We start from the raw sequence: 115,343 nt of genomic DNA, 5'->3' as shown, positions 1-115,343 counted from the left end.
AATTCCCGTGGCTGCTGGGCACCAGTAACTACGATCTGGCGCGCCGGTTGCAGCTTAACCCGGTCGGAACCCAGGCACATGAATGGTTCCAGGCGCATCAGCAGATCAGCCCGGTACTGGCCAACAGCCAGCGCGCGGCGCTGCAGTCGTGGCTGGATGAGTACGATAACCAGCTCGGCATTGCCCTGACCGACTGCATCACGATGGACGCCTTCCTGCGTGATTTCGGCCCCGGTTTTGCCCATCGCTATCAGGGCCTGCGCCATGATTCGGGCGATCCGGTGGAGTGGGGAGAAAAAGCCATTGCGCATTATCAGCGGCTGAATATTGATCCGCTCAGCAAAACGCTGGTGTTCTCCGACAATCTCAACCTCGACAAAGCACTGGCGCTGTATCGTCATTTCGGTCAGCGCGCGAACGTGGTATTTGGCATCGGCACCCGCCTCACCTGCGATATTCCCGGCGTCACGCCTTTGAATATCGTGATCAAACTGGTGAGCTGCAACGGTAAACCGGTGGCCAAACTCTCCGACAGTCCCGGTAAAACCATCTGCCAGGATAAAGCCTTCGTGCGCGCCCTGCGCAAAGCCTTCGACCTGCCGCTGGTCAAACGCGCCAGCTAATCGGCCTGAGCAGGGTGCCTGCGCCCTGCTCTGCGCCAGAAAATCTCTTTATTCACCGGCAATTTTGCTTGTTTCCTGGTGGCTCGCAAGTAACATAGCTAAACCCCGGAATGGGGCTTATTTCACTCCATCTTCATTTATATAGAGAGATTTTTATGAGCGTAGTGCCTGTAGCGGATGTACTGCACGGCCGTGTCGCGGTTGACAGTGAAGTCACCGTACGTGGTTGGGTACGTACCCGAAGAGATTCCAAAGCCGGTCTTTCCTTCATCGCCGTTTATGACGGTTCCTGCTTTAATCCCGTTCAGGCCGTCGTCAATAATTCTCTGAATAATTATCAGGATGAAGTGCTGCGTCTGACCACCGGCTGTTCGGTGATCGTCACCGGTAAAGTGGTGGAGTCGCCGGGTGAAGGCCAGGCATTCGAACTGCAGGCGACCCAGGTTGAAGTCACCGGCTGGGTGGACGATCCGGATACCTATCCGATGGCGGCTAAACGTCACAGCATCGAATACCTGCGAGAAGTGGCGCACCTGCGTCCGCGCACCAACATTGTCGGTGCCGTGGCGCGCGTACGTCATACGCTGGCGCAGGCGCTGCATCGCTTCTTCCATGAAAACGGCTATTTCTGGGTCTCCACGCCGCTGATCACCGCTTCTGACACCGAAGGTGCCGGCGAGATGTTCCGCGTCTCAACGCTGGATCTGGAAAACCTGCCGCGCGACCCGCAGGGCAAAGTCGATTTCGATAAAGACTTCTTTGGTAAAGAGGCTTTCCTGACCGTTTCCGGCCAGCTGAACGCCGAGACCTACGCCTGTGCGCTGTCCAAAGTGTATACCTTTGGCCCGACGTTCCGTGCCGAAAACTCGAATACCAGCCGTCACTTAGCGGAATTCTGGATGCTGGAACCGGAAGTGGCGTTCGCTACGCTGGACGATGCGGCTGCCCTGGCGGAAGCAATGCTGAAGTACGTGTTTAAAGCGGTACTGGAAGAGCGCGCTGATGATATGGCGTTCTTCGCCGAGCGCGTGGATAAAGAAGCCATCGCCCGTCTGGAGCGCTTCATCAACACGGATTTCGCCCAGGTAGACTACACCGACGCCGTCGACATTCTGCTGAAAAGCGGCCAGAGCTTCGAGAACCCGGTGTCATGGGGCGTCGATCTCTCTTCAGAACACGAGCGTTATCTGGCGGAGAAACACTTCAAAGCGCCGGTGGTGGTGAAGAACTACCCGAAAGATATCAAAGCGTTCTACATGCGTATGAACGACGACGGTAAAACCGTGGCGGCGATGGACGTGCTGGCGCCGGGCATCGGTGAAATCATCGGCGGTTCCCAGCGTGAAGAGCGTCTTGATGTGCTGGACGCGCGCCTCGCTGAAATGGGCCTGAATAAGGAAGATTACTGGTGGTATCGTGACCTGCGTCGCTATGGCACCGTGCCACATGCCGGCTTCGGTTTAGGTTTCGAACGTTTGATCGCCTATGTCACTGGCGTACAAAATGTAAGAGACGTTATCCCGTTCCCACGCACGCCACGTAACGCGAATTTCTAAGATTTAAGATTAAATATAAGAAATTCATATATATATTGAGGTCGGCCCTGCCGGCCTTTTTTTATTTTTGTAAATTTTGAGTTCTCTCACAAAGTTCCCGATATTTTACAAATTGTAATACAATTTTGCTTTTTGATACCTAATTACGAGAATTGAATCATTTTCGGGCTAGAATTAGCAACCCCGTGATGGAAAGATGCGTGCAGACACAGGAGACATCAAACTTCTTTCAAGGTTCCCGTAAAGGTTTCTTGACGGCAGTGGCAGATGTCCAAATAACTCCAATGAGGGTAATAAATAATGATGAAGCGCAACATTCTTGCAGTGGTTATCCCTGCTCTGTTAGCTGCCGGCGCAGCAAACGCAGCAGAAATCTATAACAAAGACGGCAACAAACTGGACCTCTACGGTAAAGTTGATGCGCGCCATCAGTTCTCTGATGACTCAAGCTCAGACGGCGACAAATCTTACGTTCGTTTCGGCTTCAAGGGTGAAACTCAGATTACCGACCAGCTGACCGGTTACGGCCAGTGGGAATACAACATTCAGGCTAACGTGACTGAGAACCAGGGCACCGAAGGCTCTAAAACTCGTCTGGGCTTTGCCGGTCTGAAATTTGGTGATGCAGGCTCCTTCGACTACGGCCGTAACTACGGCGTTCTGTACGACGCAATGTCTTACACTGACCAGCTGCCAGTATTCGGTGACGATACCCTGTATCAGGACAACGACAACTTCATGGTTGGTCGTTCAAACGGTCTGGCTACCTACCGTAACAGCAACTTCTTCGGTCTGGTTGATGGTCTGAGCTTTGCCGTGCAGTATCAGGGCAAAAACGAAGGCCGTGACGTCCTGAACCAGAATGGCGACGGCTGGGGTTCTTCTGTAGCGTATGACACCGGTATGGGCATCAGCGCTGTAGGTGCATACTTCTCTTCTGACCGTACCGATGCACAGGTTCTTGATGGCAACGGCGATAAAGCTGACGCTTACGGTTTCGGTCTGAAATATGACGCGAACAACGTATACCTGGCTGCCTTCTACGGTGAATCACGTAACACCACGCCATACGGTGGTACTAACACCCAGACTGCTAACAAAGTTCAGGCTTTCGAAGTGGTTGCTCAGTACCAGTTCGACTTCGGTCTGCGTCCATCCATCGCTTACCTGCAGTCTAAAGGTAAGGACCTGAGCGGCGCGACTGGCAACGGTTCAACCTTCGCTGGCGGCGATGCTGACCTGGTTAAATACATCGAAGTGGGTACTTACTACTACTTCAACAAAAACATGTCCACCTATGTTGACTACAAAATCAACCTGCTGGACGACAACGACTTTACCCGTGCGAAGGGCATCAGTACCGACGACGTGGTTGGCGTTGGCCTGGTTTACCAGTTCTAATCTGCCGATTCGAACTGCGTAACACCTCAGAAACGGAGCCTTCGGGCTCCGTTTTGCATTTCAGTGATCGGGCTCCCGATTAGCGCCATTACTTTATACGCCACAGTTATTTCTTTTTTATGTCAGCGGTTGGCAAGCGTTGCGTCTGACGTTAACCTGATAGCTCATTTTGCTAAAGTTCACCCTAACGGAACTGACTCATGTTTGAATCAATCTCTGCCGCACCAGCCGATCCTATTCTGGGACTGGCTGACCTGTTTCGCGCCGACGACCGCCCGAATAAAATCAATCTTGGCATTGGTGTTTATAAAGATGAAACCGGCAAAACGCCGGTGCTGACCAGTGTGAAAAAAGCTGAGCAGTATCTGCTGGAGAACGAGACCACCAAAAACTACCTCAGCATTGATGGTCTGGCTGATTTCGCGCGCTGCACGCAGGAACTGCTGTTTGGCAAAGAGAACGCGCTGATTAGCGCTGGCCGCGCCTGCACCGCGCAGACGCCGGGCGGTACCGGTGCGCTGCGCGTCGCCGCGGATTTCCTCGCTACGCAAACCAACGTCAAACGCGTCTGGGTGAGCAATCCCAGCTGGCCGAACCACAAAAACGTGTTCAACGCCGCCGGCCTGGAAGTATGTGACTACCAGTATTACGATGCGGCAACCCACAGCCTCGACTTCGACGGCATGCTGGCCTCGCTGCAGGAAGCGCAGGCGGGCGACGTGGTGCTGTTCCATGGCTGCTGCCATAACCCGACCGGTATCGATCCTACCGCTGACCAGTGGCAACAGCTGGCGCAGCTGTCGCTGGAGAAAGGCTGGCTGCCGCTGTTCGACTTCGCCTACCAGGGCTTCGCACGCGGTCTGGATGAAGATGCTGAAGGCCTGCGCATTTTCGCAGCGTCCCATCAGGAACTGATCGTCGCCAGCTCCTACTCGAAGAACTTTGGTCTGTACAACGAGCGTGTCGGTGCGCTGACGCTGGTGGCGGCAACGGCCGACGTGGCGAAGACAGCATTCAGCCAGGTGAAATACAGCATCCGCGCCAACTACTCTAATCCGCCGTCGCACGGTGCTGCCGTGGTCGCCACCATTCTCGGTAACGACGCGCTGCGTACCATCTGGGTGCAGGAACTGACCGACATGCGCCAGCGCATTCAGCGCATGCGTCAGCTGTTTGTGAATACCCTGGCGGAGAAAGGCGCACAGCGCGATTTCAGCTTCATCATCAAACAGAACGGCATGTTCTCGTTCAGCGGTCTGACCAAAGATCAGGTGGTGCGTCTGCGTGAAGAGTTTGGCGTGTATGCGGTGAATTCTGGTCGCGTTAACGTGGCAGGCATGACGCCGGATAATATGTCGGCGCTGTGCGAAGCGATAGTCGCCGTGCTGTGACCAACGAAAATGGGCCTGATGGCCCATTTTTTTATTGCAGGAAAGGATTACTGACGCGCTCGTGGCCGAGGGTGGAAATCGGGCCATGGCCGGGGACAAACGTCACATCATCACCCAGCGGCAGAAGTTTATCCCGGATTGCCGCGATTAGATCGCTGTGGCTGCCCTGCGGGAAATCGGTGCGTCCGACGCCACCGTTAAAAATCACATCACCTGAGAGCAACAGACGGCCAGCACGATCAAAGAACACGATATGACCAGGCGTATGCCCTGGACAGTGCAGCACTTCCAGCGTCACGTTGCCCAGCTGTACCGTCTCGCCCTCTTCCAGCCAGCGATCTGGCGTCAGCGGCGCACACTCCGGCAAACCAAACATCCGGCTTTGAGTGGGCAGGTTATCCAGCCAGAAGGCATCGGCTGGCTGCGGCCCGACGATCGGCACCTGATAGTGCTGCGCCAGTTCGGCAGCAGCACCGACGTGATCGAGATGGCCGTGGGTCAGCAGGATTTGCGACGGCGTTAAGCCTCGCTCCGCCAGCACGGCAATAATGGTTTCGGCATCGCCGCCGGGATCAACCAGCGCAGCCTGTTGCGTCTCGTCATCCCAGATAACGGAACAGTTCTGTGAAAAGGCGGTGACCGGAATAATCAGGTAATTCATAGCGCTCCATGACCGACACACGCAGCGCTGCCGGTATCAGGACCAGTGCCTTGCAGGCCCGGTATCAATGTGTACGAAGTTGCTGCGCGGGTAATATCCTACACCACCGGCGCGCATAGATAACGCCGCTTTGCGAACATTGCTAAGAGAAATGCCCTCAATGTGGAAATCCATCGCCTGCCCTTTGGTGTGATAGCTGTGTTTAGCCACGCCAGGGCCCGATTCACGCAGCATATTATTGGTCGCCAGCGTACGGTAGCCGGAGATCAGCTGCACCGGTTTGCGCGTGTTGAGCAGCGTCTGCAAACGATACAGCTGGTCAAACAGATGCGGATCGATGTGTTTAACCTGATTGGCGCGGTAATCACGGAAGAAGTGGTTTAAGCGAGCTAACTCATCCTTGTCATAACTCTTACCGTTAAAAAACTCAGTTTTGAGGGTTTCACCGGTATGCATGTTACTGAGCGTTAATACCCGGGGGCGGGAGGTGGAAACTGACGCCAGCGCTGCACCCGGCAGCAGTGACAATCCAGCCGCTGCGCCACCCAGCAGCAATAAACGACGACGTTGAGAATCAAAATTAGCCATGAAGCGGGGTTACCTAATCTAAAACGATAAAAATATGTGCAAAAAGTACACAAGGCCGAACAGTAACCGCAGCCTGGTGAGCAGTCAACCCGCAATCTGTCACAGAATGCGCAAAACCGGTCTGAAATCAATTTTCCAGACCGGTCTTGCCATTTTCTTTGAGGGAAGGATAACAGGGAAATCAACGCTTAGAGCAGCAGCTGCCCCGCTTTGGTCAGCACCTGGCTGCCGGAGCGCGCCGGGTTATCATAATTGTAAATATCTGTACGATACTGCGGCTGGCCATCGTCCGCCACCCAGGCCGTAAGGTAGTAGAGATTGACCGGAATACGATGGCGAATCGGCACGTAGCGCGTATCGCCCTGCTTCAGCGTGTCAGAGATGCGGCTGTCGTTCCAGCCCGCGTCCTGCAACAGCAGATCGGCCAGTTCAGAAGCTTTGTTAACGCGCACGCAGCCGGAGCTGAGCGCGCGGATATCACGCTGGAACAGGCCATGATTTGGCGTGTCATGCAGATAAATCGCGTCTGAACTCGGCATGTTGAATTTATAGCGGCCCAGCGAGTTGCTGGCACCCGGCGCCTGACGAATGCGATACGGGAAACTGGCGGCGGACACCATGTGCCAGTCAATCATCGACGGATCGATCACTTCCGCATCAGCGCTCCAGCCCGACAGCAGCGTGTAGCCGTGCTTATACAGATAGCTCGGATCCTGCTTCACCTTCGGCACGATATCCTGGCGCACCAGCGTAGTGGGCACGTTCCACGGTGGATTGAGCACCACATTATTGAGCGCGCTGCGCATCAGCGGCGTTTTGCGGTCCGGACGACCGACAATCACCCGCGAGGACAGAATGGTATTGCCGTTGTTGTAGTAGGTCAGGGAATAGTTGGGAATATTCACCATGATGCCGTTGTGCATGTCATCCGGCAGCAGACGCAGACGCTGGATATTCAGCGCCAGCAGCGCCGCACGCATCTGCGGGGAAACATTCAGCCACTCGCGGGTACGCGGGCCGATGGCACCGTCGTCGGCCAGTCCCTGCCAGTGCTGGAAGCGTTTTACCCCCTCCACCAGCGTGTTGTCGTAGACATTATTGCTGGCAGCCGGGGTGACCGTGCTGATGTTGCCGCTGGTCTGCGGTACCTGCGCTGGCAGATCGCTGACGCTGGTGGCCGACGGGCTGACGGCCACTGGCTGATCGCTCTGGCTCACCGGCTGCGGCGCCGTCGGGACGGCATCGTCGGCTGGCGTGGGCGTCGCGCTGTGCGTGCCGGTCAGCATCCCGGTGCGCTGCAGAATCTCACGCAGCGCCGGCACATCATCGCTGATCTGACCCGGGCGCAGCGTGCCCTTATCGCGCAGCTGCGGCCACGGCCGGTTATCGGTCAGCAACGCTTTTAACGCGCTGTGCATCGGTGCGTACTGCGGATGCTGCGGTTGCAGCGACACCACAAAGGCGCGGCTGCCGCCGCCGTTCACCGCGTTCTGCCACTGATTAATGGCGGAGAGTGACGGCATGGTCAGCTTGTACGGCACATTGCTGTACAGCCAGGTTTCGCCCTGGGTCGGTACGTTAGCGACAAACTGCAAATAGCCAAGCATGGCGTCGCTCAGCACCACGTCCCGCGCGAAGCCTTTGATATCCGGATTGGTGAGCAACTCTACCCAGCGGGTAAACTGCGGCTGTACGCCGGAGAGCGCCACTTCCGCCAGCTGCTGCTGGAAAGCCTGCACGGCATCGCGATCCTGCCACAGCGGCGCCATGTTGCGTGCCGCATAGATGCCGGCGAGGCCGGGCAGATAAAAGGGTCGTTCGCTGGGGCTAAATGCCTGCTGAATTTGCTGCTGGCTGGCGGCCACTGACAGCGTGCTATGCGGCAGCGCGCCGACGTCTGCCGCCTGGCTGATAGCCAGCGGTGCCGCCATCAGTGACAAACTGAGTGCTATTGCAGCACGATTAACTCTGCTCTTCTTGTTCAGCAACATCCCTGCCCCCTTCTTACCAAAGACACAGCATCCTGAAAACGCCGTGTACCGCCTGTACTCTTATGGTTGAGTATAAAATAAAAAACGGCATCCGCCTCGCAGGGCCGATGCCGTTTACAGATTAACCGCAGCCTGAATTTTTAACCAGATTTGCTGCTAGCTATTTTCAGTGGCCACGCCTGCGCCGGGATTTTCCTGTTTCACCGGCGTCGGATCGGCGGAGAAACCGCGCAGTCCGACCACGTGCACATGCTCCGTATTGTTAAAGACTTTACGTACCAGCTTATAAGTGGTGCCTTTTTCCGGACTGATATTCTCCGGCGCGGCGATCACCAGCTGCATTTCCAGACGCTCGCACAGTTCGAACAGCGTGGCGATGGAGCGCGCATCAAGACGCGCGGCTTCATCGAGGAACAGCAGGCGGCACGGTGAAATATCTTTACCACGCAGACGCCGTGACTCCTCTTCCCAGCTCTGCACCACCATCACCAGAATCGACATACCGGTACCGATCGCTTCACCGGTCGACAGCGCCCCGCTTTCGGCGCGCAGCCAGCCGTCTGAGCCGCGGTTCACTTCCACTTCCATCTCAAGGTAGTTGCGGTAGTCGAGCAGCTCTTCACCGATGGTCTGCGCCGTGCGCTGGCCCATATCAATCTGCGGATTGAGACGCTGATACAGCTTCGCCAGCGCTTCCGAGAACGTGAGTCGATTGCTGGTAAACAGATCCTGATGCTGTTCATGCTCTTCCGACAGCGTATCCAGCAGCATGGCGTGCGTTTCGCGTACGTTGACGTTCAGCCGCACGCTGCGCACCTGGCCAAAGCTCACCGCCTGCAAGCCCTGGTTCAGCTGACGGATGCGGTTCTGCTCGCGCTGAATGGTTTTGCGAATGATATTGGCCGCGCTGCGCGAGCTGATCGCCAGCGTCTGCTCACGCGCCGTCAGCTCTTCGGTCAGGCGGTTCAGCTCAATCTCCATCTGCTCGATGGCTTCAACCGGATCGTCGGTACGAATAATGTCCTGACGGATACGTTCACGCAGATGCTGATAGACGGCGATAAAGAACTGAATCTTGCGCTCCGGTCGTTTTGGATCTTCCGACATGCGCAGCACATCGCGCAGGTGTTCATTATCCGCGACCGCCAGGCGCAGCGCACCGAGCGCCTTATCCGACATCGAGCGCAGCTCATCGCCGCTCAGGTAAGCCAGTTCGCGGCGATGCAGACGACGCTCGACGCCGTTCTCTTTCACCAGACGCAGCACGGTGCACCAGCCCGCTTTGGCGCTGACCACCTGCTCACGCATCAGGTGATAATCGCGCTCCAGCTTGCGCAGTTTCTTCTGCAGGCTATCCATCTCGGCTTCGCAGAAGGTGAGCTGTTTCTCCAGCTGATTGCGACGCGCACGGTTGTGGCTAAGCGCCGTGTAGAGTTCGTCACGCCGGCTGCGTGCGCGCTCCTCGGCGCTGGCATCGGCGTGCACGCCAATATCCTGCATCTCCTGCTGCAACTCTTTCAGCATGTCGCGCTTGGCGTCGTACGAACTCTTCAGCGATGCCAGCACCTGGGAATACTGCGTCAGCTGCGCCTGATGCTCGCGCAGGCGTTCGCGCGCGCGGCTGCGTTCGCCTTCCGCCTGCTCCAGACGCTGACGCAGTTTTTCGTTGAGATCGCTGTTACCGGTCAGCATGCCGGCCGAATCTTCATAGCTGAAGTGCGCGCGGCGCTGCACCACTTCGGTCAGGGCAAATGCCTGCTGACGCGCTTCGCGCTGCTGCTGCTGCGCCTGCTGATAGTCACGCGTCAGCTGTTCGTGCTGCTGCGGATCGCTCTGCAGCACCGCCACCAGCGGCTCCAGTTTGCTGAGTTTCGCGCCGTGCTGATGCAGGAAGCGCGCGGCTTCCTGGGCTTCTTCCACCCGCTCACGAATCTCTTCGCAGCGGTCGGCCAGCGAGTCGTCAAGCAACAGGTTAACGCGCGGCAGCAGGCGGTTGAGCTGCGCCACGCCCTCTTTTGCCTGCTCGAACTGGGCACGCTGCTGCTGGTTGTCATTCTCGTGCTGCGCCAGCGCACGCTCCAGCTCGCCACGACGGCTGTTAAGCTGACGCATCTGCGCTTCCGGATCTTCGTCGAAAGCCACCGCCAGGTGGCTGCCGATAAAGCGGCTAAACGACTGATGCAGACGCTGGGTTTTCTGCACGTCAAATGACAGCGTGGCAAAACGTTCGGCCAGCTGGTCGCGCTCATTGTTCAACAGCTCCAGCTGATTTTCCCGCGCCGCGCGACCAAACAGCGGCACTTTCGGGAAGCGCGAATAACGCCACTGGCGCTCCGCCACTTTGACGACGACCGCATTTTCCAGCTCGTCGACGCTGAAGACGCTGTCATCAAACGACTGCGGATCGCCTTCGATCAGATAGAGATCTTCCGGACACTCTTCCAGGCCGTCGAGCATCTCGCGCACCAGCGACAGGTCCGGTACCACAATGGCGTGACGCGATGGGCCATACAGCGCGGAGAAGTACGGCGCATCATCCAGCGTCACGTCATCGTAAATTTCTGACAGCAGCACGCCGCCAAACCGCTCCGCCAGCTGAGTCAGGCGCGCATCTTCCGCACCGCCCGGCTGGCTGAGTCGCGCAATCTGCTGCTCCACCTCGCGCTTGCGCGCCGCCACTTCATCACGCTCGACGGTGGTTTCACGCTCGCGCTCCAGCAGCTGCTGCATATATTCGGTGATCTGCTGGCTGCTGCTCAGCGTCTGGCCGGTCTGCTCGCTCAGCTGGGTGAGAATCTCCTGCGCCGCCAGCCAGTGCGGCGCCCGCGCGGTCAGCGCAGTGATGCGCTCGCGCAGCTGCTCCAGCTCCTGGCGCATCAGCATGCGGCGTTCACCGGCGTCGGCCACGCTTTCGTTCAGCTGCTCTATCTGCGCTTCCAGTTCACGCTGCAGGCCTTCCAGCGCGTCAGCGTCATACTGCTGGCCCTGACGTTTACAGAAGTCGGCCAGCAGACGTTCGGCGTCATGCTGCTCGCGCAGGCGGGTTTCCAGTTCGTTGAGACGCAGACGCAGCGAAGAGAGCTGTTCGGCATGATGGCGCTGGTTAGCGGCATCGCGCAGCAATTCGCGCCCGACCTGCCACGCATCCTGCCGGCTTACCTCGCCAGCAATGCTGGTGACCAGCGCCAGCGCCTGTTCAAACTGGCTGTGCGCCGCTTCCGCCACGCTCAGCTTCTGCTCCAGGCGCAGCAGCCGTTCGGTGGCCTCTTCTTCGCGCGCCTGGAAAGTTTCCTGCCACTCTGCGGCGTTGTCGATGGTGAGGTCCGGCAACTGGCACTGCGCCCGCGCTTTTTCCAGCGCCTGCAACGCCTGCTGATACTGGATGGCGCGGGTTTGCTGCACATCAAGCGCCTGCTGAAAATCGGCCAGCTGGCTTTTCAGCTCGTCGACTTCAATTTCCGCCGCTTCAGCGCGCGCTTCGTTCTCTTCCTGCACCTCACGCGCTTCGGCCACCACTTCATTCTGCTCTTCGAGGCGATAAGTCAGCTCTTCCAGATCGGCGTCGTAACGCGCAATCTTCTCCTGCTGACGCATCGCCGTCTGGACCAGATTAAGGTGATCGCTCGCCGCCTGATAATCGGTTTCCAAATCGCTCTCTGCGCCGTTGTGCTCAGAGAGTTCGCGCGCCATTTCGATGTGACGATACTGTTTTGATGCCAGCTGATTGCGGCTGGTGAACAGCTCGTTACGCAGCTGCAGCGCACCGTCAAGATGGATGCGACGCTCGTTGGCGTGGCGCATGTAGTCGGCAGAAACGTAGCTGGTGGCTTCAGAGATCAGATGCTTAAACAGATCACGATCCGACTGCGTAACGCGAATCGCTTCCAGCGTCATGCGGTTTTCGCGCAGCGCCGCTTCCATATCCTGGAACGCTTTACGCACGCCGCCGTTTTCCGGCAGCAGGTAATCGCGCAGCGAGCGGGTAATGGCGCTGGAGATACCGCCATACAGCGAAGCTTCGATCAGACGGTAGAATTTGCTGCGATCGCTGGCGGTGCGCAGGCGACGCGGTACCACGCCGAGCTCAAACATCATGGCGTGGTAGTCCGTGACCGAGCTGAACTGGCGGAACTGCACGCCCTCCTGCGCTTCCACCCGCTCCTTCACTTCTGCCAGCGGCAGCACGCGCGCCTGACGGCTGCCGAGAATTTCGGTCAGCATATCGGTTGGCAGCGTATCGGTCGGCAGGCCGTGAATACTGAAAGGCTTAATGTCGACTTTCTTATCGCGTCCGGCCACCTGCTGCAGGCGCACGCCAGCCACCACGCGCTGATGGCGCGAGTTGACCACGTCCAGCACCGCATAGCAGACGCCCGCGCGCAGTTTGCCGTGCAGGCCCTTGTCGCGCGAGCCGGACGTGGCACCGGCTTCGGTGGTGTTACGGAAATGCAGCAGGGTTAAGTCCGGAATCAGTGCCGTAACAAACGCCGCCATGGTGGTCGATTTACCGGCACCGTTACCGCCGGACAGCGTGGTGACCAGCTCATCCAGATCAAAGGTGCGGGCAAAGAAACCGTTCCAGTTGATCAGCGTGAGCGATCGAAATTTACCGCGTTCAATCATGCCTGTTCATCCTCCGCGCGCTCGCTCGCGTCGTGTTCGCTGTCATTTTCTGCCTCGTCGCTCTCACTGGCGACCGGTGCGTTCTCCAGCGTCATCGCTTCGCCATCACGAATCAGGCGCAGCTGCGCTTCACGTGCGTCGTCACCGCTGCGCACATCCGCACCAAAGCGGAAAACGGACTCCATGATGCGGAACTTGCTGCTGTCGTTGCCCATAAACCACACCATGCCGAGACGGCGCAGACGGCTGAGCGACGCACGCATCTTCTCCTGCAGTTTGGCGCGATCCAGATCCGACCCGGTGGAGCGCTGGTTAACCAGCTTCAGCAACCTGCTTTCATCCGCCAGCGACAGCAGCTCGTCGTACAGCTCCTGCTGGGTGAAAATGCCCTCGTTGGCCAGCCGCTCCGGGCTCAGGTAGAGATAGCAGAGAATTTTACCCACCATCATGTCGAGCTCGGACAGCACCGAGCGCGGGATCAGCGTGGTTGAGCGCGGACGCAGATAGAAAAAACCTTCCGGCGCGCGGATCAACTCAACGTTGTAGCGCGCATAAAACTCTTCCAGAAACGGCTGGTAATCCATCAGAAAAGCGTGATTATCCAGCTCTTCAATACCAATGTGGCGGCCGGCGCGTAACTGGCTATCAAGCGCGGGAAAAATCGGGTTTGCCAGTGCCAGCGCCAGTTTGACCGGCATCACTTGTTCAATATTTGTCGATGACATGTGCCTGCACCTTGGCTCCGTAATCATTGATGGTCTGCCATTCCGCAGGCAGACCGGCTAAATCGGCTTCGGCCACGCCGAGTCGCACCGCCTGATCGATGACGATGCGTGCGAGGTCGAAGTGGCGCGCGCGGGGATACTGCGCCAGATAGTCACGCATCACCGTGGCGAGATGCAGCGGCTTCTGCTGCTGCTTGTAAATCTGCAGCGCTTCTTCAATCATCGCCGCCAGCTGCTCGCGGATTTCGTTAAACTCTTCGTACTCCATTTCCGGCGGCAGTTCGCCCATCACCTCGTCGTTACGCAGCGTCATCTCTTCATCGCGCATGTCATACAGACGGTCGGCATTGGCGTAAGTCAGCGCCCACGGCTGATCGAAATAGTTCTGCACCGACTGGCGTAAACGCTGCGCGAACACGCGGTTTTTATCCATGTCGATGGCGGTACGAATAAATTTGTGCACGTGGCGGTCGTAACCGATCCACAGATCGATAGCCTGCTGCCCCCAGCTGATAATGCGATCAAGCTTGTTTTGCAGGTCAAACACCAGCTTGTCGACGAAGCCCAGATCCGGGCTGCTCAGCGTGGCGTCCTGAATCCGCAGCAGGTTAGCCTGCAGCTTGTCGCCTGCCGCTTCCAGCGTATCCTGCAGTTCACGCAGCGTGCCGGAGGTCTCCGACAACAGCAGCTCACAGCTGGAGATGGCCGCGCGCCAGTCTTTATTCAGCAGATCGGCGATATCGCTTTTTACCGCCTGCTGCTGTTCGTCCATCAGGCGCTGCGTCATGTCGATGCTGTCGAAGATTTCCGCGACCGAATATTTCAGCGGCGCAAAGACGTTGCGATGCCAGTGAAACTCGTCGCCATCTTCCTCGGCGGCGTCGGCGGCGCGCTTCAGCTCCTGCGCGACAATCGACAGCTGCATCGACAGGCGCAGCGTGGAAAATTCGCGCTGGCGGATGTAATAGTCGGTGATGCCGATCGCCAGTGGCGTCAGACGATAGATGGCGTGACCTTCGGTCAGCTCGCTGGTAAAACGGTTAAGCAGGCGCTGACGCACCATGTCGTTGATGGCGTTGTTGGCACGGACCTGAATGGTTTCGTGGGTTTGTTCAAACGCTTTGCTGACGTGACGAAAGGCGTCAATCAGCTCACCTTCACTCATCTCGCCGTCCATGCGCTCCCCGTTGAGGGTGGCGATGGCCAGCAAAAACGCCAGACGTTCTACCGGCAGCGCAAGGGAAAAGTCATTCTTGCGCGCCCATGCCACCAGTTCGGGGACCGTCTGGGAAAATTCGCTCATAGTTGATCCTTCTACCTGGGTTTGCGCGCAGTCACGTGGATATAGCGCCCTAAGCTCAAAAAGGGCTCCTGACGACAGTAGCGCCGTTCCATCTCAATAATTTCCTCAACGCTCTTCCCGGCGCCGGGCTGCGGCTTCATGTAGTCACTGAACACGCGGATACCGGCACGCTGCTCGGTGATAAATCCGCACTGCGTCAGCCAGCGCTGTACATCGTCAGGATCGCGGGGGAAATCCGGCGACAGCGTGCGTTTTTTGCGCTTGTTCATGTTGGCGCGCAGATAGCCGAAATTGCCGAGCGTCAGAGTGCGGAACGTCAGGCCGTGCGCGTTATAAAACATCAGCGACAGCACACCACCGGGTTTCAGCGTATGCCACAGTGCTTGCAGCACCGCCAGCGGATCCGCCACCCACTCAAGCACAGCGTGAAACAATACCAGATCCACCGGCTTATCCAAATGTTCGCCAACCTGCTGCGCGCTAATTTGTTTGAATTGCATGTTGTGGCTCACACCTGCGCTGTGCGCATGGGCGGCGGCCAGCTTAAGCATCTCGCCCGACAGGTCGCACAGCAGTATCTGATGACCCTGCGCAGCAAGACCGCTGGAGATCTGACCGACACCACCACCGGCATCCAGCACCGCCAGCGGGCCAGCGGGCAGCGTCGGCAGAATGGCGTTCAGCTCATCCCAGATGATCGCCTGACGCACCTGGCCTTTACGGGTGCCATAAATATTTTGCGAGAATTTATCCGCCAGATCGTCAAAGTTACGATCCTGCATGGTGATGGCTCCGCTTTGCTGCATTCAACTTGTGCTATTTTGTCACAGGCTCGACAAGAATGAACCTTTCATGCCGCAGTAACTGTCTGGCTGCTGTTTTTTCGGACAAAAGGAGACGTTTTCGATGTTTTTTGCCTTAAAAAAATGGATTGGCGCGATGCTACTGCCTTTGCCATTGCTGTTAACGCTTATGGCGGCAGGACTTTTACTGCTCTGGTTCAGCCGCTGGCAAAAAAGCGGCAAAATCCTTATCTCATTAAGCTGGCTGATGCTGTTACTGCTGAGCCTGCAACCGGTGGCCGATCGGCTGCTGGCCCCGCTGGAAAACCAGTATGCCACGTGGAATGGCAGCGAGCCGGTGGACTATATCGTGGTGCTGGGCGGGGGTTACACCTATAACCGGCAGTGGGCACCGAGCTCCAACCTGCTGAACAACAGCCTGCCGCGCGTGACCGAAGGCGTTCGCCAGTGGCGACGCTATCCTCAGGCCAAAATGATCTTCACCGGTGCCGCTGCGGGCTACAATCCGCGCAGCAACGCCAGCGTTGCCGCCGACGTGGCGCGCAGCCTTGGCGTGCCCGACGATGCCATTATTGTGCTGGATCAGCCGCATGACACCGGCGAAGAAGCGCTGGCGGTAAAGCAGACCATCGGGCAGCATCCGTTTCTGCTGGTAACGTCTGCCAACCATCTGCCACGCGCGATGCACTTTTTCCAGAGCGCCGGCCTGAATCCGCTACCGGCACCGGCTAACCAGCTGGCGATCACCTCACCGATCAGCGTCTGGGATCGCACACTGCCCTCGCCGCTGTGGCTCAGCCATAGCCAGCGCGCGGTGTACGAAACGCTGGGGCTGATCTGGCAGCGGCTGCGCGGCAGTGGCGAACTTTCAGCCGAGCCAGGGGAGTAGCTGCGCGCGGGCATGGTCAAAGCGCGGCCGGTCAAACTGGCCGCTGCTGACCAGCGTGTCAACGCAATCCCACAGCTGATAGAGCCAGCGGCGCCAGACGAAACCTTCATCCACCGGCGCACGCTGTAAATAGTGCTGCAGCAGCGATGCTTCAGCACCGTTTTCCGCCAGGCGCATCAGCTCATACTCACGCGGTGCCCACAAAATGGTGCCCGGCTGGGTCATCGCCACCAGCTGATCGCTGTGCGGGTCTTTCAGCATACTGGCGAGACGCAGATTGCCGTGCATTAGCACGCACGGGTCGTCAAAGCCGGCAAACAGCTGCGCCAGCTGTTCGCGGCTGCGGAACAGAATCTGACGATCGGCGTGGGTAAATCCAGGGGGCGACAGATAGCCCAGCGTGGACCACAGCACTTCCACCCGCTGGCGATACCACGCCGGCCAGCGATTTTCCTGCACGCTGTCAACGCTGCCGACCAGGCCATGGCTGTCAATGCGGTGCCACGCCAGCAGCCCTTCGACAATCTGTTCACACAGCTGCTCCCAGCGCGCTGCCGTCCGCGCCGGCGCTTCGGCCGATACGCCATTTAAGCGCGCCAGCAGCAGCATTTCATGCGCCGGCGGTTGCTGACTCAAAACCAGGCCGTACACCGTGGGCAGCGTAATCAGTCCTTCATGCGCCAGCATGGTGAGTTTTTTCGCTTCGAGCGCGGCGCGTCCCTGATGACGAAAATATTTGGCCACCAGCGGCATCGGCTTGCCGTGGTCATCATAGAGGGCGTAAAGCCGCGATTGTGCCTGTTCGCTGATGGTTTCCAGCCGGCTGACGCCTTCGCCCAGCACCAGCGCCAGTTCTGCACGGAGTTGTTCCATGGAAGAGTCCTCCGGAGTTAACTCATTGCACCATCCTGGAGGTCATGACGGCGCGAAACTTAGCGCCAGATCAAACTTTGCGGCCAGCCGGGGCGCTGGCCGCTGACGATTATGCCTGCATCGCTTCACGCACGCGCAGCAGATCGTCCGGCGTATCCACACCGACGCTCGGCACGGTGGCCGCTACCGCCACGTGAATCTTTTCGCCGTACCACAGCACGCGCAGCTGCTCCAGCAACTCGATCTGCTCCAGCGCACAGGGTTGCCATGCCACATAGCGACGGATAAAACCGGCGCGATAGGCATAAATACCGATGTGGCGCAGCAGCGTGTCGCCAATCTGCTCACGCGACTGCGCGTAACGTTCACGATCCCACGGAATGGTCGCACGTGAAAAATAGAGCGCATAACCGCTGGCATCAGTGACCACTTTTACCGCGTTGGGATTGAACGCCTCTTCTGCCTCGTGAATCGGTACCGCCAGCGTGGCCATGCCGGCATCCGCCTGGGCCAGATTGTCCGCGACCTGACGCACAATCTCCGCCGGAATCATCGGCTCGTCGCCCTGCACGTTCACGATGATGGTATCGTCAGCAAACTGATATTTTTCAATCACCTCGGCCAGACGCTCGGTACCAGATTGGTGGTCGGCGCGCGTCATGCAGACTTCCCCGCCGGCAGCGGTCACCGCGGCCGCCACGTCAGGATGATCGGTGGCCACAATCACCCGCTCGGCGCCGGACTCGCGTGCACGTTCCATCACGTGCACCACCATCGGTTTACCGTGAATATCCAGCAGCGGTTTGCCCGGCAGGCGCGTGGAGGCGTAGCGTGCCGGAATAATCGCCACGAAACTCATGGATGAATCTCTTCAACGGACAGGGTGCGCGCTTCTACTTCCAGCAATACCGGAATACCGTCACGCACCGGGAACGCCAGGCCGTCGGGTTTGCAGATCAACTCCTGCTGCTCTTTGTTGTAATACAGTTTTCCGTTGCAGACCGGACAGGCCACAATCTCAAGTAAACGGTGATCCATACTTTTCTCCTTTCAGGACCGATACGTCAGAGGATTAGCATACCATAGCGCAATCAGGGACGGCGCGCCGCCATCGGCTTATATGCTGACGTGCCAGTGCGTGGACCAGGCGGCCCGCAGCGCATCAGGCGCGTTTTCCAGCACCACTTCGCGGGCACCCTGCCAGGTGGCGAAGCGGTTAATGGCTTTATGCACATCAGCGAGAAACTGCTGGCTCACGCGCACGCCGGGTTCCAGCCAGAAGGCCCGCAAAATCAGGCGCTGCGCCTGACGATCCATTTTGGCATCGACGCGCCCTTTCAGTACGCCGCGGTGCAGCAGCGGCAGGACAAAATAGCCGTATTTACGTTTGTGCTCCGGCGTATAGCACTCGATGCGGTAGTCAAAATTAAACAACTCAAGCGCGCGGCGACGATCCCATACCACCGGATCAAACGGTGACAGCAGCGCGCTGTGCGTGGCGGCCTGCGGCTGCGTCAGCTGCGGCAGCAGCGTATGGTGCAGCCACATCTCGCCCAGTTGCTCAACCTCAACGCGCTGAATCACTCCCTGCTCAGCGGCCTGCGCCAGCCAGAGTGCGATGGGCGCACGTTTCAGCCGGTAGTAATCGGCCAGCCAGCTGGCGCGGAAAATGCCGAGGCTGCGCGCGCTGTGATCCAGCATCTGCATCACCGCCTCGTTCTCGCTCAGCGCATGCTGCTCGTCGCGCCAGTGCGGCATCACCCGGCTACGCAGATCGTAGACGCGCTGGAAGTTACGGCGCCCGACAACCATCAGCTCACCGGCGCTAAACAGGTTCTCCAGATGTCGCTTGTGCGGCTTCCACGCCCACCAGCCGGGTTTGGTGTGCTTGTCGCTGGCAAAATCAGCGGCGCGTACCGGACCGGTGGCGGCGATATGTTGCAGCAGATCGGCGATCTCCTGCTGATGCTGATCCACCCATTGCTGATTGTATTTCCAGCCCAGGCGCTGCGGTGCCAGCATGCGGTGACGCAGCAGCGGATAATCTTCAAAAGGGATAAAACAGGCTTCATGCGCCCAGTATTCAAACAGCGCGCCCGCCGCCAGCGTTTGCTCCAGCCACTCGGCTGGAAAAGCGCCCAGCCGGCTGAACAGCACCAGATATGGACTGCGCGCGACCACATTAATGGTATCGATTTGCAGCAGCGACATCTGCCGCACACAGGCGTGAATATCGGCAAAACGCGCCTGACGGCGCGGCGGGCGTAGCAGGCCCTGGGCAGAGAGGTGCAGATTGCGGGCGGTTTGCAGAGAGAGGGAATGCGTGCTGGTCATTGCGTCGTCCCTTTGAATGGTTAGCGCGACCGGGCGTCGCGCGCAGCCGTACAGAGTTGCGTCAGATCGGCCAGCAATGCGGCCAGCGGCGCGCCCGCCAGATGCGCATCCACCGGCAGATACCACCAGTTAGCGCGGGCAAAATGGCGGCATTTGACTGCATCTTTTTCCGTCATCAGCAGGCACTGTGCATCCTGAGTCAGGCTGCGTAACTCTTCTTCGCTGTAAGCGTGGTGGTCGGCAAAGGCTATCTCTGCCACCGGCTGCACGCCCTGCTGCTGCAGCGTAGTGAAGAAACGCGGCGGATGACCGATGCCGGCCATCGCGACAATTGGCGGCAGCTGCGTCAGTGCAGCCTGTTCGCCGGTCAGCAGATTGACCGCCAGGCCCGGCTGCAGCGTCATGGCGATCTCGCCAGCCTGCGCGCTGCCCCCGTTGACCACCACGGCATCTACCTGCGCCAGCCGCGATGCGCGTTCACGCATCGGTCCGGCCGGTAACCACCAGCCGTTACCAAAGCGACGCACGCCATCCACCACCACGATTTCGCGATCGCGCTGCAGCGCGTAGTGCTGCAGGCCATCATCCGTCACAATCACATCCAGCGGATGCGCCGCCAGCAGGGCCTCGATTGCCAGCCGGCGCTGCGGTGCCACTGCCACCGGCACCTGGGTGCGCTGGGCGATCAGCACCGGTTCATCACCAGCCTGTTCCGTCGCGGTATCCTGATTGACCAGCAGCGGATAGCGTTCCGCTTTACCACCGTAACCGCGCGACACCACACCCGGACGCAGCCCCTGCTGTTGCAGCGCCTGCACCAGCCAAATCACCAGCGGTGTTTTACCGTTGCCGCCCGCGGTCAGGTTGCCAACGACAATGACCGGACAGGGCGCGCGCCAGCGGGTACGCCAGCCGCGCTGATAGCTCAGGCGAATCAGCCAGGTGATAGCGCCATACAGCAGACTCAGCGGCCACAACAGCAGCCACAGCGGCGAGCGTCCGCTCCAGATACGTTCAATCATTGACCGAACTGCAGTTTGTGCAGCTGCGCGTAAGCACCTTTCTGCGCCAGCAGCACCTCATGAGTACCGCGTTCCACGATTCGCCCATCCTCGACCACCACGATTTCGTCGGCCTTTTCAATGGTGGAGAGACGGTGCGCAATCACCAGCGACGTGCGGTTCTTCTGCAGCTCGTCCAGCGCCGACTGGATGGCACGCTCGGATTCGGTATCCAGCGCCGAAGTGGCTTCGTCGAGAATCAAAATCGGGCAGTCACGCAGCAGCGCACGGGCAATGGCGATACGCTGACGCTGGCCACCAGACAGCAGCACGCCATTTTCACCAATAACCGTATCGAGACCGTTATCCATCTTGTTGATGAAGTCCATGGCGTGCGCCATGGTCGCCGCCTGCTCGATTTGCTCGCGGGTGTATTCACCGTTGCGCGCATAAGCAATGTTATTGGCGATGGTGTCGTTGAACAGATGGACATTCTGCGAGACCAGCGCCACCTGATTACGCAGCGAGCGCAGGGTATATTCCCGCAGGTCGTGACCATCCAGCAGAATCTCGCCCTCGTTGATATCGTAAAAACGCGTCAGCAGGCTGGCCATGGTGGATTTACCCGAGCCGGAACGGCCCACCAGCGCCACGGTTTTACCCGCGGGCAGCGTGAGATTAATATCACGCAGCGCCGGAATGTCACGGCCCGGATAGGTAAAGGTCACGTTGCGGAATTCAACATCCCCTTTCGCACGCGTGATTTCGCGCTTGCCGTTGTCGATCTCCTGCTCACTATCCAGAATGGTGAACAGCGTCTGACAGGCCGCCATGCCGCGCTGGAACTGGGCGTTGACGTTGGTCAGCGATTTCAGCGGACGCATCAGGGCGATCATCGACGAGAACACCACGGTAATGGTACCGGCAGTCAGGGTATCCATCACGCTCGGGAAGCTGGCCGCATACAGCACAAACGCCAGCGCCAGCGATGCGATCAGCTGGATCACCGGATCGGAAATCGAAGAGGCTGAGACCAGTTTCATCCCCTGCTGGCGCATTTTATTGCTCACCTGCGAGAAACGCTCAGCTTCCACTTCCTGTCCGCCAAAAATCAGTACTTCTTTATGCCCTTTCAGCATCTGCTCAGCACTGGTGGTCACCTGCCCCATGGTGTTCTGCATATTTTTACTGATGCTGCGGAAACGCTTGGATACGGTGCGGATGGCAAAAGAGACCAGCGGCGCCAGCAGGATCAGAATCAGTGACAGCTGCCAGCTGTAGTAAAACATCATGATGAACAGGCCAATGATCGATGCGCCTTCGCGTACCACCGTCACCAGCGCGCTGGAGGAGGAAGAGGCCACCTGTTCAGAATCGTAGGTAATCCGCGACAGCAGCGTACCGGTAGACTGCTGGTCAAAGAATGCAACCGGCATGCCCATCATGTGGCCGAACAGGCGACGGCGCATGTTCATCACCACATTGCCGGAGACCCATGAGATGCAGTAACTGGAGATATAACTGGTTACGCCGCGGATCAGCATCAGGCCGATGACTGCCAGCGGCATCCACAGCAGAACGGATTTGTCGGCTTTGCCGAAACCATCATCCAGTAAAGGTTTCAACAGGGAGAGCATTAGGGTGTCGCCTGCCGCATTGAGTATCAGCGCCACGGCGGACACAATCAGGCCAGCCTTGTGCGGTGCAATCATCGGCCAGAGTCGGCGAAATGTCTGCCACGTTGAGAGGTCTTTGTCTTGATGCATTATTTATTCACGCTGTTTGAAATAGCCGCTCATTCTACCTGGAATCGCGTTTGACGCCAAACCACTGATGATACCAGCGGGGGATTATTTGCTCTCTTAACCCCTTAATCTGCCAGCGACCCTGCCGTATCGCGATGTGAATCTGGCCTGATTGCGCAGTGTCATACCAGCGATAGCCCTGCTCACGGTAACGCTGGACCACGGCGACGGCGGGCATACGCCAGGCGTTATAGCGCGCCAGCGAAGCCAGCGCCGCCTGCCCGGCAACACTCCGTAACAGTAAAGGGCCAGAGGAGCTCCGGCTGCCATGATGGGGCACCTGGATAACAGTGGACTGTAAGCCGCCCTTTTCCAGGGCGACCAGCTTGCGCTCCGCCTCCAGCTCGATGTCCCCGGTCAGTAACAGGCTAAACTGACCATCATCCACGCGCACTACGCAGGAGTCGTTATTTTGCCCGGCGGTCTGCGCGCGCGGTGGCCATAGCGCGTGAAAGTGCAAACGCCCCCACTGCCACTGCTGGCCGCGATAGCACGGCAGATGCCCGGGCTCGCCGAGCGCGCTGCGAACCCGCAGACCAGGCTGCGCCTGATGCAGCGCGGCTAATCCACCACGGTGATCGAGATGCTTGTGGCTCAGGATCACCCCCTGCAGTTGGCGCCCGGTGTAGTGCAGCCAGGGTAACAAAACCCGCCCGCCTGCATTGTCCTCTGCCCAGTCGGGTCCGCTGTCATACAGCATCACCTCATTTCCCTGGCTGATCGCCACCGCCAGACCATGTCCGACATCGATCATGTCAATCTGCCAGTCGTCCTGCTGAGCATTGCTGCGCCAGAACCACAGCGAGAGTAACAGCGCGCAGCAGGGCATCAGCGCCTTCGCAAGCAAGCCGCTGCGCCACAGCGCCAGCCCGGCCCAGAGCAGCAGCACCGCCGGCAGCGTATCGCTCCAGCGCCACCAGCCGGCGGGCAGCCACGCCAGCCCCTGCATCACCAGGCTGACCGACAGATCGGCCAGCTGCCATAGCGGAACGGCGATTGCAGGCAGCGGCAACAGCATCGCCAGCAGAATCAGCGGCACGGTAATCAGCGACACCACCGGCACTGCCAGCAGGTTGGCTACTAGCGCGCTCAGGCTGAGCCCGTGGAACAGAAAGATCTGCAGCGGCGCCATCAGAATCATCATGCCCAATTGCAGGTGCAGCAGTCGCAGCATGAGCCAGCGACGCGGCTGGCGGAAACGTGGCGGCAGAGGAAACCACTGAAACCACAGTATCAGCATCGCCACGGCCAGCGCCGACAGCCAGAAGCTCTCTGACAGCACCGTCAGCGGATCAAGCCATAACAAACTCCCCACGCAGAGCGTCCACACCTGCCAGTTGCTCAGCTGCCAGCCAGCTATACGCGTCGCCAGCCACAGCGTTAACGCCAGCATCGCGCGCTGTGCCGGAGGATGACTGCCGGAGATCCAGCAATAGGCTGCCGCTGTTAACCCGCTGATCAGCAGCGGCATCAGATAGCCGATTTGCCTGGCAGGTAACACTAACTGGATGACGCGCGCCAGTAGCCAGCCTACGCTGGCCGCCAGCGCGATATGCATGCCGGAGATGGCCATCAGGTGCGCGGTACCGGTTTCGCGCAGCAAGGCTCGCTGGGCCGGGGTCATCGCGTCACGCACGCCAAAGGCCAGTGCCTGTATTATTGCGGGCTGCGTTAACCCGGTGAAACGCGCCAGGTGATGATCGATAAAACGCGTCCGCCAGCTGCAGCGCAGAGACTCAGCCTGCTGGCGGACAATACGCCCCTGCAGCGCGCTGTGGTTAGCAATGGCAAAACGCTGCAGATCAAATTCGCCCTCGTTGAGCCGGGCGTGCACCGCACGTAGCCGCAGCTGCATCTGCCAGCGCTGTCCGGCACACCAGGCGACCTCATCGCTGACATTACGCAGCGTGACAAACAACGGTGGAAAGACGTAGCGGTCACCTGCCCGGATTACCTGCGCCGTGAGCTGGTTCTTCGCGGGATTCACTGCCGTTATCTGAAGCGTGGCCGCCACCGGTGCCACGGTCAGTTGCTCGAGGGTATCGACCGTCTGACGCGCCTCGATCAGTGCCCAGCTCAACAGCAGCAAGCCCAGTCCGGCGTAGCGCAAAAACATTACTGACGTACACGCCAGCAACAGTGCGCTTATTAACAGCAGCACAATGGTGCTGTAAGCAGGGATCTGCGGCAGCATACCCAGCGGCAGCGCCGCGAGGAGCATCATTCTGGCTACCACTGTTATTGTCACGCGCACGCCCTCTTCTGTCATTGCCGCGGATTGTGCGCGCTGGCAGAGGGAAAAGCATGTGGTTAAATGTCGATTTCAGAGAGGGATTACGCGCAGTTTATGGTGGTTGCAGGAAATGAACAGCAACATGGAAGCAGGATCGCAAACCTGAATGCGAGGCAAAAAAAAACGACACCTAAGGGTGTCGTTTTTATCGTTCGGTAACGGCTTAGCCGTAGATATTTGCACGGTCACGCAATTCTTTGCCTGGCTTGAAGTGGGGAACGTATTTACCTTCCAGTTCCACTTTGTCACCCGTTTTCGGGTTACGACCAGTGCGCGGTGCGCGGTAGTGCAAAGAAAAGCTGCCGAATCCCCGGATTTCAATGCGCTCGCCCTGGGCCAGCGTAGTGGCCATGTGCTCGAGCATCTCTTTGACCGCATCCTCAACGACTTTCGCCGGGATATGAGTATGCTGGCCAGCAAGTCTTTCAATCAGTTCTGACTTGGTCATGTAACCTCCGGTTAATCCCTGTTTGGAAAGGTATGACAGCTTTTACCGAAACCGGACGATTTTCACCGTCCGGTGCTTCGGGTCGATTACTCGCCTTTAGCCGCTTTGAACGCTTCAGCCATTGCGTTAGAGAAGTTGCCATCTTCCTGTTTGGTGTTAACAGTGTTGATAGCTTCTTTCTCGTCAGCCTGGTCTTTAGCACGAACAGACAGGCTCACAACGCGGTTCTTACGGTCAACGCCGGTGAATTTCGCTTCAACGTCGTCGCCTACGCTCAGAACCTGAGTGGCGTCTTCGATGCGGTCCAGAGAAGCTTCAGAAGCGCGCAGGTAACCTTCTACGCCGTCAGCTAATTCTACTGTAGCACCTTTAGCGTCAACTGCAGTGACTTTACCCGTCACGATTGCGCCTTTCTTGTTCAGGGTGATGTAGTTGTTGAATGGATCTTCAGCCAGCTGCTTCACGCCCAGAGAAATACGCTCACGCTCTGCGTCAACCTGCAGTACAACGGCAGCGATTTCGTCGCCTTTCTTGTACTCACGAACGGCTTCTTCGCCAGTCGCGTTCCAGGAGATGTCAGACAGGTGAACCAGACCGTCGATGCCACCGTCCAGGCCGATGAAGATACCGAAGTCAGTGATTGACTTGATTTTACCTTCAACGCGATCGCCTTTGTTGTGGGTCTCTGCGAACTGCTGCCATGGGTTAGATTTGCACTGCTTCAGACCCAGGGAGATACGACGACGCTCTTCGTCGATGTCCAGAACCATAACTTCAACCACATCACCTACGTTGACAACTTTAGATGGGTGGATGTTTTTGTTGGTCCAGTCCATTTCAGACACGTGTACCAGGCCTTCAACGCCTTCTTCGATTTCAACGAAGCAGCCGTAGTCAGTCAGGTTGGTCACGCGACCGGTCAGTTTGGTACCTTCCGGATAACGCTTAGCGATAGCAACCCATGGATCTTCGCCCAGCTGTTTCAGGCCCAGAGATACACGAGTACGCTCGCGGTCGAACTTCAGCACTTTAACAGTGATTTCGTCGCCCACGTTGACGATTTCGCTTGGATGCTTAACGCGCTTCCACGCCATATCGGTGATGTGCAGCAGGCCGTCAACGCCACCCAGGTCAACGAATGCGCCGTAGTCAGTGAGGTTCTTAACGATACCTTTGACTTCCATGCCTTCCTGCAGGTTTTCCAGCAGCTGATCACGCTCAGCGCTGTTTTCAGATTCGATAACCGCGCGGCGAGAAACCACGACGTTGTTACGCTTCTGATCAAGCTTGATTACTTTGAATTCAAGCTCTTTGCCTTCCAGGTGCAGGGTGTCGCGGACCGGACGAACGTCAACCAGTGAACCTGGCAGGAACGCACGAATACCGTTCAGCTCAACTGTGAAGCCACCTTTAACTTTGCCGTTGATAACACCGGTAACAGTTTCAGCGTCTTCGTAAGCTTTTTCCAGCGTGATCCAAGCTTCGTGACGTTTAGCTTTCTCACGGGACAGCAGGGTTTCACCGAAGCCGTCTTCTACTGCATCCAGAGCAACGTCAACTTCGTCGCCCACCTGGATTTCCAGTTCGCCGGCTGCGTTCTTGAACTGTTCTGCAGGGATAGCAGATTCAGATTTCAGACCCGCATCAACCAGCACGACGTCTTTGTCGATAGCAACAACGACGCCACGAACGATGGAACCCGGACGGGTTTCGATTTCTTTCAGGGACTCTTCAAAGAGTTGAGCAAAAGATTCAGTCATATTGATAATCTTAGGATTCTTCAATTTAACGTCCACCTGACGTCATTGTCGGATGGGGTTGTTTCACATGCCCTGCACCGCTTCCCTGGCACAGGGTTACTACAATTCGGTCGCCGAAAAGATTAAATGCCCAGCTTCTGGCGGGCATAATCTAGTGCCTTTTCAATCACTTGCTCAATGGTCATGCTGGTTGAATCCAGCACCAGAGCATCAGCGGCTGGCACTAAAGGCGCGATGGCGCGGTTACGATCGCGGTCGTCGCGTTCCTTTATCTCGGATAAAAGGCGATCAAAGTTAACACTAAAGCCCTTTTCCTGCAACTGTAGCATACGGCGATGCGCACGCTCTTCGGAGCTGGCATCGAGGAAAATTTTAACGGGCGCGTCCGGGAAAACCACGGTGCCCATATCTCGTCCATCGGCGATTAAACCCGGCTCCTCGCGGAAAGCACGCTGTCGGCGCAGCAAGGCTTCACGCACGCGCGGAAATGCCGCCACGCGCGACGCCGTATTGCTCACTTCCTGGGTGCGGATTTCGCCGGTGACATCCTCACCTTCCAGCACTACCTGCATTTCACCGTCTACCGACAGAAAACGCACGTCAAGGTGCGCCGCCATAGGCACCAGCGCTTCTTCCGACTCGATATCCACCTGATGATGCAGCGCGGCCAGAGCCAGTACGCGATAAATAGCCCCTGAATCCAGCAGGTGCCACTGCAACGACTCCGCCATCGCTTTACATAAAGTCCCTTTACCCGCGCCGCTTGGGCCATCAATGGTAATTACCGGGGCGATTGCCGTCATTGTTCTCTCCTGTTGCTGCGTGCTGATGATCAGCCTTCTTGGCTGTCTGGATTGCGCGGCATTATACGCTGCCCGCGTCCGCTTGGTTACCCTTTAGCGTAGACAGCGCCAGAAATTTCGACAGTTTCAGAACAATTTCCCGCCAGTGAGGCCAGCAGAGGGTTCAGAAGCCCGGCACAGCGGTACCGGGCTGGCGGATTAGGATGCGTGGCTGATTTTTGCCAGCTGCTGGAAGTAATCCGGGAAGGTTTTCGCCGTACAGCCGGGATCGAGAATGGTTACCGGCGTGTCGGACAGCGCAACCAGCGAGAAACACATCGCCATACGGTGATCGTTGTACGTGCCGATATCGGCGTGCTGTAACTGCGCAGGCGGTGTGACGCGAATAAAATCGTGCCCCTCTTCCACTTCCGCCCCGACTTTACGCAACTCGGTCGCCATGGCCGCCAGGCGATCGGTCTCCTTTACGCGCCAGTTATAGATGTTGCGCATCAGCGTGGTGCCTTCGGCAAACAGCGCGGTGGTAGCGATTGTCATTGCCGCATCCGGAATATGGTTCATGTCCATATCAATGGCGTTCAGCGCACCGCGCGTGCAGGCAATATAATCGTCGCCCCACTCGATCACCGCTCCCATCTTCTCCAGCACATCGGCAAAACGGATGTCGCCCTGCACACTGTTGCGGCCAATCCCGGTAACGCGCACCGTGCCGCCTCTGATTGCCGCAGCGGCAAGGAAATAGGACGCTGACGACGCATCGCCTTCCACCAGATAATCACCTGGCGACTGATACTGCTGCTGACCTTTCACCACAAAGCGCTGATAGTGCTGATTATCAACGTCCACGCCAAAGCAACGCATCAGGTGCAGAGTGATATCAATGTAGGGTTTGGAAACCAGCTCGCCTTTGATGGTGATCGTGGTGTCGTTCTGTGCCAGCGGCGCGGTCATCAGCAGCGCCGTCAGGAACTGGCTGGAAACGCTGCCATCGACACTGACTTCGCCGCCGGTAAATCCGCCGTTCAGACGCAGCGGCGGATAGTCGGTTTGTTCGAGGTAATCAATGCGCGCGCCGCCCTGCCGTAACGCATCGACCAGATGGCCGATCGGACGCTCTTTCATGCGCGGTTCGCCGGTCAGCACCACCGACTGCTCGCCGAGGCACAGTGCTGCCGCCAGCGGACGCATCGCGGTTCCGGCATTGCCCAGGAACAATTCCAGCGGCTGTTCGGCACGCAGCGGTCCACCATTGCCGACCACTTCACACACGGTGCGATCGGCTGACAGGGTATAGCTGACGCCCAGCGCCTGCAGCGCATTAAGCATGTGTTTAACATCATCGCTGTCGAGCAGGTTGGTCAGGCGCGTGGTGCCGTTCGCCAGCGCGGCCAGTAACAGGGCGCGGTTTGATACGCTTTTTGAGCCCGGTAAGTTTACCGTGCCGTCAACGCGGGCAATCGGCTGTAAAGTCAGGGAGTCCTGCATGTGAAACCAAATCTCCAGAAATACGAGACCCTGTCCAGTGACAGGGTCTGATGCCAGCCGGGCAGGCTGGCACTAAAAAAGATAATTAACCGTGACGACGTTCGAAGTCGACCATGAATTCGGTCAGCGCTTTAACGCCTTCCAGCGGCATCGCATTGTAGATCGAGGCACGCATACCGCCAACCACACGGTGCCCCTTCAGCGCATGCAGGCCCGCCTTCAGTGATTCTTCAAGGAACACCTTATCCAGCGCAGCATCGGCCAGCTGGAAAGGCACGTTCATCCGGGAACGGTTTTCACTGGCGACGTCGTTACGGTAGAAGCTGCTGCTATCAATCACGCCGTACAGCAGATCGGCTTTCGCCTGATTAACCTTGTCCATCTCTGCTACACCGCCCTTCTCTTTCAGCCATTTGAACACCAGGCCGGAGAGATACCAGGCAAACGTCGGCGGCGTGTTAAACATCGAATCGTTTTCGGCCAGCACTTTGTAATCGAGAATGGAGGGCACCCAACGCTGCGCTTTGCCCAGCAGGTCATCACGCACTACCACCAGCGTCAGGCCAGCGGGACCGATGTTCTTCTGCGCGCCGGCATAAATCACGCCGTAGCGGCTGATGTCGAGCGGGCGGGACAGGATGGTGGAAGAGAGATCGGCCACCACCACTTTATCGCCGAAGTCTGGCTCTTCATCGATGGCAATACCGTCGATGGTTTCATTCGGGCAGAAATGCACATAAGCAGCATCATCGCTGAGCTGCCATTCACGCATCGGTAACAGTGCGCGTTTACCCTCACGGGTGGTTTTGATGTCAATGGCGTTCGGCGAGCAGAATTTTTCTGCTTCTTTAATAGCACTGTGCGCCCAGTAGCCGCCGTCGATGTAATCCGCGCGGCTGGCATCGCCCAGCAGGTTGCCCGGGATTGCCGCGAACTGCGCACGCGCGCCGCCATGGCAGAATAATACTTTGTAGTTGGCCGGGATTTTCAGCAGATCGCGAAAATCCTGCTCCGCCGCTTCCGCGACTTCAATAAACTCTTTGCTGCGGTGACTGATTTCCATCACCGAGGTGCCTAAGCCATGCCAGTTTGTCAGTTCTTGTTCTGCACGACGAAGCACTTCCACCGGCAGCATTGCCGGTCCGGAGCTAAAATTATAAACCTGCGCCATTTCCCCTCACCATTGTCATATCGAACGGTTATGAATACCCCATCGGTTTTATCATTGCCTCCGGATGGCTGCAATCATTTATCCGGCAGCGATCACATTTCCAGAGCCCGCTCCACCGCAGCTTATGTCACAAATGTAATAAGCCACGGAATTTTGTGAGGCAGCCCGGTGAAGTAAAATCAGACAGCTGCCAGAGCGCGAAAAAGCCGTAACAATGCGTTGAGAAATTTGGCGGAGCAATAGCGAAGCAGGCGCAAAACCCGTATTATTGCGCGCTTTACGCCCAACCATCGACTTGAGAGAGCGCCACCATGACGCAAACGTTTATTCCAGGTAAAGACGCCGCACTGGAAGACTCCATCGCACGCTTCCAGCAGAAACTGCAGGATCTGGGTTTCAACATTGAAGAAGCTTCCTGGCTGAACCCGGTGCCGCACGTCTGGTCTGTGCACATTCGCGACCGCGACTGCCCGCTCTGTTTTACTAACGGTAAAGGCGCCAGTAAAAAAGCGGCGCTGGCCTCAGCGCTGGGCGAATATTTTGAGCGCCTCTCAACCAACTACTTCTTTGCCGATTTCTGGCTGGGTGAAACCATCGCTAACGGCGACTTCGTGCACTACCCGAACGAGAAATGGTTCCCGCTGAGCGACGATGACAGCCTGCCGGAAGGCATTCTGGATGCGCGCCTGCGTAAGTTTTACGATCCGGAACAGAGCCTGAGCGCGTCCGACCTGGTGGATCTGCAGTCTGGTAATGCCGATCGCGGTATTTGCGGCCTGCCATTTACCCGCCAGTCCGATCAGCAAACCGTGTACATTCCGATGAACATCATCGGCAACCTGTATGTGTCTAACGGCATGTCCGCTGGCAACACCGCCAATGAAGCGCGCGTACAGGGCTTATCCGAAGTGTTTGAGCGCCATATTAAAAACCGCATTATTGCGGAATCCATCAGCCTGCCGGAAATTCCTGAAGCGGTGATGCAGCGCTATCCTGGCGTGGTAGAGGCCATCAATCGTCTTGAAGCGGAAGGTTTCCCGATTTTCTCCTATGACGCTTCGCTGGGCGGCAACTATCCGGTGATCTGTGTGGTGCTGTTCAACCCGGCTAACGGCACCTGCTTTGCCTCTTTTGGCGCCCATCCGGACTTTGGTGTCGCGCTGGAACGTACCGTCACCGAACTGCTGCAGGGCCGCGGCCTGAAAGATCTCGACGTGTTTACCCCGCCCACCTTCGATGATGAAGAAGTGGCTGAACACGCTAACCTTGAAACCCACTTCATTGATTCCAGCGGTCTGATCTCCTGGGATATGTTCAAAGACGATGCCGACTATCCCTTTGTCGACTGGAGCTTTGCCGGCACCACCCATGAAGAGTTCGATACGCTGATGGCGATCTTCCGTGCGGAAGATAAAGAAGTGTATATCGCCGACTACGAACATCTGGGCGTTTACGCCTGCCGCATTATCGTACCGGGCATGTCTGATATTTACCCTGCCGAAGACCTGCTGCTGGCGAATAACAACATGGGTGCATCACTGCGTGAAACGCTGTTATCCCTGCCGGCAACCCAGTGGCAACCCGAGGAGTATCTGGCGCTGATCGAACAGCTGGATGAAGAAGGTCATGATGACTTCACCCGCGTGCGTGAACTGCTGGGGCTGGCGACCGGCAAAGACAACGGCTGGTTCACGCTGCGTATTGGCGAGCTGAAAGCGATGCTGGCGCTGGCCGGTGGCGATCTGGATCAGGCGCTGATTTGGACGGAATGGACCATGGAATTCAACCAGTCGATCTTCAGCCCTGAGCGTGCCAATTACTACCGCTGCCTGCAGACTCTGCTGCTGCTGGCGATGGAAGAAGATCGCGATCCGCTGCAGTATCATCGCGCGTTTGTGCGCATGTATGGCGAAGCCGCCGTCGACGCCGCTTCGGCTGCCATCAGCGGTGAGGCACCGTTCTACGGTCTGCAGGTGGTTGACCGCGATCTGCACGCGTTCCCGGCGCATCAGGCACTGCTGGCCGCGTATGAAAAATTACAGGTGGCAAAACGTCGTTACTGGTCTGCGAAATAAATCGGCGCATTTTGTCTGTGACCAATTAGCCTGAAAATTAACGGGCACTGGCAGTATCCAGTGCCCTTTTTTATGCCGCTGAAAATTCATCGGGCGCAGAAAATAATAAATAACAATTCACTATCATTGATAAACAGCATTTAACAAAATAATGCTGAAGCCAGCCGCACTTTCAACTTATTTTGCATAAATTAAAAATTATTTATTGAATTAATTTCAATAGCTTAACTGAATTTTTGGCCATTTTGCGGCTTTGCTTAACCCTGCCGTTTCGGCAAATATGATCCACATCAACTCCTGACCTATACTCCTTTGTTAGTATCTTTACGGACAATTTCTGGAGAGCGTTAGTGTGAAAGCTGACAACCCTTTTAATTCATTATTACCGGCGGCGATGGCAAAAGTCGCAGAAGATGCCGGTGTCTATAAAGCGACGAAACATCCCTTAACCACCTTCTTTCTGGCTATCACTGCTGGCGTCTTTATTTCCATTGCCTTTGTGTTTTATATCACCGCCACCACCGGCAGCGGCACTATGCCGTATGGCATGGCCAAATTGATCGGCGGCATCTGCTTCTCACTGGGTTTAATGCTGGTGGTTGTTTGCGGCGCTGATTTGTTTACTTCAACGGTGCTGATCGTGGTGGCAAAAGCCAGCGGACGCATTACCTGGCTGCAACTGGGTCGTCACTGGCTCAATGTCTACGTTGGTAACCTGTGCGGCGCGCTGTTTTTTGTGGCGCTGATTTGGCTGGCCGGTGAGCATATGGTCGCAAATGGTGCCTGGGGATTAAATGTCTTACAGACCGCCGACCACAAAATGCATCATACGTTTATCGAAGCGGTAAGCCTCGGTACACTGGCTAACCTGATGGTGTGTCTGGCGGTGTGGATGAGCTACTCCGGCCGTAGCCTGCTCGACAAAATGGTAGCGATGATTTTACCGGTTGCGATGTTTGTAGCCAGCGGCTTTGAGCACAGCATCGCCAATATGTTCCTGATCCCGATGGCCATCATGATTCGCGATTTTGCCAGCCCGGAATTCTGGCAAATGACCGGTGCCAGCGCGGCGCAATTTCCTGCACTGGGCATTGGCGATTTTATTGTTAATAACCTGATTCCCGTAACCATCGGCAACATCATTGGCGGCGGTCTGTTAGTCGGGTTGACCTATTGGGTTATCTATCTGCGCGACGGTGAGTCCGCGCACTGAGTCATTAAGTACGGGCGTGCTGAGCAGCGCGCCATACGTTACAGTCTCCCTAAATAAGGCAGGTATATCATGTCCGAACTGAATGAAAAAATGGCGTCAGCCTGGGAAGGATTTAGCGCCGGTGAATGGCAGAACAGCGTCAACGTCCGTGACTTCATCCAAAAAAACTACACGCCGTATGAAGGTGACGAAGCATTCCTCGCCGGCGCGACGCCAGCCACCACCAAACTGTGGGACAGCGTGCTGGAAGGCATCAAAATTGAAAACCGTACCCATGCACCGGTTGATTTCGACACTGATTTAGCGTCCACCATCACCTCACACGATGCGGGCTATATTAATAAATCGCTGGAAACCATCGTTGGTCTGCAGACTGAAGCTCCGCTAAAACGCGCCATTATCCCGTTTGGCGGCATTAAAATGGTGGAAGGCTCCTGTAAAGTTTACGGCCGCGAGCTGGACCCGGCGCTGAAGAAAGTTTTCACCGATTACCGCAAAACCCACAACCAGGGCGTGTTTGACGTTTACACCCCGGATATCCTGCGCTGCCGTAAATCAGGCGTGCTGACCGGTCTGCCAGATGCATACGGCCGCGGTCGTATTATCGGTGACTACCGTCGCGTCGCGCTGTACGGCATCGACTTCCTGATGAAAGACAAAGTGGCTCAGTTCAACTCACTGCAGAGTGACATGGAAAATGGCGTTGATCTCGAAGCCACCATTCGCCTGCGTGAAGAGATTTCTGAGCAGCACCGCGCACTGGGCCAGATCAAAGAGATGGCCGCCAAATATGGCTTTGATATCTCTCTGCCAGCCACCACCGCGCAGGAAGCAGTACAGTGGACCTACTTCGGTTACCTCGCAGCAGTGAAATCACAAAACGGTGCCGCGATGTCGTTTGGTCGCGTGTCCACCTTCCTCGACGTTTACATCGAGCGCGATATCAAAGCCGGTAAGCTGAGCGAAGAGCAGGCGCAGGAGCTGATTGACCATCTGGTGATGAAATTGCGTATGGTGCGCTTCCTGCGTACGCCGGAATACGATGAGCTGTTCTCTGGCGACCCAATCTGGGCCACTGAATCACTGGCTGGTATGGGCGTTGACGGTCGTACGCTGGTGACGAAAAGCACCTTCCGCTTCCTGAACACGCTGTACACCATGGGTCCATCACCGGAACCAAACATGACCATCCTGTGGTCTGAGAAACTGCCGGTTAACTTCAAAAAGTATGCGGCAAAAGTCTCCATCGACACCTCATCGCTGCAGTATGAGAACGATGACCTGATGCGTCCGGACTTTGACAATGATGACTACGCCATCGCCTGCTGCGTGAGCCCGATGATTGTCGGTAAACAAATGCAGTTCTTCGGCGCACGTGCCAACCTGGCTAAAACACTGCTGTACGCAATCAACGGCGGTGTGGATGAGAAGCTGAAAATGCAGGTCGGCCCGAAAGAAGCGCCAATCACTGATGATGTGCTGGATTATGACACCGTGATGGCGCGTCTGGACCACTTCATGGACTGGCTGGCAAAACAGTACGTCACGTCACTCAACATCATCCACTACATGCATGATAAGTACAGTTATGAAGCCGCGCTGATGGCGCTGCACGATCGTGACGTTTATCGTACCATGGCGTGTGGTATCGCGGGCCTGTCTGTCGCCGCGGACTCACTTTCAGCGATTAAATATGCCAAAGTGAAACCGGTACGTGACGCCGATGGTCTGGCAGTGGACTTCGAAATTGAAGGTGAATATCCGCAGTTCGGTAACAACGACCCGCGCGTGGATGATCTGGCCTGTGACCTGGTTGAACGTTTCATGAAGAAAATTCAGAAACTGCAGACCTACCGTAATGCGGTGCCAACGCAGTCGGTACTGACCATCACCTCCAACGTGGTATACGGTAAGAAAACCGGTAACACCCCGGATGGTCGTCGCTCCGGTGCGCCATTTGGACCAGGTGCCAACCCAATGCATGGCCGTGACCAGAAAGGTGCTGTCGCCTCACTGACTTCCGTGGCCAAACTGCCATTTGCCTACGCCAAAGACGGTATTTCTTACACCTTCTCTATCGTACCGAATGCGCTGGGCAAAGATGATAACGTGCGTAAAACCAACCTTGCTGGCCTGATGGATGGTTACTTCCACCACGAAGCCAGTATCGAGGGCGGCCAGCACCTGAACGTTAATGTCATGAACCGTGAAATGCTGCTGGATGCCATGGAGCACCCTGAGAAATATCCACAGCTGACCATCCGCGTTTCCGGTTATGCCGTACGTTTCAACTCGCTGACGAAAGAGCAGCAGCAGGATGTGATTACCCGTACGTTTACTCAGTCGCTGTAATCCTTCTCACTTTAATCGAAAGGCTCCTGCGGGAGCCTTTTCTCCACAAGCCTGTTTTGCCAGTCTGCTTTTGCAGGCAGTCTGGCAAAACCGACTTACATCCCCAGAGCACAACACAGATTGTGCCGCCTGCTCGCCAGGCTGAACCGGAGAATACATCGCAATGTCAACCATCGGTCGTATCCACTCGTTTGAATCCTGCGGCACCGTTGACGGTCCCGGCATCCGTTTTATCACCTTCTTCCAGGGCTGCCTGATGCGCTGCCTGTACTGCCACAACCGCGATACCTGGGACACTCACGGCGGTAAGGAGATCACCGTCGATGAGCTGATGAGGGATGTGCTGTCGTATCGCCACTTTATGAATGCGTCTGGTGGCGGCGTGACGGCATCCGGCGGTGAAGCCATTCTGCAGGCTGAATTTGTGCGCGACTGGTTTCGCGCCTGCCAGGCCGAGGGCATCCATACCTGCCTCGACACCAACGGCTTTGTGCGTCGTTACGATCCGGTGATCGATGAACTGCTTGATGCGACCGATCTGGTGATGCTCGACCTCAAGCAAATCAATGACGATATCCATGAGATTCTGGTCGGCGTGTCAAACCACCGCACGCTGGATTTCGCCCGCTATCTGCAAAAGCGCGGTAAAAGGACCTGGATTCGCTATGTGGTGGTGCCGGGTTATTCGGACGATGATGATTCGGTACATCGCCTCGGTGAATTTACTAAAGACATGACTAACATTGAGAAGATCGAACTGCTGCCTTATCACGAACTCGGCAAGCATAAATGGATTGCCATGGGTGAAGAGTACAAGCTGGAAGGCGTGAAGCCGCCAACGAAAGAGACCATGGAGCGGGTGAAAAATATTCTTGCCGGTTACGGCCATAACGTCATGTATTAAGAAGGTTGGCCTGTAGCTAAGGCCTCGCCGGCAAGAAACAGAGGCGTTACCGCCGGGACATTTGCGACAGGTTGCGAATGTCCCGTTTAAGCACCGCCATCAGGCATGCGCCACCGGTGTTGCGTGCTGATCGGCTTTACGCAGCAGCATCACCAGATAAACCAGCGCCACCACCGCAATCATCACAAACAGCAGGCGATCGGAATAGTTCTGCATCAGCATTGCGGTCATCCCCGGCCCGACCAGACTGCCAACGGTATAACTGAACAGCAGCGCCTGATTCATCGCCACCAGTTCATGATGCGCCACCGTTTCACACGCCCAGGACATGGCCACCGGATAAAGCGTAAAGCCAGCCAGCCCCAGCACAAACAGTGCAGGTGCCATTGCCGTTCCGCTCAGCATAGCAATCGCACCCAGAATCACCACGAATACCTGCACGCGCAGCACCATCAGGCGACCAAAGCGGTCGGCAAGACGCCCTACCGGCCACTGACCGACAATCCCGGCACTGACCAGCAGCGCCATCCAGTAACCTACGGTGGCATCGCTCATGCCCTGATGCGAAAGATAAAGCGGCATCAGGCCGTAGAGCGAACCGAGCACGATACCGGAGATAATGCAGCCGTTGATACCCAACCGCGAACTGCGGCGGCGCAGCATGCTCCAGATACGCCCGGTTGAGGCTTCTTCAGTAGCCGCACCGGCGTTGACCTGCACAAACACCACGGGCAGCACGGCACAGACGATCAGCGCGCTCACCCAGGGAATGACGTGCAGCAGTTCTGTCGAGACACGGCTCACCAGCAGCTGACCGGCAACGGTGCCAAGATAGTAGATGATCATGTAAGCGGCCAGCAGCTGACCGCGATTGCGCACGGTACCGCTGCACAATAGTGCACTCTCAACCACCACCCAAATCAGTGCACAGCCTACGCCCGCGGTGAAGCGCAGCAGCGTCCAGCTGTAAAAGCCGTCCAGCAGCACCATGCCCATGGTTGCCAGCGCAAACAGTACGCTGGCAAGGTAAAAGCAGCGATTAAAGCCATAGCGATTAATCAACCAGCCCGCCAGCAAGGTGCCCAGTAAGTTGCCGGTGTAATAAGCAGAGCTCGCCATGCCCACCTGCCAGGTCGGCAGTTGATCGTGAGTGAGCCACAGCGGCACCAGCGTATTAAGCACAGCAATAGACACCGTCATCAGCATTAAGCCGCAAAGCAGCAGCAGGACGGGGCGCGACCAGGTTGACATAGGGAATAAAACCAAAAGAAATGAACAGATTTGCGCGCAGTTTGCCATTGACGATGGCAAAGTCAATGTGCAAAAAAACAGCGCCGCACATTTTGCTGCTGAACAATTTATTATTTTTATCTTCAGCGGGTTACAGGGCTTGAGAAAGGTCTTATATCTGAATCTATCTACATGAATTTATACATTTTTGATGGTTTGACGCGCAACGATGACGATAACGTTTATTTCTGATTAATTCCGGTTAAAAAATAATGGCTGACGCGCTTAAGAAATAAAAAACCCGGCCTGAGCCGGGTTTGTGCATGAATGCCTGTTAGCCGATATATTCCAGCCCGCCCATATACGGGCGCAGCACGTCCGGCACTGTAATACGACCATCCGCCTGCTGATAGTTTTCCAGCACGGCCACCAGCGTACGCCCCACCGCCAGGCCTGAACCATTCAGCGTGTGCACCAGACGCGGTTTTTTGTCCGTTTTGCTGCGGCAGCGAGCCTGCATGCGGCGCGCCTGGAAATCCCACATATTCGAGCAGGAGGAGATTTCACGGTAGGTGTCCTGCGCCGGCAGCCAGACTTCCAGGTCATAGGTTTTGGCTGAGCCGAAGCCCATGTCGCCGGTGCACAGCAGCACTTTACGGTACGGCAGGTTCAGCAGCTGCAGCACTTTCTCCGCATGGCCGACCAGCTCTTCCAGCGCGTCCATGGAGGTTTCCGGTGCGACGATCTGCACCATCTCCACTTTGTCGAACTGGTGCATACGGATCAAACCGCGCGTATCGCGTCCGTAAGAACCGGCTTCGGAACGGAAGCAAGGCGTGTGGGCAGTGAGTTTGATCGGCAGAGATTCCTCTTCAACGATCTCATCGCGCACCAGGTTAGTCAGCGGCACTTCGGCGGTCGGGATCAGCGCATAGTTGCTGCTGCCTGCTTCTTCGCCCAGCGGTTTGGTATGGAACAGATCCTCACCAAATTTTGGTAACTGACCGGTACCGTACAGCGTCTCGTGGTTCACCAGATATGGCACGTAAGTTTCCAGATAACCGTGCTGCTGGCTGTGCAGATCGATCATGAACTGGCTCAGCGCGCGATGCAGACGAGCAATCTGGCCCTGCATCACGATAAAGCGCGAACCGGTCAGTTTCACCGCCGAGGCGAAATCCAGCCCTTTGACCGCTTCACCCAGCTCTACATGGTCTTTCACCGGGAAATCGAACTGGCGCGGCTGGCCCCAGCGGCTCACTTCCTGGTTTTCGCTGTCATCTTTACCCAGCGGCACTTCGTCGGCCGGCAGGTTAGGCAGCGCAAGCGCAAAGTCACGAATTTCGTTCTGCAGGGTATCCAGCTCTGCTTTCGCCGCATCCAGGCGTTCGCCCAGCGCGTTCACTTCCTGACGCAGCGGCTCGATATCTTCCCCACGTGCTTTGGCCTGACCGATGGATTTGGAGCGGGAGTTACGCTCAGCCTGCAGGTTTTCAGTTTCTACCTGCAAAACCTTACGACGCTCTTCGAGGGAGCGCAGCGTATCCACATCCAGTTTAAATCCCCGGCGTGCCAGTTTTTCTGCGACTGCGTCTGGCTCATTACGCAGCAGATTGGGATCGAGCATGCTTATCCTGTGTAATAAAAGGTTGATTGAACGAATGGAGGGATGCATTCCACCGGAATGCATTGAAATCCTTGCTCACCTTACCGTAACGCGTTTATCAGCGGTAGCGTTTTATCGGGCTATTTTGATCCTGTTCAGCAAGCCAGGCGAGTTTTTCACCGATCTTGCTTTCAAGGCCACGATTGGTGGGTTGATAGTAGCGCGTCTGCGCCATTTCCGGCGGGAAAAACACCTCGCCGGCCGCATAGGCATTGGGTTCGTCATGCGCGTAACGGTACTCTTTGCCGAGGCCCATCTCTTTCATCAGCTTCGTCGGTGCATTACGCAGATGTTCCGGCACATCGTAATCCGGGAACTCACGCGCATCACGCATCGCCGCTTTGAAGGCGGTATAGACAGCATTACTTTTTGGCGCACAGGCCAGATAAACAATTGCCTGGGCAATTGCACGTTCCCCTTCCGCAGGCCCGACGCGGGTAAAACAGTCCCACGCGGCAATTGCTACCTGCATGGCGCGCGGATCAGCATTACCGACATCTTCCGAAGCAATCGCCAGCAGCCGCCGCGCCACGTACAGCGGATCGCCACCGGCAGTGATGATGCGCGCATACCAGTAAAGCGCCGCATCCGGGGCTGAACCGCGAACTGATTTGTGCAGTGCCGAGATGAGATCGTAAAAGCGGTCGCCTTTGTTATCGAAACGCGCCGCGCGTTCACCCGACACTTCATTCAGCAGCTGTGGCGTCAGCTCCCGCTGTCCCTGCGCATTGAGCTCAGCCATATCGGCCATCATTTCCAGCGTATTCAGTGCGCGTCGTGCATCACCATTGACCAGTTCAGCGATCATGCGCCGGGTATTGTCCGGTAACAGAATATCGCTGTCGCCGTAGCCGCGCGTTTTATCCTGCATCGCCTGATCCAGCACCTGTTCAATATCTGCGCTGGTCAGCGATTTAAGCAGATAAACGCGGGCGCGCGACAGCAGTGCCGAGTTCAGTTCAAAGGAGGGATTTTCCGTGGTTGCGCCAATGAAGGTGATGGTGCCGTCTTCAATGTGTGGCAAAAACGCATCCTGCTGGCTCTTATTGAAGCGATGCACCTCATCAACAAACAGAATAGTGCGACGCCCCACCTGGCGATTCTGCCGCGCGCGCTCAATGGCCTCGCGGATCTCTTTAACGCCGGAAGTCACCGCTGAAATGCGTTCGACATCGGCTTTGCCGTAATGCGCGATGATCTCCGCCAGCGTGGTTTTACCGGTACCCGGCGGTCCCCATAAGATCATGGAGTGCAGCTGACCCGCCTCAATAGCGCGCGGCAACGGCTTACCGGCCGCGAGCAGATGCTGCTGACCAATATATTGCTGCAGCGTCGCTGGCCGCATACGCGCAGCCAGCGGTCTGAACTCATTTGACGGTGCAAAATCCAGCGACAGGTTACTCACCCTCACCTCACTGACGTTGATCGTCCACCGTTACCCCTTTTGGCGGCGTAAAGGTGAATTTATCCGGGCTGATAGCGCCGTTTTTCTGGCTCTTCAGCTGATAGCTGCTGCGCTGTCCATCCTGCTCGATCGCGCTGAACTGATTGATGGTGCCTGCGGAAGTGACATTGATGGTGAACTGTTTCAGGTTGCCATCGCTGCTTTTAGGCGTCAGCTCAAAATTATCACCCTGCTGCTTAATGTTGTACTGCTGCCAGTCAGAGGGCTGGTTACGCGCAATCAGCATAAACGGCGTGTTGCTGGTGGCATTCTGCAGCAGGCTTACGCTCGCCTGTTCCACAAAAGGATTATAGAACCACAGATTTTTACCGTCGGAGATAATCACGCTTTCGTCCGGTGCAGTCATGTGCCAGTTAAACAGGCTCGGACGTTTTACCCACAGTTCGCCTTCGCCGTCCTGCACATTTGCGCCGCTACCGTCAGTCACCTTCTGACTGAAGCTGGCATGGAAGCTGTTCACTTTATTAAGGCGCTGCTGCAGATCGCTGGAAGCATCCGCCAGGGCAGAAGAAGCAACAAAACCGGCCAGCAGGCCACAGGCAATAACGCGAAATTTCATCTGATACGATTCCTTATTCATGGTTTCCTGACACTTACTGCATTAACCGTAGTCGCCGCTCCGTCAGTTCGACAGGAGAAAAAGCCGAAAGCTCCCAATGATATGGGGATCGGACCACAGATAAACAACGGGCCAGTTTACACTGGCCCGGCATAACACTGCGGAGAAAAGTCTTACATTTCGTGAGGTGGCGGTGACAGCACTTCACGGTTACCGTTGTGACCTGGCTCCGAGACAATGCCCTGCGCCTCCATCTGTTCGATAATCCGCGCCGCGCGGTTGTAGCCAATACGGAACTGGCGCTGCACGCCGGAGATCGACGCGCGGCGTTTCTCCACCACGAACGCCACCGCCTGGTCAAACAGCGGATCCAGCTCTTCATCGCCGTCCAGGCCGCCAGCACCGCTTTCACTCTCTTCACCGGCGGTAATGCTGTCGATGTACTGCGGTCGCCCACGCGCTTTCCAGTCCTGCACGACTGCATGCACTTCCTGGTCACGCACAAAGGCGCCGTGAACACGTACCGGCATGGAGGAGTTAGGTGGCATGTAAAGCATGTCACCCATACCCAGCAGGGATTCCGCACCGCCCTGATCGAGAATGGTACGCGAGTCAATTTTACTGGATACGGTAAAGGCGATACGCGTCGGAATGTTGGCTTTAATCAGGCCGGTAATCACATCCACCGACGGACGCTGGGTAGCCAGCACCAGGTGAATACCTGCGGCACGGGCTTTCTGTGCCAGGCGCGCGATTAGCTCTTCGACCTTCTTGCCCACCGCCATCATCAGGTCAGCAAACTCATCAACCAACACCACAATGTACGGCAGTTTTTCCAGCACCGGCGGCGTGGTGTCCATGCTGTCGCCCGGTTTCCAGAACGGGTCCGGAATTGGCCGGCCCATCGCGGCCGCCTGCTCGATCTTCTCGTTATAGCCAGCCAGATTACGCACGCCCAGCGCAGACATCAGCTTATAGCGGCGCTCCATTTCGACCACACTCCAGCGCAGCGCGTTGGCCGCGTCTTTCATGTCGGTGACCACTTCCGTCAGCAGATGGGGAATGCCCTCATACACTGACAGCTCGAGCATTTTCGGGTCGATCATGATAAAGCGCACTTCTTCCGGCGTGGCTTTATACAGCATGCTGATGATCATGGTGTTGACGCCAACCGACTTACCGGAACCGGTGGTACCGGCCACCAGCAGGTGCGGCATCTTCGCCAGATCGGCCACCACGGGCTGACCAGAAATATCTTTACCCAGCACCACCGATAGCGGCGAAGGGTTGTCGCGGAACTTATCGCAGTCCAGCACCTCACGCAGGTAAACGGTCTGACGATGTTTATTGGGGAGCTCCAGGCCGACATAAGGCTTGCCCGGAATCACCTCAACCACGCGCACCGCAACGGCAGAGAGCGAACGTGCCAGGTCGCGCGACAGATTAGAAATACGTGCCGCCTTGACGCCCGGCGCCAGATCCAGTTCAAAGCGGGTGATTACCGGCCCTGGAGAGATGCCCACCACTTCGGCTTTCACGCGGTAATCCGCCAGACGCGCTTCAACCAGACGCGCGGTCTGTTCCAGTGCGAACATATCCACCGGTTCCTCTTCGGCCGGCGGCGACGTCAGCAGATCCAGCGTCGGCAGCGGCGTGGAAGGTTTCTCCAGCGGCTGTTCGTGACGCACCAGGAAGGGGTGGAACAGGCTGTCCTGCGCAGGGGCGACAGGCTTCGGCGTTTCAGCCGGCGCGGCGTAAACCTCGTCGTCTGGCGTTGACCACGGGCTGGTTTCCTCACTCAGCGATGCGGGTACCGCCGGCTCAGGTGCCGCTGGCTGCTGCCACTGGGCCGGAACGTCCGGCTCTGGCGTGGCGGCAATGGTAAACAGCGGTTCGCTCGGCGTGTCATCAACCAGATCTTTCATCGGAGAGAAATCAAACGCGGCTGAGGTATCCAGATTAAATACCGGCGCGCTCTCCTGCTCAGGCTGGCTGTAACGCTGTTGCTGCTGCTGAGCAAACTGCTGCGCCAGCTGAGCCTGCTGCAGCGCCTCTTCATCTTCTTCCTCTGCCGGCTGCTGCCAGCTGTCGCCGTACCGCTGCTGCTGCTGCGAATGGAACGCTTCGCGCAGCTGGGCTTCCTGCAGCGCAGCATTATCGTCATCGTGCGGCTGGGGCACTTGCCAGCTGGCGCTGATTTCCGGCTGCTGCTGGTCGGCCTCTTCACGGGCCTTCTCTTCTGCCATGCGTTGCGATGGCAGTTTGATACCGTATGAGGCCAGCTCACGCCGGGTTGGCAGCTTAACCTTGTTAGGACGCGGCAGTTCCGGGCCAATACCCTGTTTCACCTGCGGGTTGTAATCGCGCTCCGGCACCACATCAAAAGCTGGCGTGTAAGCCGCAGAGCGGGCAGCAGCAGCGGCCGTCGCTGAACCGAGTGCGGCAGCGGCTGCCGTATTCAGCGGTGTGGCGGCCTGATCGGCACTCTGCCAGTTACCCATGCGCGGGCCATCATCTTCTTCAGCGAGCGAGAAGGCGTCGGCGGCCGGTGAAGCAGGCACTTCGAAGCGGTATAACGGAGGAGCCGCTGTCGCGGGCTCTGCTGGCGGAATAGCTGGCGCCGCAGGCGCGCTGGCAACAGATATCGATGCCGGAGCAGCCGCAGCCAGCTGTGACGGCGCAGGTTGTGGAGCTACGTTTACCGCCGGTGCGGATGGCTCAGGTGCAGCGACGGACGGCACCTGACGTGCGGCGTCACTGGTGGCGGCCAGCGCAGCCGCGGTAGCCGCACTGGCTTTCGCCAGCAGGGGATCGTCGCTGGCGACTTCAGCCACAGGTTCCGCTACCTGTCGGGGCTTAGCCAGCAGTACGTCATCTTCGTCGTCCTGAGCCGGCGCAGCGCGCAGTGGCGGAACCGCGTCGTCGGGGTGCGCCTCGTCGTAGTCGTCTTCTTCCTGCCAGGGTTCATCATGGCGCGAGCGGTTGCTGGCAAAGGTCAGCACGCCCATCACCACGCTGCCGATCTTCTCGGCAATCGCCAGCCAGGACCAGCCGGTATAAAGCGTGATACCCGCCGCCCAGACGCACAGCAGCGTCAGCGTGCCACCGGCACCGCTGAACCACGGCGCCATCGCATTGCTCACCAGGCTGCCAATTACGCCGCCAGAGGCAAAATACCAGATATCGTCCACGTTCAGCGCAGCCAGTCCGCAGGTAGTCACTACCAGCGCCAGCACGCCAATCAGCCGCAGGCCCACCGCAAAATAGTCGATGTAATCCTGACGATCGCGCTGACGGAAGGTAATCCAGCACAGACCAATAATCACTGGCGGAATGGCGTAGGCCATCACACCAAAAATAAACAGCAGGGTATCGGCCAGCCATGCGCCCACGCTGCCGCCCAGATTGTGGATCGGCTCGTGCCAGGCGGTTTGTGACCAGCTGGGATCGGAGGGATTAAAGCTAACCAGCGACACCATCAGATAGATGGCAAACAAGGCCACCAGGATGAGCAACGCTTCCAGCAGCCGACGTCCGCTGCTCAGTGGTTGTAATGAAACGTCTTTATCTTCTGTATATTCCTGGCTCAAGAGAACTCTCCAGGTGCCTGTAAATTAAGAAGGCAACAGCGCCAGGCTTGCCTGACGCTGGTCCTGTATGAATTCACAGGAGTGTACCGAAATCCTGCAAGCTTTGCACCTGCCCTGCGTTACCGGGTCTTAATCACCAGACGATTGCTCTGTTTGACCTCTTCCATCACCACATAGGTACGGGTGTCGTTGACGCCCGGCAGGCGCAGCAAGGTCTCACCCAGCAGTTTACGGTAGGCGGACATATCCGGCACGCGGGTTTTCAACAGGTAGTCAAAGTCACCGGAAACGAGGTGACATTCTTGAGTTTCCTCAAGTTTTTGTACGGCGGCGTTAAATTGTTCAAACACATCCGGCGCGCCGCGATTCAGAGTAATCTCAACGAATACCAGCAGTGAAGCATCGAGATAGTGCGGGTTCAGCTGCGCGGTGTAGCCCAGAATGAAACCCTGACGTTCCAGGCGACGTACGCGTTCAAGACAAGGTGTTGGCGAGAGGCCGACACGTTTTGAAAGCTCAACGTTGGAAATACGACCGTCTTTCTGCAGTTCATTCAGAATATTTCTGTCGATCCGATCCAGATCTTTTCCGGGGCGTTTCTTGTTGTCTACCATTATTATTGTCTCTCTTAATTCCTTCCCTTTACCTGCCAAACCCTGAAAACGTTCAATGTTCAGGGCCTTACTGAAGTGAAGTCTTTAAGCCTGTGCAGTAACGCGACCATCCGTATGACGCATGCTGTCTGTCCACATCATGCGTCATTACCAATGTCAGGCTGAGTTTATTTGGCGAAATTGCGCAAAACAGAGCTGAAATTCTGTTTCGAACCGCTAAATTTTCTCTGCTTCTGACAATGTTTTCGCAAAAGCGCAGGCGATTGTCAAAGTAAAACATCCAAATTCAGTACAAGATGCCAGACAGCGTACTGGGTTGCTGTTTTTAAATGAGAATTTTTATACAGCTGCACCACAAATTGCCGAGCAATGCCCCCTTTTGGCGCAGCGCGCGTGCAGAATTGCCATTCATCGTCTACGCCGCTTGCAGTGATTGTTAACAAAATTGCTGAAACCTTTTTTTGCGACAGTAATTTCCCTACAATCGAAAACTATGTTGTCAGACACACACTGAGGAACGCATGAGTACGGCCAAACACAGTAAGCTGCTCATTCTGGGCTCCGGCCCTGCCGGTTACACCGCAGCGGTTTATGCCGCCCGCGCTAACCTGAACCCGGTTTTGATTACCGGACTGGAAAAAGGCGGCCAGCTCACCACCACGACTGAAGTCGAAAACTGGCCGGGCGACCCGCACGATCTGACCGGCCCTGCGCTGATGGAACGCATGCAGGAGCATGCTGAGAAGTTCAACACTGAAATCATCTTTGACCATATTCACACGGTTGATTTGCAGAACCGTCCGTTCCGCCTGACCGGCGACAGCGGCGAATACACGGCGGATGCGCTGATCATCGCGACCGGTGCTTCAGCGCGCTACCTTGGCCTGCCGTCAGAAGAGGCATTCAAAGGCAAAGGGGTTTCGGCCTGCGCTACCTGTGATGGTTTCTTCTATCGCAACCAAAAAGTCGCGGTTATCGGCGGCGGTAACACGGCAGTTGAAGAGGCGCTCTATCTGGCGAACATCGCTTCCGAAGTGCACCTGATTCACCGTCGTGACAGCTTCCGCGCTGAGAAAATCCTGATTGACCGCCTGATGGAGAAAGTGCGTAACGGCAACATCGTGCTGCACACTGACCGCGCGCTGGACGAGGTGGTAGGCGATCAGATGGGCGTCACCGGGTTGAAACTCTCGTCAACCAAAGGTGAAGCCCCGCTCTCGCTGGAAGTGGCGGGCCTGTTTGTCGCCATCGGTCATAGTCCGAACACGGCGATTTTCGATGGCCAGCTGGATCTGGAAAACGGCTATATCAAAGTGCAGTCCGGCCTGCAGGGCAACGCCACGCAGACCAGCGTGCCGGGCGTGTTCGCTGCCGGTGACGTAATGGACCACATCTATCGTCAGGCCATTACCTCTGCCGGTACCGGCTGTATGGCCGCGCTGGATGCGGAACGTTATCTGGATGGTCTGGTTAAAAACGATAAGTAAGTTGTTAATTATCTGATCATAATTGCACTGAGGCGGCCACTTTTGGTCGCCTTTTTTATCGCCTGCGTGCTACAGTTCTGCCACCCGTCTGTCCGGCATTTAGCGTCGGATTTTGCCTCTCGTCACGGTGATCAAACGGCTTCGCATGAACAAATCACGGCAACACGAACTGCTGCGCTGGTTACGCCAGCAACGTCATCATGGCGCACGCAGCCTGCGACTGGCCTCGCTGGCAGGTTTTGCTGCGGCGTTAATTCTCATCGCCCAGGCCTGGCTACTGGCCTCCCTGCTGCAAAAACTGCTGGTGGAACAGCAACCCCGCGCTGAACTGGTGAGTGATTTCCTGTTACTACTGCTGTGCTTCGCACTGCGCGCCGCGCTGCACTACGGTCGTGAGATGGCCGGCTTCAGGGCCGGCGTGGCGATTCGCCGTGCGCTGCGGCAACAGGTGCTGGACCGGCTGAACGCGCTCGGTCCGGCCTGGATTCAGGGCAAACCGGCCGGGAGCTGGGCGACGCTGCTGCTGGAACAAATTGAAGAGATGCAGGAGTATTACGCGCGCTATCTGCCGCAGATGTCGCTGGCGGTTTTTGTGCCCTGCGCCATCCTGATCGCCATTTTCCCGATTAACTGGGCCGCCGGACTGATTCTGCTGGCGACCGCGCCGCTGATTCCGCTGTTTATGGCGCTGGTCGGCATGGGAGCGGCCGATGCCAATCGGCGTAATTTTCTTGCGCTGGCGCGTCTGAGCGGCGATTTCTATGACCGGCTGCGCGGACGCGAAACGCTGCGCCTGTTTCACCGCGCGGATGCTGAGCAGCAGGCGATTGCCGCCACTACGCAGGATTTTCGTCAGCGCACCATGGAAGTGCTGCGCCTCGCCTTTCTCTCCTCTGCGGTGCTGGAGTTTTTCGCCTCGCTGGCGATTGCCGTGGTCGCGGTCTATTTCGGCTTCTCGTACCTGGGTGAACTCAATTTTGGCCATTACGGCACCGGCGTGACGCTGTTTGCCGGTTTCCTCGCGCTGATTCTTGCCCCCGAATTTTTCCAGCCGCTGCGCGATCTCGGCACCTTTTACCATGCCAAAGCGCAGGCGGTGGGCGGCGCAGACGCGCTGGATACCTTCCTGCGCGAAACGCCCCAGCGCGCGCCGCAGGCGGCCACACAAACGCTGGATGCTGACGCGCCACTCTCCCTCCGGGCGCAGGATCTGGTGATCATGACCGCCACCGGCGAGGCGCTGTCACAACCGCTGAATTTCAGCCTTGCTCCCGGTCAGCGCGTGGCGCTGGTCGGTCAAAGCGGGGCCGGAAAAAGTGCGCTGATGAATGTCCTGCTCGGTTTTCTGCCCTACCAGGGTTCACTGTGCATTAACGGCCAGGAACTGCGCGACATCAGCCGCAGCAGCTGGCAGCAGCAGCTGGCCTGGGTAGGACAAAATCCGCAGCTGCCGGCGGCGACGCTGCGTGACAATCTCCAGCTTACTGACACGCCGGTGGAAGAGGCCACGCTGACCGCCGTGCTGCAGCGCGCTGGCGTCAGCGAATTTTTGTCGCGTCTGCCGCAGGGGCTGGATACGCCAGTTGGCGATGGCGGCATCGGCCTGTCCGTTGGGCAGGCACAGCGCATCGCCGTTGCGCGGGCGCTGCTGAAACCGGCCCGCCTGCTGCTGCTGGACGAACCGGGCTCCGGGCTCGACAGCCAGAGCGAGCAGCACGTGATGGGCGCGCTACAGCAGGCCGCACAGCAGCAAACTACGTTAATGATTACCCATCAGCTGCACGCCCTCGACCAATGGGATGAGGTGTGGGTGATGCAGGCCGGACAACTGGTGCAGCAGGGCCACTGGCAACAGCTGATCGCTGAAGCCGGCCCGCTGCGCGAGCTGGCGCAGCATCGTCAGAAGGAGATTGCCTGATGCGCACGTTACTGCCTTTCCTGCGCCTGTATCGCCGCCATCCGTGGCGTTTAGGTCTTGGCGTGGTGCTGGCGATTGTCACGCTGCTCGCCAGCATCGGCTTGCTGACGCTGTCCGGCTGGTTTCTTGCTGCCTCTTCGCTGGCTGGCGTCGCCGGCTTGTACAGCTTCAATTACATGCTGCCCGCAGCTGGTGTGCGTGGCGCGGCAATCACCCGCACCGCCGCGCGCTATTTTGAACGGCTGGTGAGCCACGACGCCACTTTCCGCGTGCTGCAGCATCTGCGCGTCTTTACCTTCAGCCGGCTGATGGCGCTGGCACCGGCGCAGCTGGCGCGCTTTCGTCACGGCGAACTGCTGAACCGATTTGTCAGCGATGTTGATACCCTCGACCATCTCTATTTACGCGTTATTTCTCCACTGCTGGGTGCGGCGGTGGTGATTGTGGTGGTGACCTGTGGCCTGGCGCTACTCGATATGCGACTGGCGCTGCTGCTTGGGGCGATCATGTTGCTGACGCTGCTGCTGATGCCGCCGCTTTTCTGGCGACTCGGCGCGCGCACCGGCGCGCAGATTGCCCGTTACCAGGCTCGCTGGCGCCTGCAACTGACGCACTGGCTCAGCGGACTGGCCGAGCTGCAGATTTACGGCGCGGCGGCGCTGTGGCGACAGCGGCTGGATCAGGAAGAACGTGCGTGGCAACAGGCGCAGCAGCAGCAACACCGGCTGCAGGCGGTGGCGCAGAGCCTGCTTACGTTGATCGCCGGCAGTACCGTTACGCTGCTGCTGTGGCTGGCCGCCAGCGGCGTCGGCACCAATAGCACACCGGGTGCACTGATTGCCCTGTTTGTGTTTTGCGCGCTGGCCGCGTTTGAAGCGCTGACACCGGTGGCCGGCGCATTTCTGCCACTGGCGCAGGTGACGCACGCGGCGCAGCGCGTGCAGGAGATCATCGATCAACCGCCAGCCATTCACTTCCCGACACAACCGGTTGCGACGCCGCGCGGCCTCAGCCTGACGCTGGAACAGATCGATTTCAGCTATCCGCAGCGGCCAGAAGCGGTGCTGCACAATTTCTCCCTGACGTTAGCAGCCGGTGAACATCTGGCGCTGCTGGGCCCGACCGGCTGCGGGAAATCCAGCCTGCTGGCGCTGATCACGCGCGGCTGGGAAGCGCAGCGCGGCACGATTCGCCTGAACGGGATTGATCTGACGGCGTGGGACGAAGCCAGCCTGCGTCAGCGCATCAGCGTTGTCACGCAGCGCGTCCATCTTTTCAGCCAGACGCTGCGCGCTAATCTGCTACTGGCAGCACCACAGGCCAGCGATGCACAGCTGATTGACGTATTGCAGCGGGTTGGGCTGGCGCATCTGGCGCAGCAAAGTGAAGGGCTGAATGCGTGGATGGGAGAAGGCGGCCGACCGCTGTCCGGCGGTGAACTGCGCCGGCTGGCGATTGCCCGTGCGCTGCTGCACGATGGCGACCTGTGGCTGCTGGATGAGCCGACCGAAGGTCTGGATGCCGCGACCGAGCAGCAGATTCTCACGTTGCTACAGCAGGTTAGCCAGGGAAAAACGCTGATCATGGTGACGCATCGCCTGAGCGGACTGGAAAAAATGGATCGCATCTGTGTGCTTGACGGTGGGCAGATTATCGAATCCGGCAGCCATGACGAATTAATCTCAAAAGCTGGACGCTACTGGCGTTTCCAGCAGCGCTTTGCGCTATAGTCTATGCGTTTAGCCTGAGGGTGACCGACGCCATGAGACTGGTACAACTTTCCCGGGATTCGCTCAATTTCCCGCCGCCGGAGATGGCGCTGCGTGAACCAAACGGCCTGCTGGCCATGGGCGGCGATCTCTCCCCTGCCCGCCTGATGAATGCCTATCAGCGCGGTATTTTTCCGTGGTTTTCGCCCGGCGATCCAATTTTATGGTGGTCGCCAGATCCACGCGCGGTCCTGCTGCCGGAGTCGTTTCATCTCAGCCGCAGCATGGCGCGCTTCCATCGCCGTTCGCCCTATCGCGTCACCATGAATCACGCCTTTGCTCAGGTGGTGGAAGGTTGCGCCAGCGGGCGTCAGGAAGGCACCTGGATCACCTTTGAAGTGAAACGCGCCTGGCTTCGCCTGTATGAGCTGGGTCATGCGCACTCAATTGAGGTCTGGCAGGATCAACGCCTGGTTGGCGGCATGTATGGCCTGGCGCTCGGACAGATTTTTTGCGGCGAGTCGATGTTTAGCCGGGCGGAAAATGCCTCTAAAACCGCGCTGTGGGTTTTCTCACAGCACTTTATTGCGCATCAGGGACGGCTGATCGATTGTCAGGTGCTGAATCCGCATACCGCCTCGCTGGGCGCAGTTGAAATTCCGCGTGTCGACTATCTGCAATACGTGCAAACGCTGGCGTGGCAACCGGTGCAGACCGGCTGCTGGCAAACACAAACCCTTTTTTGACCGACCCCGCAGATGTTTTGCACACAATTCCCGACAAAAGTGATACAATAAGCAAGTTTGGTATGTCGTCCGCGCTTCGCTGTGGCGAGCCGGAATTGCCAGGCTGGGAATCTCACCCTGTTCCCGAAGCTGTTTCAGTTGCGCACCCGATGCCGATTGCTGCAGATTCTTAGCCCGCTAATCCCCCGCAGACGTCAAAAACACCCGAATTTATCCGTAATGCACGCGCAGCGGCGCGACGCACGGCGAAGCGTTGGCAAAAACAACCAACGTTTCTTTACATAAATCATGGAATTCGGCATTATCTTGCCGGTTCAACAGTTTGGTAGTTCACCCAGAGGATTCGATGGCCAAAGAAGACAATATTGAAATGCAAGGTACCGTACTGGATACGTTACCTAACACCATGTTCCGCGTAGAGCTTGAAAACGGGCACGTGGTTACCGCTCATATCTCCGGTAAAATGCGTAAAAACTACATCCGCATCCTGACGGGCGACAAAGTGACTGTCGAGTTGACCCCGTACGACCTGAGCAAAGGCCGCATTGTCTTCCGTAGTCGCTAAGTTGTTGCACTCGCCTCGCGTTTGCTGATGTAAACTAAGCGCGAAAAAAAAGGCCGGATTTTAATCCGGCCTTTTTCTTATCTGCGCACCCGCTTAATGCACGGTGCCCTCGGTTTTGCGTTTTTCCGCACTCATGAAGTGGTAGGTGAGCTGGTTTTTCTCTTTATCCAGTCCAACCGACACCGATCCGCCATCTACCAGCGAGCCAAACAGCAGCTCGTTAGCCAGCGGTTTCTTCAGGTTTTCCTGCACGGTACGCGCCATCGGACGCGCGCCCATCGCTTTGTCGTAACCTTTTTCGGCCAGCCAGTCGCGCGCATCATCGCTGACTTCCAGCGACACACCTTTCGCATCCAGCTGTGCCTGCAGCTCAACAATAAATTTATCCACCACCTGATGGATCACCTGAGTATCGAGGTGACGGAACCAGATAATGTTGTCGAGACGGTTACGGAACTCCGGCGTAAAGATCTTTTTGATCTCTTCCATCGCGTCGGTGCTGTTGTCCTGCTGAATCAGGCCGATAGATTTACGCTCGGTCTCGCGCACCCCGGCGTTGGTGGTCATCACCAGCACCACGTTGCGGAAGTCAGCTTTGCGGCCGTTGTTATCGGTCAGCATTCCGTTGTCCATCACCTGCAGTAGCAGGTTGAAGACATCCGGATGGGCTTTCTCGATCTCATCCAGCAGCACCACCGCGTGCGGATGCTTGATGACGGCATCAGTCAGCAGACCGCCCTGATCAAAGCCGACGTAGCCCGGAGGCGCACCAATCAAACGACTGACGGTGTGACGCTCCATATACTCGGACATATCAAAGCGCAGCAGCTCAATGCCCAGCGCCTTCGCCAGCTGCACGGTGACCTCGGTTTTACCGACCCCGGTCGGACCCGCAAACAGGAACGATCCGACTGGCTTACGCTCCTGACCCAGACCCGCGCGGCTCATCTTGATGGCTTCAGTCAGCGCTTCAATCGCGTTGTCCTGACCAAACACCAGCATTTTCAGACGGTCGCCGAGATTTTTCAGCGTATCGCGATCGGTGGCCGAAACGCTCTGCTCCGGAATACGCGCGATGCGCGCCACCACGGATTCGATGTCTGATACGTTGACGGTTTTCTTGCGCTTGCTGACCGGAACCAGACGCGCACGCGCGCCGGCTTCATCGATCACGTCAATCGCCTTGTCCGGCAGATGACGGTCATTGATGTATTTCACCGCCAGCTCAACCGCCGCACGTACCGCTTTGGCGGTGTAGCGCACATCGTGATGCGCTTCGTACTTCGGCTTCAGCCCGTTAAGAATTTGTACCGTCTCTTCAACCGATGGCTCAGTAATATCAATTTTCTGGAAACGGCGCGCCAGCGCACGATCCTTCTCAAAGATATTGCTGAACTCCTGATAGGTCGTGGAACCCATCACGCGGATTTTACCGCTGGAAAGCAGCGGCTTGATCAGGTTCGCCGCATCCACCTGGCCGCCCGATGCCGCACCGGCACCGATAATGGTGTGGATCTCGTCGATGAACAGAATGCTGTTGTTATCCTGTTCCAGTTGTTTCAGCAGCGCTTTAAAACGTTTTTCAAAATCACCGCGGTATTTGGTACCGGCCAGCAGCGAACCGATATCCAGCGAGTAGATGGTGCACTCTTTCATCACTTCCGGCACGTCGCCCTGCACAATGCGCCAGGCGAGCCCTTCCGCAATCGCGGTTTTACCGACGCCCGATTCGCCCACCAGCAGCGGGTTATTCTTGCGACGACGGCACAGCACCTGAATGGCCCGTTCCAGCTCTTTATCGCGGCCGATCAGCGGGTCAATTCCGCCGACGCGAGCAAGCTGATTAAGATTGGTGGTGAAGTTTTCCATACGTTCCTCCCCGCCTGCTTGCTCTTCGTTAACCGGATTTTCCGCGCTGTTCTGCGGCTGGCCCGGTTCGTCTTTACGCGTACCATGGGAGATGAAGTTCACCACATCAAGGCGGCTCACTTCGTGTTTGCGCAGCAGGTAAGCCGCTTGCGACTCCTGCTCGCTGAAAATGGCGACCAGCACGTTCGCACCGGAAACTTCACTGCGACCGGATGACTGGACATGGAAGACCGCACGCTGCAGCACACGCTGGAAGCTGAGCGTCGGCTGAGTGTCGCGCTCCTCTTCGCTGGCAGGCAGCACCGGCGTGGTTTGTTCGATGAAGGCTTCGAGTTCCTGACGCAGAGCCGCAATATCCACCGTACAGGCTTCCAGTGCCTCTCTGGCCGACGGGTTGCTGAGCAGCGCCAGCAACAGATGTTCGACGGTCATAAACTCGTGACGGTGCTCGCGCGCTCTGGCGAAAGCCATGTTTAAACTGAGTTCCAGTTCTTGATTGAGCATTTGGCACCTCCCCCAATTATCGCTCTGACGGACTGAATCCTATATGGAGACAGCTTCAGGCTTTTTCCAGCGTACACAGCAACGGATGTTGATTTTCCCGCGCGTAATTGTTCACCTGGGCGACTTTGGTCTCCGCCACTTCTGCAGTGAATACACCACAGATTGCCTTTCCATGGTAGTGAACTTTCAGCATCAGTTGCGTTGCACGTTCAACATCATAAGAAAAGAACTTTTGCAGAACGTCAATAACAAATTCCATAGGTGTATAATCGTCATTATTCAGAATGACTTTATACATTGAAGGCGGCTTTAACCCTTCGCGTACTTTGTCTTCGGCCAGATGTTCAAAGTTAAGCCAGTCGTTTGTGTTTGCCATAATGTTCCGTTGAAATTCTGCGTTACGGTAGCGCACATTTCTGTGCTCTCACCTCAAGTTTAACACGCCTGTCAAGCCGCTTTTCCTGTGGCAAAAATCGGTCCCGAAAGCGCATGCGCGACCTGTATCACAAAATTTGCAATAGCGTTAACTGCCTCAAATTTTGATGAATTTCTCCCCGTGCGCCAGGGCCGTTTGCTTGACGATAAGGTCCGTTTCTCTACATTCTACTTACACAAGCTGATTGAGTTTTAAACAAACTCGACTCACAGCTTCAATGACCTCACCTACTTATCAAAATGTCTTGCGAGGGAAGTAAAAGCATGGAGACGGGTACTGTTAAATGGTTCAACAACGCCAAAGGCTTCGGCTTTATCTGTCCGATTGGCGGCGGCGACGATATCTTCGCACACTACTCCACGATTCAGATGGAGGGATACAGAACGCTGAAAGCGGGCCAGCACGTTCAGTTCGATGTCCATGAAGGGCCGAAAGGCAACCATGCCAGTCTGATTGTGCCCTGTGAAGCATCGTCACTCTCCTGACGGGCGCGCGTCTGCTCTCATTCTGACCACTCCCGAAAAAAAATGCCAGCCACAGACGCTGGCATTTTTCTTTGACGTCCCGCGTCAGTGTTACTCTGCCCGACCGCGCGCCAGCCACATGACGCGGCCAAACAGCTGATCGAGCAACGGCGGAATCGCCTGCGGCCCGCGTTCGGCCGCTGCCATCGCCACCGCAATCGCCAGTTCCGGCTTCGAGCTATGATGAATGGCTTTGGTAATAATACGCCGCGCGTTCATCGGCACGTTTAACGGCAGGTGCGCCATCTGGTGATAGACATCACTAAAGCCATGCTTATAAAGGAAGTGTTCGATGTCGGGCGCCGGGAACTGCGTGAGATGGTCGCTCTCCTGCTCATGCGGCTGTAGCTGGCTGCGCGCAGTGGCGGCATATTTTTTCCCGGCCTCGTCGCCGTCAGTCAGCACGTGCCAGGCAATGCCCATGCGGCGCGCATATTTCAGCAGCGGCTTAAGCCCGGACTGCGCAAACTCAATTACTTTCACGCCTTCCGCGGCAAAATGGTAGCCGCGCTGCCGCGCCAGCTCATTGATGATCCACACTTCGGTTTCACCCTCTACCAGCAACCAGCAGCGGGCAAACAGCGCCGACGGACGGTTGACGCGGATATGAAAGCCGATACGGCGCGCCTCTTCGGCACTTAATCCCTCCGGCCCGATACGCCACGCCGCCACGCGATCGGGTTCGCGCACCAGTCGGCAGATTTGCTCCAGCGCCACCTGTGACAGCAGCTCACCGGAGTTAGTGGTGGCGATTTTTTGCAGCGGCATCAGCGCCAGCAGATTCCACGCCACCGACAGCATGATGGGATGCAGCCGCGTTTCCGGATCCTCCACCAGCAGTAAGGGGCGCGCGCCTGCGGGCAGCGCATCGCTGCCGTGCGCCTGCAGCAGGAGCGAGAACATGCGTAACAGAATCACCTGGCGACTGCGTGATTCGGTACCGGCGATCAGCTGATTGAGCTGATCGAGCGAACGCCAGCCCTGACTGCCGTCACGCAGCTCCGGCGCAACCCGCGCGGCGCCCGTGTCCGGTTGCTGTACCAGAAAATAGTGCGCCATCAGCTGCTGCATGGTATGCAATCCCTGGCGCAACAGCTCGTCGCTCAGGGTTTGTGGCCGCGCCACCAGATCGCGCGTCAGGCTATGCATCTCCTGCGCCAGCGCGCTCAGCGTATCAGCGCGCCGCTGGGTGTCGTTGTCGTTATGGCGCGATCGCCGGCCAAAGCGCGCATCACGCAGGCGCAGCACCGGATAGTACGCGCGCAACTGCGCCAGCGCGGCGTCGGTGCCCGCCAGCGGCAGCACTTCGCCACGCGCGTCAATAAAGCGCCAGCAGGTTTTGACTTCGCTGCCCTGGCGCGTCGCCAGCGTACTGAAGCGCAGATAGCGCCCCGCGTCATCCTGCTGCCAGAACGGCGCAAACAGCGCTTCATGCTCATCGCCCTGCGCGCGAAAGCGAAACACCAGCTGCAACTTATGTAGGCGTGCTTCCACCTCACCGGGCGGAAAATGGAAGTCCTGTTCGGTGAACATATAGGGCTCAGCGGCCGGTGCCAGCAGCAGCGTTAGCGCATCCAGCAAACTGGATTTACCCCACGCGTTTTCCCCAATCAGCAGGTTGGTGTCGGTCAGCGGCAGCGACAACCGGTTAATGCCGCGAAAGCCGTGTATATCGATATGTTCCAGAATCATCGCGCAGTCCCTCCGTGCTTTGCCAGAGCATGGTCCGCCGCGCTGCGTTGGTCAAGTCGGCAGCGGGAGAAAAGGTTTACACTTCAGGCGTTTTCCATTAGCGTGGCGTCTCGCAAAAAAGGACGTCATTTTTCATGTATACCGGACTGCTTATCATTCTGGTGCCGCTGATGGTGGGCTATTTGCTGCCGTGGCATCAGCCTGCACTGTTGCAGCGCGTTAACCGCCTGCTGAGTTTGCTGATTTACGCCATTCTGTTTTTTATGGGTACCAGCCTCGCCTTTCTCGACAATCTCGGCACCAATTTGCTGATCGTGTTTAAAACCGCGCTGATTGCCGCGGGCGCCATCCTGAGCTGCTCGCTGCTGGCGCTGTGGCTGCTGGATCGCCGCTGGCCGTGGCGGCAGCAGCATCGCCAGCAGAATCTGCCGTCGCGCTGGCACATGGTGCTGGAGTCACTCAAGCTGTGTGTGGCGGTGCTGGCCGGTTTCCTGCTGGGATTAACCCAATGGGCGCCGCTGCGTAATGCCTCCACCCTCAGCGAGATCGCGCTGGTGGTGCTGCTGTTCCTGGTGGGCGTGCAGCTGCGCGGCAGCGGCATGACGCTGCGCCAGATCACCCTGAACCGGCGCGGCATGACGGTAGCGCTGGTATCCTTGTGCGGCTCGCTGGGCGGCGGCGTGCTGGCGGCGTGGCTGCTCGGCGTTTCGCTGTCAACCGGACTGGCGCTGGCCAGCGGCTTCGGCTGGTATTCACTGTCCGGCATTCTGATGACCGAAGCGTACGGCCCGGTGATCGGCAGCGCCGCCTTCTTTAACGATCTGCTGCGCGAGCTGGCTGCGGTGCTGCTGATTCCGGTGCTGGTCAACCGCTACCGCAGTATGGCACTCGGGCTGAGCGGTGCCACGTCGATGGACTTCACCCTGCCGATTCTGCAGCGTGCCGGCGGAATGGAGATTGTGCCTGCGGCCATCGTGCACGGTTTTATCATGAACCTGCTGGCGCCGATCCTCATCGCCCTGTTTTCCGCCTGACGCGCAGCGCATTTTTTCACGCCCGCTGCGCTGCGGCTTCGTCTACGCTTTCTCTCTGACACGTTTTTTGCCATCCGACTGGATGGCCAACATCAGAAAGGAGCGAACGATGAAGCAAACTGTGGCGGCCCTGCTGGCCAAAACGCTGGAGAGCGCCGGCGTAAAACGCATCTGGGGCGTAACCGGTGACTCCCTCAACGGACTGAACGACAGCCTCAACCGCATGGGCACCATTGAATGGATGCCAACGCGCCATGAAGAAGTGGCCGCTTTTGCCGCCGGGGCGGAAGCACAAATCAGCGGTGAGCTGGCGGTGTGCGCCGGCTCCTGCGGCCCTGGCAACCTGCATCTGATCAACGGCCTGTTTGACTGCCATCGCAACCATGTTCCGGTGCTGGCGATTGCCGCGCACATTCCTTCCAGCGAAATCGGCAGCGGCTATTTTCAGGAAACCCATCCGCAGGAGTTATTCCGCGAGTGCAGCCATTACTGCGAGCTGGTCTCCAATCCGGAACAGCTGCCGCAGGTGCTCGGCATCGCGATGCGTAAAGCCATCCTCAATCGCGGCGTGTCGGTGATTGTGCTGCCGGGTGACGTGGCGCTGCAGGCGGCGCCGGAGAATGCGCGCAGCGAATGGTATCCGCCGCAGCTGCCGCAGGTGGTGCCGTCGGTCAGTGAACTGACGCGCCTCGCAGAGACGCTCAATGAAGCGAAAAATATCACCCTGATGTGCGGCAGCGGTTGCGCCGGTGCCCATGCGGAAGTGGTAAAGCTGGCCGAAACGCTGAAAGCACCGGTGGTGCACGCCATGCGCGGCAAAGAGCACCTCGAGTACGACAACCCGTATGATGTCGGCATGACCGGGCTGATCGGCTTCTCATCCGGCTATCACGCCATGATGAACGCCGACACGCTGGTGCTGCTCGGCACCCAGTTCCCTTATCGCCCGTTCTACCCGGCGGACGCGCGCATTATTCAGATTGATATCAATCCGGCCAGCCTCGGCGCGCACAGTCACGTCGACATGGCGCTGGTGGGCGACATCAAAGCCACGCTACAGGCGCTGCAGCCGCAGCTCACCAGCCACAGCGACCGTCATCACCTCGATCGCGCACTGGAGCACTACGCGGATGCGCGCAAAGGGCTGGACGATCTGGCGACCGCCAACGATAAGCAGGCGATTCACCCGCAGTATCTGGCCCAGCAGATCAGCCACTATGCGGCCGATGACGCTATCTTTACCTGTGATGTCGGCACGCCAACGGTGTGGGCAGCGCGCTATCTGAAAATGAACGGCAAGCGCCGTCTGCTCGGCTCGTTTAACCACGGTTCGATGGCCAACGCCATGCCGCAGGCGCTTGGCGCACAGGCCATTGATAAACAGCGTCAGGTGGTTGCGCTGTGCGGCGATGGCGGCTTCAGCATGCTGATGGGGGATTTCATCTCGCTGGCGCAGCTTAAGCTGCCGGTGAAGCTGGTGATCTTCAATAACAGCGTGCTGGGCTTTGTGGCAATGGAGATGAAAGCCGGTGGCTATCTCACCGACGGCACCGATCTGGAGAACCCGGACTTCGCCGCCATCGCCACCGCCTGCGGCATCAAAGGGATCCGCGTGGAAAAAGCCTCGGAGCTGGATGGCGCGCTGCAACAGGCGTTCGCCCATGACGGTCCGGTGCTGGTAGACGTGATCACCGCCAAGGAAGAGTTGTCGATGCCACCGCAAATCAAAGCCGAGCAGGCTAAAGGTTTCAGCCTGTACATGCTGCGCGCGATCCTGAATGGTCGCGGTGATGAAATCGTCGAGCTGGCGAAAACCAACTGGCTGCGGTAAAACGAAGAGACTTGCCGGATTAATCATCATGCGGGCGCTTAGCCCGCTTTTTTATGTCAGGAGAGCAACGTGATCGATTTACGCAGTGATACCGTGACCCGCCCGAGTGCCGCGATGCTGGATGCGATGATGGCGGCCGAAACCGGCGATGATGTCTATCGCGATGATCCCACCGTCAATGCGCTGGAGGCTGAAGCGGCGCGCCTGAGCGGTAAAGCGGCTGCGCTGTTCTTCCCTACCGGCACCCAGGCCAACCTGGTGGCGCTGCTGTGCCACTGCCAGCGCGGCGATGAGTACATCGTCGGCCAGCAGGCGCATAACTACAAATATGAGGCTGGCGGTGCCGCGGTGCTCGGCAGCATCCAGCCGCAGCCGATCCTCGCGGCTGCCGACGGCACGCTGCCGCTGCACGACGTGGCGGCCGCCATCAAGCCGGACGACATGCATTTTGCCCGCACCCGCCTGCTGAGCCTGGAAAATACCCATCACGGCAAAGTGCTGCCGCTGAGCTACCTTGAACAGGCGTGGCAATTTACCCGCGAGCGCCAGCTGGCGCTGCACATTGACGGCGCGCGCATCTTTAATGCCGTGGTGGCGCAGGGTGTGCAGCTGATCGATATCGCCCGCTACTGCGATAGCCTGACCATCTGCCTGTCGAAAGGACTGGGTACACCGGTCGGCTCCCTGCTGTGTGGTGATGAAGCTTATATCGAGCAGGCGCGGCGCTGGCGCAAAATGACCGGCGGCGGCATGCGCCAGGCCGGCATTCTGGCGGCTGCCGGTCTCTACGCGCTGCAGCACAACGTGGCGCGTCTGCAGGAGGATCATGACAACGCCGCGTGGCTCGGCGCACAGCTCAGCGCTATTGGTGTGGAAGTGGTGAGCCAGCACACTAACATGCTGTTCGTGAAAGTGCCGGCGGAGCAGGTCGCACCGCTACAGCGCTGGATGCAGGCGGGCGACGTGCTGCTCAGCGTAGGTCCGCAGACCCGCATCGTCACCCATCTGGATGTCAGCCGCCAGCAATTACAGCAGCTGGTGGCGCGCTGGCAGGCCTTTCTCCAGCCGTAACGCCGCTACGCGCGGCTACTGTGCCGCGCCGTATTTCGCCAGCAGCGCACGGGCGATGGCCAGCGTCTCGGCATCGGCTTCGCCACGGTAATCACGCGGGCGGAAATGCATCTGAAACGCCGCAATCAGTTTGCGCTGCATCTGTGGCGTTGGCGCAGCGGCAACGTCATAACCATAGCGCTGCAGCGCAGTCAGTAGCGCTGCATACTCCACCGGCGCATCCGGCGGCTGGTTAGCCAGATAGCGCTGCACCGTGGCGGCATCCGGCCACGCTCCCAGCCCCTGCCGGGCCAGCTGTTGCCACGGAAACAGCGGACCGGGATCCTGCTTGCGCTGCGGCGCGATATCACTGTGCCCGACAATATTTTCCGGACTGATGCCGTAACGCTGGCTGATATCGCGCACCAGCGCGGTCAGGGCCGTGATTTGCGCAGCGGTGAACGGCTGCCACTGCCGGCCGGTCAGCGTGCGGCGATAGCCGTCATTGACGATTTCGATGCCAATCGAGGTGTCATTAATGCGCGTTGCGCCGCGCCAGAAGCTCGGTCCGGCATGCCACGCCAGCTGGTTTTCAGGCACCAGCTGCCAGATCACCCCGGCGCCGTTTTTCTGCGGCGGCTGCTGCGGAATCAGATAGTGCGCGCTGACGTTGCGGTCCGTCAGGGTCGCCAGCGACGAGGGGAAGTCCTCCGCCGTGTAGTGGATTACCACCACTTTGATGCGCGGTCTGGCCCCCTGGGCCGGGTGCGCGCTATCGACCCAATAGCCGTTGCGCGCTTCCAGCGTCGACTGGCAGGCGCTGAGCAGCAGCGCCATCGCCAGCAGTAACACCGCGCGCATTAGCGCACGATCACCGCAGTACCGGTAACGCTCACCATCAGCATGCTGCTGTCTTTGCCCACGGTTTCGTAGTCAATATCAATGCCAACCACTGCATTGGCGCCCATGGCTTTCGCCTGTTCTTCCAGCTCTTCGAAGGCGATCTGCCGCGCTTTGCGCAGCTCTTTCTCATAAGCACCGGAGCGGCCGCCGACGATATCGCGGATGCCGGCAAAGAAGTCGCGGAAAATGTTGGCACCGAGAATCGCTTCGCCGGTCACAACGCCGCAATATTCAGTGATGCTGTGCCCTTCCAGGGTTGGCGTGGTCGAAAATTTCATCGTTCTCTCCTGTGGTGATTCATGAGGCGATAGCTCGTACGGCGTAAAAGCACGGCTATACTCTATGCTAAAAATGGCGCTTTGCCAGTGAACAATAAGGAAATCGAGATGAGAAACAAAGCCTTTGCGCTGCTTGTTCCCGCTGCATTGCTGCTGAGTGCCTGTACCACCGTTGAGCCGGTGATCAAGGACAACGGGCCGCGTACCGCCCCCTGCGTTGACGGCGGTCCGGACAGCGTGGCGCAGCAGTTCTACGATTTACGTGTCAGCCAGCCAACCCAGGGATTGCCGGACAGCACCACGCTGGCAAAATATCGCCCGTACCTGAGCGACAACCTGTATCAGAAACTGCTGCATGCCAGCAGCCAGAGCAACCCACCGGCAGCGTGGCGCCAGGGCGATCTGTTCTCCAGCCTGGCACAGGGACCCACTGCCGCTGACGTAGCCAGCGCCTCCAGCATTCCTAACCGCGACGCGCGTAACATCCCGCTGCGCGTGACGCTGAGCCGCGGCGATAAAAGCTGGCGCGATGAGGTGCTGATGATCCACGAAGGCACCTGCTGGGTGGTGGATGATGTGCGCTACGTCGGCGACTGGCCACACGCCGGTGGCGGCTCGCTCAGCCAGCTGCTGGAAGAGAAAAAATAGTCGCGCATTTTTTCCGCACTCAGCCGCAACCATTAGCGCGCCGCACCATTGCGGCGCCGCTAAGCTTCCGCGCAATAGCCGACGCTCACCCGTCAGCCCCTTTCCCCGCTGCCCTGCCCGATTTTGTGCTACGCTTTTGCTGTTTAATTGCTCTTTAATAAATTTTAACCCACCTCAATTGCATAACTATTCTGGTGACGTTAAGATTTGCGACACTAATTGCTATTCATTTTTTGCGCATGAGTATTCAACTAAACGCCATCAACTGTTTTTACGGTGCCCATCAGGCGCTGTTCGATATCAACCTGGCATGCCCGCAGGGCGAAACGCTGGTGTTGCTCGGCCCGAGTGGCGCGGGTAAAAGTTCACTCCTGCGCGTGCTCAACCTGCTGGAGCTGCCGCGTTCCGGTAGCCTGCAGATTGCCGGCAACCACTTCGATTTTAGCCAGACGCCGTCCGACAACGCGATTCGCGAACTGCGCCAGAATGTCGGCATGGTGTTCCAGCAGTACAACCTGTGGCCGCATCTCAGCGTGATGCAGAACCTGATTGAAGCACCCTGTCGTGTGCTCGGGCTCAGCAAAGATGCGGCACGCGCGCGCGCCGATAAACTGCTTGAACGCCTGCGCCTGACGCCGTACGCCGATCGTTTTCCCCTGCACCTTTCCGGTGGCCAGCAACAGCGCGTGGCAATTGCGCGCGCGCTGATGATGGAGCCGCAGGTGTTGCTGTTTGATGAACCGACCGCCGCGCTCGACCCGGAGATCACGGCGCAGATCGTCAGCATCATTCGTGAGCTGGCGCAGACGCAGATCACGCAGGTGATTGTCACCCACGAAGTCGAGGTGGCGCGCAAAACCGCCAGCCAGGTGGTCTACATGGAGAACGGTCGCATCATTGAACAGGGCGATGCCAGCCACTTTACACAGCCGCAAACCGACGCGTTTGCTCATTATCTTTCGCACTAAGTCAGGATGCTTCTAATGAAAAAAGTTGTACTTGCTGCACTGCTTGCCAGCCTGAGCCTGAGCGCTTCTGCCGCGCAGACCCTGCGTTTCGCGACCGAGGCGTCTTATCCGCCGTTTGAATTTGTCGACTCCGACAACAAAATCCAGGGCTTTGATGTCGATCTGGCCAATGCGCTGTGCAAAGAGATCGATGCGACCTGCACCTTTACCAACCAGGCCTTCGACAGCCTGATCCCCAGCCTGAAATTCCGCCGTTTTGACGCGGTGATGGCTGGCATGGATATCACGCCAGAGCGTGAAAAGCAGGTGCTGTTCACCAAACCTTACTACGACAACTCTGCGACCTTCATCGCGCAGAAAGGCAAGCTGGCGGACGTTGCGGCGCTGAAAGGCAAGCGTGTGGGCGTGCAGAACGGCACCACGCACCAGAAATACCTCTCTGACAAGCACAGCGACATCACCATCGTGCCTTACGACAGCTACCAGAATGCGGTGCTCGATCTGAAGAATGGCCGTATTGATGCAGTGTTCGGGGATACCGCCGTGGTTAACGAGTGGCTGAAGCAGAACGCCAACCTCGCCGCGCTGGGTGAGAAAGTGACCGACAAAGCCTACTTCGGCACCGGCCTCGGCATCGCCGTGCGTCAGGGCAACAGCGAACTGCAGCAGAAGTTCAACGGCGCGCTGGATAAGATCAAAGCCGACGGCACCTACAAAACCATCTACAACAAATGGTTTCAGCAGTAATTTCTGATGAATGAAATGATTCCACTCGCAAGCGCCGCCGGCATGACCGTCGGCCTTGCCGTTTGTGCCCTGATCGCCGGCCTCGCGCTGGCGATGATTTTTGCTGGCTGGGAATCTCTGCGCTGGAAACCGCTGGCGTGGATCGGTACCGGGCTGGTGACGCTGATTCGCGGCCTGCCGGAAATTCTGGTGGTGCTGTTTATCTATTTCGGTGCCTCGCAGCTGCTGCTGACGCTGTCGGACGGCTTCCAGCTCAATCTGGGCCTGTTCACCCTGCCGGTGCAGATGCAGATTGAGAACTTTGATGTCAGCCCGTTCCTGTGTGGCGTGATTGCGCTGGCGATGCTCTATTCGGCTTACGCCTCTCAGACGCTGCGCGGTGCGCTGAAAGCGGTGCCGTCCGGCCAGTGGGAATCAGGCCAGGCGCTGGGCATGAAAAAGTCAGCGATTTTCTTCCGCCTGATTATGCCGCAGATGTGGCGCCATGCGCTGCCCGGACTCGGCAATCAGTGGCTGGTGCTGCTCAAGGATACGGCGCTGGTGTCGCTGATTAGCGTCAACGATCTCATGCTGCAGACCAAAAGCATTGCGACGCGCACCCAGGAGCCGTTTACCTGGTATCTGGTGGCTGCCGCGATCTATTTAGTGATTACGCTATTCAGTCAGGCGGTGCTGCGCCGTATTGAATCACGTACCACGCGTTTCGAGCGGGGGGCCTGACGCATGCTGGCGTATTTACCTGAGCTACTGAAAGGCCTGCATACCAGCCTGACGCTGACGGCCGCCTCGCTGGTCGCCGCGCTGCTGCTGGCGCTGCTGTGCACCATTGTGCTGGCGCTGAAGCTGCCGCTGCTCAACTGGCTGGTCAAAGGCTATATCACCCTGTTTACCGGCACGCCGCTGCTGGTGCAGATTTTCCTCATCTATTACGGTCCCGGCCAGTTCCCCAGCATTCAGAACGTGCCGTGGCTCTGGCATTTACTGTCGCAGCCGTGGCTGTGTGCCATGCTGGCGCTGTCGCTTAATAGCGCAGCCTACACCACACAGCTGTTCTACGGCGCGGTGCGCGCCATTCCGGCCGGGCAGTGGCACTCCTGCGCCGCGCTGGGCATGCGCCGCCGCGATACGCTGCGTATTCTGCTGCCGTACGCGTTTAAGCGCGCCCTCTCCTCTTACTCCAACGAAGTGGTGCTGGTGTTCAAGAGTACTTCGCTGGCCTATACCATTACGCTGATGGAAGTGATGGGCCACGGCCAGCTGCTGTATGGCCGCACCTATGACGTCACCGTGTATGCTGCCGCCGGTCTGATTTATCTGGTGGTTAACGGCCTACTGACGCTGCTGATGCGCCTGGTCGAGAAGCGCGCGCTGGCGTTTGAGCGCCGCAACTGATCGTGTGACGCGGCGCGAAGGAAAGCGCCGCGCCCTTCCTCACTGTATTTGATCGCAGCTAAATAAATTTTTAATCATATTTATTGCATACAAATGCATTAACTGGCATCGTGTAAATCGTTTCGCCTCTGGCATGGTTTACAGGAGCCTTATAATGAAAAAATGGATTGTTGCGGCAGTGATGGCAACGCTGGCAATGAATGCTTATGCGGCAGAGAAAATTCGTTTTGCTGCCTCAGCCACCTATCCCCCGTTCGAATCACTCGATCAGAATAACCAGATTGTCGGTTTTGATATCGACCTCGCTAAAGCGCTGTGTCAGCAGATGCAGGCCGAGTGCACTTTCACCAACAATGCCTTTGATAGCCTGATTCCTTCGCTGAAATTCCGTCGCTATGACGCGGTCATTTCCGGTATGGATATCACCGCCGAGCGCAGTAAGCAGGTCGATTTCACCCAGCCCTACTACGCCAATTCGGCGATTGTCATCGCCCATAAAGGTGAATATAGCGACTTTAGCCAGCTGAAAGGCAAACGCATCGGCGTGGAAAACGGCACCACCCATCAAAAATACCTGCTGGAGAAGCATCCGGAAGTAATTGCGGTGGCCTACGACAGCTACCAGAACGCGATCCTCGACCTGAAAAATGGCCGGCTCAACGGCGTATTTGGTGACAGCGCAGTCGTCAATCAGTGGCTGAAGGCCAATGCGGATTTGAGCGCGGTCGGCGAGCATATTACCGACAGCGACTACTTCGGCACCGGGCTCGGCATTGCGGTGCGCAAGGGCAACAGCGCGCTGCTGCAACAGCTGAATAGCGCGCTGGCGGCGTTGAAAGCCAACGGTCGCTGGCAGCAGATCAATCAGAAGTGGTTCCCGGAATAAGCATTATGGAGTTGCGTGGCGCCGGGCCTGCCAGGTTCTGCACGTCCTCAGCGCAGCCGGGCGCTACGCGATTCCACCCTTACGACGCAGTAACGTCAGCACCTCGAAATGTGCGGTGTGCGGGAACATATCGAACAGCTGCACGCGGCTGATATCATAGTCGGCCAGGCGGGCAATATCCTGCGCCATGCTGGCGGGATTGCAGCTGGAATACAGGATGTAGTCCGGCGCCATGCGGCTCAGCCAGGCGCACAGTTCTGCACCAATACCGCGACGTGGCGGATTGACCAGCACCAGCTGCGGCACGCTCGTATGCCCGGTGGCAAACTGCGTGGAATCCAGCGCGGCAAAACTCACCTGCTCTAACCCCAGCTGCTGCGCCGACTGCTGCGCGCAGGCGATGGCTTCCGCACTGATTTCAATGCCGGTCAGCTGCATCTGCGGCGTGGCGCAGTGCAGGCCAAAGCCGCCAACGCCACAGAACAGATCCCACATGCTGTGCACCGGCAGCTCCGCCACCCAGTCGCGTGCCGTTGCGTACAGCTCAGCCGCCACCTGCGGGTTAGTCTGGAAGAAACTTTGCGGACGGATATACAGCGGCACGTGGTTGAAGCGTTCCGGCAGCGCCTGCTCAGGCGTCAGCGCCATCTCCTCCTCGCCCTCCAGTATCGCCATGTGCACCGGCTGAATATTGGCGGAGATCACCTGCAGCTGCGGCAGCTGCTGTTGCAGCCACGGCAGCGCGGCGCGCAGCTGCGCCAGTTTGCTGTGCGAGCGCAGGACAAAACGCAGCATCATGCCGCCCTGGGTACTCTCCGTCAGCAGCAAAAACTTCAGCTCGCCGCGTTTGCGCGCCACGTTGTACGGCGTCAGACCGGCACGGGCGATAAAGGGTTTCAGCACGTCGAATACCGCCGCGAAGCTGGCGGGATAGAGCGGACAGGCGCAGAGATCCACCGGCTCGCCGTCACGCGCCACCATGCCGAACAGCGGTTTTTCCACGCTGCCGCTCACCACCATCTTGGCTTTATTGCGAAACCCCTGCTGCGCCGAGGTGATCGGCGGCCGCCAGTCGGCGACCGGCATGCCGTCCAGCAGCTGCGTCAGTTGTGTCTGCTTGTCGCTCAGCTGTTGCGGATAGGGTTTTTCCAGCCACTGACATGAGCGACAGCGACCGGCCTGATAAAGCGCGCAATGCATGGAAAGGCCTGTATTGAGAATCGGGAGCAAAAACGGGGGCCGATTGTATCACCGGCCGCGGAAAAATGCGCGACTGCTGGCCGGCACAAACAGCAGCAGCAGCACCAGCACATCCGGCAGTTTCTGCAGCAGCGTGTGGTGGATAATCTGCGCGTTATTCTCGCCGGGAATGCTGAAAATCTCCGGATAGATCCAGCCCACCGACGCCATCAGCATGTACAGCAGCACCACGATTTGTGTGACCACGTAGCCCCAGCGCCCGGCATTACTGCCGCGCATCAGGGTAAAGGCACAGCGCAGTTCAAACAGGAAAATCAGCTGGCTGGCGATAAAAATTAGCGTGGAGTCCCACGCCTGCGCGCTGCGGTGCACGAAATTGGCGATTTCGTCATAGCCCAGCTCATTGGCCAGCATCAGCACGCTGATACAGCGCGTGGCGATAATGGCGCTGCCGGCAATGGTCACCGGCACGGGCGTGGAGGTTAACACCAGGTTTTTCAACGTTTCCGACATTGCGCGCGCTCCATAAGAAAAGGCTGACAGAGTCAGCCTTGCTTATATTGGCAAATGTTGCGTCACTCAGCCACGTTTTGCTTTCTGAATATCGCGCAATCGCTGTTTTTCTTCGTGCGCCATAAAGCGCCAGGCAATAAAGCCGACCAGCCCGACCACAAACAGAATCAGCGAGGCCAGCGCGTTGATCTCCGGATTGACGCCGCGGCGCACCGTGGCAAAGATCGCCATCGGCAGCGTGGTAGCGCCCGGCCCGGTGACGAAGCTGGCGATCACCAGGTCGTCCAGCGACAGAGTAAACGCCAGCAGCCAGCCGGTAATGATCGCCGGGGCAATCATCGGCACGGTAATCACGAAGAACACCTTCAGCGGCGTAGCGCCGAGGTCCATCGCCGCTTCTTCAATTGAGCGATCCAGCTCGCGCAGCCGCGAGTTGATCACCACCGCCACGTAGGCGGTACAGAACGTGACGTGCGCCAGCCAGATGGTCAGCATGCCGCGATCGCCCGGCCAGCCAAAGGTATTGCCCATCGCCACGAACAGCAGCAGCAGCGACAGACCGGTGATCACGTCGGGCATCACCAGCGGCGCGGTGAGCATGAAAGCAAAGCCGCTGTGGCCGCGAAAACGCCCGAAGCGCACGATAATCACCGCCGCCATGGTGCCGAGCACCACTGCCATGGTGGCCGACAGCGCCGCGATGGTCAGGCTCAGGCCAACCGCATCCAGCATCGCATCATCCAGGAACAGCACGCGATACCAGTGAAACGAGAAGCTCTCCCATACCGTCACCAGCTGCGAGCTGTTGAAGGAGTAAACCACCAGCAGCAGCATCGGCGCGTACAGGAACAGGAAGCACAGCGCCAGAATCGCGGTGCGCCACGGAGAGCGGATTACCGGTAGCTGATTCATCCCTTCTCCCCCATTTCACGGTTTTGATGTTTGTGGAACCAGACGATAGGCAGAATCAGGATCAGCAGGATGATCACCGCCAGCGCCGAAGCTACCGGCCAGTCGCGGTTGTTGAAGAACTCCTGCCACAAAATGCGCCCAATCATGATGCTGTCCGGTCCGCCGAGCAGTTCCGGGATCACGTACTCGCCCACCGCCGGGATAAATACCAGCATTGAACCAGCAATAATGCCGCCTTTGGTCAGCGGCACGATGACGCTGAAGAAGGTTTTCAGCGGCCGCGCGCCGAGGTCGAGCGACGCTTCCACCAGCGAATAATCAATGCGCGTCAGCGCGGTGTAGATCGGCAGCACCATAAACGGCAGGTAGCAGTAAACGATACCGATATACACCGCCGTGTTGGTGTACAGGATGATCAGCGGATGATCGATCACGCCAAGCCACATCAGGAAGCGGTTGAGGATCCCGTTGTTGTTCAGCAGTCCCATCCACGCATAGACGCGTACCAGGAACGAGGTCCACGACGGCAGGATCACCAGCAGCAGCAGGATGGTGCGCATGGAGGGCTTGCTGTGCGCCACCGCCCACGCCAGCGGATAACCGATCAGCAGACAGATCACCGTTGAGATCGCCGCCACCTTCAGCGAGGTGAGATAAGCTTCGGCGTACAGCGGGTCGTCGGTCAGCGTCAGGTAGTTGCCCAGATTGAGCACCAGGTTGAGCTGGTCGTCCGCCCAGGTCACCAAATCGGTGTACGGCGGAATGGCGCGCGCAATATCGGCGAAACTGATTTTCAGCACGATGAGGAACGGCAGCATAAACAGCAGGATTAGCCACAGATAAGGCAGCGCGATCACCAGCTTGCGACCGTGCTGCATTTTCATGCGTGTGACCCAGCGCTGCAGCGGTGTGCCCGCTACCTCCGGCTCGCTGCGTTGAGAAATCTGGCTCATAGCGCCTCCTTAAACCGTCAGGACCACACAGCTGTCGGCATCCCAGCACAGGCGCACTTCATCGCCCCAGGTGGGCGCGCCTTTACGGTAGCGATGCGCATTCTGCAGCTGGGCGCTGATCATCTGGCCGCTGCGCAGCCGTACGTGGTAAATCGACAGATCGCCGAGATAGGCGATGTGCACCACTTCGCCGACGGCAAAGTTGCAGCCGTCGGCCGGCACCTCGTCGCACAGCATGACTTTTTCCGGCCGCAGCGCCACGTGCACCGGCACATTGTCCACAATCGACACATCGGTCTGCACCTTGAGCGGATGCATCAGTCCCGGACTGTCGATCACCACGCCTTCGTCGCGGCGTTCGCGCAGCAGGCCATCAAACACATTCACCGAGCCGATAAACTCGGCGCTGTAGCGGCTGGTCGGGTGCTCGTAAATCTCTTCCGGCTCGCCGATCTGCACAAATTTACCGCGGTTCATGATGGCGATGCGGCCCGCCATGGTCATGGCTTCTTCCTGATCGTGGGTCACCATCACGCAGGTAGCGCCTACGCGCTCCAGAATATCCACCACTTCGTGCTGCATGCGGTCACGCAGTTTTTTATCCAGCGCGCCCATCGGTTCGTCGAGCAGCAGCAGCTTGGGACGTTTCGCCAGGCTCCGCGCCAGCGCCACGCGCTGACGCTGGCCGCCAGAAAGCTGGTGCGGCTTACGTTTGGCGTACTCTTCCATATGCACCAGCGCCAGCATCTCTGCCACGCGGCTGCTGATTTCGCCTTTCGGCAGTTTGTCCTGCTTCAGGCCAAAAGCGATGTTCTGTTCCACCGTCATGTGCGGAAACAGCGCGTACGACTGGAACATCATATTAATGGGCCGCTGATACGGCGGCACGTGGGACAGATCCTGACCGTCCAGCACAATCTGGCCACTGCTGGGAATTTCAAAGCCGGCCAGCATCCGCAGCAGCGTGGACTTGCCACAGCCGGAAGCGCCGAGCAGTGCGAAAATTTCGCCTTTGTAAATGGTCAGGCTGACATCATCCACGGCGTGCTGGCCGTCAAACGATTTCGTCAGGTTGCGGATTTCCAGCAGCGGCGTTAACGCCTTAGCCGTTTTATTTTGGGGGCGGGGAATCGCGTCGTTCACTCACATGTCTCCGGCGCTAAGCGGGATAGCGCGGCACAGCCAGCCGCTAAATGACACAACAGAGGCCAGCACCGCGCCTCTGTTGTCGTTTACCGATAAGGGAATCCGTTCAGAACGAATTACTTACCACTTTTTACTTTAGTCCATGCACGGGTACGCGCACGATCCAGTTTCGGATCCTGGACCTTGAGCACAAACAGTTTGGCCATCGCTTCCGGCGTCGGGAAGATACCCGGATTGTTGCGCACATCCGCATTGATCAGCGGCAGCGACGCTTTGTTGCCGTTGGCGTAGTTCATCTTGTTGGAGACGTCGGCAATCACTTTCGGATCCATGATGTAGTTCAGCCACTGATAAGCCGCATCCAGGTTTTTCGCGTCTTTTGGAATGGCCATCATGTCGAAGAACGCCAGCGCGCCCTCTTTCGGTACGCTGTAACCGAGATGGACACCGTTGTTGGCTTTCACCGCGCGATCTTTCGCCTGCAGAATATCGCCAGACCAGCCGATGGCGACGCAGATGTTGCCGTTGGCGAGGTCATTGATGTACTGCGAAGAGTGGAAGTAGCGGATATTCGGCCGCAGCTTCAGCAGCAGATCGGTCGCCGCGCCGGTGTAATCTTTCGCGTCAGAGCTGTTTGGATCTTTGCCGAGGTAGTTCAGCACGGTGGCAAAAATCTCTTCTGGCGCATCGAGGAACGAAACGCCGCAGCTCTTCAGTTTTTCCAGGTTTTCCGGCTTCAGCACCAGATCCCAGCTGTTCACCGGCGCATCGGCGCCCAGTGCCGCTTTGACTTTATCGATGTTATAGCCAATACCGGTGGTGCCCCACAGGTAAGGAATGGCGTATTTGTTACCCGGATCGTGCTGGGCCACTTTCGCCATCAGATCGGGATCGAGGTTTTTATAGTTAGGCAGCTTGCTCTTATCCAGCTCCTGGAACACACCAGACTGCAGCTGACGCGCGAGGAAGCTCGACGACGGTACCACCACGTCATAACCGGTGCTGCCGGCCATCAGTTTGCCTTCCAGCACTTCGTTGGAGTCAAACACGTCGTAGACCACTTTGATGCCGGTCTGCTTTTCAAAATTGGGCACGGTGTCGGCCGAAATATAATCGGACCAGTTATAAACGTGCAGCGTTTTATCCTCTGCCTGAGCGCCCACGGCCGCAGCCATCAGCACACCTGCAACCACACCTGGCAACCATTTTTTTGACTGGTTGATCATGTTTTTCTTCCTCCTGAGCGGGTCATCACAACGCTGCATACACGCGATCCGGTCGTTGCGTTGTCTGTTAAATTACAGCCACACAATGAATCAATATTCAGCGGGAGTTTAATAGCAAAAACCTATAGCTGCGCCGTAGTTGCACGTATCAGACAGCCCCGCAAGAATAGCCCCCCTGATTCCTGCGTGCCAGATCCCAGCTTAAAAAACGCCTTTTTGCGATAAGTTATGCATGTTTCTGCTATGCACTCTGGCACTAGCGGCATAAAGCACGACTAATATCTGGCAATAAAGGGCAAAATGCAGAATAAAAAGTGGTGGGCCTGAAATGAAAACTGCCGCAAAAAGCGGCAGTTAGCAGGAGGGGAAAAATCAGTGCAGCATGCTGTGGCTGCTCACGCTCGGCGGACGCTCCTCGTCTTCGCCCATCATCAGCAGATGATTGGCGAACGCTTCCATGATCACCATCGAAATCCCCTCTTCGCTCTGCTTCATGAAGTGGGTGAACTGACCAAAGGTGATGCCGGCGCTTACGCTGATTGACTGGCAGACGATCAGCTTCGGCAGGTTGTCATCCTGTATATCGATAAAGGCTTTCACCGTGAGCGAACTGGCATTGATTTGTGACAGTTCACCAACCAGCGGGATCAGCGCGGTGGGCTTTACTTCTGCCAGCGCCGAGAAGAGGATAACGTTATCCACCAGGTCGATTTTCGCGTCAAACACCCCGTCAAAATTCTGCATATGCGGCAGATGCAAAGCCTGGCAGGCGTCGCATTCGAACCAGGTGATATTTTGTTGATCCAGCCAGCGACGCAGCATGTCGATGTCAGGAACGACCAGTGAATCCATCGTTGTATCCTGTGGGGTGAATAAATAAGCGCCTTAGCTTACGGAAAAATGGCTGCAGATGCCACGAAAACCGCGCAAAAGCGCGGTTCAGCCCCCGGTTTTCGGACGATAACCGGGACAGGCGTGCTGCTCAATCCAGCGGATCATCATGGCGGCAATGTCTAAACCGGTGCTGCCTTCGATGCCCTCCAGCCCCGGAGAGGCATTGACCTCCATCACCAGCGGACCCCGGTTGGCGCGCAGAATATCCACGCCCGCCACGGCTAACCCCAGTGTCGTGGCCGCTTTGACCGCGATCTCGCGCTCCTGATCGGTAATGGTGACGGCGCGGGCGCTGCCGCCGCGGTGCAAATTAGAGCGGAAATCGCCCTCTTTCGCTTCCCGCTCAATCGCCGCCACCACTTCGTCACCAATCACCAGGCAGCGGATGTCGCGCCCGCGCGCCTCTTTGATGAACTCCTGCACCAGAATATGCGCATTGAGACCGCGAAACGCATCGATCACGCTCTCTGCCGCCTGGCGGGTTTCCGCCAGCACCACGCCGATCCCCTGCGTCCCCTCCACCAGTTTCACCACCAGCGGCGCGCCGCCGACCATGGCGATCACATCCTGCGTATCATCCGGCGACGAGGCAAAGCCGGTAACCGGCATGTCGATGCCTTCGCGCGCCAGCAGCTGCAGCGAGCGCAGCTTGTCGCGTGCGCGGGTAATAGCCACTGACTCGTTGAGCGGATAGCTGCCGAGCATCTCGAACTGACGCAGCACCGCCGTACCGTAAAAGGTGGTGGCGGTGCCGATGCGCGGGATCACCGCGTCGAAATGGCCGAGCGCCTCACCGCGATAGTGCACCGCCGGCGAGTCGGAGTTGATGTTCATGTAGCAGGAGAGCGGATCGATCATCTGCACCTGATGGCCACGCGCTTCCGCGGCTTCACGCAGGCGTTTACAGGAGTAGAGCGCGCCGTCACGGGTGAGAATGGCCATCTTCATTGCAGCGGTCCCTGTGCTTAGCGCGTTGCCCAGCCCTGCTGATGCAGGTAGTCCAGCATGAACGGTCGCGTTTCTTTAATGATCAAACGCTGAATCAGTTCACTCCAGTTTTCCGAGCGCTGATTGCTGTCGCGCTGCTGATAGTAAGCAGTGATTTGCTGGTCATATTGCGCCAGCACTGCTTTATCCAGCGGCTGGTAGCGGTTTTCATGCACCAGCATCGCCTGCGGCATGCGCGGCTTGACGTCCGGTGACGCGTCGGGATGGCCGATGCAGAAGCCAAACAGCGGCAGCACAAACTTCGGCAGCCCCAGCAGCTCCGTCACCTGCGCGATGCTGTTGCGAATGCCGCCAATAAACACGCCGCCTAAACCGAGCGATTCCGCGGCCACCATGGCGTTCTGCGCCATCAGCGCGGTATCGACACAACCCAGCAGCAGCTGTTCGGCACGGCCCAGCTGAGCCTCAGGGCAGATTTGCTGGTGGCGGTTGAAGTCGGCGCAGAACACCCAAAACTCCGCTGCGGCGCTGACCCACGGCTGGCCGCCGGTAAGCTGCACCAGCTGCTCGCGCAGGGCGCGGTCGGTGATACGGACAATGGAGGAACACTGTAAAAAACTGGAGGTCGAGGCCGCCTGCGCCGCAGCGATAATCGCGCTGCGCTGGGCGTCATCAATCCCCTGCTCAGTAAAGGCGCGAATGGAACGGTGGCTGCAAAGCAAATCAATAGTCGGCGTCATAATCCTCTCCGGTTACTTCTTTTTGTGGTTGTGATTGAACAACTGCGGTGCCATCGCCTTTGCGGTGCGCCACATCATCAGCCACGCTGCCGGCAACATCAGCGCAATGCCGAGGAAAAACAGCAGCGTTGCCAGCTGTTTTTTCGCCATGAATGCCGGTGCCGCCAGCCAGTCGTTGACCAGCAGCAGCGCGCCAATCACTGCCAGCACGCCCAGCGCTTCCAGCAGTAGCACGGGTTTGGGCAACGTCGCCAGATTACGCATGGTTCAGAGCTCCTCAGTGTTCATCTGTTTCTGCTGCAGGTGATACCCGAATACTGTAGTACGGCATTGTGACCGGGTATAGACAGCGCGCATTAGAGTAACAGGCAATTTCTGCTTTTCTTAAGCAGGATGGGCGGGCATGATGTGACGCATTATTCACGCTGTGATGTGAGACAAGTCACAAAACAGCAGCGGAAGGAGAGAAGCAATGATTGCAGTGATTTTTGGCCGTTCCAGCTGCCCTTACTGCGTACGAGCAAAAGAGTTAGCCACGAAGTTAACCAGCGAGCGCGACGATTTTAATTATCAGTACGTCGATATCCAGGCGACCGGCATCACCAAAGCCGACCTGGAAGCGCGTGCCGGCAAACCGGTTTCTACCGTGCCGCAGATCTTCCTCGACGACCAGCACATCGGTGGTTACACCGAATTTGCTGCGTGGACCAAAGAAAACCTCGGCATCGAAGCCTGACCTGACGGGCCTGCGGGCCCGTCTTCGCTTCACTCAGCTGGTCCGCATCGCCAGCATAATGCGCAACAGGCGCACCAGCAGCGCACCGCACCCCGCCCAGAATAGTGCACTCAGGCTCCACGCCGTCACCAGCAGCAAGCTGTGCGTCATCGGCATCACCAGCCACACCCACATCATGCCCAGCAGCGTCCCGCCCAGCGCGATCCACAGTGTGCCGATCAGCGGACTGTCCGGCTGCAGCAGCGCCATCACGATGCCCGGCAGCAGAAACAGCAGCAGTTCCGGCTGCCCACGCACCGCCTGCGTCGCGGCGGCGGACCAAAAATGATGTGCAAAAATAAACACCAGCGTATAAAGCATCACGCCCAGAACCGATGCTGGCCAGCGATTATTGCGCTGCAACATACCTCTCCTCAACTTTGACGTTAACAATATTGAAACTTTTAACTGCCCTGATGCGCTTACGTGGAAATAAAAAGAAACAGCTGAAGGCAGAAGGAATGAAAACTGCTGATAGCTGAGGGTGTTAATTATGATTAGAATGGCGCCGCTTTATGTGGGTCACAGATTAAGAACATTCGGTGACCGGGCCGTGCGCTGCCGTCACAAGATAGCGAAAAAACCCCCTCCCATCAACCCGTTACAGGTAAATAAGAAGTTAAACCGTGAACATTAACGTCGCAGAATTGTTAAGCGGAAATGACGTTCTGTTATTATTTGTCGTATTAGCCCTCGGCCTGTGCCTGGGTAAATTACGCCTTGGCTCCGTACAACTCGGTAATTCTATTGGTGTGCTGGTGGTTTCGCTGATTCTGGGTCAGCAACACTTCGCGATAAATACTGACGCCTTAAGTCTGGGCTTTATGCTGTTTATTTTTTGTGTCGGGGTGGAAGCCGGTCCCAACTTTTTCTCCATCTTTTTCCGCGACGGTAAGAACTATTTCTTTCTGGCGATCGTCATGGTGGTCAGCGCCCTGCTGATTGCGCTGACGCTCGGCAAACTGTTTGGCTGGGATATCGGCCTCACCGCCGGCATGCTGGCCGGCTCGATGACCTCAACGCCGGTGCTGGTGGGCGCAGGCGATACGCTGCGGCAAAGCATCAGCGACACGCAGCTGCTGGGTCGCATGCAGGATAACCTCAGCCTGGGTTACGCCCTCACCTATCTGATTGGGCTGGTCAGCCTGATTTTCGGCGCACGCTACCTGCCGCGCCTGCAGCATCAGGATTTGCCGACCTGCGCCCAGCAAATCGCGCGCGAGCGCGGTCTGGATGCGGACAGCCAGCGTAAAGTGTTCCTGCCGGTGATTCGCGCCTACCGCGTTGGTCCGGAGCTGGTTGAGTGGAGCGGCGGCAAAAACCTGCGCGAGCTGGGGATTCACCGTCAGACCGGCTGCTACATTGAGCGCCTGCGGCGTAACGGCATTCTCGCCAGCCCGGACGGTGATGCCGTGCTGCAGCTAGGCGACGAGATTTCCCTGGTGGGCTATCCGGATGCCCATGCGCGTCTCGACGCCAGTTTCCGTAATGGTAAAGAGGTGTTCGATCGCGATCTGCTCGACATGCGCATCGTCACCGAAGAGATCGTGGTGAAAAACCACAATGCGGTGAATAAACGCCTGAGCCATTTAAAACTGACCGATCACGGCTGCTTCCTTAACCGGGTAATTCGCAGCCAGATTGAGATGCCAATCGACGACAGCATTATGCTCAACAAAGGCGATGTGCTGCAGGTGAGCGGCGAAGCGCGCCGGGTGAAAAGCCTGGCCGATCGCATCGGCTTCATTGCTATTCACAGCCAGATGACCGATCTGCTGGCGTTCTGCGCCTTCTTTATCATCGGCCTGATGATCGGCATGATCACCTTCCAGTTCAGCAACTTCAGCTTTGGCCTGGGCAACGCCGCCGGGCTGCTGTTCGCCGGCATCATGCTCGGCTTCCTGCGCGCCAACCACCCGACGTTCGGCTACATCCCGCAGGGCGCACTGACCATGGTGAAAGAGTTTGGCCTGATGGTGTTTATGGCCGGGGTCGGCCTGAGCGCCGGCAGCGGGCTGCAGCACGGTCTCGGCAGTGCGGGCGCGCTGATGCTGCTGAGCGGCCTGCTGGTGAGTCTGTTGCCGGTGGTGATTTGCTATCTGTTCGGCGCTTACGTGCTGCGCATGAACCGTGCGCTGCTGTTTGGTGCCATCATGGGCGCGCGCACCTGCGCACCGGCCATGGAGATCATCAGCGATACCGCGCGCAGCAGCATTCCGGCGCTCGGCTATGCCGGCACCTACGCCATTGCCAACGTCTTGCTGACGCTGGCGGGGACGCTGATCGTCATCATCTGGCCGCTTTTGCCTGTTTAAAAATATTTTTACACGCGTCAGAACTAATCGGACGCGATGCAGTCTGAATAAGTGCCACTGCTTTTCTTTGAAATCCCCAAATTGAGGAGCCCGTTAGCCTTCTGCTAGCGGGTTTTTTTATGCCTGCCGCGCGCGCCCTTAAGGTTTCCCTAAGCGTGATTTGCCACCCTGTGACTCTGGTTTCGCTATTTGCAAATATTCATGCAACTTTCATCAAAGTTAAACACTCCAACAACCCGCAGTGAGATTCGGAGCGCGGCTATTTATTCTCTGTCCGCGCGCTTCTACGCTATCAACCTTATTTTGCTGGCAATTCTGGCGCTGGCGTTTCTGTGGTGGTCGCGCCACGAAAGCCTCGACATCGCCATCAGCCAGCGCTGGTTTGATCCGCTCACCCGGCGTTTTCCGTGGCAGCACAACCGCTGGCTGGATCTGATTAACCATCGGCTGATGAAGGATGTGATTATCGCTGGCGCGGTGCTGCTGTTACTGCGCGGCCTGCAACAGCGCGACGCCCGGCGTGTGCTGGTGGCCCTGCTGTTTGGTATGGGGCCGCTGGTGGTGGGCATGCTGAAGGCGCACAGCGCGCACTCCTGTCCGTGGGATCTGGCGCTGTTCGGCGGCAATGCCGCGAGCTTTCCGCTGCTGGCGGCGGTGCCGGCCAACAGCGGCCCGGGCCAGTGCTTTCCGGGCGGCCATGCTTCCAGCGGCTTTGCGCTGATGGCGCTGTTTTTTTTGTGGTGGCCGGAGCGTCCACGCCGCGCGCTGCTGGCGCTGGCAGTGGGTATCGCCTGTGGCCTGCTGATGGGCTATGGCCAGGTGATGCGTGGTGCGCACTTTTTCTCCCACAATTTGTGGGCGGGCTGGTGGGTGTGGCTCAGCCAGCTGCTGATTTTTGCCGCAATTTCTTTTTGGGTAAACAAGACGAGGACGAGGAAACGTGATGGAAGCTCTTAACCACACCCTCTTTTTATGGATTAACGCCACGCCGGATTCACCCGCGTGGCTGCTCAGCCTGGCGACCTTTATCGCCAAAGATGTGATTGCGATTGTACCGTTGCTGATTGTCGCCCTGTGGCTGTGGGGACCGCGCGATCAGCTGCAGTCGCAGCGCGCGCTGGTGCTGAAAACCGGCATGGCGCTGATTTATGCGCTGAGCATCTCCTGGTGCGTGGGCCAGCTGCTGCCACACCCGCGCCCGTTCGCCATTGGCTTCGGTCATCAGTTCCTGTCACACGCTGCTGATGACTCCTATCCCAGCGATCACGGCACCACGATTTTTACCTTCGCGCTGGCGTTTATTTTCTGGCACCGTCTGTGGTCCGGCGTGGTTTTGCTGGCGATTGGCAGCGCTATTGCCTGGTCACGCGTGTATCTCGGCGTGCACTGGCCGCTGGATATGCTGGGCGGTTTTCTGGTGGGGTTGCTTGGCTGTCTGGCTTCGCATCTGGCGTGGCAGCTGTACGGTCAGCGCATGCTGGCGCTGACGCATCAACTCTACCGCGCCCTGTTCGCGATGCCGATTAAAAAAGGCTGGGTTCGCGGATAAACTCAGCCGGCAGGCGGGTTAGCCACGGGCTGACCCGCGGCCCTGAAATTAACTGAACCACTTACCAAACCAGCCGTTGAATTTCATCATAATGAAATCCCAGATGCGGCCAACAAAGCCGGCTTCCGGTACATCCTCCATCGCCACCAGCGGACGCTGCTCAATGGTTTTGCCATCCAGCTGGAAATCGATAGTGCCCACTACCTGGTTCTTTTTCAGCGGCGCTTCCAGCTGCGGTGCGTTGAGGGTAAAGCTGGCCTTGAGATTTTTCATCTGCCCTTTCGGGATAGTGATCGCCGCATCCTTCGCCACGCCGAGGTTGACCTGGCTGTTTTCGCCAAACCACACGCGCTGCTGGGCAAACGGTTTATCGGCTTTAATCGGCGTAACGGTTTCATAGAAACGGAAGCCCCACGTCAGCAGCTTCTCACTCTCGCGGAAGCGAATGGCATCGGTCTGCGCGCCCAGTACCACCGAAATCAGGCGCATATCGCCGTCCACCGCTGAAGCAACCAGATTATTGCCCGCCCCCGAGGTATGCCCGGTTTTGATGCCGTCAACCTTGAGGTTGCTGCTCCACAGCAGGCGGTTGCGGTTCATCTGTTTGATATTATTGAAGGTAAATTCTTTTTCGCTGTTCAGCGCATACTCTTCCGGCACATCACCAATCAGGCGCTGGCCGATAATCGCCATATCACGAGCGGTGCTGTACTGGCCTTCGGCGTCCAGACCGTGCACCGTCATGAAGTGGGTGTTTTGCAGGCCAAAGGCTTTAACGTAATTGTTCATCAGGCCAATAAAGGCATCCTGACTGCCGGCGACATAATCCGCCAGCGCGATACAGGCATCATTCCCTGACTGAATCACCACGCCCTTATTCAGTTCCGAGACCGGGATGCGATCGCCCGGCTTGAGGAACATCAGCGACGACCCGCGCAGTTTCGGATTGCCGGTGGCCCACGCATCCTGGCCGATGGTCACCATGTCGTTACTGGTGATTTTGCCGGATTTCAGCGCCTGGCCGACCACGTAGCTGGTCATCATTTTGGTCAGACTGGCGGGATCAAGACGCTGGTCGGCATTGGACTCTGCCAGCACTTTGCCGCTGCTGTAGTCCATCAGAATCCAGGCTTTTGCCTCAATCTGCGGTGCCGCGGGTGCCTGCTCGGCCTGAGTGGTGACAGGGACGAAAAGCAACAATAATGAAGTGGCCGCCAGTGGCCGCCAGACTGAAGTCAGGGATGTTTTTCTCATGAGCGTGACCCAATTGTCCTTGTAAAATCACGGATTTGTGCAGGTAAGACATGTCTTACCAAACGCTAACGGTTCACGCCGGTGAAAAAAACCGCCAAACCGTAAAGTTTTTTAGAGTTTGTTAGAGTAACCCTGGCATCAAGGCCGCTGCGCTGCCAGTGCGCGGGCGTCAGGGCAGAGGAAAAATTGCGAGAAATTCCGAATTTTCGCAGAACAGTTAAGCCAGTCACAAAATTCCGCTAACCTGATGCCAGTCAGCCCGAGGAGAATCATGATGGACTTAGCCGTTTTCGATCTGGATGAAACCCTGATTTGTGAAGACAGCACCAGCCTCTGGCTGCGCTGGCTGGTTTCGCAGGGGTTTGCACCGGAAGAGATCATTCGTCAGGAGCAGGCGCTGATGGCGCAATACCACGCCGGCAGCCTGTCGATTGAAGAGTACATGCGCACCACGCTCTCACCGCTCACCGGCATGGCGACGCTCACCGTCGCAGGCTGGGTGCGGCGCTTTATTCATCGCGATATCCTGCCGCGCGTCTTTCCCGCCGCGCGCGAACGCATTCAGTGGCATCAGCAGCGTGGCGACACGGTAATGATTATTACCGCCAGCGGCGATCACCTCGCCGTGCCGATTGCGGAACGGCTGGGCGTACACGGCGCGCTGGCGATTGGCGTGGAAGTGGTCGATGAACGCTACAGCGGTGAGATTTACGGCACCGCCACTTACCGTGAAGGCAAAGTTTCACGACTCAGCGACTGGCGAGCGCTGCAGCAGGATCGACGCTTTGAGCGCACCTGGGCGTACAGCGATTCGATGAACGATCTGCCGCTGCTGTCGCATGCCGATCATGCATGGGTGATTAACCCGGATGCGCTGCTGCAGCAGGAAGCGCAGCAGCGCGGCTGGCAGGTGTGTAACTGGGTGCGCTGATTTAACCCCGCGCGGCGCTGGCGGCCTCCGCCAGCCCGACTTTCAGCAGCTTGCCATTGGCCTCATCGGTCAGCACATACAGATAACCATCCGGCCCCTGGCGAACATCGCGGATGCGTTCGCCACGGTCACCCAGCAGCCGCTGCGCCTCTTCAACCTTCTCGCCGTTAACCCGCAGACGGATCAGACTTTTATCTTTCAGCGCACCGATAAACAGCGAGTTTTTCCACTGGGGAAAGCGCGCGCTATTGTAAAACGCCATGCCGCTGATGGCCGGCGATTGCTGCCAGTAAAACAGCGGTTGCTCAGTGCCGGCAACGGCGCTGCCCTGCGCTTCCGGCACTTTCTGCCCGCTGTAATCAATGCCGTATGTCGCCAGCGGCCAGCCATAATTTTTGCCCTTCGCCGCCAGATTCACCTCATCGCCGCCGCGCGGGCCGTGTTCACTCTCCCACATCTGCTGCGTCCACGGATTGAGCGCCAGCCCCTGCGGGTTGCGCACGCCGTAAGACCAGATTTCCGCGCGTGCGCCCTGACGATGGTTAAACGGATTATCCGCCGGCACCTTGCCGTCCTGCGTCAGGCGGACGATTTTGCCCGACAGTTTGTCCAGCTGCTGCGCGCTGCGGCTGGCAAAGTTATCGCCGAACGCGATGTACAGATAGCCCTGGCGATCAAACGCCAGCCGCGTGCCGATGTTGGCACCGCCGGAGAGTTTCGGCGTTTGCTCCAGCACCACCTTAAAATCCTGCAGCTGACGGAGATCTGCGCTGAGCGTGCCGTAACCCACTACGCCGCCCGCACGGCCGGTGTCATCGGCGGTGGTATAACTGAGCCACACCCGACGGCTTTGCGCGAAGTCCGGCGCCAGCACCACATCCAGCAGACCGCCCTGACGGTTGGCCCACACGTTGGGTACGCCGCTAATCGGCTGCGATAGCCCCCGGCCCGGCTGCCAGCTGCGCAGCTGTCCGGAACGTTCGGTAATCAGCAGGGTTTGCTGGTCGGGCAGAAACGCCACTGACCACGGATGATCGAGCTTGTCCTGTAACACCTGCACCTGGACATCGGCCGCCAGCGCGGTAAAGGAACCGCTGAGCGCGCCAGCCAGCAGCGCAACACGCCATAAACGCATGGGATTCTCCTTTTCACAGTCTGCCGTTAAGGGTAGTCAGCCAGTAAGAAAGGATGTGCAGGATTTACAAAACATTAAGCCCGGCGCAGTGGCCGGGCTTGTAACAGGCAGGATTATTCGAAGCAGGTTTCCGGGTTTTCTGACAGTGAAATGAAGGATTCACCGCCTTTGGTCAGCGCAATAATGCCGCCGCTTTCAATATCATAAACCCAGCCGTGCAGGCGCAGCTTGCCTTTGCGCAGCGCGACCGAAACGGAAGGATGCGTTTTGATATTGTTGAGCTGGGCAATCACGTTCTCTTTCACCATTTCGTTGAGGCGTTTCTCAACTGATTCGTAGTTGCGCTCTTCCACCACCGCTTTTGCCGCATTGGCGTAGTGCAGCCAGTGATCAACCGCCGGCATGCTCTCGAGATCGGCGTTGGACGCAATCGCGTTCATCGCACCGCAGTTGGAGTGGCCACAAATGATAATTTCGGTTACGCCCAGCGCGACCACCGCGTACTCGATGGTTGCTGACACGCCACCCGGCTCCGGACCAAACGGCGGGACGATGTTACCAGCGTTACGGATCACAAACAGCTGGCCCGGCTCCGACTGTGTCACCAGCTCTGGCACCAGACGGCTATCCGAACAGGAGATGAATAAAGCTTTAGGATTCTGGTTGGACGCCAGACTCTTGAAAAGATCCTTCCTTTCAGGAAACACATTCTGTTGAAAATTCAGAAAACCTTTGACGATCTCTTGCATTTGTCTGCTCTCACATTATCCACTTCAGCCCCGGCAGAGAGAAACTCACCGCTGGCGCGCTTTAAAATTCTGTAATGTCGATAATAACTTACAATTACCAACCCGATATTTAAGCAAAATCGACCCGCTTGCACAACCCGGATGTCCGCCATGCTCACTAAGCGTACACCAAACAAAATGTTGCGCCAGGTAAACGCCCTGCCCATATATATAAGATTATTAGATTGACAATATTAGATTTACTCTTTATTTTCTAATTATCCCTTGCAGGGATGGCAGGTGAAAAGAGGTGCATTGTGGTTGAAGTATCCTGGTCTAAACGTGCCCTGAAACACCTGATGAAGATCGACAAACGCTATCAAAAAAGCATCTTTGAAAAGACATCCCAGCTGATCGCCTTTCCGGCCGTCGCACTGGACATCAGGAAGCTGCAGCAGAGTGATAATCGTTACCGTCTGCGGGTGGGCGATTATCGGGTTATCTTTGCGTTGATAGAGGGAGAGCCTGTCGTTCTTGAGATTGTAGAAGTTGCACGCAGAACCTCTCATACTTACTGATACTCTGCGGGGGAAACCCCGCAGCTATGCACCTGATGACATTGGCCGCGACCTGACGCTACCCGGATAACGTATGTCAAAACAGTATATTTATGATGAAGCAGGCGAACCGCAATTCGTGGTTCTGCCTGTCGCGGAGTATGAAAAGCTGCTTTCAGATGCGGAAAGCAACTGGACAACCCTCGCAATTGAAGCGGATGAACATGATGATGAAACCGTGCCACATGACGTGGTTGGCATTATGCTCAGCCAGGATATCAGTCTGCAGGCGGCCTGGCGTGTTTACCGTAACCTCTCGCAGCAGTATGTTGCCGAACAATTAGGGACCACGCAAAGTGCAATTTCCCAACTGGAACGCAAAGAGAGTAAACCACAGAAAAAAACGCGCGAGCGCTTAGCCCGACTCTACAGCTGCCGTCCGGAACAATTATTGCTGTAATTCCCCCGGCCACCGTTTGCGTGGCCTTTTTCTCTGATTTCGACAGCGCTTCCCTATACATTTTCCCCGTCAACCTCTGTACAATCGCGCTCCTGTCCACCTTAATTATGATGAATTTTTATCCTTATGAGCCATGTCAAAAATCCGCCGCGTGTAGGCTTCGTCTCTCTCGGCTGCCCAAAAAACCTCGTTGACTCTGAACGCATCCTGACGGAGCTGCGGACAGAAGGCTACGACGTGGTGCCACGCTACGATGATGCGGAGATCGTCATTGTTAACACCTGTGGATTTATTGACAGTGCCGTACAGGAATCACTGGAAGCGATTGGTGAAGCGCTGAACGAAAACGGCAAAGTGATCGTCACCGGCTGCCTCGGCGCCAAAGTGGATCAGATTCGCGAAGTGCATCCGAAAGTGCTGGAGATCACCGGCCCGCACAGCTACGAGCAGGTGCTGTCGCACGTGCACACTTACGTGCCAAAACCCGAGCACAACCCGTTCCTCAGCCTGGTGCCGGAACAGGGCGTGAAACTGACGCCGCGCCACTACGCTTACCTGAAAATTTCCGAAGGCTGTAACCATCGCTGCACTTTCTGCATCATCCCGTCAATGCGTGGCGATCTGGACAGCCGTCCGATTGGCGCGGTACTTGATGAAGCTAAACGTCTGGTGGAAGCGGGCGTAAAAGAGCTGCTGGTGATCTCACAGGACACCTCCGCGTACGGCGTCGATGTTAAACATCGCACCGGTTTCTGGAACGGTTCGCCGGTGAAAACCAGCATGGTCAGCCTGTGTGAGCAGCTGGCGAAACTCGGCGTCTGGGTGCGTCTGCACTACGTTTATCCGTATCCGCACGTGGATGACGTGATCCCGCTGATGGCCGAAGGCAAAATCCTGCCTTACCTCGATATTCCACTGCAGCACGCCAGCCCGCGCATCCTGAAGCTGATGAAGCGTCCGGGCGCGGTTGAGCGCACGCTGGAGCGCATCAAACGCTGGCGTGAAATCTGTCCGGAGCTGACGCTGCGTTCCACCTTCATCGTGGGTTTCCCGGGCGAAACCGAAGAAGATTTCCAGATGCTGCTCGACTTCCTGCGTGAAGCGCGCCTCGATCGCGTTGGCTGCTTCCAGTACAGCCCGGTTGAAGGCGCCACGGCTAACCAGCTGCCGGATCAGGTTCCGGACGACGTCAAGCAGGCGCGTTTTGACCGCTTCATGCAGTTGCAGCAGCAGATCTCCGCAGAGCGTCTGCAGGAGAAAATCGGTCGCGAGATTCTGGTGATCATTGATGAAGTGGATGAAGAAGGCGCGGTCGGCCGCAGCATGGCCGACGCCCCGGAAATCGACGGTGCGGTCTATCTGAATGGCGATCGCCAGGTGAAGGTCGGCGAGGTGGTGCGGGTCAAAGTCGAACACGCCGACGAATACGACCTGTGGGGCACGCGCGTTTAACCGTACTTTTGCTGGTGCGCTTTTTTGCGCGCCAGATAATCGTTATCGGCGCGCAGCCGGTCCCAGCACGCTTTGAATACGGCCGCCGCAGCGGCCTTTTCTTTTTCTACCGTCCGCGGCAGCTCTTTGCCGTCAGCACCGTATTTCCGTCCGCCCTGATGATTGCTGTAGCGGCGCGCGCGGGTGTAGCCCATCTGAATAAATTTGCGCGCCATATCCATACCGACAAAATCATCCTGCGCGCGATACGCCTCGAACAGCTGCATGATTTTTTCTGATGACTGCTGCGCCAGCTCGACGGTGCGAAAGCGCCAGTGCGGCAGAATTTCGCTCTTATAAGGTTCCACCATCAGCACCCCCTGCTCGCCGCGCCCGACCTGATACAGCTCCGGATGCTGACGGAAGTCGAGCTGTTTAAAATCCTGCTGGTAATTGAAGGGTTTCATCCCCTGGCCTCCTGTCCGTAACCATTACTGCGGTGAATTATTTCGCTGCCGCACTTTAGTGATGCTTTTTTCCACCGATAACATAACTACCGGCTCATTTGCTAAGAGATGCTCACATGTTCAACAAGATGAAAATTGTGACCGCCATTGTGGTTATTCTGGTGGTATTCACAGCCATGCAGGCCATATCCGGCTCGCTCTTTTTCTCCTCGCTGCGTGCGGGACAACATAATTTCACCGCCAGCAATCAGTTGTCTCATCAGCAGCGCGAGCTGGGCGACGGCTGGCAAACGCTGGTGAAAACCCGCGTCACCATCAACCGCGTGGCGATCCGTATTCTGAAAAATCAGACCGACGAGCAGTCGCTGGCGGCGATCAACAAGCTGCTGCTGGCAGCCGGTGCCTCGCTGGAAGCGGCGCAGCAGCACTTCAATCAGTATAGAAGCTATCCGCGCATCGACGGCCAGAGTGCGTCGACCGCCGATCTGATCGACAATAAATTCAAAGCGTTTGCCGCGCTGCTGCAGCAGTCCGCCGTGTTTCTGAAAGCCAATAACTACGCGGCCTACGGCAATCTCGATGCGCAGCAGGCGCAGGATGAACTGGAACAGGCTTATCAGCAGTGGCGCGATGAAAACATGCAGCTGATCAATCAGCGCAGCCTGCAAAATGACAGCAACTATCAGCAGGTGCTAATCATGATTGCCGTCATCGCGCTGGTGGTGGTGCTGATGGTGGCGGCGGTATGGACGCTGGTACGCCGCGTGCTGCTGGCACCGATGCAGCAGGTGCAGCAGCAGATCGAGCGCTTTGCCGAAGGCGATTTGTCAGCCAGCCTGCAGGTGGCAGGCCGCAGTGAAATGGCGGCCATTGCCGCCAGCCTGAACCATATGCAGCAGGCGCTGCTTGGTACCATTAATAACGTGCGCGACAGCGCGGATGCCATTTTTGGCAGCGCCAGCGCCATCGCCAACGGTAATAACGATCTCTCGGCGCGGACCGAACAGCAGGCTGCCTCACTGGAAGAGACCGCCGCCAGCATGGAACAGCTGACCGCGACCGTGAAGCAGAATGCTGACAACGCGCGTCAGGCCACGCAGCTGGCGAAAACCGCGTCGGACACCGCCGATAAAGGCGGTAACGTGGTGGAAGGTGTGGTGAAAACCATGCGTGACATTGCGGACAGCTCGAAGAAAATCGCCGACATTACCAGCGTCATCGACGGTATCGCTTTCCAGACCAACATTCTGGCGCTTAACGCCGCGGTAGAAGCGGCGCGTGCCGGTGAGCAGGGGCGCGGCTTTGCAGTGGTGGCGGGCGAAGTGCGCAACCTGGCCCAGCGCAGCGCGCAGGCGGCGAAAGAGATCAAACTGCTGATTGAAAACTCCGTACAACGCGTGGACCTCGGTTCGCAGCAGGTCAGCAGCGCTGGCGATACCATGCAGGAGATTGTCAGCGCGGTGACGCGCGTCACCGACATTATGGGTGAGATTGCCTCGGCTTCCGATGAGCAAAGCCGCGGTATCGACCAGATTGGCCAGGCGGTAAATGAGATGGATCGCGTGACGCAGCAGAACGCCACGCTGGTGCAGGAATCGGCCAGCGCCTCGGCATCGCTGGAGCAGCAGGCCAGCCGATTGTCATCGGCGGTGGCACGGTTCAACACCGGCGCGCGCCCGCACGCTGCGGTAACCGAGCGGATGGTGAAACCGGTGGTGCCCGCCCCGACCCGCGCCCTGCCCGCGGCGGTGAGCCACGGTAACGATAACTGGGAAACGTTTTGATGCGCTGAAGTGTTAATAAAATCAGTGGCCTGATTAAGAGTCATGCGCCAGGCATTGCAGTTATCGTAGCGGCGCAATTTATTGCGCGATGAATCGCGCCGCTACAACTGCAATGCGGTGTTCACCCTCAGCTCTTCAGTTTCGGGTCCAGCGCATCGCGCAGGCCGTCGCCCAGCAGATTGAACGCCAGCACGGTGAGAAAAATCGCCAGGCTGGGGAAGATCGCCACGTGCGGCGCAATCACCATATCGGCGCGCGCTTCGTTGAGCATCGCGCCCCACTCCGGCGTCGGCGGCTGCGCGCCCAGGCCGAGAAAGGACAGGCTGGCGGCGGTGATGATCGAGGTACCGATACGCATGGTGAAATAGACCACAATCGACGATACCGTACCGGGCAAAATGTGACGCATGATAATGGTCCAGTCGGAGGCACCAATACTGCGCGCCGACTCGATATAGGTCTGATGTTTCAGCACCAGCGTATTGCCACGCACCAGACGGGCAAATGCCGGAATACTGAAAATCGCCACCGCCACAATCACATTGCTCATGCCGCTGCCCATGATCGCCACCACCGCGATCGCCAGCAGGATGCCGGGAAACGCAAACAACACATCGCAGATGCGCATGGTGATGCGATCCCACCAGCCTTCGTAATAGCCCGCCAGCAGCCCCAGCACGGTGCCGATCACCGTGCCAATCGCCACCGAGAAGAAGCCAGCGATCAGCGAAATGCGCGTGCCGACCAGCACCCGACTGAAGATATCGCGTCCAAGTGAATCGACGCCAAACAGATGCATCCACGACGGACCTTCGTTGAGCCGGTCGTAGTCAAAATAGTTTTCCGCATCAAACGGGGCGATCCACGGGGCGATAAACGCCACCACAATCAGCAGCAGTACAAATGCGCCCGCCAGCAGCGCCACATGCTGACGGCGAAAGCGCCGCCAGAATTCACGCCACGGCGTGCGAACCCGGTTTTCCGTCATCAGCGGCAGGGATTTCAGTGCCGCCTCGCGTCGCCAGTTCTTCAATTGCGACTCCTTACCTGTAGCGAATAGCCGGGTTGATCGCCGCGTAAAGCATATCGACGATCAGGTTAATCATAATGAACTCCAGCGAGAACAGCAGCACCTCGGCCTGAATCACCGGGTAATCGCGCATCTCCACCGAATCCACCAGCAGACGGCCCAGTCCGGGCCAGTTAAACACCACTTCCACCACAATCGAGCCGCCGAGCAGAAAGCCGAACTGCAGCCCCATCATGGTGACCACCGGAATCATGGCATTGCGCAGCCCGTGTTTGACCACCACCAGCGATTCGCGCACCCCTTTGGCACGCGCGGTGCGCATATAATCTTCCTGCATCACCTCAACGAACGAAGCGCGGGTAAAGCGCGCCATCACCGCGGCCACGGCGGCACCGAGCGTAATCGACGGCAGAATGTAGTGCTGCCAGCTGTCGGCGCCCACCGTCGGCAGCCAGCCGAGCTCGACCGAAAAGACCTGCATCAGCAGCATGCCCAGCGCAAACGCCGGAAAGGAGATGCCGGAAACCGCCAGCGTCATGCCGATGCGGTCCGGCCAGCGATTGCGCCATACCGCCGAAACGATGCCGATCGCCATGCCAAACAGTACCGCCCATACCATGCTGCTCAGCGTCAGCCACAGAGTAGGAAAAAAGCGCGCGGCAATTTCGGCAGAGACCGGCCGCTTTGACACCATCGACTGACCAAAATCACCCTGCAAAGCATTGAGGATAAAGTGCCAGAACTGCTGAATCAGCGGCTGATCGAGTCCCAGCTCCTGACGCACCAGCGCCACCACTGAGGCATCCGCTTCCGGTCCGGCAATCAGGCGCGCCGGGTCGCCCGGCAGCAGATGCACGAACAGGAACACCAGCACTGCGACAATCAGCAGCGTGGGAATCAGCCCGAGCAGGCGTTTAAGAAAATAGTTGAGCATGCGAAATCCCGCGCAGCATCGGCCAGCCCCGTAAGGCTGGCCGCGTCTGTTACTTCAGATCCGCCTCATCAAAATTGAATGAGGTATCGGGCATGACGTAAAAACCGGTCAGGTTTTTATTGTTCGCAGACAGCAGCTGCTCCACCACCAGCGGAATCCACGGGTGATCGTTCCAGATGCGGTCCTGCGCGTCTTTATACAGTCTGGCTTTCTGGTCGCGATCGGTGGTCTTCAGCGCATCCGCCAGGTCTTTATCCACCTGCGGGTTGCTGTAGAACGCGGTGTTGAAGATCGCCGGTGGCCACGAGCTGGTAGCGAACAGCGGCGTCAGCGCCCAGTCGGCTTCGCCGGTGGAGGCTGACCAGCCGGTGTAGAACATGCGCACCCCGCTCTCTTTCTGCCCTTTACTCTCTACTTCCGCCGCGCGCTGGCCGGCATCCATCGCCGTGACTTTCACCTTCACACCCACCTGCGCCAGTTGCTGCTGGGTAAACTGCAGCACTTTCTGCGCGGTGCTGTGGTTATGCGATGACCACAGCGTGGTTTCGAAACCGTTCGGGTAGCCCGCTTCCTTCAGCAACTCGCGCGCTTTGGCCGGATCGTATTTGATTGCCGGATAGCTCTGGGCAAAATCAATGCGCGGCGGCACGATGCCGGTGGCTGGCGTGGCGTAACCGGCAAAGGCCACTTTGGCCAGCGCCTGGCGATTGATGGCGTACTCCAGCGCTTCACGCACTTTCGGGTTATCGAACGGCTTTTGCGTCACGTTGAGGCTGATGTAACGCTGCATGATCGATGGTGTGGTCACCACATCCAGCTTGCTATTGCCCTGCAACAGTTTGGCCTGCTCTAACGGCACCGGGAAGGCAAAGCTGGCCTCGCCGGTTTGCAGCATCGCCGCGCGGGTGTTGTTATCCACCACCGGACGCCAGGTAATGCTGTCGAGTTTCGGATAGCCTGGTTTCCAGTAGCCCGACCACTTTTTCACTTTGACAAAGTCGGTCTGGTTCCAGGTGTCAAAGGTATAAGGTCCGGTGCCTATCGGATGGAAACCGATGTCCTTGCCATATTTTTTCAGCGCGGTTGGCGAGATCATCACCGCAGCCGGGTGTGCCAGATTGTTGATAAACGCTGAGAACGGCTGCTTCAGGGTAATTTTCACCGTGGACGGATCGACCACTTCGGTGGTGGCGATATATTTAAACAGGTTATAGCGCTTGAGATGGTTGTCCGGATTACTGGCGCGGTCGAGGTTGACCTTCACCGCTTCGGCATTGAAATCCGTGCCATCCTGGAATTTCACACCCGGACGCAGTTTGATAGTGTAAGTCAGCCCATCGCTGCTGGCCTGATAGCTTTCGGCCAGTACGTTGACCAGCTTCATGTCTTTATCGAAGCCGAACAGCCCCTGATAGAAAGATTTGGCCACCGCCTGCGACAGCGTGTCGTTGGCGTCGTACGGATCCAGCGTGGTGAAGGTCGACGCCACGGCAATCACCGCATCTTTGGCCGCCCAGGCGGGCAGCGCCAGCGCCGAACTCAACAACCCGGCAGTGATAACCCCTTTTCGCATGATATGGTGCATCGTTATCGTTCTCCTGTAGTCCCTGTCTTGCGCGCCCTGCACAGAGGGCGCGGTTGGTTGCTGCTCAGGCGCCGCTAATGGCATGGCGGGCGACAAAATGGCCCGGCGCCACTTCCAGTAACGGTGCCACTTCCGGCTCATCACCCAGCGGGCGAATCGGGCTGGGGATCTCATCGACCATCAGCGCCCGCTCGCGGTGCCGATGCGCCGGATCGGCCACCGGCACCGCGGCCATCAGTTTTTTGGTATAAGGATGGCGCGGCTGTTCGAATACCGCCTGACGCGGTCCCATCTCCACAATCTGTCCGAGATACATCACCGCCACGCGATGGCTGATGCGCTCCACCACCGCCATGTCGTGCGAAATAAACAGGAAGGCGATGCCAAATTCACGCTGTAAATCCAGCATCAGATTGATGATCTGCGCCTGGATCGACACATCCAGCGCGGAGACGGATTCGTCGGCGATCACCACTTTAGGATTGAGCGCCAGCGCGCGTGCGATGCAGATACGCTGGCGCTGACCGCCAGAAAACTCGTGCGGGTAGCGCTGCGCGTGTTCGGGTAGCAGACCAACGCGTTCCAGCAGCCAGGCGACGCGTTTCTCTGCCTGCGCGCGCCCCATGCTGCGATGCACCAGCAGCGGCTCCATAATCGAAAAGCCGACGGTAAGGCGCGGATCGAGCGACGCATACGGATCCTGAAAGATAAACTGAATGTCGCGGCGCAGCGTGGCCAGCGCCCTGCCCTGCAGCGCATCAATGCGCTGGCCGTCAAAAGTGATGCTGCCGCCCTGGCTGGCGACCAGCCGCAGCAGCGAACGTCCGGTGGTGGATTTACCGCAGCCGGACTCGCCCACCAGCGCGAGGGTTTCGCCTGCATAAAGATCGAAACTGACTTTTTCCACCGCGTGGACGCGACGCTTCACCCGATTGAGCAGCCCGCCGCGAATATCAAAACGCGTAACCAGATCGCGCACCTGTAAAATCGGCGGACGATCGTGACGCACGGTATCCTGCGGCGTGCTGGCCTCTTCGCGGCCGTTGGTATGCAGCAGCGGAAACTTCGCCGGCAGCGGCTGGCCGCTCATCGCCCCGAGTTTCGGCACGGCCGCCAGCAGCGCGCGGGTATACGGCTGCTGCGGCGCATCGAACAACTGCTGCACCGGCGCGCGCTCAACCACATCGCCGCGATACATCACCTGCACGCGATCGGCCATCTCCGCCACCACGCCCATATCATGGGTAATAAAGATGACGCCCATCTGCATCTCTTTTTGCAGCACGCGAATCAGCTGCAGAATCTGCGCCTGGATGGTGACGTCCAGCGCGGTGGTCGGCTCATCGGCAATCAGCAGCGCTGGCTTGCACGACAGCGCCATAGCGATCATCACGCGCTGGCGCATACCGCCGGAGAGCTGATGCGGATAGCGCGACAGCACATTGTGCGCTTCCGGAATGCGCACCAGATCCAGCATGCGTCGCGCTTCGGCCTGCGCCTGCTGGTGACTTTTCCCCTGATGCAAACGAATGGATTCGGCGATCTGTTCACCGACGGTGAACACCGGGTTGAGCGACGTCATCGGCTCCTGAAAGATCATCGCCATGTCCGCACCGCGCACCCGGCGCATCTGGCTGGCGGACGCCCGCATCACATCCAGCACCTCGCCGTTACGCCGCCGCAGCAGGATTTCACCGCTGACCGCGCCGCCGGCCTGCGCAATCAGGCGCATCAGCGCCAGCGACGTCACCGATTTGCCCGAGCCCGATTCGCCCACCAGCGCCAGCGTTTCTCCGCGGTGCAGATCGAGTGAAAGCTGCCGCACGGCGTCCGTCACGCGCCCTTCATGCTCAAAGCGCACGCAGAGATCGCGTACCGCCAGCACCTGCTGCGGCGCAAACTGCTGCTGTAGATCCGTCATGCCTGCTCCTTAGCTGTCGCGGTAAATCGCCACCTCAACCTCGCCGCCCACATAAGCGAATCCGCGGTACATGCCTTCGCTGTTAAACGGCAGCGCCACGTTGCCGTGGGCATCAACGGCAATCAGCCCGCCGCTGCCCTCCAGCTCCTGCACTTTGTCATGAATTACACTGGCGGTGGCCTGTTGCAGCGAACGACCGCCATATTCCATCTGCGCTGAGACATCGTAAGCCGCCAGCGTACGAATAAACACTTCGCCGGTACCGGTACAGGAGACCGCCACGGTGGCGTTGTTGGCATAGCAGCCGGCGCCCGCCAGCGGTGAATCGCCGACGCGGCCCGCCTGCTTGTTGGTCATGCCGCCGGTGGAGGTGGCGGCCGCCAGATTACCCTGCAAATCGAGCGCCACCGCACCCACTGTGCCAAATTTGCGATCCGGGTCCAGCGGATCGCACCCCTGCGCCGCGCCATCATGATCCAGCAGCATTTGTTCGCTGCCCAGCGCGCGCTGCAGCTGCTCCCAGCGTTCTGGCGTCGAGAAAAAATCGGGCTCGACCGGCGTCAGCCCCTGTTGCGCGGCAAAGGCTTCCGCCCCGCTGCCAATAAAGAGCACGTGCGGACTGGCTTCCAGCACTTTACGCGCGGCAAGAATCGGATTGCGGATACGGCTGACGCCAGCGACGGCGCCGATATCCAGCGTACGGCCATCCATCAGGCTGGCATCCAGTTCATGGGTGCCCTGATGGGTGAACACGGCCCCTCTGCCGGCATTGAACAGCGGGCACTCTTCCAGCAGCCGCACCGCTTCGGTCACGGCATCCAGCGCGCTACCGCCGCTGGCCAGAATCTGCTGGCCGGCGCTGACAATCGCGGCCAGCTGCTGACGATAGTGCTGCTCTTTTTCGGCGCTCATTGCCGCACGCGTAATCGCGCCGGCGCCGCCGTGAATTGCGATAACTGCTTTAGCCATAACCGTTACCCTGTCAAGGAATCAGAGCCAAAAACACTGATTTAGAATGGTTTTCATCTTTTTTTGGCAATTTTCGACTATAGAAAGCCCCTCCCTGCTTGTAAAGCAGAAAGTGTATCAGCGGTCATAACCTTTTAATGTGGATTATGCTTTTTTGTGAATTAAGGGAGAGAACGCACCAGCTTTAATATTATGGCTGGCGCGCTTACGTCTGGCACCGGCAAGGCAGTGAACAACCTCTTCGCCCTTACTTTTTGTGTGGCTTCAGTGCCGGTTAAAAATCGGGTAAGTTAAAGGCCCATTCATGAAAAGGAATATTCAGTGGAAGATGAAAAAGGGCTAAGGATTGCACTCTCCCCGGTGCAGCTGGCAGCCGTCCTTTCAGATCGCAGCGTCAGCGAGGGTGAAACGACCAGCAACCGCATTTTCGGAGGGCTCGGGCTCGCTGGCGGAGTGATTGAGCTTTTTGGTGCTGGCGCACTGTGCGTCGTGCCTGAGCCCACCATGCTGACCAAAGCTGGCTGCGTCTTTGTCGGCACTCACAGTCTCGACACGCTTCAGGCCAGCCTGCGCCAGGTATGGACTGGCAGACAGGTCGCTACCGACACGTTTAATTCGGCCGTGGCACTCGCAGAATCGCTCGGCGCTGACCGTCAGACCGCCATGAATGTCGGCCTGACGGTAGATATCGCCATTCCGATGGCATTTGCCTTTGCAGCCGGAGCAGAGCGCGTCATCGCGGTGCGTGCCGGGCGGGTCAAAATCGCCGAGCATGAGTCGCTTTCAGGGCGAGCACCCGGTGGGCACACGATTGAGCGACATATCGGCAAAACGCCGGATGAGCTGCGGGAGAGGCTTCGTAACCGGCCTCGTCTCGATGAGGCCAGTAGCTTTAAGTCTCTGAGCGAGGCGGAAGCACTGATCAGTAAGGTGCTGGCAGATAATAAGCATCAAATTCAAATGTGGGTGAAAAATATCCCTCCAGGCTTGCAAGCCCGTATGCGCCTGAGTCGGCGTTTTTCACATCCGGTTGGTATAGTCGTGAGTAAAGGGCGTGAAGAGGTTGAAACCTGCTACGCCGTTCGCGTCATACTGGATTTTAAGCCCTACAACGGCAAACCTTACTTTATCATTACCGCTTTCCCGGAGTTATGATGGACCGTATCAGTATCAGTGAACTGGATAATTTTATTGGCATCTGGTTTGGGCAGGATTATGACCTGTTTGAACCGGGCGATGAGATCGAGCCCAAAATCGAGGCGTATATCAGAGAAGCGCATAAAGGAAACCTGCACGCCATGCTGGCAGACATCGAGCTGTTTCTGGCAGAGTGCGATGACGTCGAATCTGATTTCCGCGACCGCTATAAAAGAGAGTTTGTTCCGGCCAACTGGGATACCACTGCGGGCGCGTTTCTGTCACTGGTGCATAAGAAAGTATCTGCCGCACTCACATCATAACGTCAGCACGGTTGTTAACATGACTATCACTTTCAGTCTGAACAAAGCATGTTCGTCGGCGGATTCGTCACCGCGCACTAATTTCCATTCCCTTTGATCTCGCATGTGACTCAGCCGACAACAGCCACCATAATAGGCAGCATTCGCCTTTAACCCGACAGAGATGGACATGGAACCTTTTACCGCCGGACTGATTTCCCTTGAAGACGCGCAGCAGAAAATGCTGCAGCAGCTGCAACCGATTAGCGATTGCCTGAGCGTCGCACTGGCCGATGCCGCCGGGCGCATTACCGCGAAGCCGGTGATTTCGCCGCTGGACGTGCCGCCATTCGATAACTCCGCGATGGACGGCTACGCGCTGCGCCTGAGCGACCTGTCCGCTGACCGCGTGTTGCCGGTAGCGGGCAAAGCATTTGCCGGCGCCCCGTTTAATGGCGAGTGGCCAGCCGGCAGCGTGATTCGCATCATGACCGGCGCACCGATTCCTGCCGGCTGCGACGCCGTGGTGATGCAGGAGCAAACCGAATCGCGTGACGGCGGCATTGTCATCACCGCGCCAGTGCGTGCCGGGCAAAATATTCGCCGCATCGGGGAAGATATTCAGGCCGGTAAGCAGGTACTGGATGCCGGCGTGCGGCTCGGTGCCGCGGAGCTGCCGCTGCTGGCGTCGCTGGGTATTGCGGAGGTCAGCGTGCTGCGTAAGCTGCGCGTGGCCATTTTCTCCACCGGTGACGAACTGCAGGCGGTGGGCCAGCCGCTGGCTGAAGGCCAGATTTATGACACCAACCGCTTCACCGTGGCGCTGATGCTGCGCAAACTTGGCTGCGAGGTGATCGACCTCGGCGTGATCGCTGACGATCCTGCGAAGCTGCGCCAGGCCTTCAGCGAAGCCGATCGCCAGGCCGATGTGGTGATCAGCACCGGCGGCGTGTCAGTGGGCGAGGCGGATTTCACCAAAGCGATGCTCGAAGAGCTGGGTGCGATTACCTTCTGGAAACTGGCGATCAAGCCCGGCAAGCCGTTTGCCTTTGGCCGTCTGGCCAACAGCTGGTTCTGCGGGCTGCCGGGCAATCCGGTGTCGGCGGCCGTGACCTTCTATCAGCTGGTGCAGCCGCTGCTGGCCACGCTGACCGGCCAGACCACGCGCATCATGCCGCTGCGCCAGCGCGCGCGCGCAACGCAGCGTCTGAAGAAAGCACCGGGCCGGCTCGATTTTCAGCGCGGCATCCTCAGTCGCGGCGATGATGGTGTACTGGAAGTGCGCAGCACCGGTGCGCAGGGCTCGCACGTGTTCAGTTCCTTTGCGCTGGCCGACTGCTTTATTGTGCTGGAGCGCGATCGTGGTGACGTTGAGCCGGGCGAATGGGTTGATGTCGAGGCCTTCAACAGCCTGCTGGAGGGCTAATGCACACAGAGCTGAGCGATGAAGAGATGCTGCGCTACAACCGGCAGATTGTGCTGCGCGGCTTCGATTTCGACGGCCAGGAACGGCTAAAAGCCTCACGGGTGCTTATCGTTGGCCTGGGCGGACTGGGCTGTGCCGCCGCGCCCTATCTTGCCGCCGCCGGCGTAGGCCATCTGACGCTGCTGGATTTCGATCGCGTCAGCCTGAGTAATCTGCAACGCCAGATTCTGCACAGCGATGAGCGCATCGGCATGGCAAAAGTCGCCTCGGCCCGTCAGCAGCTGGCGGCGCTCAATCCGCACTGCGCGCTGGAGCCGATCGATGCGCAGCTGGATGAAGCCGCGCTCGGCGAACTGATTGCGCGTCACGATGCGGTGCTGGACTGCAGCGACAATGTCACCACGCGCGAACAGGTGAACCGCGGATGTTTTCAGCATCGGGTGCCGCTGATCTCCGGCGCCGCCATCCGTATGGAAGGTCAGCTCAGCGTGTTTACCTGGCAGCCCGGCGAGCCCTGCTATCGCTGCATCAGCCGCCTGTTCGGCGAGCAGACGCTGAGCTGTGTCGAAGCCGGCGTAATGGCTCCGCTTGTCGGCGTGGTAGGTGCGATGCAGGCGATGGAAACGCTGAAGGTGCTGAGCGCCTTTGGCCAGCCGGCCAGCGCGCGACTGCTGATGTACGATGCGATGAGCGCCGAGTTTCGCAGCCTGAAAGTGGCGCAGGATGCGCAGTGTGAAGTGTGTGGCCAGCGTGAGGAATAACGTCAGGGCGTGACATAAGCGTCAGGTATTGCTGAGCGGCGCAATTTATCAGGCGATAAGTTGCGCCGCTGATGAGGGCGGCTGCTAAACGGCTACGCCGTTAGACGATGCCCTGGCTGCGCAGGTAATCTTCGTAGTTGCCGGTGAAGTCAACGATGCGATCGCCTTTCATCTCGATGACGCGCGTCGCCAGCGAGCTGACGAACTCACGGTCGTGCGAGACGAAAATCAGCGTGCCTTCGTACATCTCCAGCGCCATGTTCAGTGACTCGATCGACTCCATATCCAGGTGGTTGGTCGGTTCGTCCATCACCAGGATGTTTGGCTTCTGCATCATCAGCTTGCCAAACAGCATGCGGCCCTTCTCACCACCGGACAGCACTTTTGCTGGCTTCTTGATGTCGTCGTGGCTGAACAGCAGACGACCAAGAATACTGCGCACCGCCTGCTCGTCGTCGCCTTCCTGCTTCCACTGGCTCATCCAGTCGAACACGCTCAGGTCGTCAGCAAAATCTTCGGCGTGATCCTGCGCGTAGTAACCAATGCGCGCATTCTCCGACCATTTCACCGTGCCGCTATCCGGCTGCAGTTCGCCAACCAGTGTTTTCAGCAGCGTGGATTTACCAATACCGTTGGCGCCGAGGATGGCCAGTTTCTCACCCACTTCCAGCAGCAGGTTAAGATTTTTAAACAGCGGACCGTTATCAAATCCTTTGGTCAGCGCTTCCACTTCCAGCGCATTACGGAACAGCTTTTTATCCTGCTCGAAACGAATATACGGGTTCTGACGGCTGGAGGCTTTTACCTCATCCAGTTTGATTTTATCAATCTGCTTCGCGCGCGAAGTGGCCTGACGCGATTTTGAGGCGTTGGCGCTAAAGCGGCTAACGAAGGATTGCAGATCGGCAATTTGTGCTTTCTTCTTGGCGTTATCCGCTAATAAACGCTCGCGCGCCTGGGTCGCCGCCGTCATATATTCGTCATAATTGCCGGGATAAACGCGCAGCTCACCGTAATCCAGATCCGCCATGTGCGTACACACCATATTCAGGAAGTGACGGTCATGCGAAATGATGATCATGGTACTGTCACGTTCGTTAAGCACCTGCTCCAGCCAGCGAATGGTGTCAATATCCAGGTTGTTGGTCGGTTCGTCGAGTAACAAAATATCCGGGTTAGCAAATAATGCCTGCGCCAGCAGCACACGCAATTTCCAGCCAGGGGCAATTTCACTCATCGGACCGTAATGCTGCTCCACCGGAATGCCCACGCCGAGTAATAATTCTCCGGCGCGTGATTCGGCACTGTAACCGTCCATTTCACCGTAGGCGACCTCAAGGTCGGCGACTTTATAGCCCTCCTCTTCGCTCATTTCCGGCAATGCATATATGCGATCGCGCTCCTGCTTCACCGCCCACAATTCCTGGTGACCCATAATCACGGTATCCAGCACGCTATATTGCTCGAAAGCAAACTGATCCTGGCGAAGCTTACCGATGCGCTCATTAGGGTCGAGGGAAACATTTCCGTTAGTCGGAACCAGGTCGCCGCCCAGTATTTTCATGAAGGTCGATTTACCGCTGCCGTTCGCACCGATTAAACCGTAACGATTACCGCCGCCAAATTTAACGGAGATATTCTCAAACAGTGGCTTACTGCCGAACTGCATAGTGATATTGCTGGAAACTAACACGGCATTGACCTTTGTTACGCAGTGGAGGAAAAAACAGCGGGCATTATGCCAGAAGCGGCCTGGATGAGCCACCTCTGCACCCGGATACGCAGAGGCAAGGCGGAGAACACCTTGTTGCCAGAGGTAAAATAATTGCGACCGTGCCGGACAGGTTATCCACGGCGCGGGAAGTGAACCGCCGCCCGTGCCCGGAGCGAGGCCAATAAAAAAGCCGGAGACGCTGACGCCTCCGGCTCCCGCTTACAAGGATTGTGCAGATTATTTGATCAGGAAGCTGTCGAGGCTTTTACCTGCATCCAGCGCTTTTTTAATCGCAGCTGGGGTACGGCCCTGACCGGTCCATGATTTCTCTTCACCGTTTTCGTCGGTGTAAGAATATTTCGCCGGACGCGGCGCACGCTTGGCGCGTTTTTTACCGGTTTCCAGTGCACCCAGTAATTCGTTCGGGTCGATACCGTCTGCCAGCAGCATTTCACGGTATTTAGACAGCTTCTCTTCTTTTTCGCGGTTCTGCGCTTCTTCCGCTTCAACTTCGTCGCGGCGCTCAGTTACCACGACGGTTAATTTTTCCAGAATTTCTTCCAGATCGCTCAGTGGCAGTTCACGAGCCTGTGCACGTAATGTGCGAATGTTGTTCAGAACTTTAAATGCGTCACTCATCACAATGTCCTTGCTTAAGGGGGTTAAATAAACTGTAGTGGCAAGATTACCCAATTCAAATAAAAAAATAAATTAATTTTGCAGACCGGATTAATCCGAATGGATCAGCATATTCCTGGCAGGCGCGTTTAAACCCAATGTGCGGCGTGAATTAACGGTGAATTAACATCAGCGGTTCAGTACCACCGGCTGGAACTGGAATCGATTTCATTGCTTATTCACGCGTAGGAAACAAGCGTTTAGCGCTTATTGTGCGCTGAGGCAGTAGTCAGCATAAAGGTAAAAAAACATTAATAGTGTAAGTAAAATCCGTTTTTAACGCGGATGGCATTAGCGTCACAGATGCGAGCAATATCTCATTTTGCCATTAAATAAATAAAAAAAGGCCGGTTGTTCACCGGCCATCATGCAAAAATCGTATGTCTGTGGTTATCCGCTTTTCTTCACTGCCGGTCGCAATAGCTGGGGCGCCGGTGCATCAGACAGCCGGTCGTGCAAATAATGTTCAATCTGCTCCAGCGAACGATGGCGTGTTTCCGGTACCCAGCGAATAACAAAAATCGCGCCGCCTATGCCAATCAGCGCGAAAATAAAGAACGCGCCGGATAAGCCAACCGACGCCAGCAGAACCGGGAACAGCAGAGAAATAAGAAAATTGGCGATCCACAACGCAAATACCGCGCCGCCCATAAAAATACCGCGTAACCTTGTGGGGAAAATTTCTGACAGCAGCAGCCAGGTGACCGGCGATAACGCGCCCTGCTGGAAACTCAGAAACATCAGCATACCCAGCAGCACCATATAACTGCGCAAGATATCCGGCTGACCGTTAACTGTTTCCGGCATCAGGTAACTGACGGTGCCAATAAACACCAGACAGGCGGTACAACCAAACTGACCTATCATCGTCATGGTGCGGCGACCGATGCGCCCCAGCAGCCAGATCCCCACAAAGGTCATTAATACCGATACCGCGCCATTGGCAATGGTGGCAAACAGCGCAGCGTCATTGCTCATCCCCACCGCTTTCAGCATGGTCGGCGCGTAGTACATGATGGTATTCACGCCGGTCAGTTGCTGGATGGCGGCAATACCGATACCGATCAGGAACAGTTTGATCAGCCATGGCTGGCGCAGTTCCCGCAGACGCGGACGCTGCTGTTGCTCGTCCGACAGCGTCTCTTCGATCTCCATCATCTCCCACTCAACGTCTTCGCGCGCGCGGGTGCGTTCCAGAACCTTGCGCGCCTCAGCGAGACGGCCTTTCATGGCATACCAGCGCGGCGTGTCCGGCATAAACATCATCCCGAACCACAGCAGCACCGCCGGTAGCGTGGCGACCGCCAGCATCCAGCGCCAGGTCGTGTCGCCCCCCCAGGCCGCGTTGAAGCCGGCGTTCGACATATAGGCCAGCATCTGGCCGGAAACGATCATCAGCTCCTGCATGGTCACCAGCTGACCCCGTTTGTTGGCCGGTGCCATTTCGGCGATATACACCGGTACGGTGGCGGACGCACCGCCCACGGCCACGCCAAGGACCAGGCGGAAGAAAATCATCCAGCTGACATCGGGTGCCAGTGCGGTACCCAGCGCGCCGAGCGCAAAAATAATCGCCAGTACCAGAATAATTTTTCTCCGCCCGACCGCGGCGGCAAAGTGACCGGAAGCCAGTGCGCCAAACGCCGCGCCGAACAGCAGACTGCTGGTCACCAGCCCGGTGGTAAATGGGGTGAGATGCAGATCGTCGCCCATGAATAACAGTGCGCCAGAGATCACGCCGGTGTCGTAGCCAAACAGCAAACCACCGAGGGTGGCAATCAGCGCAATGACTTTCACAAAAGGCTCGGTGCGCGTGCTGCTGTTTGGCCCTGATGCCGGATTAGGCGTCATCCAGGTTTCGCGGGACATAACCAACTCCTTTCCTGAGATAAGAAGCCTTAAAATAGATTATTTCCACCACAATAAATAAATATGAAATTTAAATTTTGCGCCACGGGTCATTCTCTTTGCCTTTAATTGAGATAATGATCACACAACCTGATTCAGGGCGCAGAGAAGGCAGTGCAAATTTTGCACAACAAACAGAAGGGAGAATATTTATTTCACGGAAGGCGCTGACCGCACGCAGTGGATGCGGTCAGCGATGGCAGATTAATTGACTGCGGTGGCCGGACCAAAGACGTCATAGTCCGGCAGCGTCACCTGCTGATACGGCTCCCAGCCGCCGCCCAGCGCTTTATACAGCGCTACCAGGTCCAGCGCGCTTTGCATGCGCGCCTGCGTCGATTGCGCCTGCGACTGTGCCAGCTGACGCTGAGCATCCAGCACCTCAAGGAAGGTGGAGATGCCCTGTTTGTAACTGTCACTGGCGAGGTCAAAGGCGCGCTGCAGTGCGCCAGTGGTCTCATCCAGCGCGGTGACCTGTTGCTGATCGGCGCGGTAGCTGACCAGCGCATTTTCCACATCCTGCAGCGCCGTCAGTACCGTCTGGCGATAATCGAGCGCCGCGCTCGCCTGCTGCGCGCGCGCCAGTTTCACGCTGGAAACCAGACGTCCGCCCTGAAAAATCGGGATCGACAGCGCCGGGCCGACGCTGAAGAAGTGGCTGCTCCAGTCGTCAAGGTAGCTGGCATCGGTGTTGCGCACCCCCAGCTGCCCGGTGAGCGACAGGCTGGGGAACAGGTTCGCGACTGATACGCCGATATTGGCGGTCTGTGCATGCAGATTCGCTTCAGCCTGGCGGATGTCCGGACGACGGCGCGCCAGCGTCGATGGAATGCCCACCGCCACCAGCTTCGGCAACGCCGGCAGCGCTTTGCTGCTCATCAGTTCGTTATCCAGCGCGCCCGGCGTTTTGCCCAGCAGCACTGCCAGCCCGTTCATCGCCTGACGTTCCTGGGCCTGATACTGCGGCAGCTGCGCGTTAAGGGAGGCCAGCTGCGCACGGGCATTCTCAACGTCGGTGAGCGGCGCCAGACCGTTACGCTGCTGACTTTGCGTCAGCTCCCAGGTTTGCTGCGCCACGTTAATCTGCTGTTGCAGCGTCGCCAGCACCGCCTGCGCGCCGCGCAGCTGCAGATACGCGCGCGCGACCTCAGCTTCCAGCGACACCAGCGCATCGTTACGCTGCTCGATCGCCGCCTGCTGCTGCGCGTCCGCCATCTCCATCTGGCGTCGTACTTTGCCCCATAAATCCAGTTCCCAGCTGGCGTCAAAGCTGCCCTGATACAGCGTGACCGAATGGGTCAGACCGTTGAGCTGATCCGCCACGTCATCATCCACCTGATCGTACACCCCGTTGGATTTCAGCATGCCTTTCAGGCCGAGCTGCTGACGCGTCACTTTGGCCGAGCCGTTAAGCGACGGGAACAGCCCGCCACGCGCCTGCGCCAGCTGTTCGCGCGCACCGGCGATGCGCAGCACCGACTGTTGCAGCGTCAGGTTGCCAGCGATGGCGCGCTCAATCAGGCTATCGAGCTGCGGGTCGTTAAAGCTTTTCCACCACGAAGGATTGGTCGCGGACGCCAGCGGTTTTGAAGCTTCCTGAGAGGGCAAATCACGGTAGCTACCGGGCGTGTGCGCCTGCGGCGGCTGATAATCGGGCCCGACGGCACAACCCGCCAGCAGCATGGACAGCGCCAGCAGCGTCAGCGACGGCGTAACGCGCGAAGAGGTGATCATGTTAATGTGCTCCTGCACTGCCTTCGCTCTTGATCGGCGAAAGCAACCAACAAAAAGGAATCAATAGCACGGCGACAATACTCAGGCCCATGAACACGTCGATGTAAGCCAGAATACGCGCCTGGGCAATCATCTCCTGATAGAGCTGACCGCTGGCCAGCGTCAGCGGATCGCCCACCGCGCTGGTAAAGTCACGAATCGCCTGCGCCCAGTGCTGCAGCGTGAGGTTGAACTGCTCATTGAGCGGCGACATGTTGTGCACCATGTGGGCCGATCGCACCTGTTCACGTTCGGTGATGCCAGCTGTGGCCAGCGAGATGCCGATCGAACCGGCCACGTTACGGAACATGGTGAACAGCGCGGAGGCATCCGCATTCAGGCGCTGCGGCACGGTGATAAAGGCAATGGTGGTGAGCGGCACAAACAGGAAGCCGAGGCCAATCGACTGCGCGCTGCGCATCAGCACCAACGTGGTGAAATCCACGTTGGGCGTCAGGGTGCTGGAATAGAAGAAGGCCAGCGCCAGACAGGTAAAGCCAAAGGCGATGATGTAGCGCGTCTGCACAATCGGCATCAGCTTCAGCACCAGCGGGATGGTGAGCACGATCAGGACCGCGCCGGGCGACAGCACCAGCCCGGACCAGGTGGCGGTATAACCGAGATCCTGCTGCGCCAGCTGCGGTAACACCACCGAGCTGCCATAAAGAATCATCGCCATGCCCGCCATCAGCAGACCGGCCACCCAGAAGTTGCGGTCCTTCATCACCGTGATATCCACTACCGGCTTGCGCGCATACAGCAGCCAGTAAACCGCACCGACGATGCCGACGGCCGCCAGCATGGCAAACAGGCGAATGAAGTGTGAAGCGAACCAGTCTTCGTCTTCACCGCGATCGAGAAACACCTGCAAACAGCCGAGCCCCAGGGTAATCAGGCTGATACCGATATAGTCGATTTTCAGCCGGCCCTTCGCCCACTTGCGCTCCCACGGCGGATCTTCCAGCAGCTGATAGATCGCCAGCACCGTGAGGATCCCCACCGGAATATTGATAAAGAACACCCAGCGCCAGCTGTAGTTATCGGTGATCCAGCCACCGAGCGTCGGGCCAATGACCGGCGCGACAATAATGGCAATCGATGACAGGCCAAAAGCCTTGCCGCGGTCTTCCGGCTTGAAGTAATCCAGCAGCACCGACTGCTGCACCGGTTGCAGCCCGCCGCCGAAGAAGCCCTGCAGTACGCGGAAAAGAATGATTTGCCACAGCTCGGTGGCAATGCCGCACAGGAAGGAGCAGATGGTAAACATCACGATGCAGATCAGGAAGAACTGCTTGCGCCCAAACAGGCGGCTGAAAAAGGCCGAGATCGGCAACACAATGCCGTTGGCAACCAGATAGGAGGTCAGTACCCAGGTGGATTCATCGTAGCTGGATGACAGCGACCCGGCGATGTGCGGCAGCGCGACGTTAACGATGGTGGTATCCAGAATTTCCATGAACACCGCCAGCGTTACCGTGATGGCAACCAGCCAGGGATTGCTGGCCGGACGCCAGCTTTCGCTCGCACTCATTCCACCGTCACCTTCGGTTCAACCGACAGGCCAAGCGGCAGCGGATGATTCGGGTCGAGCCCTTTATCAATCACAATTTTCACCGGCACGCGTTGCACAATCTTCACGTAGTTACCGGTGGCGTTCTCGGCCGGGAAGGTAGAGAAGCGCGAGCCGGAGCCCATCTGCACGCTATCGACGTGCCCTTCCAGCTTCATGTCCGGCCAGGCATCAACGCCAATCTCCACTTTATCGCCCGGATTCATGCGCGCCAGCTGCGACTCTTTGAAGTTGGCGGTGATCCAGATATCCGGCGATACCAGCGAAAACAGCGCGCTGCCGGCCTGCACCAGCGTACCGGGCTGCACGTTGCGTTTGGTGACGAAACCGTCATACGGCGCGCGGACTTCGGTGTAAGAGAGGTTAAGCTCGGCAGTGTTGAGCTGAGCCCGGGCTTGCTCGACCTGCTGCTGCCGCGCTTCGACATTGGTTTCCTGCTGACGAATCTGCAACTGCACCTGCGAAGCCACTTCGACCTGCGCTTTGGCGCTTTGCAGCTGCGCTTCAGCCGAGCGTAACTGCGCGGCGGCGGTATCAATATTGCGCTGCGAGGTCGCGCGCGGGTCAACCCCGCGCTGACGACGGTAATCCGCCTGCGCATTGAGTAAATTGGCCTGCGCCCGTGCCTGGTCGGCCAGCGCCTGATCGCGCTGCGCCGGATATTGCACCCGCGCCAGCGCCAGCTGCGCCTGCGCCTGATGCAACTGCGCCTGCGCCAGACCGAGCTGTGCTTTGGCCTGATCGCGCTGTGCGGCGTTATCACGCGGGTCGATCAGCACCAGCAGATCGCCCTTCTTCACCCGCTGGTTATCTTTTACCAGCAGCTGCACCACGTAGCCCGACGCTTTGGGCGCGATGGTCACGGCATCGCCTTCGGTGAACGCATCGTCGGTGGTTTCAATGTTGCGCGTGCTAAACCAGAACCAGAATCCCACCAGCAGCATAATCACCACCACAATCGCCAGAATGATCAGCGGCTTTTTGCCGGGGCGTTTACGGGGTGATTGCTCGTTATCCTGACTGGAATCTGACGTGTTGTTGTCTTTTTGCGCATCGGCGGATGGCGGATTGTGGTTTTCACTCATAATTTGTCATCACTGGCTGGTAATCCCGATCCCCGGGCGAAACGGTCAACTTAACCTTAGATGGGAAATTGACAAATGCCAGTGTAACTTTACATAAGCTAACATCCGACGCATTTTCTGCCACATCACTTAACGCGCTGATAAATCAGCGCGTCTTGCTAAGGCGGACAGGTTGGTCAGGGTTAACGCAGCAGCTGTAACAACAGCCAGCCGCACAGCATCGACCAGGCAAGCATCGGCAGGGAAAACAGATGGAAACGCCACCACACTTTGGCGTCCTGTGCCATGCGCAGCGCAATCAGGTTGGCCAGCGATCCCGGCAGCAGACCAAAGCCGCCGATATTCACCGCCCAGGCCAGCACTTCGGAAGGCGGGACTTTTTGTAACAGCAGAATGGTGGCCGGTACGTTGCTGATCACCTGTGACAGGCCAATCGCCAGCAGATAGATACCGCCCTCGCCCAGCTGACCGATGGCGGCAAAATGCGGCTGCAGAACTGGCAGGTGCATCAGTAAAAAGACATCAATGAACATCGCCACGAACACCAGCAGCAGGCTCCAGTCGATGGTCGCCAGCACCTGTCGCGCCATCAGCAGAAAACAGCCCGCTACCAGCAGCAGTGCCCAGCCGGTGAGTTTCAGCTCCAGCGCGACGATAAACACCACGTACAGCAGGACGCTGACGATAAACAGCGGTTTCTGCCACTGCTGATTGCCCGGTGCATCATGCTTCTCAATGCTGCGCGCCGGGAAGCTAAACCACGTCAGCACCACCAGCGTCAGCATCAGCATCGCCGCCAGCGGCGCCATCTGACCGATAAAACCGGCCACGCTGAGCGTGCCGTGGCTCCACAGCAGGATATTTTGCGGGTTGCCGACCGGCGTCAGCAACGAGCCGGCATTGACCGCCAGCGCTTCAAAGATGATCAGCCGTGAGATGGGCAGGCGCGAGAACTTGCGCAGCGTCAGCGTGAGCGGCACCAGGATAAACAGCGCCACATCATTGGTCAGGAAGGTCGAGAGCAGCGCCGCCGCACACACCATAAACAGCGCCAGCGTGCGTTCGTGCTGGAAGCCCTGCGCCAGCCGCGCGCCGAGCACATCAAAATAGCCGCTGTTTTCCAGCCCTTTTGTCAGCATCAGCAAACCGGTGAGCGTCATGATGGTGTGCCAGTCAACGGCGGCGGGCAGCTGCGGCCAGCGGTAATCCGCCAGCGGCAACAGAATCACGCCCAACAGCAACAGTAAATGCAAAACGCGGTCACGCATTAAGGAACGAAGCACGATGGGCATGATGGCAGAAGGCCTTGTAGGTTAGCGATTCTCGTAAAATTTCTGGAACACGGCGAGGGTTTCATCACTGACGTGATGCTCGAGCCCTTCGGAATCCCGGCGGGCGGTTTCCGGGCTGACGCCCAGCGCCAGCAGAAAGGTTTCAACGATGTGATGGCGCACGCGGCTGGCTTCAGCCAGCTTCTCGCCTTCCGGGGTGAGGAACACGCCGCGATACGGCACCTGCTCAACCAGACCGGTGGTACTGAGACGCTTCAGCATTTTGGCCACGGTCGGCTGCGAAACGCCCAGGCGTGCCGCCATGTCGACCTGGCGCGCCTCGCCAAATTCACGAATTAAATCAGAGATTAACTCAACGTAATCATCAATCAGCTCACGGCGATGCGCTTCGCGTACCTGGCGAAATCCTTCGACATGCTCCTCAATATCTTTCAGCGGCCCCTGGGGCATGTGGGTGGCGCTTTTCGCACGACGACTCATTCAGCTTCCTCTTTATTATCTGCCGCACTTTACCTGCGGTGCGGGCTGGCTGCGCTCATTGTAAACCAGGCACAAATAAGCACAAATTTTTCCTGAATAGTGTTGGCTAAAGAGTATAGCCAGTGCTATCTTTGTACATGTTGTAAGCGAATAGCCTACAAAGGAGGCAACGATGAACGAACCCTGGCTGTTGCTGCTCCTTTTCCTGCTGTTTATTGCAGGGCTGTGCTTACTGTTGGGTTACCCGTTTTCCAGGAGGTAAAGATGAGCACGATGAAAAGCTGCCTCGACTGCGGCAAATGCTTCCAGACCGTACAAAGCAAACCGGCTTTTGAGCTGAAGTCGCTGTTGTGTCTGTTTAGCCGCTCGCCTTTTGCCCTGCGCCTGATGCTGCTTGAGAAACTGACCGGCAAAAAAATCGCCGCGCAGCCCTGCCCGAATCTAATCTGGCGCGGCTGAGTTTCCTCAGGGCTTTCCAGACTGACCCGCTGCCTGCAGCGGGTTTTATTTTTCCTGCGAAAAACGCCCTTCACGGCAGTGTTTTCTGGCATAAAAAAACGGCCCGCAAAGGGCCGTTTCTGTGCAACTCTGGTCTAAGCAAAAACTTAGAAGCTGTAACCTACGCCAGCAATCCAGGTGCCCACGTCGACGTTACGGATGCGGCTCTGCTCGTAGCCCACGTCCAGAGCAACGTTCTGGATTGGGTTGAACTGCATACCTGCGCCGTAAGAGAAGCCTACGTCGCTGCTGTCGGTTTTAGACTGACCGGCAGTCTGGTTCTGCTGGTATTTGCCGTAGCCGATACCTACTACGCCGTAGATGCTGGCCCAGTCGTTCAGACGGTAAGCCGGACCACCGGTGATGCCGTAGTACTGACCTTTGTTGTACACGCCATCTTCAGTGCGATCTTTTTCGGTGTAGGTGAAAGAACCGATCCAACCCAGTGGGTTAGAACCGTCTTCGTAGCGGTATTTCAGGTTGAAGCCGTTAGCTTTGTTAGCAACGCCCTGATAGTCGCTCTGCGCGTAGCCGGCAGAAACGGTGCTCTGTGCCATGGCGGAACCAGCGGAAACTGCCAGTACACAAGCCAGTGCTGAAAGACATGCAATTTTTTTCATAACCACCTCAAATGTGAATATACTTCTCTCCTGACAACGCTAAAAATATAACAAAACTTAGCAAGAAACTCTGCCCGCATTTTGTTGTCTAACAGATTGTTTGGTGTAACAGAAAGTTAATGAACTTTCCTATGTCATTCATTTTTCTTATAAAAAGCATCATCTTTCTGCAATAATCCTGCGCACAGAAAATTATCGGTTTAAGTAAATTCCTAAACTAACCTGACATTTCTTTACGGAAATGGCCCTGAAAACGGTGTTTTTTCAGCCAGTCGCTGGTACATTTTTTCCGCCGTCGCGCTTTATTCGCCGGAAATTTCGCCCGAAAAGCGGTGTGAATGAGGCATCACTGACGCCAGATGATGCGAGGCGGCCGCGCCCGATGATAAAGCGGTGACAGAAACCCTGCATCATTGCCTCAGCCGCCTCCTTATTTCCCGCCGATTGCTTTACACTGGCTGCCCGTTGCCTGGTTATTCATCATCACAGGAATTGATCACAGGATGTCTGCACCTCTTTCCCACCCCAAACTGGCGCCGGTAGTGCTGCCGGTTGCCGTATTATTGATCGCCATGCTGTCGCTGCAAGGCGGCGCATCGCTGGCGAAATCGCTGTTTCCCACCGTCGGTGCGCCTGGCATTACCGCGCTGCGTCTGGGACTGGGCACGCTCATCCTGTGCGCGATTTTCAAACCCTGGCGCCTGCGCTTCAGTGCAAAGCAGCGCAAACCGCTGCTGATGTATGGACTGGCGCTGGGCTGCATGAATTACCTGTTCTATCTCTCGATCCGCACCGTGCCGCTGGGCGTGGCGGTGGGGCTGGAGTTTCTCGGCCCGCTGACGCTGGCGCTGGCTGGCGCACGCCGTCCGCTGGATTTTCTCTGGGTGCTGCTGGCGGTCACCGGCCTGTGGTTCCTGCTGCCGATTGGTCATGGCCTGAGCCATATCGATCCCACCGGCGCGCTGCTGGCCGTGGGTGCCGGCGCCTGCTGGGCGGTGTATATTCTGGCGGGCCAGCGGGCAGGCGCCGAACACGGCCCGGCCACGGTGGCAATGGGCTCACTGATCGCCTCAGTGATTTTTGTGCCGCTCGGTCTGACCTTTGCCGCGCCCGGTATCTGGCAGTGGGAAATTCTGCCGCTGGCGTTGCTCATCGCCCTGCTCTCCAGCGCCATTCCGTACTCGCTGGAAATGATGGCGCTGACGCGTCTGCCGGCGCGCATTTTCGGCACGCTGATGAGTCTGGAACCGGCGATGGCGGCGCTCTCCGGCATGCTGTTCCTCGGCGAGCTGCTGACGCTACAGCAATGGCTGGCGCTGCTGGCGATTATCGCCGCGTCTGCCGGCTCGACGCTCACCATGAAACAGAAAGCGGCACAAATAAATGAAGTGGATATCAACACGCCGCAATAAGCCGTACAGGTCAGCCGGTTATTTAACCGGCTGTATATAGACACATTCTCATTATCATTTCTTAAATAGCCGCACGGTAAGCTGTTATTATTTTGCAACATGATAGAAGAATAATTAACATACACCCTAAGCCACTGATTTTAATTAATTTTAATAAAATCGTTATTTTCACACCTTAACATTAAGCTTTAGCTATTCCTGTCATTGATTTAATCAATCCTGCAGAGTGAAAAACTGCTGCTATACTTATTCCCGTGCTTGATTAGGACAACCATCAATAAGAGGACATTAATGATGAGTACCGCAAAACTGGTTAAAACAAAATCTTCCGATCTGATTTATACCCGCAATGACGTGGCTGATAGCGAGAAGAAAGCTACCATCGAGGTGCTCAACCGTCTGGTCGTGGAATTTATTGACCTGTCGCTGATCACCAAGCAGGCGCACTGGAACATGCGTGGCGCGAACTTCATTGGCGTACATGAAATGCTGGATGGCTTCCGTACCGCGATTACCGATCACCAGGACACCATTGCAGAACGTGTGGTACAGCTGGGCGGCGTTGCGCTGGGCACCACGCAGGTGGTTAACGACAAGTCACCGCTGAAAAGCTATCCGCTGAATATTCACAGCGTACAGGATCACCTGAAAGCGCTGGCTGACCGTTATGCCGTCGTGGCTAACGATACGCGTAAAGCCATCAGTGAAGTGAAAGACGAAGATACGGCCGATATCTTTACTGCCGCATCGCGTGACCTTGATAAGTTCCTGTGGTTTATCGAATCAAATATCGAGTAATGCTCAAACAGGCGGGTTATCCCGCCTTTTTTATGCCTGCTACCCGCCCGGCTTTTTTGACGCCGTTAACAATTCCTTAATCCTTTCTTTCCCTTATTATCACTCTGATGCACACTGTGCCTGCACCACCACAGCACAATGCACCATTTTGGTGATTCATTCTGGTGCAAACTTTTCCCGGCGTGCAGAATCGTGTCAGCCTGCCCCGGCAATCTGTTGATTTCCGCGTTTGAGAAAAGTTGGCATAATTTTTTCATATGATGAGCCGTACATCAGGCCACCAGGCCTGACGGGTAATAAGGAAAAAAATGATGAAGTCGTTGATTAAAGTCTCCGTGGCCGCGCTGGCGCTGGCCTTCTCGCTTTCCTCCACTGCAGCAGACAAAAAACTGGTGGTCGCTACCGACACCGCCTTCGTTCCGTTTGAATTTAAACAGGGCGACAAGTACGTCGGCTTTGATATCGACCTGTGGGACGCTATCGCTAAACAGCTGAAGCTGGATTACACCCTGAAGCCGATGGATTTCAGCGGCATCATTCCGGCGCTGCAAACCAAAAACGTTGACCTGGCACTGGCCGGCATCACCATTACCGAAGAACGTAAAAAAGCCATCGAATTCTCTGACGGCTACTACAAAAGCGGCCTGCTGGTGATGGTGCGTAACAACGAAAACGACATCAAAGGCATCGACGATCTGAACGGTAAAGTGGTCGCAGTGAAAAGCGGCACCGGTTCGGTGGATTACGCCAAAGCGCATATCAAAACTAAAGACCTGCGCCAGTTCCCGAACATCGATAACGCGTACATGGAGTTAGGTACTAACCGTGCTGACGCCGTGCTGCACGACACGCCAAACATCCTGTACTTCATCCACACCGCTGGCAAAGGCCGTTTCAAAGCCGTCGGTGACTCCATCGAAGCGCAACAGTATGGCATCGCTTTCCCGAAAGGCAGCGACGACCTGCGTGAGAAAGTGAATGGCGCGCTGAAAACCCTGCACGACAACGGTACCTACAACACTATCTATAAAAAATGGTTCGGCAGCGAACCTAAATAATTCAGGCCTGACGCCTTTTTATCAGCAGGGGGCTTTGTTCTCCCTGCTTTTTACATTTCCACTGCAACAGATTCTGGAGTCACACCATGGAGTTTGACTGGAGCGTCATCTGGCCCGCCTTACCGATCCTGATCGAAGGCGCCAAAATGACCCTGCTTATCTCGATCCTCGGCCTGATTGGCGGCCTGGTTATCGGCCTCGTAGCCGGTTTCGCCCGCGCCTATGGCGGCTGGATCACCAACAACATCGCGTTAGTGTTCATTGAACTGATTCGCGGCACGCCGATCGTGGTGCAGGTGATGTTCATCTACTTCGCCCTGCCGATGGCCTTCCCGGACCTGCGCATCGACCCATTCACCGCCGCCGTCGTGACCATCATGATCAACTCAGGTGCTTATATTGCGGAGATCACCCGCGGTGCGGTGCTGTCGATCAACAAAGGTTTCCGTGAAGCCGGCCTGGCGCTTGGCCTGTCGCGCCGCGAAACGCTGCGCTACGTGATCATGCCGCTGGCGCTGCGCCGCATGCTGCCGCCGCTGGGTAACCAGTGGATCGTCAGCATCAAAGACACCTCGCTGTTCATCGTGATTGGCGTGGCGGAACTGACCCGTCAGGGCCAGGAGATCATCGCCGGTAACTTCCGCGCGCTGGAGATCTGGAGTGCCGTTGCCATCATTTACCTGGTTATTACGCTGGTGTTGAGCTTTGTGCTGCGCCGTATTGAGAAAAGGGTGAAAATCCTGTGATTGAATTTAAAAACGTCTCGAAAAATTTCGGCCAGACTCAGGTACTGCACGACATCAACCTGAAAATTAATCAGGGTGAAGTGGTGGTGATCATCGGGCCGTCTGGCTCCGGTAAATCTACCCTGCTGCGCTGCATCAACAAGCTGGAAGAGATCAGCAGCGGCGAACTGATTGTCGATGGCATGAAAGTTAACGATCCGAAAGTGGATGAACGCCTGATCCGTCAGGAAGCTGGTATGGTGTTCCAGCAGTTCCATCTGTTCCCGCAGATGAGCGCGCTGGACAACGTGGCCTTTGGTCCGATCCGCGTGCGCGGTGCGAAGAAAGACGCCGCACACAAACTGGC

The 115,343-nt window shown here is 57.6% G+C and carries 102 protein-coding genes (2 of these 102 running past the window's edge); 43 read left to right on the top strand and 59 right to left on the bottom strand.

Annotated features, from left to right (window positions below):
* From pncB to C1Y42_RS02750, 4 genes are all read left to right on the top strand, one after another.
* Positions 1 to 623: the 3' portion of a nicotinate phosphoribosyltransferase gene (gene pncB / locus C1Y42_RS02765; protein ID WP_058780857.1), read on the top strand. The gene continues 583 nt to the left of window position 1, outside the view; the window shows 623 of its 1,206 coding nt (coding positions 584-1,206); the start codon falls outside the window, past its left edge; it ends in the stop codon at positions 621 to 623.
* A gap of 155 nt (positions 624 to 778) precedes the next feature.
* Positions 779 to 2,179 (top strand): asparagine--tRNA ligase, encoded by a 1,401-nt coding sequence (asnS, locus tag C1Y42_RS02760; protein WP_058769559.1) that lies wholly within the window; start codon positions 779 to 781, stop codon positions 2,177 to 2,179.
* A 300-nt stretch (positions 2,180 to 2,479) separates the two neighbouring features.
* Positions 2,480 to 3,580 (top strand): porin OmpC, encoded by a 1,101-nt coding sequence (ompC, locus tag C1Y42_RS02755; RefSeq protein WP_058769558.1) that lies wholly within the window; start codon positions 2,480 to 2,482, stop codon positions 3,578 to 3,580.
* 200 nt (positions 3,581 to 3,780) lie between these two features.
* The gene (locus tag C1Y42_RS02750) at positions 3,781 to 4,971 is read left to right on the top strand and encodes an amino acid aminotransferase (protein WP_021508330.1); all 1,191 of its coding nucleotides are present in this window, start codon (positions 3,781 to 3,783) and stop codon (positions 4,969 to 4,971) included.
* Positions 4,972 to 5,002: 31 nt separating this feature from the next.
* Here the strand turns inward: C1Y42_RS02750 and C1Y42_RS02745 are convergent, their stop codons facing one another.
* The 7 genes from C1Y42_RS02745 to cmoM form a co-directional block, all read right to left on the bottom strand.
* Entirely contained in the window at positions 5,003 to 5,632 is a 630-nt protein-coding gene (locus tag C1Y42_RS02745) for an MBL fold metallo-hydrolase (RefSeq protein ID WP_058775376.1), read from the bottom strand.
* Between the two features lie 36 nt (positions 5,633 to 5,668).
* Positions 5,669 to 6,220: a YcbK family protein gene (locus C1Y42_RS02740; protein WP_031279855.1), complete on the bottom strand. Its 552-nt coding sequence runs from the start codon at positions 6,218 to 6,220 to the stop codon at positions 5,669 to 5,671.
* 188 nt (positions 6,221 to 6,408) lie between these two features.
* Positions 6,409 to 8,211: a L,D-transpeptidase gene (gene ldtD, locus C1Y42_RS02735; RefSeq protein WP_104092775.1), complete on the bottom strand. Its 1,803-nt coding sequence runs from the start codon at positions 8,209 to 8,211 to the stop codon at positions 6,409 to 6,411.
* Positions 8,212 to 8,367: 156 nt separating this feature from the next.
* A complete protein-coding gene (gene mukB, locus C1Y42_RS02730) occupies positions 8,368 to 12,834 on the bottom strand; it encodes a chromosome partition protein MukB (RefSeq protein WP_104092774.1) in 4,467 nt (1,488 codons plus the stop codon).
* Positions 12,831 to 13,559: a chromosome partition protein MukE gene (gene mukE / locus C1Y42_RS02725; RefSeq protein WP_031279857.1), complete on the bottom strand. Its 729-nt coding sequence runs from the start codon at positions 13,557 to 13,559 to the stop codon at positions 12,831 to 12,833. Before mukE ends, mukB begins: the two co-directional genes overlap by 4 nt.
* Positions 13,540 to 14,862: a chromosome partition protein MukF gene (gene mukF / locus C1Y42_RS02720; RefSeq protein ID WP_021508336.1), complete on the bottom strand. Its 1,323-nt coding sequence runs from the start codon at positions 14,860 to 14,862 to the stop codon at positions 13,540 to 13,542. Before mukF ends, mukE begins: the two co-directional genes overlap by 20 nt.
* An 11-nt stretch (positions 14,863 to 14,873) precedes the next feature.
* Complete coding sequence (cmoM, locus tag C1Y42_RS02715) at positions 14,874 to 15,644, bottom strand: tRNA uridine 5-oxyacetic acid(34) methyltransferase CmoM (RefSeq protein WP_104092773.1); 771 nt, start codon at positions 15,642 to 15,644, stop codon at positions 14,874 to 14,876.
* A 124-nt stretch (positions 15,645 to 15,768) separates the two neighbouring features.
* Between cmoM and elyC the strand changes: the two genes are divergently transcribed.
* Positions 15,769 to 16,554, top strand: a complete 786-nt coding sequence (elyC, locus tag C1Y42_RS02710; RefSeq protein WP_104092772.1) for an envelope biogenesis factor ElyC — start codon at positions 15,769 to 15,771, stop codon at positions 16,552 to 16,554.
* Here the strand turns inward: elyC and C1Y42_RS02705 are convergent.
* The 12 genes from C1Y42_RS02705 to serC all read right to left on the bottom strand — a co-directional run bounded on the left by C1Y42_RS02705 (position 16,534) and on the right by serC (position 30,527).
* On the bottom strand, positions 16,534 to 17,427 hold the full coding sequence (locus tag C1Y42_RS02705; RefSeq protein WP_104092771.1) for a YcbJ family phosphotransferase: 894 nt from the start codon (positions 17,425 to 17,427) through the stop codon (positions 16,534 to 16,536). The genes elyC and C1Y42_RS02705 overlap by 21 nt on opposite strands.
* 109 nt (positions 17,428 to 17,536) lie before the next feature.
* Positions 17,537 to 18,286, bottom strand: a complete 750-nt coding sequence (gene kdsB, locus C1Y42_RS02700) for a 3-deoxy-manno-octulosonate cytidylyltransferase (RefSeq protein WP_058757760.1) — start codon at positions 18,284 to 18,286, stop codon at positions 17,537 to 17,539.
* Positions 18,283 to 18,465, bottom strand: coding sequence for a Trm112 family protein (locus C1Y42_RS02695; RefSeq protein ID WP_010618270.1), 183 nt, complete (start codon positions 18,463 to 18,465; stop codon positions 18,283 to 18,285). The genes kdsB and C1Y42_RS02695 overlap by 4 nt, the downstream gene beginning before the upstream one ends.
* Positions 18,466 to 18,543: 78 nt before the next feature.
* Positions 18,544 to 19,761, bottom strand: a complete 1,218-nt coding sequence (locus tag C1Y42_RS02690) for a winged helix-turn-helix domain-containing protein (RefSeq protein WP_104092770.1) — start codon at positions 19,759 to 19,761, stop codon at positions 18,544 to 18,546.
* A 20-nt stretch (positions 19,762 to 19,781) separates the two neighbouring features.
* On the bottom strand, positions 19,782 to 20,783 hold the full coding sequence (gene lpxK, locus C1Y42_RS02685; protein WP_104092769.1) for a tetraacyldisaccharide 4'-kinase: 1,002 nt from the start codon (positions 20,781 to 20,783) through the stop codon (positions 19,782 to 19,784).
* Entirely contained in the window at positions 20,780 to 22,528 is a 1,749-nt protein-coding gene (gene msbA, locus C1Y42_RS02680) for a lipid A ABC transporter ATP-binding protein/permease MsbA (RefSeq protein ID WP_021508343.1), read from the bottom strand. Before msbA ends, lpxK begins: the two co-directional genes overlap by 4 nt.
* Before the next feature lie 34 nt (positions 22,529 to 22,562).
* Positions 22,563 to 24,791: a DNA internalization-related competence protein ComEC/Rec2 gene (locus tag C1Y42_RS02675; RefSeq protein ID WP_233210680.1), complete on the bottom strand. Its 2,229-nt coding sequence runs from the start codon at positions 24,789 to 24,791 to the stop codon at positions 22,563 to 22,565.
* A gap of 232 nt (positions 24,792 to 25,023) precedes the next feature.
* Positions 25,024 to 25,308 carry an integration host factor subunit beta gene (ihfB, locus tag C1Y42_RS02670; RefSeq protein WP_010618275.1) on the bottom strand — a complete coding sequence of 95 codons (285 nt, stop codon included), beginning with the start codon at positions 25,306 to 25,308 and terminating at the stop codon, positions 25,024 to 25,026.
* A gap of 86 nt (positions 25,309 to 25,394) precedes the next feature.
* The gene (gene rpsA, locus C1Y42_RS02665; protein ID WP_021508345.1) at positions 25,395 to 27,068 is read right to left on the bottom strand and encodes a 30S ribosomal protein S1; all 1,674 of its coding nucleotides are present in this window, start codon (positions 27,066 to 27,068) and stop codon (positions 25,395 to 25,397) included.
* Between the two features lie 122 nt (positions 27,069 to 27,190).
* Positions 27,191 to 27,871 (bottom strand): (d)CMP kinase, encoded by a 681-nt coding sequence (gene cmk, locus C1Y42_RS02660; RefSeq protein ID WP_021508346.1) that lies wholly within the window; start codon positions 27,869 to 27,871, stop codon positions 27,191 to 27,193.
* A 198-nt stretch (positions 27,872 to 28,069) separates the two neighbouring features.
* Positions 28,070 to 29,356 (bottom strand): 3-phosphoshikimate 1-carboxyvinyltransferase, encoded by a 1,287-nt coding sequence (gene aroA / locus C1Y42_RS02655; RefSeq protein ID WP_058769547.1) that lies wholly within the window; start codon positions 29,354 to 29,356, stop codon positions 28,070 to 28,072.
* A gap of 85 nt (positions 29,357 to 29,441) precedes the next feature.
* Positions 29,442 to 30,527: a 3-phosphoserine/phosphohydroxythreonine transaminase gene (gene serC, locus C1Y42_RS02650; protein ID WP_021508348.1), complete on the bottom strand. Its 1,086-nt coding sequence runs from the start codon at positions 30,525 to 30,527 to the stop codon at positions 29,442 to 29,444.
* 311 nt (positions 30,528 to 30,838) lie between these two features.
* Here serC and ycaO point away from each other — a divergent pair, with 311 nt between their 5' ends.
* The 4 genes from ycaO (at position 30,839) to pflA (ending at position 37,071) form a co-directional block, all read left to right on the top strand.
* A complete protein-coding gene (gene ycaO / locus C1Y42_RS02645) occupies positions 30,839 to 32,602 on the top strand; it encodes a 30S ribosomal protein S12 methylthiotransferase accessory factor YcaO (protein WP_104092767.1) in 1,764 nt (587 codons plus the stop codon).
* Between the two features lie 352 nt (positions 32,603 to 32,954).
* Entirely contained in the window at positions 32,955 to 33,815 is an 861-nt protein-coding gene (focA, locus tag C1Y42_RS02640) for a formate transporter FocA (protein WP_021508350.1), read from the top strand.
* A 69-nt stretch (positions 33,816 to 33,884) separates the two neighbouring features.
* Entirely contained in the window at positions 33,885 to 36,167 is a 2,283-nt protein-coding gene (gene pflB / locus C1Y42_RS02635; RefSeq protein ID WP_058769544.1) for a formate C-acetyltransferase, read from the top strand.
* Between the two features lie 163 nt (positions 36,168 to 36,330).
* Entirely contained in the window at positions 36,331 to 37,071 is a 741-nt protein-coding gene (gene pflA / locus C1Y42_RS02630) for a pyruvate formate lyase 1-activating protein (RefSeq protein WP_058780812.1), read from the top strand.
* Between the two features lie 99 nt (positions 37,072 to 37,170).
* Here the strand turns inward: pflA and C1Y42_RS02625 are convergent, their stop codons facing one another.
* The 6 genes from C1Y42_RS02625 to lrp all read right to left on the bottom strand — a co-directional run bounded on the left by C1Y42_RS02625 (position 37,171) and on the right by lrp (position 46,195).
* On the bottom strand, positions 37,171 to 38,322 hold the full coding sequence (locus C1Y42_RS02625; protein WP_058769542.1) for an MFS transporter: 1,152 nt from the start codon (positions 38,320 to 38,322) through the stop codon (positions 37,171 to 37,173).
* Between the two features lie 313 nt (positions 38,323 to 38,635).
* On the bottom strand, positions 38,636 to 39,928 hold the full coding sequence (gene serS, locus C1Y42_RS02620) for a serine--tRNA ligase (RefSeq protein ID WP_058757768.1): 1,293 nt from the start codon (positions 39,926 to 39,928) through the stop codon (positions 38,636 to 38,638).
* Between the two features lie 97 nt (positions 39,929 to 40,025).
* Positions 40,026 to 41,372 (bottom strand): replication-associated recombination protein A, encoded by a 1,347-nt coding sequence (locus tag C1Y42_RS02615; protein WP_021508355.1) that lies wholly within the window; start codon positions 41,370 to 41,372, stop codon positions 40,026 to 40,028.
* Positions 41,373 to 41,379: 7 nt separating this feature from the next.
* Positions 41,380 to 41,991, bottom strand: a complete 612-nt coding sequence (lolA, locus tag C1Y42_RS02610; protein WP_010618286.1) for an outer membrane lipoprotein chaperone LolA — start codon at positions 41,989 to 41,991, stop codon at positions 41,380 to 41,382.
* 173 nt (positions 41,992 to 42,164) lie between these two features.
* Positions 42,165 to 45,581, bottom strand: coding sequence for a DNA translocase FtsK 4TM domain-containing protein (locus C1Y42_RS02605; RefSeq protein ID WP_104092766.1), 3,417 nt, complete (start codon positions 45,579 to 45,581; stop codon positions 42,165 to 42,167).
* Between the two features lie 119 nt (positions 45,582 to 45,700).
* On the bottom strand, positions 45,701 to 46,195 hold the full coding sequence (gene lrp / locus C1Y42_RS02600) for a leucine-responsive transcriptional regulator Lrp (protein ID WP_006118610.1): 495 nt from the start codon (positions 46,193 to 46,195) through the stop codon (positions 45,701 to 45,703).
* A 521-nt stretch (positions 46,196 to 46,716) separates the two neighbouring features.
* On the opposite strand from lrp, the gene trxB reads away from it, so the two are divergent.
* The 5 genes from trxB (at position 46,717) to infA (ending at position 52,620) form a co-directional block, all read left to right on the top strand.
* A complete protein-coding gene (trxB, locus tag C1Y42_RS02595; protein ID WP_058775366.1) occupies positions 46,717 to 47,682 on the top strand; it encodes a thioredoxin-disulfide reductase in 966 nt (321 codons plus the stop codon).
* A 145-nt stretch (positions 47,683 to 47,827) separates the two neighbouring features.
* Complete coding sequence (gene cydD / locus C1Y42_RS02590; protein WP_104092765.1) at positions 47,828 to 49,600, top strand: cysteine/glutathione ABC transporter permease/ATP-binding protein CydD; 1,773 nt, start codon at positions 47,828 to 47,830, stop codon at positions 49,598 to 49,600.
* Positions 49,600 to 51,330 (top strand): cysteine/glutathione ABC transporter ATP-binding protein/permease CydC, encoded by a 1,731-nt coding sequence (cydC, locus tag C1Y42_RS02585; protein WP_104092764.1) that lies wholly within the window; start codon positions 49,600 to 49,602, stop codon positions 51,328 to 51,330. The genes cydD and cydC overlap by 1 nt, the downstream gene beginning before the upstream one ends.
* A gap of 32 nt (positions 51,331 to 51,362) precedes the next feature.
* A complete protein-coding gene (gene aat, locus C1Y42_RS02580; protein WP_058769537.1) occupies positions 51,363 to 52,055 on the top strand; it encodes a leucyl/phenylalanyl-tRNA--protein transferase in 693 nt (230 codons plus the stop codon).
* A 346-nt stretch (positions 52,056 to 52,401) separates the two neighbouring features.
* Complete coding sequence (gene infA, locus C1Y42_RS02575; RefSeq protein WP_002211347.1) at positions 52,402 to 52,620, top strand: translation initiation factor IF-1; 219 nt, start codon at positions 52,402 to 52,404, stop codon at positions 52,618 to 52,620.
* A gap of 93 nt (positions 52,621 to 52,713) precedes the next feature.
* Here infA and clpA read toward each other — a convergent pair whose 3' ends face one another.
* Together clpA and clpS are read right to left on the bottom strand one after the other, a co-directional pair.
* Positions 52,714 to 54,993 (bottom strand): ATP-dependent Clp protease ATP-binding subunit ClpA, encoded by a 2,280-nt coding sequence (gene clpA, locus C1Y42_RS02570; protein WP_021508362.1) that lies wholly within the window; start codon positions 54,991 to 54,993, stop codon positions 52,714 to 52,716.
* Between the two features lie 55 nt (positions 54,994 to 55,048).
* Positions 55,049 to 55,369 (bottom strand): ATP-dependent Clp protease adapter ClpS, encoded by a 321-nt coding sequence (gene clpS, locus C1Y42_RS02565; RefSeq protein WP_021508363.1) that lies wholly within the window; start codon positions 55,367 to 55,369, stop codon positions 55,049 to 55,051.
* A 323-nt stretch (positions 55,370 to 55,692) separates the two neighbouring features.
* Here clpS and cspD point away from each other — a divergent pair, with 323 nt between their 5' ends.
* Positions 55,693 to 55,914 (top strand): cold shock-like protein CspD, encoded by a 222-nt coding sequence (gene cspD / locus C1Y42_RS02560; protein ID WP_058757774.1) that lies wholly within the window; start codon positions 55,693 to 55,695, stop codon positions 55,912 to 55,914.
* 90 nt (positions 55,915 to 56,004) lie between these two features.
* Here cspD and C1Y42_RS02555 read toward each other — a convergent pair whose 3' ends face one another.
* Positions 56,005 to 57,645, bottom strand: coding sequence for an ATP-dependent endonuclease (locus C1Y42_RS02555; RefSeq protein ID WP_104092763.1), 1,641 nt, complete (start codon positions 57,643 to 57,645; stop codon positions 56,005 to 56,007).
* A 134-nt stretch (positions 57,646 to 57,779) separates the two neighbouring features.
* Between C1Y42_RS02555 and C1Y42_RS02550 the strand changes: the two genes are divergently transcribed.
* From C1Y42_RS02550 to ltaE, 3 genes are all read left to right on the top strand, one after another.
* Entirely contained in the window at positions 57,780 to 58,679 is a 900-nt protein-coding gene (locus C1Y42_RS02550) for a lysine exporter LysO family protein (RefSeq protein WP_104092762.1), read from the top strand.
* A gap of 109 nt (positions 58,680 to 58,788) precedes the next feature.
* Complete coding sequence (gene poxB, locus C1Y42_RS02545) at positions 58,789 to 60,510, top strand: ubiquinone-dependent pyruvate dehydrogenase (protein WP_021508366.1); 1,722 nt, start codon at positions 58,789 to 58,791, stop codon at positions 60,508 to 60,510.
* A gap of 69 nt (positions 60,511 to 60,579) precedes the next feature.
* A complete protein-coding gene (gene ltaE / locus C1Y42_RS02540) occupies positions 60,580 to 61,581 on the top strand; it encodes a low-specificity L-threonine aldolase (RefSeq protein WP_021508367.1) in 1,002 nt (333 codons plus the stop codon).
* A gap of 15 nt (positions 61,582 to 61,596) precedes the next feature.
* Here the strand turns inward: ltaE and C1Y42_RS02535 are convergent, their stop codons facing one another.
* Both C1Y42_RS02535 and C1Y42_RS02530 read right to left on the bottom strand, forming a co-directional pair.
* Positions 61,597 to 62,421, bottom strand: a complete 825-nt coding sequence (locus C1Y42_RS02535) for an N-acetylmuramoyl-L-alanine amidase (RefSeq protein ID WP_104092761.1) — start codon at positions 62,419 to 62,421, stop codon at positions 61,597 to 61,599.
* Positions 62,421 to 62,741: a heavy metal-binding domain-containing protein gene (locus tag C1Y42_RS02530; protein ID WP_058775359.1), complete on the bottom strand. Its 321-nt coding sequence runs from the start codon at positions 62,739 to 62,741 to the stop codon at positions 62,421 to 62,423. Before C1Y42_RS02530 ends, C1Y42_RS02535 begins: the two co-directional genes overlap by 1 nt.
* A 108-nt stretch (positions 62,742 to 62,849) precedes the next feature.
* On the opposite strand from C1Y42_RS02530, the gene C1Y42_RS02525 reads away from it, so the two are divergent.
* The 6 genes from C1Y42_RS02525 (at position 62,850) to C1Y42_RS02500 (ending at position 67,382) form a co-directional block, all read left to right on the top strand.
* Entirely contained in the window at positions 62,850 to 63,389 is a 540-nt protein-coding gene (locus C1Y42_RS02525; RefSeq protein ID WP_021508370.1) for a lipoprotein, read from the top strand.
* A 239-nt stretch (positions 63,390 to 63,628) separates the two neighbouring features.
* Positions 63,629 to 64,357 (top strand): arginine ABC transporter ATP-binding protein ArtP, encoded by a 729-nt coding sequence (artP, locus tag C1Y42_RS02520; protein ID WP_058769534.1) that lies wholly within the window; start codon positions 63,629 to 63,631, stop codon positions 64,355 to 64,357.
* Positions 64,358 to 64,372: 15 nt separating this feature from the next.
* On the top strand, positions 64,373 to 65,104 hold the full coding sequence (artJ, locus tag C1Y42_RS02515) for an arginine ABC transporter substrate-binding protein (protein ID WP_021508372.1): 732 nt from the start codon (positions 64,373 to 64,375) through the stop codon (positions 65,102 to 65,104).
* A 6-nt stretch (positions 65,105 to 65,110) separates the two neighbouring features.
* The gene (gene artQ, locus C1Y42_RS02510; RefSeq protein ID WP_021508373.1) at positions 65,111 to 65,824 is read left to right on the top strand and encodes an arginine ABC transporter permease ArtQ; all 714 of its coding nucleotides are present in this window, start codon (positions 65,111 to 65,113) and stop codon (positions 65,822 to 65,824) included.
* Positions 65,825 to 65,827: 3 nt separating this feature from the next.
* Positions 65,828 to 66,496: an arginine ABC transporter permease ArtM gene (gene artM / locus C1Y42_RS02505; protein ID WP_104092760.1), complete on the top strand. Its 669-nt coding sequence runs from the start codon at positions 65,828 to 65,830 to the stop codon at positions 66,494 to 66,496.
* Between the two features lie 154 nt (positions 66,497 to 66,650).
* Complete coding sequence (locus tag C1Y42_RS02500) at positions 66,651 to 67,382, top strand: arginine ABC transporter substrate-binding protein (protein ID WP_104092759.1); 732 nt, start codon at positions 66,651 to 66,653, stop codon at positions 67,380 to 67,382.
* A gap of 63 nt (positions 67,383 to 67,445) precedes the next feature.
* Here the strand turns inward: C1Y42_RS02500 and rlmC are convergent, their stop codons facing one another.
* The 10 genes from rlmC to C1Y42_RS02450 form a co-directional block, all read right to left on the bottom strand.
* Positions 67,446 to 68,582: a 23S rRNA (uracil(747)-C(5))-methyltransferase RlmC gene (gene rlmC / locus C1Y42_RS02495; RefSeq protein ID WP_104092758.1), complete on the bottom strand. Its 1,137-nt coding sequence runs from the start codon at positions 68,580 to 68,582 to the stop codon at positions 67,446 to 67,448.
* 48 nt (positions 68,583 to 68,630) lie between these two features.
* Complete coding sequence (locus C1Y42_RS02490; RefSeq protein ID WP_104092757.1) at positions 68,631 to 69,095, bottom strand: YbjO family protein; 465 nt, start codon at positions 69,093 to 69,095, stop codon at positions 68,631 to 68,633.
* Positions 69,096 to 69,161: 66 nt separating this feature from the next.
* Positions 69,162 to 70,007, bottom strand: coding sequence for a putrescine ABC transporter permease PotI (gene potI / locus C1Y42_RS02485; RefSeq protein ID WP_104092756.1), 846 nt, complete (start codon positions 70,005 to 70,007; stop codon positions 69,162 to 69,164).
* Positions 70,004 to 70,960: a putrescine ABC transporter permease PotH gene (potH, locus tag C1Y42_RS02480; RefSeq protein ID WP_104092755.1), complete on the bottom strand. Its 957-nt coding sequence runs from the start codon at positions 70,958 to 70,960 to the stop codon at positions 70,004 to 70,006. The genes potI and potH overlap by 4 nt, the downstream gene beginning before the upstream one ends.
* 9 nt (positions 70,961 to 70,969) lie before the next feature.
* Entirely contained in the window at positions 70,970 to 72,103 is a 1,134-nt protein-coding gene (potG, locus tag C1Y42_RS02475) for a putrescine ABC transporter ATP-binding subunit PotG (protein ID WP_021508380.1), read from the bottom strand.
* Positions 72,104 to 72,222: 119 nt separating this feature from the next.
* Complete coding sequence (potF, locus tag C1Y42_RS02470; RefSeq protein ID WP_021508381.1) at positions 72,223 to 73,332, bottom strand: spermidine/putrescine ABC transporter substrate-binding protein PotF; 1,110 nt, start codon at positions 73,330 to 73,332, stop codon at positions 72,223 to 72,225.
* A gap of 372 nt (positions 73,333 to 73,704) precedes the next feature.
* Positions 73,705 to 74,184, bottom strand: a complete 480-nt coding sequence (locus C1Y42_RS02465; protein WP_021508382.1) for a YbjN domain-containing protein — start codon at positions 74,182 to 74,184, stop codon at positions 73,705 to 73,707.
* 87 nt (positions 74,185 to 74,271) lie between these two features.
* Complete coding sequence (gene rimK, locus C1Y42_RS02460) at positions 74,272 to 75,174, bottom strand: 30S ribosomal protein S6--L-glutamate ligase (protein WP_021508383.1); 903 nt, start codon at positions 75,172 to 75,174, stop codon at positions 74,272 to 74,274.
* 17 nt (positions 75,175 to 75,191) lie between these two features.
* Positions 75,192 to 75,914, bottom strand: a complete 723-nt coding sequence (nfsA, locus tag C1Y42_RS02455) for an oxygen-insensitive NADPH nitroreductase (RefSeq protein WP_021508384.1) — start codon at positions 75,912 to 75,914, stop codon at positions 75,192 to 75,194.
* A gap of 12 nt (positions 75,915 to 75,926) precedes the next feature.
* Positions 75,927 to 76,178 (bottom strand): DUF1418 family protein, encoded by a 252-nt coding sequence (locus tag C1Y42_RS02450; RefSeq protein WP_104092754.1) that lies wholly within the window; start codon positions 76,176 to 76,178, stop codon positions 75,927 to 75,929.
* A gap of 208 nt (positions 76,179 to 76,386) precedes the next feature.
* Between C1Y42_RS02450 and C1Y42_RS02445 the strand changes: the two genes are divergently transcribed.
* Positions 76,387 to 76,650, top strand: a complete 264-nt coding sequence (locus C1Y42_RS02445) for a GrxA family glutaredoxin (RefSeq protein WP_010618314.1) — start codon at positions 76,387 to 76,389, stop codon at positions 76,648 to 76,650.
* A 33-nt stretch (positions 76,651 to 76,683) separates the two neighbouring features.
* Here the strand turns inward: C1Y42_RS02445 and ybjM are convergent, their stop codons facing one another.
* Positions 76,684 to 77,055, bottom strand: coding sequence for an inner membrane protein YbjM (gene ybjM / locus C1Y42_RS02440; protein WP_021508386.1), 372 nt, complete (start codon positions 77,053 to 77,055; stop codon positions 76,684 to 76,686).
* A 260-nt stretch (positions 77,056 to 77,315) separates the two neighbouring features.
* On the opposite strand from ybjM, the gene C1Y42_RS02435 reads away from it, so the two are divergent.
* From C1Y42_RS02435 to ybjG, 3 genes are all read left to right on the top strand, one after another.
* Positions 77,316 to 79,004, top strand: coding sequence for an aspartate:alanine antiporter (locus C1Y42_RS02435; RefSeq protein ID WP_021508387.1), 1,689 nt, complete (start codon positions 77,316 to 77,318; stop codon positions 79,002 to 79,004).
* A 201-nt stretch (positions 79,005 to 79,205) separates the two neighbouring features.
* Positions 79,206 to 79,961: a phosphatase PAP2 family protein gene (locus C1Y42_RS02430; RefSeq protein ID WP_072209945.1), complete on the top strand. Its 756-nt coding sequence runs from the start codon at positions 79,206 to 79,208 to the stop codon at positions 79,959 to 79,961.
* Positions 79,948 to 80,553, top strand: a complete 606-nt coding sequence (gene ybjG / locus C1Y42_RS02425) for an undecaprenyl-diphosphate phosphatase (RefSeq protein WP_021508389.1) — start codon at positions 79,948 to 79,950, stop codon at positions 80,551 to 80,553. The genes C1Y42_RS02430 and ybjG overlap by 14 nt, the downstream gene beginning before the upstream one ends.
* A gap of 48 nt (positions 80,554 to 80,601) precedes the next feature.
* Here ybjG and C1Y42_RS02420 read toward each other — a convergent pair whose 3' ends face one another.
* Complete coding sequence (locus C1Y42_RS02420) at positions 80,602 to 81,807, bottom strand: serine hydrolase (RefSeq protein ID WP_104092753.1); 1,206 nt, start codon at positions 81,805 to 81,807, stop codon at positions 80,602 to 80,604.
* A gap of 274 nt (positions 81,808 to 82,081) precedes the next feature.
* On the opposite strand from C1Y42_RS02420, the gene C1Y42_RS02415 reads away from it, so the two are divergent.
* Positions 82,082 to 82,738, top strand: a complete 657-nt coding sequence (locus C1Y42_RS02415) for an HAD family phosphatase (protein WP_021508391.1) — start codon at positions 82,082 to 82,084, stop codon at positions 82,736 to 82,738.
* Between the two features lies 1 nt (position 82,739).
* Here C1Y42_RS02415 and C1Y42_RS02410 read toward each other — a convergent pair whose 3' ends face one another.
* The gene (locus tag C1Y42_RS02410; protein ID WP_104092752.1) at positions 82,740 to 83,873 is read right to left on the bottom strand and encodes a PQQ-dependent sugar dehydrogenase; all 1,134 of its coding nucleotides are present in this window, start codon (positions 83,871 to 83,873) and stop codon (positions 82,740 to 82,742) included.
* Positions 83,874 to 83,986: 113 nt separating this feature from the next.
* Positions 83,987 to 84,622 (bottom strand): carbonic anhydrase, encoded by a 636-nt coding sequence (locus C1Y42_RS02405; protein ID WP_021508393.1) that lies wholly within the window; start codon positions 84,620 to 84,622, stop codon positions 83,987 to 83,989.
* A 296-nt stretch (positions 84,623 to 84,918) separates the two neighbouring features.
* Here C1Y42_RS02405 and C1Y42_RS02400 point away from each other — a divergent pair, with 296 nt between their 5' ends.
* From C1Y42_RS02400 to rimO, 3 genes are all read left to right on the top strand, one after another.
* Positions 84,919 to 85,179, top strand: coding sequence for a type II toxin-antitoxin system RelE/ParE family toxin (locus tag C1Y42_RS02400; protein WP_031279864.1), 261 nt, complete (start codon positions 84,919 to 84,921; stop codon positions 85,177 to 85,179).
* 73 nt (positions 85,180 to 85,252) lie between these two features.
* Complete coding sequence (locus C1Y42_RS02395) at positions 85,253 to 85,618, top strand: helix-turn-helix domain-containing protein (RefSeq protein WP_021508395.1); 366 nt, start codon at positions 85,253 to 85,255, stop codon at positions 85,616 to 85,618.
* Between the two features lie 126 nt (positions 85,619 to 85,744).
* On the top strand, positions 85,745 to 87,070 hold the full coding sequence (gene rimO / locus C1Y42_RS02390) for a 30S ribosomal protein S12 methylthiotransferase RimO (protein ID WP_021508396.1): 1,326 nt from the start codon (positions 85,745 to 85,747) through the stop codon (positions 87,068 to 87,070).
* On the opposite strand, the gene C1Y42_RS02385 is transcribed toward rimO, so the two are convergent.
* Positions 87,067 to 87,516, bottom strand: a complete 450-nt coding sequence (locus tag C1Y42_RS02385) for a DUF4385 domain-containing protein (RefSeq protein ID WP_021508397.1) — start codon at positions 87,514 to 87,516, stop codon at positions 87,067 to 87,069. The genes rimO and C1Y42_RS02385 overlap by 4 nt on opposite strands.
* A 116-nt stretch (positions 87,517 to 87,632) precedes the next feature.
* Here C1Y42_RS02385 and C1Y42_RS02380 point away from each other — a divergent pair, with 116 nt between their 5' ends.
* Complete coding sequence (locus tag C1Y42_RS02380) at positions 87,633 to 89,300, top strand: methyl-accepting chemotaxis protein (RefSeq protein WP_104092751.1); 1,668 nt, start codon at positions 87,633 to 87,635, stop codon at positions 89,298 to 89,300.
* 127 nt (positions 89,301 to 89,427) lie between these two features.
* On the opposite strand, the gene gsiD is transcribed toward C1Y42_RS02380, so the two are convergent.
* The 5 genes from gsiD to C1Y42_RS02355 form a co-directional block, all read right to left on the bottom strand.
* Positions 89,428 to 90,333 (bottom strand): glutathione ABC transporter permease GsiD, encoded by a 906-nt coding sequence (gsiD, locus tag C1Y42_RS02375; protein ID WP_058757796.1) that lies wholly within the window; start codon positions 90,331 to 90,333, stop codon positions 89,428 to 89,430.
* A 10-nt stretch (positions 90,334 to 90,343) separates the two neighbouring features.
* Complete coding sequence (gene gsiC, locus C1Y42_RS02370; protein ID WP_104092750.1) at positions 90,344 to 91,264, bottom strand: glutathione ABC transporter permease GsiC; 921 nt, start codon at positions 91,262 to 91,264, stop codon at positions 90,344 to 90,346.
* A gap of 49 nt (positions 91,265 to 91,313) precedes the next feature.
* A complete protein-coding gene (gene gsiB / locus C1Y42_RS02365) occupies positions 91,314 to 92,849 on the bottom strand; it encodes a glutathione ABC transporter substrate-binding protein GsiB (RefSeq protein ID WP_104092749.1) in 1,536 nt (511 codons plus the stop codon).
* Positions 92,850 to 92,913: 64 nt separating this feature from the next.
* Positions 92,914 to 94,770 (bottom strand): glutathione ABC transporter ATP-binding protein GsiA, encoded by a 1,857-nt coding sequence (gsiA, locus tag C1Y42_RS02360; RefSeq protein WP_104092748.1) that lies wholly within the window; start codon positions 94,768 to 94,770, stop codon positions 92,914 to 92,916.
* 9 nt (positions 94,771 to 94,779) lie between these two features.
* Positions 94,780 to 95,739 carry an isoaspartyl peptidase/L-asparaginase family protein gene (locus tag C1Y42_RS02355; protein ID WP_104092747.1) on the bottom strand — a complete coding sequence of 320 codons (960 nt, stop codon included), beginning with the start codon at positions 95,737 to 95,739 and terminating at the stop codon, positions 94,780 to 94,782.
* 321 nt (positions 95,740 to 96,060) lie between these two features.
* Between C1Y42_RS02355 and C1Y42_RS02350 the strand changes: the two genes are divergently transcribed.
* The 4 genes from C1Y42_RS02350 (at position 96,061) to moeB (ending at position 99,365) form a co-directional block, all read left to right on the top strand.
* Entirely contained in the window at positions 96,061 to 96,894 is an 834-nt protein-coding gene (locus tag C1Y42_RS02350) for an RNase A-like domain-containing protein (RefSeq protein WP_021508404.1), read from the top strand.
* The gene (locus C1Y42_RS02345) at positions 96,894 to 97,199 is read left to right on the top strand and encodes a contact-dependent growth inhibition system immunity protein (protein WP_021508405.1); all 306 of its coding nucleotides are present in this window, start codon (positions 96,894 to 96,896) and stop codon (positions 97,197 to 97,199) included. Before C1Y42_RS02350 ends, C1Y42_RS02345 begins: the two co-directional genes overlap by 1 nt.
* A gap of 169 nt (positions 97,200 to 97,368) precedes the next feature.
* A complete protein-coding gene (moeA, locus tag C1Y42_RS02340) occupies positions 97,369 to 98,604 on the top strand; it encodes a molybdopterin molybdotransferase MoeA (protein ID WP_304597597.1) in 1,236 nt (411 codons plus the stop codon).
* Positions 98,604 to 99,365 (top strand): molybdopterin-synthase adenylyltransferase MoeB, encoded by a 762-nt coding sequence (gene moeB / locus C1Y42_RS02335; RefSeq protein ID WP_104092745.1) that lies wholly within the window; start codon positions 98,604 to 98,606, stop codon positions 99,363 to 99,365. The genes moeA and moeB overlap by 1 nt, the downstream gene beginning before the upstream one ends.
* Before the next feature lie 100 nt (positions 99,366 to 99,465).
* On the opposite strand, the gene C1Y42_RS02330 is transcribed toward moeB, so the two are convergent.
* The 8 genes from C1Y42_RS02330 to mntR all read right to left on the bottom strand — a co-directional run bounded on the left by C1Y42_RS02330 (position 99,466) and on the right by mntR (position 109,865).
* A complete protein-coding gene (locus C1Y42_RS02330) occupies positions 99,466 to 101,058 on the bottom strand; it encodes an ABC-F family ATPase (protein WP_031279866.1) in 1,593 nt (530 codons plus the stop codon).
* Positions 101,059 to 101,316: 258 nt separating this feature from the next.
* Positions 101,317 to 101,718 (bottom strand): H-NS family nucleoid-associated regulatory protein, encoded by a 402-nt coding sequence (locus C1Y42_RS02325; protein ID WP_021508409.1) that lies wholly within the window; start codon positions 101,716 to 101,718, stop codon positions 101,317 to 101,319.
* Positions 101,719 to 102,147: 429 nt separating this feature from the next.
* Positions 102,148 to 103,626: a sugar porter family MFS transporter gene (locus tag C1Y42_RS02320; protein WP_058757802.1), complete on the bottom strand. Its 1,479-nt coding sequence runs from the start codon at positions 103,624 to 103,626 to the stop codon at positions 102,148 to 102,150.
* 243 nt (positions 103,627 to 103,869) lie between these two features.
* Positions 103,870 to 105,399, bottom strand: coding sequence for an efflux transporter outer membrane subunit (locus C1Y42_RS02315; protein ID WP_021508411.1), 1,530 nt, complete (start codon positions 105,397 to 105,399; stop codon positions 103,870 to 103,872).
* A gap of 1 nt (position 105,400) precedes the next feature.
* Positions 105,401 to 106,969: a DHA2 family efflux MFS transporter permease subunit gene (locus tag C1Y42_RS02310; protein WP_058757803.1), complete on the bottom strand. Its 1,569-nt coding sequence runs from the start codon at positions 106,967 to 106,969 to the stop codon at positions 105,401 to 105,403.
* Complete coding sequence (locus tag C1Y42_RS02305; RefSeq protein WP_058775340.1) at positions 106,966 to 108,093, bottom strand: HlyD family secretion protein; 1,128 nt, start codon at positions 108,091 to 108,093, stop codon at positions 106,966 to 106,968. The genes C1Y42_RS02310 and C1Y42_RS02305 overlap by 4 nt, the downstream gene beginning before the upstream one ends.
* Before the next feature lie 182 nt (positions 108,094 to 108,275).
* The gene (locus C1Y42_RS02300) at positions 108,276 to 109,385 is read right to left on the bottom strand and encodes an SLC13 family permease (RefSeq protein WP_058757804.1); all 1,110 of its coding nucleotides are present in this window, start codon (positions 109,383 to 109,385) and stop codon (positions 108,276 to 108,278) included.
* Positions 109,386 to 109,406: 21 nt separating this feature from the next.
* Positions 109,407 to 109,865: a manganese-binding transcriptional regulator MntR gene (gene mntR / locus C1Y42_RS02295; protein ID WP_021508415.1), complete on the bottom strand. Its 459-nt coding sequence runs from the start codon at positions 109,863 to 109,865 to the stop codon at positions 109,407 to 109,409.
* A 264-nt stretch (positions 109,866 to 110,129) separates the two neighbouring features.
* Between mntR and C1Y42_RS02290 the strand changes: the two genes are divergently transcribed.
* Positions 110,130 to 110,324 carry a hypothetical protein gene (locus C1Y42_RS02290; RefSeq protein WP_021508417.1) on the top strand — a complete coding sequence of 65 codons (195 nt, stop codon included), beginning with the start codon at positions 110,130 to 110,132 and terminating at the stop codon, positions 110,322 to 110,324.
* 146 nt (positions 110,325 to 110,470) lie between these two features.
* Here the strand turns inward: C1Y42_RS02290 and ompX are convergent, their stop codons facing one another.
* Entirely contained in the window at positions 110,471 to 110,983 is a 513-nt protein-coding gene (gene ompX, locus C1Y42_RS02285; RefSeq protein WP_031279869.1) for an outer membrane protein OmpX, read from the bottom strand.
* Between the two features lie 503 nt (positions 110,984 to 111,486).
* Here ompX and rhtA point away from each other — a divergent pair.
* The 5 genes from rhtA to glnQ all read left to right on the top strand — a co-directional run.
* Entirely contained in the window at positions 111,487 to 112,395 is a 909-nt protein-coding gene (rhtA, locus tag C1Y42_RS02280; protein ID WP_104092744.1) for a threonine/homoserine exporter RhtA, read from the top strand.
* A gap of 294 nt (positions 112,396 to 112,689) precedes the next feature.
* On the top strand, positions 112,690 to 113,193 hold the full coding sequence (gene dps / locus C1Y42_RS02275) for a DNA starvation/stationary phase protection protein Dps (protein WP_021508421.1): 504 nt from the start codon (positions 112,690 to 112,692) through the stop codon (positions 113,191 to 113,193).
* A gap of 311 nt (positions 113,194 to 113,504) precedes the next feature.
* Positions 113,505 to 114,251, top strand: a complete 747-nt coding sequence (gene glnH / locus C1Y42_RS02270; RefSeq protein ID WP_021508422.1) for a glutamine ABC transporter substrate-binding protein GlnH — start codon at positions 113,505 to 113,507, stop codon at positions 114,249 to 114,251.
* An 86-nt stretch (positions 114,252 to 114,337) separates the two neighbouring features.
* A complete protein-coding gene (gene glnP / locus C1Y42_RS02265) occupies positions 114,338 to 114,997 on the top strand; it encodes a glutamine ABC transporter permease GlnP (RefSeq protein WP_021508423.1) in 660 nt (219 codons plus the stop codon).
* Positions 114,994 to 115,343, top strand: partial view of a glutamine ABC transporter ATP-binding protein GlnQ gene (gene glnQ, locus C1Y42_RS02260; protein ID WP_021508424.1) — the 5' portion only. It continues 373 nt past the right edge of the window; the window shows 350 of its 723 coding nt (coding positions 1-350); the start codon lies at positions 114,994 to 114,996; its stop codon lies beyond the right edge, outside the window. The genes glnP and glnQ overlap by 4 nt, the downstream gene beginning before the upstream one ends.

The sequence above is a fragment of the Pantoea sp. ICBG 985 genome, assembly GCF_002928365.1.
GTDB classification, from domain to species: Bacteria; Pseudomonadota; Gammaproteobacteria; order Enterobacterales; family Enterobacteriaceae; genus Pantoea; species Pantoea dispersa.
Note: the sequence above shows the minus strand (reverse complement) of the source record. Positions and strands in the feature narration are given on the sequence as shown.

Excerpts from the sequence above, each read along its gene's own strand:
- C1Y42_RS02395 (WP_021508395.1), top strand. The coding sequence starts at position 85,253 with ATGTCAAAACAGTATATTTATGATGAAGCAGGCGAACCGCAATTCGTG.
- artQ (WP_021508373.1), top strand. The coding sequence starts at position 65,111 with ATGAATGAAATGATTCCACTCGCAAGCGCCGCCGGCATGACCGTCGGC.
- asnS (WP_058769559.1), top strand. The coding sequence starts at position 779 with ATGAGCGTAGTGCCTGTAGCGGATGTACTGCACGGCCGTGTCGCGGTT.
- C1Y42_RS02625 (WP_058769542.1), bottom strand. The coding sequence starts at position 38,322 with ATGTCAACCTGGTCGCGCCCCGTCCTGCTGCTGCTTTGCGGCTTAATG.
- C1Y42_RS02555 (WP_104092763.1), bottom strand. The coding sequence starts at position 57,645 with ATGATTCTGGAACATATCGATATACACGGCTTTCGCGGCATTAACCGG.
- C1Y42_RS02315 (WP_021508411.1), bottom strand. The coding sequence starts at position 105,399 with ATGATCACCTCTTCGCGCGTTACGCCGTCGCTGACGCTGCTGGCGCTG.
- clpA (WP_021508362.1), bottom strand. The coding sequence starts at position 54,993 with ATGCTCAATCAAGAACTGGAACTCAGTTTAAACATGGCTTTCGCCAGA.
- dps (WP_021508421.1), top strand. The coding sequence starts at position 112,690 with ATGAGTACCGCAAAACTGGTTAAAACAAAATCTTCCGATCTGATTTAT.
- lrp (WP_006118610.1), bottom strand. The coding sequence starts at position 46,195 with ATGGTAGACAACAAGAAACGCCCCGGAAAAGATCTGGATCGGATCGAC.
- serS (WP_058757768.1), bottom strand. The coding sequence starts at position 39,928 with ATGCTCGATCCCAATCTGCTGCGTAATGAGCCAGACGCAGTCGCAGAA.
- clpS (WP_021508363.1), bottom strand. The coding sequence starts at position 55,369 with ATGGCAAACACAAACGACTGGCTTAACTTTGAACATCTGGCCGAAGAC.
- msbA (WP_021508343.1), bottom strand. The coding sequence starts at position 22,528 with ATGCATCAAGACAAAGACCTCTCAACGTGGCAGACATTTCGCCGACTC.
- ldtD (WP_104092775.1), bottom strand. The coding sequence starts at position 8,211 with ATGTTGCTGAACAAGAAGAGCAGAGTTAATCGTGCTGCAATAGCACTC.
- C1Y42_RS02525 (WP_021508370.1), top strand. The coding sequence starts at position 62,850 with ATGAGAAACAAAGCCTTTGCGCTGCTTGTTCCCGCTGCATTGCTGCTG.
- C1Y42_RS02310 (WP_058757803.1), bottom strand. The coding sequence starts at position 106,969 with ATGAGTGCGAGCGAAAGCTGGCGTCCGGCCAGCAATCCCTGGCTGGTT.
- aat (WP_058769537.1), top strand. The coding sequence starts at position 51,363 with ATGAGACTGGTACAACTTTCCCGGGATTCGCTCAATTTCCCGCCGCCG.
- rpsA (WP_021508345.1), bottom strand. The coding sequence starts at position 27,068 with ATGACTGAATCTTTTGCTCAACTCTTTGAAGAGTCCCTGAAAGAAATC.
- rlmC (WP_104092758.1), bottom strand. The coding sequence starts at position 68,582 with ATGCATTGCGCGCTTTATCAGGCCGGTCGCTGTCGCTCATGTCAGTGG.
- C1Y42_RS02490 (WP_104092757.1), bottom strand. The coding sequence starts at position 69,095 with ATGTCGGAAACGTTGAAAAACCTGGTGTTAACCTCCACGCCCGTGCCG.
- cydC (WP_104092764.1), top strand. The coding sequence starts at position 49,600 with ATGCGCACGTTACTGCCTTTCCTGCGCCTGTATCGCCGCCATCCGTGG.
- C1Y42_RS02420 (WP_104092753.1), bottom strand. The coding sequence starts at position 81,807 with ATGAGAAAAACATCCCTGACTTCAGTCTGGCGGCCACTGGCGGCCACT.
- poxB (WP_021508366.1), top strand. The coding sequence starts at position 58,789 with ATGAAGCAAACTGTGGCGGCCCTGCTGGCCAAAACGCTGGAGAGCGCC.
- C1Y42_RS02445 (WP_010618314.1), top strand. The coding sequence starts at position 76,387 with ATGATTGCAGTGATTTTTGGCCGTTCCAGCTGCCCTTACTGCGTACGA.
- C1Y42_RS02745 (WP_058775376.1), bottom strand. The coding sequence starts at position 5,632 with ATGAATTACCTGATTATTCCGGTCACCGCCTTTTCACAGAACTGTTCC.
- C1Y42_RS02500 (WP_104092759.1), top strand. The coding sequence starts at position 66,651 with ATGAAAAAATGGATTGTTGCGGCAGTGATGGCAACGCTGGCAATGAAT.
- C1Y42_RS02465 (WP_021508382.1), bottom strand. The coding sequence starts at position 74,184 with ATGGATTCACTGGTCGTTCCTGACATCGACATGCTGCGTCGCTGGCTG.
- gsiB (WP_104092749.1), bottom strand. The coding sequence starts at position 92,849 with ATGCACCATATCATGCGAAAAGGGGTTATCACTGCCGGGTTGTTGAGT.
- rimK (WP_021508383.1), bottom strand. The coding sequence starts at position 75,174 with ATGAAGATGGCCATTCTCACCCGTGACGGCGCGCTCTACTCCTGTAAA.
- C1Y42_RS02345 (WP_021508405.1), top strand. The coding sequence starts at position 96,894 with ATGGACCGTATCAGTATCAGTGAACTGGATAATTTTATTGGCATCTGG.
- C1Y42_RS02300 (WP_058757804.1), bottom strand. The coding sequence starts at position 109,385 with ATGCCCATCGTGCTTCGTTCCTTAATGCGTGACCGCGTTTTGCATTTA.
- ycaO (WP_104092767.1), top strand. The coding sequence starts at position 30,839 with ATGACGCAAACGTTTATTCCAGGTAAAGACGCCGCACTGGAAGACTCC.
- C1Y42_RS02705 (WP_104092771.1), bottom strand. The coding sequence starts at position 17,427 with ATGGAACAACTCCGTGCAGAACTGGCGCTGGTGCTGGGCGAAGGCGTC.
- potH (WP_104092755.1), bottom strand. The coding sequence starts at position 70,960 with ATGAGCCAGATTTCTCAACGCAGCGAGCCGGAGGTAGCGGGCACACCG.
- rhtA (WP_104092744.1), top strand. The coding sequence starts at position 111,487 with ATGTCTGCACCTCTTTCCCACCCCAAACTGGCGCCGGTAGTGCTGCCG.
- ihfB (WP_010618275.1), bottom strand. The coding sequence starts at position 25,308 with ATGACCAAGTCAGAACTGATTGAAAGACTTGCTGGCCAGCATACTCAT.
- C1Y42_RS02750 (WP_021508330.1), top strand. The coding sequence starts at position 3,781 with ATGTTTGAATCAATCTCTGCCGCACCAGCCGATCCTATTCTGGGACTG.
- C1Y42_RS02690 (WP_104092770.1), bottom strand. The coding sequence starts at position 19,761 with ATGACCAGCACGCATTCCCTCTCTCTGCAAACCGCCCGCAATCTGCAC.
- C1Y42_RS02410 (WP_104092752.1), bottom strand. The coding sequence starts at position 83,873 with ATGCGTTTATGGCGTGTTGCGCTGCTGGCTGGCGCGCTCAGCGGTTCC.
- mukB (WP_104092774.1), bottom strand. The coding sequence starts at position 12,834 with ATGATTGAACGCGGTAAATTTCGATCGCTCACGCTGATCAACTGGAAC.
- cspD (WP_058757774.1), top strand. The coding sequence starts at position 55,693 with ATGGAGACGGGTACTGTTAAATGGTTCAACAACGCCAAAGGCTTCGGC.
- aroA (WP_058769547.1), bottom strand. The coding sequence starts at position 29,356 with ATGCAGGACTCCCTGACTTTACAGCCGATTGCCCGCGTTGACGGCACG.
- ompC (WP_058769558.1), top strand. The coding sequence starts at position 2,480 with ATGATGAAGCGCAACATTCTTGCAGTGGTTATCCCTGCTCTGTTAGCT.
- lolA (WP_010618286.1), bottom strand. The coding sequence starts at position 41,991 with ATGAAATTTCGCGTTATTGCCTGTGGCCTGCTGGCCGGTTTTGTTGCT.
- C1Y42_RS02415 (WP_021508391.1), top strand. The coding sequence starts at position 82,082 with ATGGACTTAGCCGTTTTCGATCTGGATGAAACCCTGATTTGTGAAGAC.
- gsiC (WP_104092750.1), bottom strand. The coding sequence starts at position 91,264 with ATGCTCAACTATTTTCTTAAACGCCTGCTCGGGCTGATTCCCACGCTG.
- C1Y42_RS02530 (WP_058775359.1), bottom strand. The coding sequence starts at position 62,741 with ATGAAATTTTCGACCACGCCAACCCTGGAAGGGCACAGCATCACTGAA.
- C1Y42_RS02450 (WP_104092754.1), bottom strand. The coding sequence starts at position 76,178 with ATGCGTAATCTGGCGACGTTGCCCAAACCCGTGCTACTGCTGGAAGCG.
- cmk (WP_021508346.1), bottom strand. The coding sequence starts at position 27,871 with ATGACGGCAATCGCCCCGGTAATTACCATTGATGGCCCAAGCGGCGCG.
- moeB (WP_104092745.1), top strand. The coding sequence starts at position 98,604 with ATGCACACAGAGCTGAGCGATGAAGAGATGCTGCGCTACAACCGGCAG.
- C1Y42_RS02535 (WP_104092761.1), bottom strand. The coding sequence starts at position 62,421 with ATGCGCGCGGTGTTACTGCTGGCGATGGCGCTGCTGCTCAGCGCCTGC.
- C1Y42_RS02740 (WP_031279855.1), bottom strand. The coding sequence starts at position 6,220 with ATGGCTAATTTTGATTCTCAACGTCGTCGTTTATTGCTGCTGGGTGGC.
- mukE (WP_031279857.1), bottom strand. The coding sequence starts at position 13,559 with ATGTCATCGACAAATATTGAACAAGTGATGCCGGTCAAACTGGCGCTG.
- mntR (WP_021508415.1), bottom strand. The coding sequence starts at position 109,865 with ATGAGTCGTCGTGCGAAAAGCGCCACCCACATGCCCCAGGGGCCGCTG.
- C1Y42_RS02305 (WP_058775340.1), bottom strand. The coding sequence starts at position 108,093 with ATGAGTGAAAACCACAATCCGCCATCCGCCGATGCGCAAAAAGACAAC.
- ybjG (WP_021508389.1), top strand. The coding sequence starts at position 79,948 with ATGGAAGCTCTTAACCACACCCTCTTTTTATGGATTAACGCCACGCCG.
- potI (WP_104092756.1), bottom strand. The coding sequence starts at position 70,007 with ATGAATCAGCTACCGGTAATCCGCTCTCCGTGGCGCACCGCGATTCTG.
- rimO (WP_021508396.1), top strand. The coding sequence starts at position 85,745 with ATGAGCCATGTCAAAAATCCGCCGCGTGTAGGCTTCGTCTCTCTCGGC.
- infA (WP_002211347.1), top strand. The coding sequence starts at position 52,402 with ATGGCCAAAGAAGACAATATTGAAATGCAAGGTACCGTACTGGATACG.
- C1Y42_RS02675 (WP_233210680.1), bottom strand. The coding sequence starts at position 24,791 with ATGATGCTCCTCGCGGCGCTGCCGCTGGGTATGCTGCCGCAGATCCCT.
- C1Y42_RS02290 (WP_021508417.1), top strand. The coding sequence starts at position 110,130 with ATGAGCACGATGAAAAGCTGCCTCGACTGCGGCAAATGCTTCCAGACC.
- artJ (WP_021508372.1), top strand. The coding sequence starts at position 64,373 with ATGAAAAAAGTTGTACTTGCTGCACTGCTTGCCAGCCTGAGCCTGAGC.
- gsiA (WP_104092748.1), bottom strand. The coding sequence starts at position 94,770 with ATGACGGATCTACAGCAGCAGTTTGCGCCGCAGCAGGTGCTGGCGGTA.
- ompX (WP_031279869.1), bottom strand. The coding sequence starts at position 110,983 with ATGAAAAAAATTGCATGTCTTTCAGCACTGGCTTGTGTACTGGCAGTT.
- C1Y42_RS02320 (WP_058757802.1), bottom strand. The coding sequence starts at position 103,626 with ATGTCCCGCGAAACCTGGATGACGCCTAATCCGGCATCAGGGCCAAAC.
- mukF (WP_021508336.1), bottom strand. The coding sequence starts at position 14,862 with ATGAGCGAATTTTCCCAGACGGTCCCCGAACTGGTGGCATGGGCGCGC.
- lpxK (WP_104092769.1), bottom strand. The coding sequence starts at position 20,783 with ATGATTGAACGTATCTGGAGCGGACGCTCGCCGCTGTGGCTGCTGTTG.
- artM (WP_104092760.1), top strand. The coding sequence starts at position 65,828 with ATGCTGGCGTATTTACCTGAGCTACTGAAAGGCCTGCATACCAGCCTG.
- trxB (WP_058775366.1), top strand. The coding sequence starts at position 46,717 with ATGAGTACGGCCAAACACAGTAAGCTGCTCATTCTGGGCTCCGGCCCT.
- C1Y42_RS02325 (WP_021508409.1), bottom strand. The coding sequence starts at position 101,718 with ATGAGTGACGCATTTAAAGTTCTGAACAACATTCGCACATTACGTGCA.
- glnP (WP_021508423.1), top strand. The coding sequence starts at position 114,338 with ATGGAGTTTGACTGGAGCGTCATCTGGCCCGCCTTACCGATCCTGATC.
- elyC (WP_104092772.1), top strand. The coding sequence starts at position 15,769 with ATGTTTTTTGCCTTAAAAAAATGGATTGGCGCGATGCTACTGCCTTTG.
- moeA (WP_304597597.1), top strand. The coding sequence starts at position 97,369 with ATGGAACCTTTTACCGCCGGACTGATTTCCCTTGAAGACGCGCAGCAG.
- pflB (WP_058769544.1), top strand. The coding sequence starts at position 33,885 with ATGTCCGAACTGAATGAAAAAATGGCGTCAGCCTGGGAAGGATTTAGC.
- C1Y42_RS02385 (WP_021508397.1), bottom strand. The coding sequence starts at position 87,516 with ATGAAACCCTTCAATTACCAGCAGGATTTTAAACAGCTCGACTTCCGT.
- cmoM (WP_104092773.1), bottom strand. The coding sequence starts at position 15,644 with ATGCAGGATCGTAACTTTGACGATCTGGCGGATAAATTCTCGCAAAAT.
- C1Y42_RS02355 (WP_104092747.1), bottom strand. The coding sequence starts at position 95,739 with ATGGCTAAAGCAGTTATCGCAATTCACGGCGGCGCCGGCGCGATTACG.
- C1Y42_RS02695 (WP_010618270.1), bottom strand. The coding sequence starts at position 18,465 with ATGGATCACCGTTTACTTGAGATTGTGGCCTGTCCGGTCTGCAACGGA.
- potF (WP_021508381.1), bottom strand. The coding sequence starts at position 73,332 with ATGATCAACCAGTCAAAAAAATGGTTGCCAGGTGTGGTTGCAGGTGTG.
- kdsB (WP_058757760.1), bottom strand. The coding sequence starts at position 18,286 with ATGAGTTTCGTGGCGATTATTCCGGCACGCTACGCCTCCACGCGCCTG.
- C1Y42_RS02430 (WP_072209945.1), top strand. The coding sequence starts at position 79,206 with ATGCAACTTTCATCAAAGTTAAACACTCCAACAACCCGCAGTGAGATT.
- serC (WP_021508348.1), bottom strand. The coding sequence starts at position 30,527 with ATGGCGCAGGTTTATAATTTTAGCTCCGGACCGGCAATGCTGCCGGTG.
- nfsA (WP_021508384.1), bottom strand. The coding sequence starts at position 75,914 with ATGACGCCGACTATTGATTTGCTTTGCAGCCACCGTTCCATTCGCGCC.
- artP (WP_058769534.1), top strand. The coding sequence starts at position 63,629 with ATGAGTATTCAACTAAACGCCATCAACTGTTTTTACGGTGCCCATCAG.
- C1Y42_RS02380 (WP_104092751.1), top strand. The coding sequence starts at position 87,633 with ATGTTCAACAAGATGAAAATTGTGACCGCCATTGTGGTTATTCTGGTG.
- cydD (WP_104092765.1), top strand. The coding sequence starts at position 47,828 with ATGAACAAATCACGGCAACACGAACTGCTGCGCTGGTTACGCCAGCAA.
- ybjM (WP_021508386.1), bottom strand. The coding sequence starts at position 77,055 with ATGTTGCAGCGCAATAATCGCTGGCCAGCATCGGTTCTGGGCGTGATG.
- C1Y42_RS02550 (WP_104092762.1), top strand. The coding sequence starts at position 57,780 with ATGTATACCGGACTGCTTATCATTCTGGTGCCGCTGATGGTGGGCTAT.
- glnH (WP_021508422.1), top strand. The coding sequence starts at position 113,505 with ATGAAGTCGTTGATTAAAGTCTCCGTGGCCGCGCTGGCGCTGGCCTTC.
- C1Y42_RS02405 (WP_021508393.1), bottom strand. The coding sequence starts at position 84,622 with ATGCAAGAGATCGTCAAAGGTTTTCTGAATTTTCAACAGAATGTGTTT.
- pflA (WP_058780812.1), top strand. The coding sequence starts at position 36,331 with ATGTCAACCATCGGTCGTATCCACTCGTTTGAATCCTGCGGCACCGTT.